An 88907-nucleotide genomic window follows, 5' to 3' on the forward strand; every position below is an offset into this window, starting at 1 on the left:
CGGGGGCGCCGAACCGCTCGCGGGCTGCGGTGGCGATGGCCTTGGCGATGGGGTGTTCCGAGGAATCCTCCAGCGCCCCGGCCAATTCCAGGACGCGGTCCGCGTCCTCGCCCGCGGCGGCGGCGATCTCGAGCAGCGTCATCTTGCCGGTGGTGACGGTGCCGGTCTTGTCCAGCACCACGGTGTCCACCCGGCGGGTCGACTCCAGCACCTCCGGACCTTTGATGAGGATGCCGAGCTGTGCGCCGCGCCCGGTGCCCACCATCAGCGCGGTGGGCGTGGCCAGTCCGAGGGCGCACGGGCAGGCGATGATGAGCACGGCCACCGCGGCGGTGAAGGCCGCCGCCACCGAACCGCCGGTGCCGAGCCAGAATCCGAGGGTGGCCACCGCCAGCGCGAGCACCACGGGCACGAAGACGCCGGAGATCTTGTCGGCCAGCCGTTGCGCCTGCGCCTTGCCGGTCTGCGCGTCCTCGACCATGCGGGCCATCCGGGCCAGTTGGGTGTCCGAGCCGATTCGGGTGGCGCGCACTACGAGTCGTCCGCCGACATTCACCGTCGCGCCGACCACGGCCGTGTCGGGACCCACTTCCACCGGCACCGATTCGCCGGTCAGCATCGAGGCGTCCACCGCGGAGGAGCCTTCGACCACCACACCGTCGGTGGCGATCTTCTCACCGGGCCGCACCAGGAACCGGTCGCCGACGACCAACTGCCGCACCGGAATTCGCTGTTCGGTCCCGCCGCGCAGCACCGAGACCTCCTTCGCGCCGAGTTCGAGCAGCGCCCGCAGCGCCGCGCCCGCCCGCCGCTTGGAGCGGGCCTCGAAGTAGCGCCCGGCCAGGATGAAGGTGGTGACGCCCGCCGCCGCCTCCAGGTAGATGCTGCCCGCGCCGTCCATCCGGGAGATGGTCAGCTCGAACGGGTGCCGCATGCCCGGCCTACCCGCGGTGCCCCAGAACAGCGCGTACAGCGACCAGCCGAAGGCGGCGATGGCGCCCATCGAGACCAGAGTGTCCATGGTGGCCGCGCCGTGGCGCAGGTTGGTCCAGGCGGCCTTGTGGAAGGGCAGCGCGCCCCACACCACGACGGGCGCGGCCAGGGTCAGCGAGAGCCACTGCCAGTTGGTGAATTGCAGGGACGGGATCATGGCCATGGCGATGACGGGGATGGTCAGCGCCGCCGAGATCAGCAGTCTGGTGCGCAGGGCGGCGCTCGGGTCCGCCTCGGCCGCCTGCTCGGGCTGCTCGGCCACCGGGGGCGCGGGCAGCGCGGCGGTGTAGCCGACCTGTTCGACGGCGGCGATGAGGTCTTCGGGGGAGATCGCGCCGGTGTAGTCGACGCGGGCCTTCTCGGTGGCGTAGTTGACGCTGGCGGTGACCCCGTCGAGGCGGTTCAGCTTCTTCTCGATGCGGTTGGCGCAGGACGCGCAGGTCATGCCGCCGATCACCAATTCGACCCGCCCGCTCGCGGATTCGGTGGTGGTCATAGCGGACTCCTTTCCTCGACTGTCCCGGCCGGGCCGGTGCTCATATTCGTACCATACCCCCCTAGGGTAATTGGATGTCAAGCAGGTGAGTCGAATCGCAGAGCTACTACACTGTGTAGTAGAAATGAGGCGGCGTGTCCCACGGGGAGATGTTGCCGCAGGCTCAGCTCGGATCGGACCCGCGAACGGCCGACAGCCAGATAGCGGCCGCGGCGGCCACGCAGACCGCCCCGACGAAGGTGAGCAGCCCGCCGCCGATCACATAGATCCACATCAGCCCGAAGAATGGCGCGGCGACGGCGGACTGCGCGTCGAGCAGCAGCCGCCGTGTCGGCCGCGCGGCTTTCGCGCCGAGTGCGGCGGCCTCGGGATCGGGCCGCGAGGGATTGTCGATGAGCTTGCCGGGGGGCTCGGTGGTCCGCACCCGGCCCGACGGATAAAGGCGAATATCGCCGACACGCAACGTCTTCCGGTCCACCGACGCCGGACTCTCCGCGAGCGCGAGCAGCGCCGGATCGAAATACACCGGCAGCCACCGACTCCGACCGGATTCGCGCAATTCCAACCAGGTTCGACTGAGCAGCCGATGCTGCTGACGTACCCGCCTTATGGTGAGGGTGCCCTCGACGGACCCGGCGGAAAGCCACCCGACGGCCACTGCCAGACGAAACAGGCTGTAGCCCAAAATGATCAGCGCGAGCGTCACCAACCCCGCCGCCTGGTCCGAATCGGCGAACGGCGCCGCCGCGGCGAGAACCGCGAGGGCGCCGATCGTCACGAGCACCGGATAGGCCAGGGGATGGCCCGATCCGGGAATCACTTCAGGAAGCCGATTTTCGCGTAGTCCAGCGAAGCCAGCCCGGCCGCGCCATAGTTGGCCAGGTTGGCCCGCACCGCGACATTGCCGGCCGACTGGACCAGCGGCAGCGAATGCCCCTCCTCCCAGATCTTGCGATCCACCTGGTTGGCCAGTTCGATCGCCTTCTTGGGATCGAGTTCGGAGACCGCCTGCTCGATCAGCGCGTTCAACTCCGGCGATCCGATCCGGCCGTAGTTGCCCTGCATATCGTTCGGGTCGTAGCCCCAGATCTGGAACAGGCTGCCGAGCGGGAACGGGTCGCCCACCCAACTCCACTGCGCCACATCGAAATTGCCGGGGTGAATGACATCGGTGAACAGGCCCTTGCCCGGCTGCGGTGAGATCTCGAGTTTGACGCCGATCTGGGCCAGATTCTGCTGAATGATCTGGGCGATCTGTATCCAGGCCAACTCGTTGTACATCACATCGCGCAGTACGAGTTTGCGCCCGTCCTTTTCCCGGACATCGCCATTGAGCTTCCAGCCGAGGTCGTCCAATTCCTTTGCCGCCGCGGTCGGATCGAAGGGCAGGCTGTTGTCCTGGTAGCCGTTCTGGCCCTGGAGGTAGACATGGTTGTTGAGCGGTTTGGGATCCTGCACGAGTCCGTTCTGGATGGCGGTGGCGATGCCCTGCCGATCGATCCCCTTGGAAATAGCCACGCGCAGTTTGGGATCGGCGAGGATGGAACCCGGCGCGCCATTGAAGGTGAAGTGGCTCCAGCCGTTGCTCGGCGCGCGGCGAATAGCGACACCGGGCGTATTCGTCGCGGTCTTCAGATCGTCGCGGGTGGCAATGCCGATGGCGTCGATCTCATTGTTCTGGAGTGCGGGCATCTGGGCGGCGCTGTCGAGCACGCTGAAGGTAATGGTGTCGAGTTTCGGCGTGTCACCCCACCACTTCGGATTGCGGCCGAGCACGACTCGGCCCTGCGCGCGATCGGTCGACTGCACCAGGAAAGGACCCGCCGTCAAACCGATGTTGTCTGCCAGCCCCTTGTTGAATGCTTCGGGAGTGGCGGTCACCGACTTCGGGTACAGGAAGGAATTGCCCGCGAATTGCCCCTGCCATTCGGCGAAGTGCTTGTTGAAGGTGAGGACGGCCTGGCGATCGTCCACACCGCGCTCCACCTTCTCCACCCGGTCGAACCCCTGGGTGTTGGCGATGAGGAAGCGCTTGTCGCGTCCGCTGAGCGCTGCGGCCTGGGCCTGGAAGTCCTCCCAGGTGATCGGGCTGCCGTCGGACCACACCGCTTTGGGATTGATGGTGTAGGTGACCTGCTGCGGATTGGTATTGGTGAGCTTTACGTCGGTGAAGAAGTCGGTATTCACCGACAGTTCGGCCGAGGCCGAGGTGCGGAAGGCGCGCGGCATCAGCGGCCGCTCCAGTGCCATGATCTCGGCGTCGTTGCCGTCGAGACTGGTCGTGTTCCAGTTGGCAGGGTAGGAGGATAAGCCCAGCCGCAGGTTGCCGCCGTCGCGCAGTTCGGCCACGTCGTGCGGATTGATGTCATTGGCCGTCCCCAGCGCCGCGACCGCGCCCTCGGGCGCGCCCGAATTATCGGACGAACATCCCGTCGCGATCAATCCGGCGGCGAGCAACGGCGCCGCGAGGCGGCACACCGATTTCCGAAGCGGCATGTGGAGGCTCCTTCCCGCAGGCGTTCGCTGCGTAGTCGACTAGTGGAGGCCAATTCTGCTGCTATCCGCCGACGATCGGCTCCGGAATCGCCTCGATCAGGGTCCGGGTGTATTCGTGGCGCGGATCGGCGAAAATTTCCTCGGCCGGTCCGGATTCGACGATTTTGCCCCGCAACATGACCGCGACGTCGTGGGCCAGATTTCGGACCACCGAAAGATCGTGCGAGACGAACAGATAGGTGAGTCCACGCTCGGCCTGCAACTCGCGCAACAGATTCAGCACACCCGCCTGAATGGACACATCCAGCGAGGACACCGGCTCGTCCAGCACCAGTAACTCCGGGTCCAGGGCGAGGGCGCGGGCGATGCTGATGCGTTGCTTCTGGCCGCCGGAGAAATCGGCCGGATATCGGTCGGCGTGCTCGGGCCGCAGTCCGACCTGACGCAGCAATTCCGGTACCCGACGCCCGATCTCGGCGCGCGGGCGCCCATCGATGCGCAGCGGTTCGGCCAGCGCGTCGAAGACGGGCAGCCGGGGATCGAGAGAGGCCGTGGGGTCCTGGAAGACGATCTGCATGCGCCTGCGCAGGTCGCGACGCCGCGCACCGGTCAGCTCGGCCACATCCGCGCCCATGATCTCGATGGTCCCGGCCTCGGGGCGGACCAGGTCCAGGATCTGGGTCAGCGTGGTGGATTTGCCGGAACCCGATTCACCGACCAGGGCCAGGGTTCGCCCGGCCCGCACCTCGAAGCTCACGCCGTCCACCGCGCGCACCTCGCCCTTGCGCCTGCGGAACACCACGCCCGCGGTGATCGGGAAGGTCTTGACCAGATCGGTGACCCGCAGCACCACCGGACTGTCGGAATCCGCAGCCGTCGAGGGGGTTTCGGCGACCTCCCGGCGATAGGCGGCGAACAGGTCGGCCGATCCCAATTCGGCGGTGCGGATGCAGGCCGCCGCGTGAGCGGGCTCGGTGAACTCCAAAGGCGGTTCGGCGCCGCGGCATTCGTCGACGGCGACCGGGCAGCGCGGCGCGAACGAGCAGCCGGGCGGCAGCGCGTGCATGGCGGGCGGTGTGCCGACGATCGGGACAAGCGGCGCGCGCGCCGGACCGTCCATGCGCGGAATGGATCCGAGCAGACCCACCGTGTACGGCATCCGGGGAGCGCGGAAAAGTTCCGCGGTGGCGGCCGTTTCGACGATCTTCCCCGCGTACATCACGGCGACCCGATCGGCCAGGGTGGCGGCGATCCCCATGTCGTGGGTGATCATGACGACCCCGGCCCCGGTGATATCGCGCGCCTTGCGCAGCAGATCCAGAATCTGCTTCTGCACGGTGACATCGAGCGCGGTCGTCGGCTCGTCGCAGATGATCAGCGCCGGATCATTGGCGATGGCCATGGCGATGACCACCCGCTGGCGCATCCCGCCGGAGAATTCGTGCGGAAAGGCTTTGGCGCGCACCGCCGGATCCGGAATCCCCACCAACTCCAGCAGTTCCACCGCCTTGGCGGCGGCATCCTGCTTGCTCCATTTACCGTGCGCGAGCAGGGCTTCGGCGATCTGGTCGCCGACCCGGTAGACGGGGGTGAGCGCCGAGAGCGGATCCTGGAACACCATGCTGACCGAGCGTCCGCGCAGCCGCGACATCTCCCGGTCGCCGAGCCCGAGCAACTCGCGCCCGCGCAGGCGCACCGACCCGCTGATGCGGGCCTGATCGGGCAGCAGCCCGATCACCGCCAGCGAGGACACCGATTTGCCCGATCCGGATTCGCCGACAATGGCCAGCACCTCGCCGTCGGCGACGGAGAAGTTCACCCCGCGCACCGCCTCGATGCGCCCCTCCTCACCGGGAAACGACACCCGCAGGTCGGCGACCTCGAGCAGGGGTGCGGTCGAAACCGCCTCGGCCGTAGTGGATTCGGTCATGCCCGCACCTTCTTCTTGCGTGCCCGTTTCGCGCCAGGATCGAAGGCGTCGCGCAGGCCGTCACCGATCAGGTTGGCGCACAGCACGATCGTGACCAGCAGCCCGCTGGCGGGCAGGAACAGCCACGGATAGGTGAGCGAGGAGTTGGTGCCGTCGGCGATGAGCGAGCCCAGCGACACATCCGGCTTCTGCACACCGAAACCCAGGAAGCTGAGTCCGGTCTCGGCCATGATGGCCGCGCCCACATTGAGGGTGGTGTCGATGATCAGGATGGAGGCGATGTTCGGCAGGATGTGGCTGAGGATGACGGTGCGCGTCGGCGAGCCCATATACCGTGCGGCCCGGACGAATTCGCGATCGCGCAGACTCATCGTCAGCCCGCGCACGATGCGGGCGCTGATCATCCAGCCGAAGACGCTCAACAGCGCCACCAACAGCGCGATCGACCCGCTGCCCTTGGTGCGCGGGGCGAAGATGGCGATGACGATGAAGCTGGGCACCACCAGCAGCAGGTCGACCAGCCACATGATGGCCCGGTCGGTCCAGCCGCCGCGCAGTCCGGCCACCGCGCCCGCCAGCGCCGCGATGGTGGTGCTGAACAGTGCCACGCACAGGCCGATCAGCAGCGACTTCTGCATACCGCGCAGCGTCTGCGCCAGCATGTCCTGCCCGATCAGCGTGGTGCCGAAGGGATGTCGCGGACTCGGCGGTTTGAGCAGCGCGGTGTAGTCGAGTTGCTTGTAGTCGTAGGTCAGCAGCGGCGGCAGCGCGAAACTGGCCACCGCCAACAGGATCAGGATGATCGCGCCCGCCACGGCGGGCTTGTTGCGCAGGAAGCGCCGCACCACCAGTTTGCGTCGCCCCGCCGCTTCGGGCGCGGGCGCGCCCTGAACGATGATCTCCGCGTCGGTCATGCCACACGCACCCGAGGATCGAGGATCGCGTAGACGATATCGGAGAGCAGTCCGGAAACCAGCACCACCAGCCCGGCGAATGCCGTAATCGTCACCACCACATACAGATCCTGGGCATTGATCGAATCGACCAGCCACTCGCCCATGCCGTGCCAGCCGAAGATCTTCTCGGTGAAGGTCGCGCCGGTGATCAGCCCCAACATGCTGTAGGCGAACAGCGTCGCCATCGGGATCAGCGCCGTGCGCAGGCCGTGCTTGTAGAGGGCGCGACTGCGGGTGAGTCCCTTGGCGCGGGCGGTGCGAATGAAATCGCTTTGCAGCACATCGAGCATGGCATTGCGCTGGTAGCGGCTGTAGCCCGCCATCGCGCCCAGCGCCAGCGACAGTGTCGGCAGCACCAGGTGCTGGATGCGGTCCAGCAGTTGCGGGCCGAAACCCGAGATCGGGTTCGCCGAGGTCTGACCGGTGTAGAGGAAGATCTGCGTGCCCGCGGCCTGATTGATGTGCAGCGCACCGAATTTCAGCAGGGTCGCGAGCACGAACACCGGCGTGCTCAGGATCAATAGCGACACCACGGTCGTGAAATAGTCGCTGAAGCGGTACTGCCGGATCGCGCCCGCCGCGCCGATCAGCACACCGAGCAGGGTGCCGATGATCGACCCGGTGACCAGCAGCCGCAGACTCACCCCGACCCGGCGGCCCAACTCCTCGCGCACCGGCTGCCCCGTGAGCGATTTGCCGAAATCGCCATGTGCCACACCCGAGATCCACTCGCCGTAGCGCTGCGGAATCGGATCGTTGAGGTGCAATTCGGCGGCCTTGGCATCGATAACCGACTGCGGCGGGCGCGGATTGCGCTTCTCGAACGCGTCCAACGGTTTGAAGGTGAGCGAGGCCAGACTGAACGTGAGGAACGAGGCCAGCAGGAGCAGCACGACATAGTTGAGCGCGCGGCGTAACAGGAAGCCGGTCATCTGTCCCCTGGTCCTCCGGGCGCGCCGGATGGGTTCGGTCCGAGTATTCGGCCTCTGATCATAGGGACGCGCGTAGGCGCGTGTGCGACACGCGGGCAATCGGCATGTCCGAACCGCTCGACGGGACAGTTGTGCCTGGTCGAGTGCCGGCGGCAAGGTATCCCATCCGCGAGCCCGGCCCGGACCGGGTGACCCATGCCCGATCCGCGACCAGGATCGCATCGGGCAGGATGGAATGGATGACACGCCTGCACCTGCCGAAACCCCAGTTGGTGGCCACCGATGTGGACGGGACCCTGATCGATCACGCCGATCGGGTCAGCGCGCGCACCAAGGCCGCCGTGGCGGCGCTGCTCGCCGACGGGGTGCCGTTCGTGCTGGCGACCGGCAGGCCGCCGCGCTGGGTGGATCCGGTAGTTGACGGGCTGGGCTACGCGCCGCTGTGCGTCTGCGGCAACGGCGCGGTCCTCTACGACAGCGCCACCGATCGCGTCCTGGCCAGCAGCGCCCTCGAGGTGCCCACCCTGGCCTGGATCGCCGACCTGGCCGAAAAGGCGCTGCCCGGTTGCGGTTTGGCGGCGGAACGGATCGGGTCCAGTGCGCACGACGCCGCCACGCCCCAGTTCGTCCGCTCACCCGAATACGAGCACGCCTGGCTCAACCCGGACGATACGGTCGTCTCCCGCGCCGAAGTGATCGATGCGCCCGCGATCAAGATGCTCATCCGCGTCCCCGGCGCCGACAGCGGCGCGATGCGCGCGACCCTGGCCCCCCTGATCGGCGCGCGCGCCGATATCACCTACTCCACCGAGCACGGTCTCATCGAACTGTCGGCCCCCGGCGTCACCAAGGCGTCCGGACTCACCGCCGTGGCCCGGCATTTCGACGTCCCCACCGATGCCGTCATCGCCTTCGGCGATATGCCCAACGACGTTCCCATGCTCACCCTCGCGGGTCGCGGCGTGGCCATGGCCAACGCGCACCCGGAGGCATTGGCCGCCGCGGACGAGATCACCGCAGCCAATACCGCCGACGGTGTCGCCCTGGTTCTCGAACGCTGGTGGAACTGAACCGATTACGCGTGTTCAGTTGGCGGGTATCGGGGCCTGCCCGGGTTGCGGCGCCTCGTTGGCGACCGGTCCGGGCTGAGCCGCGGGCGCCGGGATCGGTTGGGGCGCGGCGCCCGCCGGAATCGCCACCGGCGCCGGGTTCTGCATTTCCCGGCGATAGGTGTCGTTGTAGGTCTTCCAGACCGTGGAGACGGCGCCGGTGAGCTGGTTGAGGATCAGCGAACCGTATTGGAAGTCGGCGCGCAGACCGTCCGGAATCGGGTAGGAATTGCTCAGCGGCAGGCCGAGCACGCCCGCGTCCGCGCCGAGTTGCAGGAATCGGTCCAGGATGGAGCCGACCACCTCGAAGACCTGACCCGAGGGTGAGGTGTAGGCGTACCCGTTGACGAACTTCACGTACTGCTGGCCCTGGGCGGCAGGCAGGATCTCCGAGCGCGGCGCGCCGAGCGGACCACTGGCCGCGCCCGCGTCGGCCCAGTGCTTGGCGATGGCATTGTTCTGGGCCAGATCGAGCAGTTTCGCTGCCAGTGCGGCCAGGGTGGCCAGATCCTGCTGCGGGCGCGCGGGCGCGGGTTCGGGTCGGGCGGGCGCGGGATCGCCGGAATCGGCGCGCGGCGCGGCCGGTTTCGACCCGGCCGAACCCGCCACGCCCGCGGCGATATCGCGGATGCGGTCCATCAGCGAGTAGGCGGCGTCGCCGGGGCAGGCCGTACTGCCGACGTCGCGATGGGCGAACACGATCGGCAACTTCACCGCCTGGCCCTGCGGATACGGGGTGAACTCGGTGCCCTCGGACCACATGGTGGTCTCGCCCTTGGGATCGAGTCCGGCGACCTTGGCCCGCCAGCCGATGAAGCGGCCGATCGCGTTGAGGGCGACCTCGGTGGGCGGTTCGGATTCGTGGTTGCCCATCAGCGCCACACCGGAGGTGTTCTCGTTGAAACCGCCCGCGTGCGCGCCCTGCACCGGGCGGTCGAGCCCGCCGTAGCGGCCCTCGAAGATCTGGCCGTACTTGTCGACCAGGGCGTTGTAGCCGATATCGCACCAGCCCAAGGTTTTCGCGTGATAGGTGTAGATGGCGCGGACGATGCCCGCGGATTCGGCCTTGGAGTAGTCGTTGCGACCCGCGGTGTGGTGCACGGTGAGTCCGCCGAGTTGGTCGTCGTAGGTGGGGTTCTCACAGCGAATGTCCTCATCCGCGCCCCACTGCGCGCGGGTGATCACCTGCGGTCCGCCGCTGGGCAGCGCGCCTGCCACCTCGGTGAGTGTGTCGTCGATGGCGCCGCGACCCGGATCGATGAGCACCGCCTTGAGCGCGGCGGCGGTCTGCGCGGTGTCGTCGGTGCGGATGGGTGCTGCGGGAGGCGGGGCGACCGGATCGGTGAGCGGCCGCTGCGGGGTCCGGCCGACGGCCTGCTTGCGGGTCACCAGAACCTGCACGGCATTGGTTTTGCCGACATAGATGGGTTCGGTGCCCGCGGTGCGGTCGGCCGGCGTGTGGTCGTCGCGGCGGGTGTCCACCGGATCGGTGTTGTACCAGGGACCCCAGGCGCCGTCGGCCTGTTTGGCGCGGACCAGCGCGGTGGTGTCGGCCAGGGTGGGCGCGGTGAGCGCGACGACGCTGAACGGCTTGTCCCGGCTGATCTCCTTGACCTGCGCGCCGACTTTGGCGAGCAGGTCGGCGGGGACCGCGCCGGGCGCGAGGGCGGGGGTGTCCCCGGTGACGCCGGGCGGTAGCTGGGCCGGATCGGAAATAGATTGAGCCACAGGGATTTTCGCGGTTGCGGGCGGTTGGCTCGCAACGGTCGGCGCATTCGGCGAATTGGTGATTCCTGGAACCGGTTTCACACCTGTGGGCGCGACCATGGTCGGATTTTGTTGCGGTTGCGGCAGATTCAAACGCGGCAGCGGAATCTCCGAAGGCAATTGGATACCGGGCGGCAACGGCAGACCCGGCGGCACCGGGATGGCGGTGGGCAGCGGCAGCATGCGCAGATCGGACAGGCGCAGATCGGGCAGATTCAGGCCGGTCAGCTCGCGCAGTGGGAGCACGATATCGGGCAGTTGACCGAGGACGACCTCGGCGAGTTGTGCCGGGACGGCCGCGACGCCGCTGTCATTGGCGCCCCGCACCCGCGGGGAGTCGCTCATGACGAAGGCCGCGAGCGGAGCCGCTACCGCGAGCGCTGTCACAACCGGGACCACATAGGGACGTTTCGGTCTGCGGTACGGCACGAGCATCTCCATTCGGGTCGAACCAGTGATCCTTCGGCGGTCGGGACGCCGCGACCCTCGGGGTGGCAGTTCGGAAATCCGGGTAGCGCCCACATCGGCAAAGATCACATTAGCCACAATTTTCACATATGCTAAACCTCTGATTGAGGTTTATGCGATTGCTCGAATGTAGCTCTCGAGGGGCGACCGGGCCGGGAGACATGCCGACAGGTATCGAACCCCCCGCCGAGCCCTCGAAACCATCCGGGAAAACCGTGGGGAGTGAACGGATATGAGCGGCACACGCGATCGAACGGGCAGAGCGGGAATTCGGCTGCGCCGCAGGGGAACTGCGCCGCAGCCGGTTGTCGCCTGCGGGACCGCGCTGCTGACCGGCGGGGCGGTGCTCGTCACGGGCGCCGCCCTCGTCCTGCTGTGGCGACCGGATGCCCACGAGGTGCGGCCCGCCGCATCGGGGCACGGTAGGGGGATGAGCCAGGTCGGCGCGTTCGACAGCGCGGTGCGCGGCTGGAGCGCCGAACGCATCCTCGACCACTACTATCCGGGCGCCGCCCTCGGCACCGTGCCGAATGTCCCGGTGCGGGTGCGTCTCACCGCACAGGACGGTGCGCGGCTCGAGGTCTTCGCACCCGCCGGACTGCGGGTGGCGGGCCGGATCCTCGCCGCCGACCAGGTCGCCCACCTCACCCCGCTGCCCGACGGCCGGGCGAGCGTCGTCGTCACCGCAGGCTGCGCGGGCGCACAGCTGTGGGAGGCCGAGACCGAGGACCCGTGGGCCTACCCGATCGATCCGGGCGTGAGCCGACCCGCCGGCGAACAACTGCGGCTGTGCGACGGCGGTGTGTACCGCGGCGCGCTCGGCGTGGCCTTGGACGGGGACGCGCCGCGCACCGTCAACCAGGTCGAGGTGGAGGATTACCTGCTCGGTGTGGTTCCCGCTGAGGTGCAGGCCAATTGGTCCGACAAGGGCGGCGCCGAGGCGGTGCGCGCCCAGGCCATCGCCGCCCGCTCGTACGTCCTCGCCGAACACCGCTACCCGTACGCGCAGACCTGCGACACCACCGACTGCCAGAACTACCCCGGCAGCGAGAAGGAGGACGCCCGCTCGGCCGCCGCCGTCGCCGCCACCTCGGGCATCGTCCTGCTGCGCGAGGGTCGCATCCTGCGGTCGGAGTACTCCGCCGCCCCCGACGGCGGCACCCCCGCCGATATCGGCGCCTTCGAGGTCGGCCCGACACCCGCCGAACTGGCGGCGGGCGAATCACCCAGCGGGACAGTCGAACCCGCCCCCTCCGACCACCCGGCCAACGAATCGCCCGTCGAAGCCGAATATCGCCGCATCGGTGGGGAATCCAGTCCGATCGGCGCACCCCTCGGACCCGAGATGCTGCTACCCGGCCGGGTGGGCCGGTATCGCCTGTTCGCCAACGGTGTCATCATCGCCACGCCCACCCTCGGCGCGCAGGTGGTGGACTTCAATACCCTGCTGCAACTGGTTCCGGACGCGTCGAGCCCAACGCCGCAGCACCTGCCCGCTGGGACACCGAATCGAACCGCGCCGGTCCTGCCCGCCGATTCGCCGCGCACTTCCCCGGAGGGAGCAGTGCCGCAGGCAGATTCGTCCGCCGCGCCGCGACTCGTCGATCCGGCCGTGCCCGACGCGGGCGCGAATCCGCCGACCCCGAACGCCGCGGTTCCGCCTGCTGCCGGTGCGGTCGTGCCTGCGATCATTCCGCCGTCGGTGTCGGCTCCTTCGCGGAGTGCGCGTCCCGGAGACGCTGCCCCGCAAGGCGGTTCGCCCATCGGCGTCGATCGTGGCGATACGGCCGGTCAACCGGACCCGGTGGATGGTCAGGGGCAGTCGGGGCGAGGCGGCGGGCCGAGTGCCGGCGGCATGGGCCAAGGCGCCGGCGGGAAAGGTGGCGGGCGGCAGAACAAAGGCAAAGGTGGCGGCAGGCCGGGCCAAGTCGACGGTACGGCGGGGCAGCCGAGCGTCGCGCCGCGACCGGATCGCGACCCGGACGGTGGCCGGATCGGATCGACGCGGCCTGCTCTTGGCGCGCCGGAAAGCGGCGCGCCGCTGGGGAATTCGTCACCGGTGGCCGGTGCGGGGCAGGTCGATGCCGGTCCGCCGAACGGATCCGAGTCGGGAAGCGCTGTTCGGCAAGCGGATTCGATCGGGACCAATGTTCCGAGCACGGCATCGACCCCGACTCCGCCGCCGACATCGGGAGTCGCGTTCCTGTCGGGAGTCGTTCGCTAGTTCTGCTCCGGTACATCACCGCTGCGGGGCTTGGTCGATTTGTCACTGCCGGGGGATTCGGCCGACGTGCCACCGCCGAGAGATTCGGTCGGTATGCCATCGCCGAGGGATTCGGCCAAGGTGCGCAGCAGGATGACCAACTGATCGCGGGCGGGTTGGTCGAGGGCGCGCAGGATGCGCTGCTCGTTGTCCAGGTGCGCGGGCAGTAGGCGGTCGGTGAGTTCGCGGCCTTCGGGGGTGAGACGGATGCGGACGGCTCGGCGGTCCTGCGGGCATGGCGTGCGTTCGACCCAACCCCTGGCGACCAGGCGGTCTATGCGGTTGGTGATGGCTCCGGAGGTGACCATGGCGACCTTGATGAGCGCGCCCGCGGTGAGTCCCTCCTCGCCGCCGGAGCGGCGCAGGGTGGCCAGAACGTCGAACTCCCAATTCTCGATGTCGTATTGGGCGAAGAACTGCTTGAGTTCCTGTTCGAACAGCCTGGATACCCGCTGCATTCGGCCGATGATCGCCATCGGCGACACATCGGCGTCCGGTCGCACCTGGTTCCAGTGCCGCATGAACAGGTCCACGGCGTCGGCCATGCCGCTCCTCCCGCCTAGTTATCTCAACATTCAGATACTTGACGTTGAGATGTGAGTGGGTGTAGATATCTCAATATTGAGAATATCAATGAGGAGCAAGTGGCATGATCACACCCACCCGGCCGACCGGGTCCGCGCTCGCGGGCACCCTGGCCCTCACCGCCCTCACCCCCATCGTCTGGGGCTCCACCTACGCGGTTACCACCGAATTCCTCCCACCGGAGCGCCCACTGTTCACCGCGCTCATGCGCGCGCTCCCCGCCGGTCTTGTGCTGCTCGCCTTTACCCGAACGCTGCCGCGCGGCATCTGGATCGCCCGCGCCGCAGTGCTCGGACTGTTGAATATGGGCGTTTTCTTCCCGCTGCTGTTCCTCGCCGCCTACCGGCTGCCCGGCGGCGTGGCGGGCGTGCTCGGCGCGGTCGCGCCCATCGCCGCCGTGGTCTGGGCCATCCCGGTGCTGCACGAGAAGCCCGGTGGACGCCGGATTCTCGCGGGTCTGGTCGGCATTCTCGGAGTGGCGCTGGTGGTGCTGCGCGCCAATGCCCAACTCGACACGCTCGGCGTCATCGCCGGACTCGCCGGTGCGAGTGCCATGGCGCTGGGCACCGTGCTCACGCAGCGGTGGGGGCGGCCCGAAGGTGTCGGGCCGCTGACCCTGACGGGTTGGCAGCTCACTGCGGGCGGACTGTTCATCCTGCCGTTGACGCTGCTGGTGGAGGGCGCGCCGCCCGCACTGGACGGTCGCGCCGTCGGCGGCTACCTCTACCTCGGCGCGATCGGCACCGCCGCCGCGTATTGGCTGTGGTTCCGCGGCATCGCCAAAGCCTCGGCCACCTCGATCGCCTTTCTCGGCCTGCTCGGTCCGGTGTCGGCCGCCCTCATCGGCTGGGTGGCGCTCGGCCAGGTGCTGAGCCCGTTGCAGGTGGCGGGTATCGCCCTCGCGCTAGGCAGCACCGTGCTCGGTCAGGTGACGCGCAAGCCGAAGCCGTCGATCGAGCCGGAACGAGTCGAGGCGCTGGCGCGACCATGAAAAGCGCCTTGACCTTGACGTAGCGTCAACTTGCACACTGGTGCCACCGAGTCGATCGGGAGGAGGAATGATGCGGGATTCGCGCGAATGGTCCATTCAGGATCTGGCCAAGGCGGCCGGCACCACCAGCCGCACTCTGCGCCACTACGGGCAGATGGGGCTGTTGCCGCCAAGTCGGGTCGGGGCCAACGGATACCGCTACTACGACGAGGGTTCGCTCGTGCGGTTGCAGCGCGTTCTGCTGCTGCGCGAACTCGGCCTCGGCCTCCCGGTCATCGCCGAAATCCTCGCGGGAGAACAGGATTCCGCCGCCGCGCTGCGCACGCACCTGGAACTGCTCGAGCAGGAACTGGATCGGATCCGGCGGCAGATCGACTCGGTGCGCACCACGCTGCACAAGACCGAACGAGGTGAGAAACTCATGGCAGCAGAGGTTTTCGACGGATTCGACCACACCGTCTACAAGGACGAGGTGATCGAGCGCTGGGGACGCGACGCCTACGACAAGAGCGACCGCTGGTGGCGCTCGATGTCGGAGGCGGACCGGACGGCTCATATGCGGGCGGCTGTCGATATCGCGGCGGACTACGGTCGTGCCCGCGCGGCTGGATTGGCTGCCGACAGCCCGGAGGTTCAGGCCATCACCCGGCGCCACTACGAATGGGTCGGCGTCGGCTGGCAGACGAAAACTCCACCGCTGCAAGCGTTCACGGGCCTGGGTGAGATGTACGTCGCCGACCCGCGCTTCGCGGCCAACTACGACAAGCACGGTCCGGGCACCGCCGAATTCGTGCGCGACGCGATGCGCGCGTACGCCGACGCGCACCGCTGATCGGCTGGGAAAGCGGCGCTCGCGCTGGCGCCGCACGCTGTTTCCGTAGGCGTGGCAGCTGCCGACCCGATGCCACCTTGGTCGCAAGCCGCTTTTAGCGTCTAATCGCAATTCAAGGCAGCAACCTAGAAAAAGTCTCACTGGGTTGTTCAATGGGAGAATTTAGTTGTCACAACCTTGTGAGACGAAAGGATTCCTGTATGAAAGCCGACCAGGTGCGGACCTATATCGTGGAGCGGTTCCCCGATCTGATGGTCGCGGAGAATTTCGGCGACATTTTCTTCATCTACGACCCGCATGGCGATCTCCCGCCCAAGCGGCAGATGCCGTTCGCCACCATCGTGGTCGGTGACACCTACGACAGCACCTCCGCACTCGCGACCGATGGCGCGTTTCGGCTGAATATCGGCCTCACCAAGGACACCTACCTCTCGCTGTTCGGCCCGGTGCCCACCATCCGGGACGAGAACGGGGTCTACGCAACGGATTACGACTACACGGTCCGGGATCAACTCATGCCGCACCCGATCTACGCCGGACAGCACTGGGCTTGTGTCGTCGCCCCCGGTGTGGAGACCTTCGAGGCCCTGACTCCGCTCTTGGCGGAGGCGTACGGGTTCGCTGCCCGCAAGGACGCCAACTGGCGGGCGCGCGGTCGGTCCGGCGCGACGGGCGACAATTCGGGCGCCGTCGACGGCGATCCCGAATCCCGGTGATCGCGGGTGGACCGCGCCGGTAGGTCGACGGCCCGGTCCACACCCGACTCGACCGGGTGCCCCGCGCGACTTCCGATACGCTGGGCACCCGTGACCGTCGCATCGTCCCCTGGCACCTCCGCCGCCCAGTTCGACCTGATCGTCGTCGGCTCCGGATTCTTCGGGCTGACCATCGCCGAACGCGCCGCCACCCAGCTGAACAAGCGGGTGCTGGTGCTCGATCGCCGCTACCACCTCGGCGGCAACGCCTATTCGGAGCCGGAGCCGGAAACCGGGATCGAGGTGCACAAATACGGGGCGCACCTGTTCCACACCTCGAATCAGCGGGTGTGGGACTACGTCACCCAGTTCACCGAGTTCACCGGATATCAGCACCGGGTTTTCGCGCTGCACAAGGGGCAGGCCTTCCAGTTCCCGATGGGGCTCGGCCTGCTCTCGCAGTTCTTCGGCCGCTACTTCACCCCCGACGAGGCGCGCAAGCTGATCGCCGATCAGTCCGCCGAGATCGACACCAAGGATGCGCAGAATCTGGAGGAGAAGGCGATCTCGCTGATCGGCCGCCCGCTCTACGAGGCGTTCATCCGCGATTACACCGCCAAGCAGTGGCAGACCGATCCGACCGAATTGCCGACGGGCATCATCACCCGCCTGCCGGTGCGCTACACCTTCGACAACCGCTACTTCAACGACACCTATGAGGGTCTGCCCAAGCAGGGGTACACGAAGTGGTTGGAGAATATGGCCGCCTCCGATCTGATCGAGGTGCGGCTCAATACCGACTACTTCGATGTTCGCGATGAGTTGCGCGAGCTCAATCCGGACGCCCCCGTGGTCTACACCGGCCCGCTGGATCGCTACTTCGACTACGTCGAGGGCGAATTGGGTTGGCGCACCATCGAGTTCGAGACCGAGGTGCTGGAAACCGGTGATTTCCAAGGCACTTCGGTCATGAACTACAACGACGGCGATGTGCCCTTCACCCGCATCATCGAGCCGCGCCACTTCCATCCCGAGCGCGACTACCCGACCGACAAGACGGTCATCATGCGCGAGTTCTCCCGTTTCGCGCAGTCCGGCGACGAGCCGTACTACCCGATCAACACCCCGGAGGATCGCGCCAAACTGCTCGCCTACCGCGAGCGCGCCGCGAAGGAAACCGCGACGGAGAAGGTGCTTTTCGGTGGCCGCCTCGGCACCTACCAGTACCTGGACATGCACATGGCCATCGGCAGCGCGCTGAGCATGTTCGACAACGTGCTGCGCCCGCACCTGGAATCCGGTGCCCCCCTGACGGATTCGGAGCAAGCGTGACCCAATCGATCCTGGAAGAGACGACGGCGCCGACCCGCGCGGTAGCGCTGCTGGCGCGAATCATCCTGCCCCGACCGGGCGAGCCGCTGGATGTGCGCACCCTCTACCTGGAGGAGTCGCCCACCAACGCGCGCCGCGCGCACGCGCCCACCCGCACCTCGCTGTCGATCGGCGCGGAGTCGGAGGTGTCGTTCTGCACCTACTTCAACGCGCTGCCCGCGAGCTACTGGCGGCGCTGGTCGGTGCTGAATTCGGTGGTGCTGCGGCTGGAGTTGGCCGGACACGGTCGGGTCGACCTGTACCGGTCCAAGGCGGATGGTTCGCGAATCCATGTGCGGGGCAGTGAATTCTCGGTGGGCGAGTCGGGCGCGGCGGCGACGACGGTCGAGTTCGAAGCCGATCTCGGCCCGTTCGAGGACGGCGGCTGGCTCTGGTTCGATATCACCACCGACACCGCGGTCACGCTGCTCTCGGGCGGTTGGTACGCACCCGTCGCCGCGCCGGGGGAGGGCAGCATCGCCATCGGCATGCCGACCTTCAACCGTCCCACCGACGCGGTGAAAACCATTGCCGCCCTCGGCTCGGACCCGCTGGTGCTCGAGCACATCGAGGCCGTGATCATTCCGGACCAGGGCACCAGGAAGGTCGTCGACGAACCCGGATTCGCCGAGGCCGCGACGGCGCTCGGTCCGCGCCTGCGCTTCCACGATCAGCCCAATCTCGGCGGTTCCGGCGGATACAGCCGGGTCATGTACGAGGCGCTGAAGACCACCGACGCCGAATTCATCGTCTACATGGACGACGATATCGAGATCGAGCCGGATTCGATCCTGCGCGCCTTGGCTTTCTCGCGCTTCGCCAAGCATCCGATGCTGGTCGGCGGCCAGATGCTCAACCTGCAGGAGCGCTCGCACCTGCACGTCATGGGCGAGGTGGTCGACCGGTCCGTGTTCATGTGGACCGCGGCGCCGAATGTGGAGTACGACCACGACTTCGCCAAGAATCCGCTGCGCGACCGCGACAATTCCAAACTGCTGCACCGGCGCATCGATGTCGACTTCAACGGTTGGTGGACCTGCGTCATCCCCAAACAGGTGGCGGAGAAGATCGGTCAGCCGCTGCCGCTGTTCCTCAAGTGGGACGACGTGGAGTACGGTCTGCGCGCCCGCGCCGCGGGCCATCCCACCGTCACCCTGCCCGGTGCGGCGGTGTGGCATATGGCCTGGAGCGACAAGGACGACGCCATCGACTGGCAGGCGTACTTCCACCTGCGCAATCGCCTGGTGGTCGCGTCGCTGCACCTGCCGGGCAATGGCGGCGCCATGGTGCTCAACACCGTCAAGGCCACGCTGAAACATCTGCTGTGCCTGGAGTATTCGACGGTCGCGGTGCAGAACCTGGCCATCCGCGACTTCCTGGCCGGGCCGGAGCGGCTGTTCCAATTGCTGCCCAGCGCGCTGGGCGCGGTGCACGAACTGCGGCGGCAGTATCCGGACGCGGTCATCCTGCCCTCCTCCACCGACCTGCCGCTGGCCAGCCACCTGAATGTCGGCGCGGTCGGCGAACCGGCCAATCCGCTGGCCAAGATCGCCCGTTTGGGCAAGGGCATCCTGCACAATCTGCGTCCCGCCCGCACCGAACATCACGACACCCCGCAACTGAATGTGCCGACGCTGGACGCGCGCTGGTACCTGCTCTCGCAGGTCGACGGCGTCACGGTGACCACGGCCGACGGGCGCGGCGTCGTCTACCGCAAACGTGATCCGCGCCAGGCGCTCGGCCTGCTGCGGGAGGCGCTGCGGCTGCGCAAAGAGCTCGCCGACCGCTTCCCGGAGTTGCGGGAGCGCTATCGTGCCGCACATCCGCAATTGACGAGCGCCGCGGCCTGGGAGCATGCCTTCGGGATCGAACAGAACGGGAGTCAGCAGTAGTGAACGCCGTGAATCCGAGCCTGCGCGACGGGGATTCCCGCCCGCCGGAGGTGGCGATCATCAATGCCGTGCAGGCGACACTGGGCAGCAAACCCGCCGTGGTGTCCGCCGCGCGCGGTATGTCGCACTTCGGCGAGCACGCCCTCGGCTGGGTCGGGATCGCGGCCGCGGGCTGGCTGATGGACAAGCCCCGCCGCAGACAGTGGGCGGGTGTCGCGGTGGGCGCGGTCGGCGCGCACGCGGCCTCCATCGTGATCAAACGGATCGTGCGTCGCCCGCGCCCGCACGATCCCTCGGTGCAGGTGAACGTGTCGACGCCGAGCAAGCTCAGCTTCCCGTCCTCGCACGCGACTTCGACCGCGGCGGCGGCGGTGCTGCTCGGAAAACTGACCGGGCTACCCTTGCCTGCGGTGCTCGTCCCGCCCATGGTGCTCTCGCGCGTGGTGCTCGGCGTGCACTACCCCTCCGACGTGCTGGCCGGTTCCGTGCTCGGCGCCGCGTCGGCCGCCGTCGTACTCGCCGCCGAGAAGAGACTCGACAGCGACCGCACAGGAAGGAGCTCGAGTCGAGATGAGTGAGGAACCGACCGGTGCCGACCTAGCCGAGGCCGCTGTCAAAGGTCCGCCGAAGACGTTGGCGGGCGGGCTGATCAAGGCCATCCGACCCCGCCAGTGGGTCAAGAACGTGCTGGTGCTCGCCGCACCGCTGGCTGCCGGTGAGAAGGTGCTCACCGACACTGCGGTGCTGGCCCATATCGGCATCGCGTTCGTGGTGTTCTGTTTGGCCGCCTCGGGTGTGTACCTGGTCAACGACGCACTGGACGTGGAGGCCGACCGCGCCCACCCGACCAAGCGTTTCCGGCCCATCGCGGCGGGCATCATCCCGGTGAATCTGGCCTACACGCTGGCCGTGGTGCTGTTCGCGGCCGCACTGGCCGGGTCGTTCCTGGCGCGCTGGCAGTTGGCGGCGACGATGGCGGTCTACATCGTCGTCCAGCTCGCCTACTGCTTCGGACTCAAACATCAAGCCGTACTGGATATCTGCATCGTGTCCTCGGGCTTCCTGCTGCGCGCGGTCGCCGGTGGCGCGGCGGCGAATATCCCGCTGTCGCAGTGGTTCCTGCTGATCATGGCGTTCGGCTCGCTGTTCATGGCCGCGGGCAAGCGCTACGCCGAATTGCAGATCGCGCTGACCACCGGCGCCAAGATCCGCAAATCCCTGGAGTACTACACACCCACCTATCTGCGCTTCGTGTGGACCGTCTCGGCCACCGCCGTGGTGGTGTTCTACGGGCTGTGGGCCTTCCAGCAGGGGACCCTGAAAGACACCCAGTGGTTCGCGATCTCGATGGTGCCGTTTACCATCGCAATCCTGCGTTACGCGGTCGACGTCGACGGTGGTGAGGCCGGCGAACCCGAAGAGATCGCGCTGGGGGACCGAGTCCTCCAGTTCCTGGCAATCGCTTGGATGGGAGCGGTAGGTGTCGCTGTCTATCTCAACTGACGAGATGGTGGTAGCGGGAACGGAATCGGAAGACAGCGAATTCGGGCGGCCCACCGTCGAGCGTTCCCGCTCGACGGCCGCGCTGCTATCCCGCGCCACCTTCGTCGGTGGGATGACACTCACCGTGGCGCTTTTCGCGGTCGGGGCCTGGAATCGGCGCTGGATCGCCGACGACGGTCTGATCGTGCTGCGCACCGTGCGGAATCTGTTGGCGGGCAACGGCCCGGTCTTCAACGAGGGTGAGCGGGTCGAGACCAATACCAGCGCCGCGTGGACCTACGTGGTGTGGTTTTTCAGCTGGGTCACCCATCTTCGCCTCGAATACGTGGTGCTCGGCGTGACGCTGGCACTGTCGATGGCCGCGATCGTGTTCGCCATGATCGGCACCGCCCGGCTGTGGGGTGGGGCGGCCGCGTCGCTGCTGCTTCCGGCGGGGGCGCTGGTGTACATCGCGCTGCCGCCTGCCCGCGACTACGCCTCCTCCGGTCTGGAGAGCGGTCTGGTCATTTTCTGGGTCGCGGTGCTGTGGTGGCTGCTGGTGCGTTGGGCGCGGGCCGAGCAGGTGCGTCTGGCCGGTCTGTTGGTGCTGGCGTTCTGGGCGGGTCTGGCTCCGGTCGTTCGTCCCGAGATGACGATGTTCGCGGCTCCGGCGCTGCTGATGGTCTTCTGCGCACCCGTGACGGTGGCGCGTTGGCGGCCGATAGTGGTGCGCGCCTTGATGATCGCCGCTGCCGGGTTGATTCCGGTCGGCTATCAGATCTGGCGGATGGGCTACTACGGACTGCCCTATCCGAATACCGCCGTCGCCAAGGACGCGGGTGGGGCCAAATGGAAACAGGGCTTCACCTACCTGTGGGATCTGGTCGGCCCGTACTACCTGTGGGTGCCGCTGCTGGTGCTGCTGGTGGTGGGCGTGTTGGCCGTTCGACCGAGGTTGGCCGGGCGTAAAGCCGAAGCGCCGGAGGAGCGGCGGCTCACCGTGCGCGGGGTGCGGATCTGGCTGCGTTCACCGAGCGCCGTGGTCACGCTGGTCTTGGGCAGCGCCCTGATCCTCACCGTCTACGCGCTGCGCGTCGGCGGCGATTTCATGCACGGGCGCGTGCTGCTGACCCAGTTGTTCATGTTCCTGCTTCCGGTCGCCGTGGTGCCGGTGCGACTGCCCGTATTCGGCCAGGGCACGACGCGGGACTGGTCCTTCGCCGTCATCGGAATTGCGCTGCTCGGCACCGCGGGTTGGGCGCTGTTCGCGGCGAATACCACCGCGATCAAGGCGGGCACCAAACTCACCTCGACCGGCATCGTGGACGAGCGCATCTACTACGTGCTCAATTCCGGACACGACCATCCGATCCTGGCCGAGGACTATCTCGACTATCCGCGCATGCGCGCCATGGTCAACGACATCGCCAATACGCCCAATGGCGCGCTGTTGCTCAGCTCGCCGTCGTATATGAGCTGGTTCACCGCGCCGCCGCCGCTGCCCATTCCCGAGGGCGGCGCCGGACATACGGTCTACTTCCTGAACCTGGGGATGACCAGCATGAATGTGCCGCTGAACGTGCGGGTCATCGATCAGATGGGTTTGGCCTACCCGCTGGCCGCGCACACCGACCGACTCACCGACGGCCGGATCGGGCACGACAAGAACCTCTACCCGGACTGGGTCATCGTGGACACCGGCATGGTCGATCAGCATCCGTGGATGCCGTTCTACCTGGACGAGCGCTGGGTCTCGCAGGCTCGGGTCGCCATGTCCTGTCCGGATACCCGCGCGCTGCTCATCTCCTCGCGCGATCCGCTGACCTTCTCCCGATTCCGGCACAACTTCAAGAACGCGATGCGGTTCGCCAAGTACCGCATCGATCGGGTGCCCAAGTACGAGTTGCAGCGGTGCGGATTGCCCGATCCGTTCCCGACGCCGCAGCGCTGATGCCGTCGCTGTTCGTGTTGCCTCTGTCACGGTAGGGGCTCGCCAAGGTTGGTCACACCAGGCACACTCATCACGGTGTGCTCAGTGGTCGCACTGGTGGGTTCATACAAAGTGGTGTTCACCGCTTTATCTCGTTTTGATAACGTCGGCACATGGGGTAGCCGCTAGGCTCCCCCTGGTAGCCCGCCCGTGATGCCGACAAGAGAATTCTCGGCAACATCTCTCGGCAGCATCGCAGGCGGGCACGGACACACGCGGCCCGCGGCCGCACGAACGAAAGGCCAAACCTGATGCGAGGCGTGTTCGGGCGTCCACTGCGGCGCGCGCGACGAACCGGCGACCGAAGAACCGGATGGCTCAAAAGCTCGGCGCTCGGCGCGCTGGCGCTGATCCTGCCGCTGGGCGGATCGCTGGCCGTCCCGGCCGCGACGGCCTCGGCGGCCTTCAATCCCGCGGGTTTCGACTTCTGGGTCGACTCCAGCATGGGTCCGATCAAGTCGCGGGTGTTCCGCGCGGCCGACGGCAACACCGGCCGGGTCGTCTACGCGCTCGACGGTATGCGCGCGCGGGGCGATCTGAACGGCTGGGAGATCGAGACCAATATCGCCGCCGAACTGACCAAGTGGAATATCAATGTGGTGATGCCGGTCGGCGGCCCGTCCAGCTTCTACGCGGACTGGAACGCCCCCAGCAACTTCTTCGGTATCAACACCGGGTCGGGCGGCTCCTCGGGTTCGTCCTCCGGTTCGGCGATGACCGGATCCAGCGGCTGGCAGGAGACCCTGGGCAAGACCTCCACCTACAAGTGGGAGTCCTTCCTCACCGGCGACCTGCGCAATGCGCTGCGGGATCGGTTGGGCTTCAACCCGAGCCGCAATGGCGTGTTCGGTCTGTCCATGGGCGGTAGCGCCGCGCTCACGCTGGCGGCCTATCACCCGGATCAGTTCAGCTACGCGGGGTCCTACTCCGGCTACCTGAATATCTCCGCGCCGGGTATGCGCGAGGCGATGCGCGCGGCCATGCTCAGCGCGGGCGGCTACAACATCGACGCGATGGCTCCGCCGTGGGGTCCGCAGTGGCTGCGGATGGATCCGTTCGTCTTCGCGCCGCTGCTGAAGGCCAATGGCACCCGCCTGTGGGTGGCGGCCGGCAGTGGCATTCCTGGCGCGTCGGATGTCAGGTCCCCGATGGACATCATCCAGGGCTCGCCGCTGGAAGCGTTGGCGCTGGCGAACACTCGCGCCTTCCAGGTTCGCATGCTGACGCTGGGCGCGGATAACGTCACGTACGACTTCCCGGCCATCGGTGTGCACAACTGGCGCAACTGGGAGGACGAGGTCAACCGGATGATTCCGGACCTGTCGGCCAATATCGGCTGAGTTCTCGGATCGTAAGGCCGCCCGGCGCCTGCCGGGCGGCCTTTTTCGTTTTCGAACCCATCCCGCTCGGGCGTCGATTTCGTGACGTGGCGCATCGGAATGGTTGTGGGTTGGATCACCATCCAGCAACATATAGGCATTCCTGAGCGATGGATAGCTGGAGAACCTGCCCGCGGGTCGAATTGTCCGAAGTGCCAAGGATTTAGCGGCAACAGACGGCGACCGGCGGTGCTCGATGAGGTGCCGATTCGGCTAGCTGCATATTCGCCAATCGGTCACTTGGACGAAAGGTCGATTCGAATGCGAACACAGCGCTGGATCCGTAGGCCCGCACGCCGGGCGGCATCCGGATCGCGTCTGCGGCGGATATCTCTCGGACTGGTGGCGGCCCTGCTGCTGCCCTTCGGCATCGTTCTGCTGGGCAGCGGCACCGCCGCGGCGGGCTTCAATCCGGCGGCCTTCGACTTCTGGGTCGACTCGGCGATGGGGCCGATCAAATCCCGCATCGTGCGTGCGGCCGACGGCAATACCAACCGGGTCGTCTACGCCCTCGACGGTATGCGCGCCCGCGAGGATCTCAACGGGTGGGAGATCGAGACCAATGTGGCCGAGGTGCTGGCCAGTTGGAATATCAATGTGGTGCTGCCGGTCGGCGGCGAGTCCAGCTTCTACGCCGACTGGAACGCGCCCAGCGAATTCCTGGGCATCCCGGCGGGCACCGGCTCGAGCTCCGGCTCCGGCGCGATGAACGCCCTGGCCGCCGGTCCCGGCAAGAGCTACCGCTACCAGTGGGAGTCCTTCCTGGAGAACGATCTGCGCTGGGCGCTGCGGGATCGGTTGGGCTTCAACCCGAATCGCAATGGCGTATTCGGCCTGTCGATGGGTGGCAGCGCCGCGCTCACCCTGGCGGCCTACCACCCGGATCACTACAGCTACGCCGGGTCCTACTCCGGCTACCTGAATATCTCCGCGCCCGGTATGCGCGAGGCCATTCGCGCCGCCATGCTCGACGCGGGCGGTTACAACGTCGACGCGATGGCTCCGCCGTGGGGTCCGCAGTGGCTGCGGATGGATCCGTTCGTCTTCGCACCGCGACTGGTGGCCAACGGCACCAGGCTGTGGATCGCGGCGGGCAGCGGTCTGCCCAGGCAGGACGATCTGAGCATCCCGTTCGGCGACGCCGCGGACCGGGTGGTCAAGGGCGGTCCGCTGGAGGCGTTGGCGCTGGCCAACACTCGCGCCTTCCAGGTGCGCATGGCCACCCTGGGCGCGTCCAATGTGACCTACTCCTTCCCCAATGTCGGTCTGCACGCCTGGACCAACTGGCAGGACGAGGCGTACCGGATGATCCCGGATCTGTCCGCGAACATCGGGTAGGTCCGAACCGTGCTCCGCTGCCGCCCGGCACCGATTCGGTGCCGGGCGGCGCGGCGTTTTCCGGGGGTTAGCCGAAATGCCTGTGCTCGAATGACCTCGAAAATGCTCTCCGTATGTCACGATCATGTCTCGCTGGGTGTTTCTGATAGGCACATTCCGAATAACTGCCGATAGAAAGCGGTAGCGCGGCGGAAGGGTCGCGGCTGCGGTCAATGGCGATCGAACGGGCGAAAGGTCGAGTCGATGCGGTGTGGCGAGGTGCGCGGGGGGATTGCTGCAATCCGGAAATCGGGTCGTTGGCCGGGTCGGCTGCGCCGGCTGGCGCTCGGTCTGGTGTGCGCGCTGGCGGTGTCGTTCGGTTCGACGGCACTGGGTTCGGTCGCGCCCGCCGCTGCGAGTTTCGATCCGGCCGGATTCGATTTCTGGGTCGATTCCGCCATGGGGCCGATCAAGAGTCGCGTGTTCCGGGCGGCCGACGGCAATACCCGCCGCGTGGTGTACGCCCTCGACGGTCTGCGCGCGCGAAACGATCTGAGCGGCTGGGAGATCGATACCGACATCTCCAGGGTGCTGCCGCAGTGGAATATCAATGTGGTGATGCCGGTGGGCGGCGAGGCCAGCTTCTATTCGGACTGGATCGCACCGAGCAATACCAACGCACAGCCGGTTACCTACCGGTGGGAAACCTTCCTCACGCAGGATCTGCGCAATGCGCTGCGGGACCGGCTCGGCTTCAATCCGGCGGGCAACGGCGTGTTCGGATTGTCCATGGGCGGCAGTGCGGCGCTGACCCTGGCCGCCTATCACCCGGACCAATTCCGCTACGCGGGTTCCTATTCGGGGTATCTCAATATTTCCGCGCCGGGTATGCGCGAGGGTCTGCGGATGGCGCTGCTGGACGCGGGCGGGTTCAACATCGACGCCATGTGGGGTCCGCCATGGGATCCCAAGTGGTTGCGCAACGATCCGTTCATGTTCGCGCCGCTGTTGCGGGACAACGGAACTCGGCTCTGGATCTCGAGCGGTAGCGGGCGCAACGGACCGGCGGACGCGGTCAACTCGGCCATGGACGCCTATCACCTCGGCAATGCGATGGCCCTGGAGACCATCGCACTCGCCAATACCCGTGCCTTCCAGGCCAGGATGGACAGTCTCGGTCCGAGCAATGCCGTATTCGACTTCACGCCGATCGGCGTGCACTCCTGGTACTACTGGCAGGACGAGGTTTTCAAGATGCTGCCGGATCTGAGCGCGAACCTGGGCTAATTCCGTGGCGCGCCACGTGAATTCCCGCATAGGGGGCGACATCGCCGGGCGGACGCGATATCGTCACCGCACGATCACATCCGGCTGACGGGCGGATTTCGGCCACCTGATTGCCTCCGCCTTGCTAAGGCTTCGGGGGTCGAATATCGTCCAGCGAGCGCAAGTGTGACCAAGACGATTACCGCCGTCATTTAGTGCCGGAGGTCGAGATCCGGTAGGACTATGACAAGCGTCTCGTAGGCAGCACGGGTGTCGCCGCGCTCACGGCGTGCGCCGACACCACAACAGCAGAAAGAGAGCAGGATTCATGCGTTTCGGCAGGGCCGCCGCGCCGAGTGGGAACAGGTCGCAGCGGCGAGGCGCACCTCGCGGGTGGCGTCATCGAATTCTGGCAGTCGGCGCGGCCGCGCTGGCACTACCCATCGCCGCCGGTGCGGCGGCGCCCACCATGGCGACGGCGGCTCCGGCCGCGGTCTCCGGTCCGGCGCTGCGCACCCCATCGGGCGGCCTGGAGGACCTGATGGTCCCCTCCAGCATGGGGCCGATCAAGGTCCAGGTGCAGTGGGCGGCGCGCGGCGGTAACGCGGCGCTGTATCTGCTCGACGGTCTGCGCGCCCGCGACGACCGCAATGCCTGGTCCTTCGAGACCAATGCGCTGGCGCAATTCGCCAATGACAACATCAGCCTGATCATGCCGGTCGGCGGCCAGTCCAGCTTCTACACCGACTGGTACGCCCCGAGCAATACCAACGGCCAGAAGACCACCTACAAGTGGGAAACCTTCCTCACCAAGGAACTTCCCGCCTTCCTGGAGGGCTACGGCGTCTCCAGCAAGAACAACGCGGTGGCCGGTCTGTCCATGGGCGGCAGTGCCGCGCTGGCCTTGGCCGCCTACCACCGCGAGCAGTTCAAGGCCGCCGCGTCGTACTCCGGCTACCTGAACATCTCCGCGCCCGGTATGCGCGAGGCGATCCGCATCGCCATGCTCGACGCGGGCCGCTTCAATGTCGACTCGATGGCCTCGCCGTGGAGTCCGCAGTGGCTGCGCATGGACCCGTTCGTGTTCGCGCCGCAGTTGCGCGGTCTGCCGATGTACATCTCGGCGGCCAGTGGTCTGCCGGGTCAGTTCGATCAGCCGAATTCGGCGATCGGCGTATTCAATACCGGTAATGCCATGGCGCTCGAGGCGCTGTCGCTGGTGAATACCCGTGCGTTCCAGGCTCGCCTGGGTTCGCTGGGTATCGCCGCGGCGTTCGATTTCCCCGGTTCGGGCACGCACTCCTGGAAGTACTGGGAGGCGGAGTTGGCCAAGTCGCGTCAGATGTTCCTGGACGCGACCGGCGGCAACTGATCGGTCGAAACCTGTCGCGACGCCGTCGCTTCCTCAGGGAGGCGGCGGCGTCGCGGTCGTTTTCCGGCCGTCGCACGCCGGGTGCGGCCCGCAACCAACTGGCCCATTCCCCGTGTGTCCTACCGGAAACCGCGCGTATGCCGGAGTAGAAAACTCTTGTGGTAGGCATTGTGCGCGGCAGTTGGCGGAGTTCGGGACGGCGGCGCGTCCGCCGGGCACTGGTCGCGACGGCGCTGGTATTACCGCTGGCAGCCGGTCTGTCGGCCGCGCCCGCGACGGCTCAGCCCGCGGCCGCGGCGCCGGTAGCGAGTGTGTCGCGCATGGTGTGGTTCGGTGATCGTCGGGTCGCGCTGTGGGTGGATTCCCCGGCGATGGGCGCGCCCGTTCAGGTGCAGTTGCTGTTGGCCCGCGACTGGAATACCCGCCCGGAGTCGCGATTCCCGACGCTCTATCTGCTCGATGGTCTGCGCGCCACCGAGGACGAGAGCGGCTGGACCAAGGACGCGGGCTCTGTCGACTTCTTCGCCGACAAGAACGCCACCGTCGTGCTGCCGATCGGTGGCCAGTCCAGCTTCTATTCCGATTGGCTGCAACCCAATAACGGCCGCAACTACAAGTGGGAGACCTTCCTCACCAAGGAGTTGCCGCCGCTGCTGGAGAACCAGTGGCGGGCCACGGAGGTGCGCGGCCTGGCGGGCCTGTCGATGGGTGGGACGGCCGCGATGTTCCTCGCGGCCCGCAATCCCGGCTTCGTCAAATACGCGGCCTCCTATTCCGGATTCCTGACCACCACCACCCTCGGTATGCCGCAGGCGATCCAGTTCGCGATGCGCGACGCGGGCGGATTCGACTCGACCGCCATGTGGGGTCCGCCGAACGGTCCGGAGTGGGCCGGACACGATCCGTACGCGCTGGCCGAGAAGCTCAAGGGCATAAGCCTTTACGTCTCCAGCGGTAGCGGCGCCACCGGACCGTTCGATCAGCCCTCCGGGATTCCGGGTGTGAGCACCAACTACGCGGGGATGGGTCTGGAGATCCTGTCCCGGCTCACCTCGCAGAACTTCATCACCAAACTGGGCAGACTCTCGATTCCCGCGCAGGTGAATTACCGCCCGTCCGGCACCCATTCGTGGCCGTACTGGGATTTCGAGATGCGGCAGTCCTGGGCGCAGGCGGCGGCCGCGCTCGGTGTGGATCCGGGCCGGGGGCCGTGCGGCGCGGGCGGTGCGATCGGCGCTGTCGCGGCGGGCAATGCGTGGCTCGGCGACTGTCTGACCGGTGAGTATCCGGTGAATGGCGGTGTGGCACAGGACTTCAAGGGCGGTCGGGTGTTCTACTCGCCCGGTACGGGCGCGCACGCGGTCGGCGGGATGATCGGCGGCGGCTACCAGGCGGCCGCGGGTCCGGCGGGTGTCCTCGGGCTGCCGACCGGTCCCGAGCGGGCGCTGCCGGACGGCAAGGGCCGCTTGCAGACCTTCCAGAACGGGTCGCTGTATTGGACGCCGCAGACCGGTGCGCAGGTGGTGCGCGGCGCGATCCTCGAGGAGTGGGGCAGGCAGGGCTTCGAGCGCGGCCCGGTGGGCTATCCGACCGGTCCGGAAGCCAAGACGCCCAATCGCGACGGTTCGGTCCAGGGTTTCGAGAACGGTCCGTTCTACTACAGCCCGCAGACGGGCGCGCACCGCGTGCAGGGGCTGATCCTCGGCAAGTACGCGCAACTGGGTTTCGAGAACAGTTGGCTGGGGTTCCCGGCGGGCGAGGAGCAGCCGATCAAGGATCTGGGGCGCTGGTCCCGCTTCGAGGGCGGCAGTATCTACTGGAGTCCGCTGTCGGGCGCGTGGGCGGTGCGCTCCGGACCGATCACAGACGCCTGGCGCGAGGCCGGTTTCGAGAACGGTCGCCTCGGCTATCCGATCAGCGACGAATTCCCGATTCCGGGCGGTGTGCAGCAGAACTTCCAGGCCGGATACATCATCGTGCGCGACGGCAGGGCCGAAGTTCACTGAGCTGCCAAGGTCCTCTCAGGGCCTGCCGCTAGCCTTGACGGCGACCTTCCCCCCGTATGCACAGATCGAGGACAGAAAATTCATGGATCGGACCCGTGGAAAGTTCGTCGGCGTGGTACTGGCGATCGCCGCAACCGGGCTGCTCGCCGCGTGTGGCGGCAATGACGCGTCGGCTTCGAAGACGCCGACCCTGAGCAGCAGCACCAGCGCGGCGGCGCACTCCTCCCAGGCCACCGCGCCCAGCCCGGCGGCGGGTGACACCGCGGGCGGCGGCGATCAGGCGCCCGCGCCCCAGGCCGCGCCGCAGCCCTCGGCGGCTCAAGAGCGCCCGCAGCCGGTGCCCGCCAATGCGGCGCCCCCCGCCGACACCTCGAAGCTCACCGACAAGGACAAGAAGTTCCTGGACGCGCTCAAGTCCCAGGGGCTGACGGTCACCAGTCCCGACAGCGCGCTCAGCGTCGCCACCTATGTGTGCCAGGCGCAGAAGTCCAATGCGAGCAATGACGATATCGTCCCGTTCGTCAATGCGATGGCCGGTTCGGATCCGTCCTTCGATCCGGCGAAGATGCCGGTGGAGAAGGCCGGGCAGATCTACATCGACGCGGCCAAGGCGACCTACTGCCAGTGAGTGCCAGACGTAGTGGCAGACCCCGCCGGTCCGGTCCGGCGGGGTGTCTGTGGAATCTCGCGAAGGTGATCGCGGTGATCGCGATCCTCGTCGTGATCGCCATCGTCATCTGGTACATCGCGGCCGGGCGGTACCGGCCGCCGGTCGGACCCAAACCGCCGCCGGGGCGGCCGGATACGCAGTCGGCGAGTTGTCCCGACGTGCAAATGATTTCGATTCCGGGCACCTGGGAGTCCAACAGCGGCGACGATCCGCACCGTCCCACCGCGAATCCGGCCTCGCTGATGCTCAATGTGTCGGGGCCGGTGGCGCAGAGCTTCCCCGAACAGCGGGTCGACGTGTACACGGTGCCCTACGTCGCGCAGTTCTCCAATCCGGTGGCGTTGCCGCCGGACGGGCAGGCGTCCTACAACGTGAGCCGCTCGGAAGGTGCGCAGCGCACGGTCGACGCCATGGCCGCTCGATACAAGCAGTGTCCGCTCACCACCTATGTGATCGCCGGATTCTCCCAAGGCGCGGTGATCGCGGGTGATGTTGCCTCGAGCATCGGCGCGAACAAAGGGCCGGTGCCGCAGGATCTGGTGCTCGGCGTCACCCTGATCGCCGATGGTCGCCGCACCGGCGAGGACGGGCCGGGCCAGGCCAGGCAGGTCGGTCCGCCGCCGCCCGGTGTCGGCGCGGAGATCGCGCTCGGTGGACTGGACGTCATGGGTATCACCATGACGGGTCCGAGGCCGGGCGGATTCGGCGCATTGGCCGAGCGCACCTATACGATCTGCGCTCCCAGCGACCTGATCTGCGACGCACCCAGGCAGGCGCTGAATCCGCTCAATATGATCCCGAGCGTCTTGCGGCTGGTCCAAGCCGCGGGCAATCCGGTGCACGCCATGTACAACAGCTACCGGGTCGACGAGAACGGCACCACCGCCACCCAGTGGACCGCGAAGTGGGCCGAGGGTCTGATCGAGGGCGCTCCGCATCCGAAACATTCATGAGTCCCCTTCCTGTGGATTCCAGGGTTGGCGCGGCAGCCGTTCGTGAATAGCCACAGGCCGCGCCGCGCGTCGCGGGTGGCGGCGCCAAGCGCGCCGCCACAAGCTCACAGAATCGAGGCGGCACGCTGTAAAGTGCGCTGGTGATCGCGACCGGGACCCGAACCCGAACGCTCGCGTCGTGAGGGATCTCAACGTTGACAGCCAGGAGCATGAGTTCATGACAGAAGCCGCCGCACCGGCCATTACGGCGGATGCTGAGTTGAGCGCGCTGGGCACGCCGCTGCGGAAGTTCCGCTTCGCGGCCGCGGGTGAGGGGAACAAGCAGGAGGGCGGTGCGCGCAAGTTCGTGCAGACCGCGCAGCAGGCCGAGGAGTACGGCTACGACACCTTCGTGGTGCCCGATCATCTCGGCGATCAGATCGGTCCGCTGGCCGCGCTGGGCGCGTTGAGCCAGGCCACCGAGACGATCCGCCTCGGTACGTCGGTGCTGGCCAATCCCTTTCGGCATCCGGTGGTGCTGGCCAAGGAGTTGGCCACCATCGATGTGCTGTCCAAGGGCAGGCTCGAGGTCGGTATCGGCGCGGGTTGGAAGCAGGACGAATTCGAGCAGGCCGGTATCGAGTACGAATCGCCGGGCAAGCGCCTCGCGCGCCTGGACGAGACGCTGACCATTCTCGATGTGCTGCTGCGCGGTCAGGAGTGCACCTTCGAGGGCAAGTACTACCAGGTGCACGGCCTGAAGGGGACCCCGCGCCCCCGGCAGGGTCCGCGCCCGCCGATCTGCACCGGCGGCGGCGGTCCGAAGATGTTGGCGCTGGCCGCCAAGCACGCCGATATCATCTCGGTCGTCCCGGTCACCACCAAGCAGGGCAAGGGGCTGCTGTCGAGCATCACCTTGGACAAGGCCATCGAGAAGGTCAACCTGATCAAGGCGGCGGCTGGCGACCGTTTCGATCAGATCGAACTCAACTGGGCGATCACCGCCGTGGTGATCACCGACGATCGCGAGAAGACCGCGGAGATGGCGCTTTCCGCGCTGGATAGGGGGCTTTCGCCACTGTTGGAGGTCGATGTTCAGCTGACCGTCGAAGACATTCTGAACTCGCCCTACGTCGCCATCGGCTCGTTCGAGGAGATCGCCGAGCATCTGCGCCGTGTGCGCCAACTCACGTCGATGTCGTATGTGGGTGTGTTCCCAACGCAAATGGACGCCTTCGCGGGCGTGATTCCCCTGCTGCGGGATGAGTGATCCACCGTTCTCTGTAACATGACTCTGGTTTGAGAACATCTAGCCGATAGCGGTCACCGCGCAGACCGCACTAATCTGCAGGACTGCTCATGCACGTCGGAGCACCCGCGGGCGATAGCGAGTCGGGGCCTCACAGGTAACAAGCGGCGATATCGCCGTAATGCTGCGTGTGCCTCGGAGGAGAAGAAGGAATGGAAGAGACTTTCGACGACTACCTGGACGAACGCGGGAGCATCCGGATTCCCGAGGGTCGCACCCTGGTCGATCACGTCGAGAAGCACACTCGCAACGACGCGAATACCTTGGCGTACCGCTACATCGACTACTCTCGCGAGCGCGACGGCGAGGTCCACGAGCTCACCTGGCAGCAGTTCGGTATCCGGTTGCGTGCCGTGGCGGCCCGCCTGCAGCAGGTCACCAACCCCGGCGACAGAGTGGCCATTCTGGCGCCGCAGGGTCTGGACTACGTGGTCTCCTTCTTCGCCGCGATCTACGCGGGCACCATCTCGGTGCCGCTGTTCGACCCCGATGAGCCGGGGCATACCGATCGCCTGCGAGCGGTGCTCGGCGACTGCGAACCGGCGGCCATCCTCACCGCGAGCTCCTCCGCGGCGGGTGTGCGACAGTTCTTCCGTTCGCTGCCCGCGCAGCAGCGTCCGCGCATCATCGCGGTCGACGCCATTCCGGACAGTGTGGCCGAGAGCTGGATTCGCCCCGATATCGTGATCGACGATATCGCCTATCTGCAGTACACCTCAGGATCGACACGCGTGCCCGCCGGTGTGGAGATCACCCACCGCGCCGTCGGCACCAATCTGCTGCAGATGGTCAAGGCCATCAATCTGGATTGGAATTCGCGCGGTGTCACCTGGTTGCCGCTGTTCCACGATATGGGCCTGTTGACGGTGATCCTGCCCGCCGTCGGCGGCAAATACATCACCATCATGTCGCCCAGCGCGTTCGTCAGACGCCCGTCCAGATGGATCAAGGAACTGGCCGCCGCCTCCGATGGGGCCGGAACCTTCGCCGCCGCACCGAATTTCGCCTTCGAGCACGCCGCGGCGCGTGGTCTGCCCAAACCGGGCGAATCGCTCGACCTATCCAATGTGATCGGCCTGATCAACGGCTCCGAACCGGTGACCACGTCGTCGATGAAGAAGTTCAACGAGGCTTTCGCGCCGTACGGCCTCCCCAAGACGGCGATCAAACCCTGCTACGGCATGGCCGAGGCCACCCTGTTCGTCTCCGCCACGCAGGCCGAGGACGAAGCCAAAGTCACCTACGTGGACCGCGACGAACTCAATGCCGGTCGCATGGTGCGGGTCGAGCCCGGCACGGATAACGCCATCGCACAGGTGAGTTGCGGCTATGTGGCGCTCTCGCAGTGGGCCGTCATCGTGGATCCGGCCTCGGTGGAGTCCGGCGGCGGCCGCGAGATGGCCGACGGGCAGGTCGGTGAGATCTGGCTGCACGGCGAGAATATGGGCATCGGTTATTGGGGTCGCCCCGACGAGACCGCCAAGACCTTCCATAATCGGGTCGAGCACCGGCTCGCTTCCGGTTCGCATGCCGAAGGCACCGAGCCTGCGGCGAATTGGATGCGCACCGGCGATTACGGCGTCTACTTCGACGGCGAGCTGTACATCACCGGCCGGGTGAAGGACCTGGTGATCGTCGACGGCCGCAACCACTACCCCCAGGACCTGGAATATTCGGCGCAGGAAGCCAGTACGGCGCTGCGGCCCGGATTCGTTGCCGCGTTCTCGGTGCCCGCGAACCAGTTGCCCGCCGAGGTCTTCGAGCAGGACAGCCACTCGGGCTTGAAGTTCGACGCCGAGGACTCCTCCGAGCAGTTGGTTGTGGTGGGCGAGCGCGGACCCGGTGCGGGCAAGGCCGATCCCGGACCCATCGCCGACGCGGTGCGCGCGGCCATCTCCCAGCGCCACGGTGTCACGGTGCGCGATGTGCTGCTCGTTCCCGCCGGATCCATTCCGCGCACCTCCAGCGGCAAGATCGCCCGCCGCGCCTGCAAGACTGCTTACTTGGAAGGAACGCTGCGGGGTGGCTACGCCCAGCAATCGTTCCCGGATGCACCCGAGGAGTGACCACCGGGGCGGCCATCTCGGCCCCCGGTGGGGTTGCCAGACACCCACCCACCGAGCGTCAGTTCCGCGGCGCCGCCGGTACGCAGACAGGTAGCTTGAGGAATTGATGGCTGACAACGAGGGCACGCCCCAGACCGAGATCGATCCCGCCGCGGCCGAGGCCGCCGGTATCTCGCCCGACTTCCTGGTCGGCAACGAGGCGTTGAAAACCGGTGCCACCACGGATATATCGGTGCCCGAGTTGCGGGAGTGGATGCGCAAGTGGATCGCCGAGGCGACGGGTCAGTCCCTCGAGTTGATCACGGTGGATCGTCCGATGGAGGAATTCGGGCTGGCCTCGCGCGATATGCTCGCCCTCGGCGGGGATATCGAGGACGTCACCGGCGTGATCCTCACCGCGACGGTGGTGTATCAGCATCCCACCATCGCCTCGTTGGCGGAGCGAATCATCAATGGCGAACCGGACATTCCGGAACAATTCGTCGATGATGCCTTCTATCAGTCCATTTCGGCCGACGAGGCGCACGATATCGCCATTGTCGGCCTGTCCACCCGCCTGCCCTCGGCGGGCGATACGCCCGAATCCACCTGGGAATTCCTGATCAATCGTGGCGACGCCATTCGGGAATTGCCCGAAGGTCGCTGGGAGGAGTTCACCAGCGAACCGGAGGTGGCGCGGGCGGTGGCCGAGGCCAATACCCTCGGCGGCTATCTCGACGCCTCGGTCATCAAGGGATTCGACGCGGAATTCTTCGCCATGTCCCCGGTCGAGGTCGAGCGGGTCGATCCGCAGCAGCGCCTCGCCATGGAGTTGACCTGGGAGGCGTTGGAGCACGCCCGAATTCCGGCCAGCCAGTTGCGCGGCACGCCGGTCGGTGTCTTCGTCGGCTCCTCCAGCAATGAGTTCCAGTTGATCGCCGCGCTCGGCCTCGGCAAGACCGACGCCAAGACTCCGGCCTCCGCGGAGGCGTATGCCATTCTCGGCAGCGTCAGCGCGCTGATCGCCAACCGCGTCTCCTATTTCTTCGACTTCCGCGGCCCCTCCGTGGCCATGGACACCGCATGCTCCTCGACTTTGGTCGCGGTGCATCAGGCCGTGAGCGCGCTGCGCGCGGGCGAGGCGGATCTCGCGGTGGCGGGCGGTCTCAACCTGATGCTCTCGCCGATGGCCTCGCTCGGGTTCGACCGCAATGGCGGTGTCGCCAAGGACGGCCACATCAAAGCGTTCTCCAAGGACGCCGACGGTATGGTGCGCGCCGAGGGCGGCGGCATGGTGGTGCTCAAGCGCCTCGTCGACGCCGAACGCGACGGCGACCGAATCCTGGCCGTGGTCAAGGGATCCGCCATCAACAACGACGGCCGCTCCAATGGCATCGTCGCGCCGAATCCGGACGCACAGGCCGAGGTGCTGCGCCGCGCCTACCGCGACGCGGGCATCAAACCCACCGAGGTCGACTACATCGAGGCGCACGGCACCGGCACCGCCATCGGCGATCCGGTGGAGGCCGACGCGCTGGCGCGGGTGATCGGCCGCGGCCGCGATGCGGACCGGCCCGCACTGCTCGGCTCGGCCAAGACCAACTTCGGCCACCTGGAATCGGGTGCGGGTGCGGCGAGCCTGGCCAAGGTGCTCATGGCGTTCCAGCACAACGTCATTCCGCCGAATATCAACTACACCGGGCCGAGTCCGCACATTCCCTTCGATCAGGCGCGGTTGCGCGTGGTCACCGAGCCGACGGAGTTCCCGCGCTACAGCGGCGTCGCGACCGTCGGCATCTCCGGATTCGGATTCGGCGGGGCCAATGCGCACGTCGTCGTGCAGGAGTATGTCCCCGCATCGGAATCGGTTGTCGCCGAGAGCGATTCGACCGTCGACGATACCGAGGCGGTGGCCGTCGCCGTCGAGTCCGCCATCGAAGCCTTGGCGGCGCAGACCGATTCGCCGGAACCCGAGTGGTCGGCCGAACGCGTCGAGCCGCTGCCGGTCATCCTGGCCGTCTCCGGCTACCTGCCCTCGCGCCGCCGCCGCGCCGCCGCCGACCTGGCCGACTGGCTGGAAAGCGAAGCGGGACAGGCGACCCCGCTGATCGACGTGGCCCGTTCGCTGGCCAAGCGCAGCCATTGGCGTTCGCGCGGCGCGGTGCCGGCCACCACGCACGAGCAGGCCGTGGTCGGTTTGCGCGCCATCGCCGCGGGCAAACCGGGCACCGGTGTCTTCACCGCCGACGCCCCCGCCGCCATGGGACCGGTGTGGGTCATGGCGGGCTTCGGCGCGCAGCACCGCAAGATGGGCAAACAGCTCTACCAGGAGAATTCGATCTTCCGCCGTGCCGTCGACCAGGTCGACGAACTGGTATTGGACGAGGCGGGCTACTCGATCCGCGAGATGATCCTGGACGACGCCCAGGACTACGACGTCGGCACCTCGCAGGTCGGCATCTTCACCATTCAGATCGGCCTGGCGGCCGTGCTGCGCGCGCACGGCGCGGAACCCGAAGCCGTGGTGGGTCATTCGATGGGCGAGGTGGCGGGCGCCTATATCTCCGGCGGCCTGAACCTGGAGGACGCCGTCCGCGTCATCTGTGCCCGCTCGCGCCTGATGGGCGAGGGCGAGGCCATGATCTCCGACGCCGATGTGCGCAATATGGCCATCGTCGAGTTGGGCGCCGCCGAGATCGAGGCGATGCTGCCGCAGTTCCCGGATGTCGAGATGGCGGTGTTCGCGGCCCCGACCAACACCGTGATCGGCGGCCCGCGCGACCAGGTGGCGGCCATCGTCGCGCAGGTCGAGGCGGCCGGGAAGTTCGCGCGGGTGCTGCAGACGCGCGGTGCGGGTCACACCTCCCAAATGGATCCGCTGCTGGGCGAACTCGCCGCCGAACTCGCGGGTATCGAACCGAGCCGCTTGCAGACCGGCCTGTTCTCGACGGTCAACAAGGAGCAGTTCTACCGCCCCGGCAACGGCCCGATCCACATCGAGGACTACTGGGTCAAGAACATGCGCCACGCGGTGTACTTCACCAATGCGGTGAAGCTGGCCGTGGATATCGGGCACACCACCTTCCTCGAGCTGGCCCCGAATTCGGTGGCGCTCATGCAGGTGCTGGGCACCACCTTCGCCTCGGGTCTGCACGACGCGCAGCTCATCCCGACGCTCAAGCGCAAAGAGGACGAGTCGGCGGGTGTAATCGCCGCGCTGGCCCAGCTGTATGTGCACGGGCACCGGGTGGATCTGCCCTCGCTGCTGCCCGCGGGCGACTACGCCGATATTCCGCGCACCGTCTTCCTGCGCAAGGAGTTCTGGCCCAACGTCCGCATGTCCACCGGTGGCGGCGGCGCCGTCCCCGGCGCGCATGTGGCGCTGCCGGATGGGCGGCACGCGTGGGAGGTGCGGGCCGAGGCCGTCACCGATCTCGCCGCGCTGGTGCGTTCGGCCGCCGCGCAGGTGCTGAGCGAGATGTCGCTCGGCGCGAGCATTCCGCACGGCGCGGTGCCCACATCGGGCACGCTGACCACCACGCTCACCCGGCATCCGGGCGGCGCTTCGGTGCAGGTGCACGCCAAGGAGGGCGCGTCGTTCCGGCTGCTGTTCGACGCGGTGGTCGCTTCCGCCGCGCCGCTGCCGGAAATCGCTGTCGCCGAGGCCGTTCCGGCCACGGCGGGCACCGACGTCGCGGTCAGCGCCGAACTCGACGTGGTCGAAACCTTCGGCGACCGTTGGGATCCCCATGGCACCCAGACCCTGGAGCAGCGGCTGGCGCTGATCGTCGCCGAATCCATGGGCTACGCCGTCGAGGACATCCCCATGGAGATCCCGCTCATGGAACTGGGCCTCGACTCGCTCATGGCCATGCGCATCAAGAACCGCGTCGAATACGAATTCGACATTCCGCAGTTGCAGATCTCGGCCGTGCGCGACGCCAGCCTGTCCGAGGTCGCCAAGGTGCTGCGCTACGCGGTGGAGCATCGCGACGAAGTCCAGGCCATGGCGGATAAGCAGGCTGCGGGCGAGGCGGGCGAACTCGGCGCGGACGATTTCGCGGGCGCCGCGCGCGCCGCCCTCGCGGCGGGCGGCGATCCGGCCGCCGCCGTGCGTGCTGCCGCCGAGGGCGATTCGGCTGTCGACGCCGCGCCCGCTCCGACTTCACCTGTGGCAGCGCCTGTTGCGCCTGCGGCGGTGACTGTCGCGCCTGCGGCGGAGCCGGTTTCGGCTCCCGAACCGGTGCGCGAGTCCACACCGCTGCCGATCGAGGCCGCCGCGGTGCTCACACACGAGGAGGCGCCCGCACCTGCCCCGACGCCCGCACCCGCCGTGGCGCCCGCACCTGCGCAGGGAGCCGAGGACGATGTCCCGCCGCGCGACAACGCCGAGCGCCTGACCTTCGCTTCGTGGGCGATCGTGACCGGCAAGTCGGCGGGCGGCATCTTCAACAACCTGCCGATCCTCGAGGAGGAATTGGCCGAGAAGTTGGCGGCCCGGCTGACCGAGCGCATCGGCGCGGAGGTCACCGTGGACGATGTGCTCGACTGCGAGACCATCGAGCAGCTCGCCGATATCGTGCGCGAGCTGCAGGATTCGGGCAATGAGGTGGACGGGTTCGTGCGTCCGCTGCGTCCGCGCGCCGCGGGTTCGAATGCGGTGCCGGTCTTCGTCTTCCACGCCTCCGGCGGCAACACCCTGGTCTATGAGCCGCTGCTGAAGCGGTTGCCCGCCGAGACGCCGATGTACGGATTCGAGCGGGTGGACGGTTCGATCGAGGAGCGGGCGCGCCAGTATCTGCCCGAGCTGCGCAAGATCCAGGGCGACGGACCGTATGTGCTCTACGGCTGGTCGCTGGGCGCGGTGCTGGCGCTGCAGGTCGCGCAGCTGCTGCGGGCCGAGGGCGCGGAGGTGCGCATGGTCGGCCTGATCGATCTGGCCATCCCGGTCGAGCTCGAGGACAACAGTCCCGAGGAGCGGATCCGTCGGATCGAGCGCTACCAGGCCTTCGCGAAGAAGACCTACAACGTCGAGGGCGATCTGTCGCCCGAGCAGGTGCGGACGCTGGCCGAGGCGTCCGATGGCGAGCAGATCAAGATGATCGGCGATCTGGCCAGGTTGAGCGGCACCAAGATTCCCGGCGGTGTGCTCGAACATCAGCGCACCTCGTGGATCGATAGCCGCGAACTGCAGCGGATCTCGCCGTCGTACTACGGCGGCGCCGTGACGCTCTACCTCGCCGACATCTACCACGACGGCATGATCGAACTCGAGCCGCGTTTCGCCGAGCGCAGGCCCAATGGCGGCTGGGACGAATACATGGAGAACCTCGAGGTCATCCACATTCCGGGCGATCATCTGCAGATCGTGGACGAGCCGCGCATCGGGCGCATCGGCGCGGATCTGACCGCGAAGCTCGCGGAGATCGAGGCGAAAGGGGCCAAGTGAGCACCACCGCTGAGAAACTCGCCGACCTGCGCGAACGCCTGGAGCTCGCGCAGGAGCCCGCGGGTGAAGCGGGAGTGGCCAAGCGGGCGCGCAAAGGTATTCCGAGCGCCCGCGACCGGATCAATATGCTGCTCGATCCCGGCAGTTTCGTCGAGATCGGCGCGCTGGTGCGCAAACCGGGCGATCCGGCGGCGCTGTACGGCGATGGCGTCGTGGTCGGGCACGGATTGGTCGAGGGGCGCCCCATCGCGGTGTTCTCCCACGATCAGACCGTGTACGGCGGCTCGGTGGGGGAGATGTTCGGCCGCAAGGTGGCCGGGATCATGGAGTTCGCGGCGCGGGTCGGCTGCCCGGTGGTCGGTATCAATGATTCCGGTGGTGCGCGGGTGCAGGAGGCGGTGACCTCGCTGGCCTGGTATGCCGAGCTGGGGCGTCGCCAGGAGCCGCTTTCGGGCCTGGTGCCGCAGATTTCGATGATCCTCGGCAAATGCGCGGGTGGCGCCGTCTACGCCCCGATCAATACCGATGTGGTGGTGGCGACCGAGGAGGCGTACATGTTCGTCACCGGTCCCAAGGTGATTCGCGAGGTCACCGGCGAGGATGTCAGTCTGGAGGAATTGGGCGGCGCGCGCAGTCAGGCCGAGTACGGCAATATCCACCACGTCGCCGAGGACGAGGCGGCCGCATTCCGTTGGGTGCGCGAGTATTTGAGCTATCTGCCGACCAGCTGTCAGGAACTGGCCCCGGTGGTGAATCCCGGCCTGGAGCCGGATACGACGGATTCGGATCTGGAGCTGAATTCGCTTGTGCCGGACTCGGATAACGCCGGCTACGATATGCACGAGATTCTGCTGCGCATCTTCGACGACGGTGCGTTCCACGAGGTGGGCGCGACGGCGGGCCGCAATATCATCACCGGATTCGCCAGGGTGGACGGGCGCAGCGTCGGTGTGGTGGCCAATCAGCCGATGGTGTACGCGGGCGCGCTCGATGCCAGAGCCTCGGATAAGGCGGCCCATTTCGTGCGCCTCTGCGACGCGTTCGAGATTCCGCTGGTATTCGTCGTGGACACACCGGGATTCCTACCCGGTGTGGAACAGGAGAAGATCGGCGTCATCAAGCGCGGCGGCCGATTCCTGTTCTCCTTCGTGGAGGCCACGGTGCCCAAGGTGACGGTGGTGATCCGCAAATCCTATGGCGGCGGGTATGCCGTGATGGGTTCCAAACAGCTCGGCGCGGATGTGAATCTGGCCTGGCCGACGGCGCGTATCGCGGTGATGGGTGCGGAGAGCGCGGTATCGCTCATCGGCGGTAAGCAGTTGGCGGCGGCCCCGGAGGAGCAGCGGGCGGCCATGCGGCAGCAGATGATCGACTTCTACAACGCGACCATGGCCACGCCGTGGGTGGCGGCCGAGCGCGGCTATATCGACGCGGTGATCGAGCCCGCGACGACGCGGCTGGAATTGCGACGCGCCTTGCAATTGCTGCGGGACAAGAGTTTGGCCCGCAATCCGCGCAAGCATCACCTGCTGCCGCTATAGCCGATCGAACCGCAAAAGATTAGGGCCGCAACCCGATGGGGTGCGGCCCTATCTCTGTCGACTTCGCTGAGTGGCGAATCAGGCGGCCAGCGCGGCGGATTCGATCACGACGTCGTCGCGCGGCACATCCTGGTGCCCGCCCTTCGAGGAGGTGGAGACGGCGGCGATCTTGTCGACCACGTCATTGCCCTCGGCGACGCTGCCGAAAACCGCGTAACCCCACCCGGACGGGTTCGGTGCGGAGTGGTTCAGGAAATCGTTGTCGGCGACATTGATGAAGAACTGCGCGGTGGCCGAATGCGGATCATTGGTGCGCGCCATGGCCACGGTGTAGCGGTTGTTCTTCAGGCCGTTGTTGGCTTCGTTCTGGATCGGGGCCTGGGTGCCCTTCTGCTTCATCTCCGTGGTGAAGCCGCCGCCCTGAATCATGAAACCGGGGATGACGCGGTGGAAGATGGTGCCGTTGTAGTGGCCCGCGTTGACGTAGTCCACGAAGTTGCGCACCGTATTCGGCGCTTTGGCATCGTCCAGATCCAGGACGATCTTTCCGTAGTTGGTCTCGAGATTCACCTTGGTCATACCCCTACCTTCCCATGCCTGCCCGATTTCCCGAATATCTCGGCGCGCCACGGACTTGCGCGCGGTGCGGTATTCGCGGCGGAGCCGCAGTGTGGTATTCGCGGTGGAGCCGTGGTGTCGCATTCGCAGCGGAGCCGCAGGGTCGCATTCGCGGTGGAGCCGCAGGATCGTTTTCGCGGCGGGGCCGCAGGGTCGCATTCGCGGTGGGGCGGGAGGGCCGCATTCGCGGTGGAGTCGCCGGTGTCGTAATCGCGGCGGAGCCGCAGTGATCTATTGCACCCGCTAGCATTGCCAATCGTGCCCGACGCCGCTACAGCAGTCCTGACAAAGGTGGTCCCCGCTCCGGCGGCGACTTCGCGTGACTTCCGCACGGCGCGCCTGATAGCGCTGATCGCGGGGGTGCTGGGGGCGCTGTTCGCGTTGGCGACGCCGTTCCTGCCGGTGACGCAGACGACGGCGGAGTTGAACTGGCCGCAGGGCGGCACGCTGGGCAGCGTGCAGGCGCCGCTGATGTCGCAGGTGCCGATCGATCTGCGGGCCAGTATCCCGTGTGCGGCGGTGGCCGAACTGCCCGCGCAGGGCGGCATGCTGTTGGCGACCGCGCCGCCGCAGGGCGACAGGGCCGCGTTGGAGGCGATGTTCGTCCGCGTCTCGGACACCACGGTGGATGTGGTGGACCGCAACGCGGTGGTGGTGAGCGCGCCGCGCGAGAAGATGGGCGAATGTACGGCGCTGGTCATCGACTCGGATATCAACCGGACCATCGGTGAGTTCCAGGGCCTGACCAATGACAAGGGCGAACCGGTCCGCAATGAGATGGTGCTGGATCTGCGCCCGCAGGTGGTGGGCGTCTTCACCGATCTGCAGGGCGCCGCCCCTGCCGGGCTGTCGCTCAATATGACCGTCGATACCCGCTTCTCCTCCAGCCCCACCTGGATCAAGCTGACGGCGATGATCGCCGCAGTGCTCGGCACCCTCATCGCGCTGGGCGCGCTGGCCAGGTTGGACGCCAGCGACGGTCGCGGTCATCGCCGCTTCCTTCCCGCCAACTGGCTGCGCTTCACCTGGGTCGACGGCGCGGTGATCGGCACGCTGCTGCTGTGGCATTTCGTCGGCGCGAACACCTCCGACGACGGCTACATCCTCACCATGGTCCGGGTGGCCCCGCACGCGGGCTATATGGCCAACTACTTCCGCTGGTACGGCGTGCCCGAGGCGCCGTTCGGCTGGTACTACTACGTCATCCAGGCGTTCGCCCAGATCTCCACGGCCAGCCCGTGGGTGCGGCTGCCCGCGCTGTTCTGCGCCATCCTCTGCTGGATGGTGATCAGCCGCGAGGTGGTGCCCCGGCTCGGTCGCGGCGTGCGGCTCAGCAAGGTGGCGCTGTGGACGGGCGGACTGGTGTTCCTGGCCTTCTGGCTGCCCTATGACAACGGTCTGCGCTCGGAGCCGATCGTCGCGCTCGGCGCGCTGCTGACCTGGGTCTCCATCGAGCGGGCCATCGCCACCGGCAGGTTGCTGCCCGCCGGGGTCGCGGTGCTGGTGGCGGCGTTCACGCTGGCCGCCGCCCCCACCGGGTTGATGTGTGTGGCGGCGCTGCTCGCGGGCATCCGGCCGATGGTGAAGATCGTGGTGCGCCGCAGACGCGATTTCCTGGCCAAGGGCTACGGCGGTTGGAGTGCGACGCTGCCATTGCTCGCGCCGATCCTGGCGGCCGGTGTGCTGGTGCTGACGGTGGTCTACAGCGATCAGACCTTCGCGGGTATCCAGGAGGCCAACCGGGTCCGGCAGTTGGCCGGTCCGAATCTGGCCTGGTACGAGGACTATCTGCGCTACTACTACCTGTTCGTGCAGACGGTCGACGGTTCGCTGCCGCGCCGGTTCGCCTTCCTGATCATGCTGCTGTGCCTGTTCACCACCATGCTGGTGCTGCTGCGGCGCAGGCGGGTGCCGGGTATCTCCAGCGGTCCGACCTGGCGGTTGATGGGTGTCGTGCTCGGCACCATCTTCTTCATGATGTTCAACCCGACCAAGTGGACCCACCACTTCGGCGCCTACGCCGGGATCGCGGGTTCACTGGCGGCGGTCACGGCCGTCGCGGTGTCGGCGAGCGCGCTGCGGGCGAGCAAGAATCGCGCGATCTTCCTGTCCGGGTTGATGTTCGTGCTCGCGATCTCCTTCTCCGGCATCAACGGCTACTGGTATGTATCCAGCTTCGGGGTGCCGTGGTTCGACAAGCCCATCTCGCTGAGTGGCCACCAGTCCAACACGCTCATGCTGGCGCTGTTCGGATTGGCGCTGGCGCTGGTGGCCTGGTTGGCGCTGCGGGAGGAGTACGTGGGCGCCAAGGCGGGGCCGAAGTCGACGCGCGGCAGACAGATTCGGCGTTTCGCCGCGATCCCGCTCACGCTGGTGGCGGCGGGCATGGTGGCGCTGGAGGTGCTCTCGCTGGTCAAGGGCGCGTACTCGCAGTATCCGGCGTATTCGCTGGCCCGCTCGAATTACGATGCGCTGACCGGCAATTCGTGTGGTCTGGCCAATGACGTGCTGGTCGAGGCGGATGTGAACGCGGGCAACCTGGCGCCCATCGAGGATCCGGCCCACCCGAACAAGAACGGTGATCCGCTCGCCGGTCCGGATCCGGTGGCCTTCGATCCGAATGGCGTCCCCGACGACCTGTCCGCCGACAGCGTCGAGGTCAAACCGGGCACCGGCAACACCTCCACCCAGTCTGTCGGCGCGGCCTTCGAGAAGGGGCAGAGCGCGGGCACCGGCGGCGGCAAGGGGTCGCGCGGTGTCAATGGCAGCACCGTGGCATTGCCCTTCGGTCTCGATCCGGCGACCACCCCGATCATGGGCAGCTATCAGAGCGGTATGCAGCAGCCCGCGCATCTGGTGTCGAGCTGGTATCAGCTCGCCCCGCGCGCGGCGGACAAGCCGCTGGTGGTCATCTCGGCCGCCGGTCGCATCCTGTCCGTCGACGACACCGGTTCGGAGAAGTACGGGCAGTCGCTGCTGGTCGAGTACGGCAAGAAGCAGGACGACGGCAGCGTGCAGCGGCTGGGCACCTACCTGCCGCGCGATATCGGGCCGTTCCCGTCCTGGCGCAATCTGCGCATCCCGCTCGACGCGCTGGCCCCGGAGGCCGACGCGGTGCGCATCCTGGCCAATGATCCGATCCTGATCGGCGATCAGTGGTTGGCCTTCACCCCGCCCCGGATGCCGAAGTTGGAGCCGCTCAACACCTTCCTCGGTTCGCAGCAGCCGATCCTGGAGGACTGGGCGGTGGGCTTGCAGTTCCCGTGCCAGCGGCCCCTCGATCACAAGAACGGCGTCGCGGAGGTGCCCGGCTACCGCATCCTGCCGGATCGTCCGCTGGCCATCAGCTCGACCAATACCTGGCAGGCAGAGGAGTTCGGCGGGCTGCTGGGTTGGGCGCAGATGATGGCGCACTCGGTGTCGGTGCCCACCTATCTCGAGCACGACTGGGCACGCGACTGGGGTTCGCTCGAGCGCTACGACCAGTACTACCGGGCCACCCCGGCACAGCTCGAGACCGGAACGGCCGAGCGCTGGGGTTGGTGGACCCCTGGTCGGCTCAGGGTGTTCTAGCCTCCCGAAATAGGTTCGGCCCGATGCGTTCTCACCGCATCGGGCCGAATTGCTTTCCAGGGGCTGCTCGTTCGATACGGATCACACTTTGCTCATCCTGCAGTGCAATTCGCGCCGCAGCACCTCCTGATCGGGTAACCGGTTCAGCACCCGGAGCACCGCAGGGCGCAGTTCCCGCTGCTCTTCTTCGCTGAGCAGCCCGACGAGATCACGCAGATCCATATCATCGAAGGCGGTCATGCTGCTCAGATTACGTCGCTACCGGCGAGTCGTCAGCACATCAAATCCCCTGTGGCAGTAAAAGGGCCGACTATCGGGCCTTGATGGGCGCGTCTTTGGCCCACCCGCCGCGAGTCTCGACCTCGACACCGATCTCGGCCGGTGCGGCCGAGGTCCACGGGGTGAATTTCTCCAGTGCGCCCCAGTCCTTGGACCAGTCGTGGTCGAGGTAGGTGGGGATGGTCTGCGCGTTGAGCAGCAGGCCGGTCCAGCCCAGTGGGCCGCCGCCGATATCGTCCTGCCAGGCATTCGAGGCGTCCTGGCCGACACGGTCCGGCAGGATCCGCCAGCGCGGGATCTCGGCGACACCGTCGTGATGGTAGAAGGGCCGCTGGCAGGGAAAGGCGAGGCCGACATGCCAGTCGAGCAGGACGGGATCGCCCGCGCCCTTTGGATCATCCGGTTTCACAAGGGAATTCAGCGGTGCGAGGCGGGGCAGTCGGGGCGGGGTCACGGCCAGCCAGATGCGCGGGGTGATGTCGCGATCCTCGGCCACCAGGCGCACGGCGTCGACGTCGGCGGGCAGTTTGTCCAGCGGGACGCGCAGGTTGCGCCAGCTCGGCGCGGGGCCGATATCGAGGGGCAGCACCGAGCCGAGTGTCCGCACCTCGCCGTTCGCTTCGCGCACACCGTATTCCAGGCGCAGGTCCGCGCCGTAGGTGGTGACGCCGTCGGCGTCGACGGAGCGGATCCGGCCCGCCGCGGTAATGGCCAGCACCCGGTAGGCCGGATCGTCGGGTCGGTCGAAGCGGTACCACCGGGAGGTCATGGTGGCGACCTGCTGCTCACCCTCCGCATAGCTGCCCATGACCGGCGTCTTGGCCGGATCCAAGCCGAAAGGCAGTTTGACAGTGCTGCCATTGAGGCCGGTTCGCGTGTTCTTGCCGCCGCCGGTGCCCGCGCCGGTGGTGTGCGAGGTCTTGTTCTTGGAGTCGGTGCTGACCGAGTTCGCGCCGCCGGTCACCGTCTCGTCCGCGTCGGCGGTCAGGTCGGCGGCCACCCCGTTGGGGGTGAATCCCGTTGCCTGCGCGGCCAATCCGTCGGCGGGCGACCCGGTGTACGGGGTCAGCAGCGAATCGGCGGTATCGGTCTCCGCCAGCACCTCGTCGGCGAGGCCGCACGGCTTGCCCACCAAGGAGTTCAGGTTCTGCTTGGCGACCGAGTAGGCCGGGTACTGGGTGACGGCCGCCTTGGCCAGCGAGGCCACCTCGAACAGCACCAGCGCGGCGGCCGCGATGGTCAGCGGGGCAGCCGCGACAGCCCGAGGGGCGGCGGCTATGCGATCGAAACGCGTGGGCTCCGTACGCTTTCGATACGGGTCGCGGTAGTGCTCCCACAGCGCCCACAGCAGCGCGAGCACACTCAGCCCGAGGAACAGCGTCGAAAAGCCCTTGCCCGCGATGAGCGGGGCCTTGTCCCACCACGGCACGCCGTAGCTGGACACGTACCACCAGCCATTGGAGCCGGTGAAGGTCAGCGCCAGCAGGAACAGCACCGCCGCCGCGAACAGCGCCCTATTGCGGGAGGAGCGAATCCCATTGCTGCCCACCGCCACCGCGGCCAACGCGGCCAGCGATCCGGCCAGCCCGGCGTAGACGCCGAAGTGGTGGGTCCACTTGGTGGGGGTGAACATCATCAACAGCAGCGAGGCGAAGACGATGCCGAGGATGCGCACCGACGGACCGCGCGAGGTACCCGGTATGCGGCCCTTGCGCAGCACCTGGAGCACGCAGACCAGCAGGCACAGCAGCATGACCAGCACGCCGAAGCGGCGCGACAGCGAACCGTCGGGGGCCAGCATGAACAGCGAATCCCAGCGGGTGCGCTCGTCGAACCACGCCACATTGGGGCCGACGAGGGTGCGCACCCTGGTGGCCTCCATGACGGTGGCCAGCGTCTGATCGGCGAAAACCACGGTGAGCACCAGGGTCCCGGCGGCCAGTCCCGGCGCCAGCAGCGCGCCGTAGCGCAGTGCGGCCGGTCCGCGCCCGCGCGCCCGCTTGATGATGATCTGCAATACCGGCCGTGAGCCCGCGATGAGCGCGGCCACGCAGATCAAGCCGGTCGGTCCGGCGGCGAGGGAGAACGCGGCGATGAGCACCGCCGCCGCGGCGGGCAGCAGTCGCCCGGTGGCGATGGCGCGTTCGATGGAGCACCAGGTCAGCAGCGCGCCGGCGGCGATGAGCGGTTCGGGGCGCAGACCATTGTCATAGGGCAGCCAGAAGGCGAGGAAGACCAAACCCGCTGTCCAGAGCGCGATTCCGTTGCGTCGCACCCGAGCACCCAAGCGCGGCAGCACCTCCCGGCTGATCACCAGCCAGCAGGCGACACCCGCCGCCAGCGCGGGCAGCCGCATCCACGGGCTGGCGTCGGTGACGCGGGTCATCCAGGCCAGCACCTCGTAGGACCAGCCGAAGGGCGCCTCGGGCACCCCGAACCAGCGGTAGTAGTTGGCCATATAGCCCGAAGGTTCGGAAACCCTGGCCATATTCAGGATGTAGCCGTCGTCGGAGGTGTTCGCGCCGAGGAAGTGCCAGACCGCGAGCGTGCCGAGCACCGCGGCGTCGGCCAGGGTGAAACGCCACCAGTGCCGAGGCAGGAAACGTCGGGGCCTGCGCCCGTCGGAGGTGTCCAGCAGGTGCAGCGCGAACAGCGCTACGAGCGTGCACACCGCCGCCGCGATCATGGCGGCAAGTTTGAGCCAGGACGGGGTGGAGGAGAAGCGCGAGTCGATATCCAGATGCGCGCGCGCGCCGTCGAGTCGATCGGCGGGCAGATCGGTGAACATCCCCACCACCTGCGGCCGGATATCGCGGGTGACGGTATTGGTGAAGGCGGTCCCGTCGAGCCGGTGCGCGCCGGTGAATTCGACGGTGGTGGCCTCGGCGGTCGAGGTGACCGCCACGCCTTGGCAGCCGGTGATCTCGGCGACCGGCGCGGACAGCATGGGGATATCGCGCAGCAGCACCGCGAGCGTGCCATCGGTCACCGTGACGACCAGACCCTTGGTGGCGGCCTGACCCGAATCCACCGGAACCGTCGACAGCACGGTTCCGGAGGCGGGCAGCAGCGCGCACGGCAGCGTGGCCTCGAACTTCAGCGGCACATAGGAGACCAGCGGCGCCTCGACGCTCGCCGCGCCCGGCTGGGGCCAGTCCAGCGTCGCCCGGTCCTCCCGCACCGGCAGCAGCGGTGTCAGCAGCGCCAGCGCGAATCCGAGAAATCCGGAGACGAGCGCCAGCAGGCGGTAGCGGGTGAACGCGGGTGTCGAGGGGTCCGGTCGCACGGTCGTTGATGCTAACGGGCGTTGTCGGCGTAGCCGTCCGAAGACCCGCGCAGGGCCGCAGCGAATGCGGAGGTACGCCCAATGGGCGCTGCCGACGAAGTCGTCGGTAGACCTGCGCATGGCCGGAGCGGAGGCGGAGGTACGCCTAGCAGGCCCGCTCGGGCATAGCGGCTACCGCCGCACCGTAATCAAGGTGAACGGCCCGATATCGGTGGCGGTGAAATGCGGATCGGCGAACAGTTCGGCGGGGAAGGAGACGGTGTAGCGCTGCACATTCGGATCGTTCGGATACACATCCCTGGCCAGCCGCAGCGTGTATGTCTGTCCTTCGCGTCGGAACAGGAAGGCGTCGGGCGCGCGCCACGGGGATCTGTCGAGCGCGTCGAGCAGCGCGGCGGAGGTATCGAGCTTGCTCCACGAATCGATGACGGCGGCGCGACCGGAGAAGTCGGCGAGCATATTCGCGTAGTGCGAGGTGAGCGCTTGGAATCCGTAGTACGGATAGAAGGCCAGGAAACTGGTGTCGGCGGTGAGCACCACCGTCTCGGCGCGGGGGCGTCCGGTCTGTGCCAGCAGTTTCGCATCGATCTCGCGGTAGTGGCTGACAGCCGAGGGGTCGCGCTGATCGGCGCGGTTCCCCGCACCGTCGGTATCGGTGTACGCGGTGGTGATCTCGGGGGTGAGGACGGTCGGAATATTCTGCGCGAAGGCGAGCCCGCCGATGATCGCCAGTGCGACCGCGGCGACCCGAAAACGGTTGGGCTCGTTGCACGCCCGGTAGATCGCCCGCGCCCCTTCGACGAATCCGAAGGCGCCCGCCGCCGCCAACAGCACCTGTAGCACCGGCTCCAGACGGAACGACAGCAGCGTGGTCCCGGCGGCCGTCGCGGCCATCGACAGCAGTGCCCACAGGTAGATGGCCACGACCCCGATCCCGAGCGCTTGGGCGCGTCGGGAGGAGGCCGCCCGCACCACCAGCCATACCGTGCCGAGCAGGCACAGCGCGCCCAGCAGCGAGAAATCCGCCATGGGCAGCGGCAGTTCGGCGCCGGACTCCGGCAGATAGTGCAGTGCGCTACCGGATTTCGCGGCGGGCTTGGACACCAATTCGAGCAGGTAGGGCGCCCAGGTAACCAGCGCTATACACCCGGCGATGACGCCGATCGCGATGAGCCGCGACAGAATCGGCCACAGCAGGGCGAACCGCGATCGGTCCGCCCGCCGCCCATGCCGCCGCCACAGCGCCGCAGCGCAGGCGAGCAGCGCCATGAGCCCGACGGCGCAGGCGGCCACCACCGTGTACAGCGTGTAGAACGTGGCCGAGACCCCGAGGAACAGACCGGTTCCCAGCACCGCGCCCCAGCCGCCCGCCGTCGACTCGCCGCCACCGGCGTACTCGACGGGCCGATACAGCGCCCCCCACGCGAGCACAAGCACCGGCGGCAGCAGGATGACCAGCACCGCGCTATAAGCTTCCGGCGCGGCGTAGGTGAGGGCGACCACCGTCACAGCCGCGCTCACCGCGATGGCCCAGTCGGCACGAATCAGCTTGGACCACAGCACATATCCGAGGACCGCCGCCACCGCCAGCGAGGCGATGGCATACGGTTTGAAGATCTCCCAGCCCGGCCGCCCGAGCAGATGCGCCACCCGGCCGCCGATCCAGAACCAGCCCGCCGGATAGAAGGGCGGCAGGTCCGCGTAGGTCATATCGCGCAGCGCGGCGGTATCGGTGAATCTGGTCAGGTATTCGGTGCGGAACTCCTGATCCACCGAGACTCCGAGCAGATACAGTTTGGTCGCTGCCAGCGGCATGCCGAGGGTGACCGTGACGAATCCCGAGATTCCGGCCCAGGCAAGCAGTTTGGCGAGCCATCGGGGGCGTTGCCGTCGAGCGAGCCAGATCGCGGCGATGAGCGCCACCGCGCAGACCACCTGCCCCACGGTGGTGAGCGCGCGGGTCACATTGGAGGAATTGAACGCGGGCCAGTGCACCGTCGCGAAGGCCGTCAGACCGACGCCCGCCACCACCAGGGCGACCAGCGCCGCCAATGCCGCCTCGCCGAGCCCGGAGCCGACCAGTCGGCCGAATATCGCCGCGCGGCCGGGCCGCTCGCTGCTCACGCTGGTCATCTGGCGACTCCGCCGCTCACGCTGCCTCCGGATTCTCGGTTGCTCCCGCCCGTGCGCCGGTCAGCGTAACCAATGTGCGCACGGGAGGGAGAAGTGCCGCGGGGTGGGAGGAACACCGAGGGGACGCGCAGCGGCGGTGATCAGATCGGCAGCCGCCGGAAGATCGGGCGCGGGATGTGACGCAGGATCATCATGACGAACCGGAACGGACCCGGCGCCCAGACCAGTTCCTTGCCCCGGTTGGAGGCCGAGACCGCCAGTGCCGCCACATCTTCCTTGTTGACGGTGAGCGGGGCCTCTTTGACGTGCGCGGAGAACTTGGTGCGCACCTGACCCGGCCGCACCACCAGCACCCGAGGCCCGTACGGGCGCAGCGCCTCGCCGAGTCCGAGGTAGAACCCGTCGAGTCCGGCCTTGCTCGAGCCGTACACGAAATTGGCGCGCTTGACCCGCTCGCCCGCCACCGAGGACATGGCGATGATCCGACCGAACCCCTGTGCCTTGAACTTCTGGCCGAGCAGCACACCGACGGAAACCGAAGCGGTGTAGTTGATCTCGGCGATCTTCACCGCCTTGGCCTGGTTCTGCCACAGCTCCTCGGCGTCGCCGTCCGCGCCGAAGGCCACGATGGCCACATCCACATCGCCGCCGTCCCAGGCGGATTCGATGACCTTGGGGTGGCTGTCGGTATCGAGCGCGTCGAAATCGACGACGTGCACCTCGCTCGCGCCCGCCGCCTCCATCTGCGCCACCGACTCCGCGCGCAGCGGATCGCCCGGCAGTGCCGCGAGCACCACGCGCGCGGGCGATTTGCGCAGGTATTCCGCGACGATCGCCAAACCGATCTCGGAGGTGCCGCCCAGCAGCAGAATCGACTGGGGGTTGCCAACGGCATTGATCATTGCAGCTCCAGCCTTCGTGCCATATCGGACATGAAAACGCCTGTGGGATCGACACTGCGGCGGATTTTGATCCACTCGTCGATCCTCGGGTACATCTGGTGGAAGGTGGCCGCAGTGGTCCGCGAATCCTTCGCGGTGTAGAGCCGCCCGCCGAATTCCAGCACGCGCCGATCCAGTTCGGTGACCAGCTCATTGAGGCCCGGCTTGATCGGGAAGTCGACGCAGATGTTCCAGCCCGGCATCGGGAAGCTCAGCGGCGCTTGGTTTCCCGCCCCGAACAGCTTGAACACATTCAGCGCCGAGTAGTGCCCGGACGCCTGGATATCGATGATGATCTTCTTGAACTCCTCGACCGCCTCGGTCGGCACCACGAACTGGTACTGGAGGAAGCCATTGGAACCGTAGCCGCGGTTCCACTCCGCGATCATGTCGAGCGGGTGATAGAACTGGGTCAGGTTCTGCACCTTGCCGGTGTAGTCGCCGCCCATGGCGTAGTACGCCTCGCCGATCGCCTGCAGCGTCAGCTTGTTCATCGTCCAGTTCGGGAAGATATCCGGCACCGTCAGCAATTGCGGCGCGTCGAATTTCAGCGGCTTCTTCTGCAACCGCTTGGGCAGTTCGTCCACCTTGGCCAGCCGACCGCGGGTGATGGTGGCCCGGCCCAATTTCGGCAGCGGGCTGATCACGTCGAACCAGGCGCTGGAATAGGTGTAGTCTGCCTCGCTGCCGTCGCTGTGCGCGGCGATGGTCTCGTCGAGGGTGGTGGTCTTCACACCGTCGTTGCGGAAGTAGGCGGTTTCGGTCGGCGCCATCTCGATGGTGGCCCGCAGGATGATGCCGGTCAGGCCGTTACCGCCGACGGTGGCCCAGAACAGCTTGGCATTGCGCTTCGGGGAGATGGTCTGTACAGCGCCGTCGGCGGTGAGCAGCTCGATCGAGCGCACGTGATTGCCGAAGCTGCCCTCGCTGTGGTGGTTCTTGCCATGGATATCGGAGGCGATCGCGCCGCCGATGGTCACCTGGCGGGTGCCGGGCAGCACCGGAACCCACAGACCGAACGGCAGCGCGGCCTTCATCAGTTGATCCAGGCTCACCCCGCCGTCCACGTCGACGATCCGGGTGTCGCGATCGATGCGGTGGATGTTGTTCAGTGCCGACATATCGATGACCAGGCCGCCCGCGTTCTGGGCGTGGTCGCCGTAGGAGCGGCCGAGTCCGCGCGCGATGACGCCGCGGCGCAGGTGGGCGGGCTTGGCATCGTTGTCCTCGGCGACCATGGCGACGGCCTTGGCGATCAACTCCGGATCGCCGGTCGAGAGCACTTCTGCGGTGGTTGGCGCGGTGCGACCCCACCCGGTCAGCGACCGAACCCGCGTGGGCAAACCAAAGCTGCCCGCGGCGGCGGTGCCGGTATCGGTGGTGGCGGTCGAAGCTTTCGTGGACATCGGCATAGAGGCTACAGGTATCGGGGGAACCGGAGTCGCGACCGCTGGTGGGCGGTGGGCGGTGCGCGCACCGCGCCGGGGTGCGCGGGCGGATACGCTCGACGCCGTGCCCGCCGAACCTCACCTGCCGCTCCCGGCCGAACTGCCGCTTGTCGACGAGCCGGGCGGTACCGATGTCGACCTGAAAACGCAGATCATCCGATTCGGACTCACCGGCGGCCTGTCCGCCGTGGTGGATTTCGGTCTCTACAGCCTGCTGTTCAATCTGATCGGTCTACCGCGCGAGATCGCCAAATCGCTGAGTTTCATCGTGGGCACCACAACGGCGTATTTGATCAATCGGCGCTGGACTTTTCAGGCCGCGCCGAGCCGGGCCAGATTCATCGCGGTGGTCGTGCTGTACGCGGTGACCTTCGCGGTGCAGGTGGGTATCAATGCCTTGATGTACATCACACTGCCGGAGGTGTGGTGGCGGCAGGCACTGGCCTTCGTGGTGGCGCAGGGGACCGCGACGGTGATCAATTTCGTGGTGCAGCGGGCCGTGATCTTCAAGATCCACTGAGGCCGGGCAGTTCTCGGGATCCGCCGCTGCCGTCGGCGAGAGCGGCGGTGACCCGGCCCGCCTTCGCGCCGAAATAGTCGCCGCCTTTGGCGCGGGCGTTGTCGGTGCCCCATTCACGGGCCGCGCGGGCGGCGGGCAATAGATGTGGAATGTGCTTGCGGCAGTGGATGTAGGCCTCCTCGACCTCGACCACCACCCAGCGCTCGGTCATGCGACCGCGCAGGCTGTGTCGGTCGGGCAGGCCGGGCACGCTCGCGCGCAGGCGCTCGTCGGCCACGATATGGGCCGAACCGTTGATGTGCAGGCCGATCAGGTCGCGCACGAAATCGACGAGCAGGATCCCGACGTGCGGGTTCTCCAGGATATTGCCGAGGGAGGCCATGACGCCGTTGCCCCGGTACTCCGGATAGGCGAGGGTGCGCTCGTCGATCACGTGCAGGAAGCCGGGCAGTCCGGCTCGCAAGCTCGCATCGCACTCGCCCGTCTTGTCGGCGGTGGCGATGAACGCCATATCCATCCGGGCGACGAATTCGATCATGGTGGGGTTCAGGTGATCGAGCACCTGATCGTCGTAGAAGCGGTGCGCGCGCTCCTGTGACCCGTATTGGTCCTGGAGAGTGTGTTCTCCCTCACTGCCGCACCGCGTTTCGGGCATCCGCGCCCCCTGTCTCGCCGGAATTGCTGGGCAGAACCGGGATGCTCGCGGTTCGCCGGAGCCGGCCGTCCGCATCCGAAATCGCGTCAATTTTAGGCGCGAAGCCCTGGCGAGGCTGCGGAATCGCGGCGAAAGTGCGGTGCGGGCCGAGTCGGCGCAGGCGATTGCGTCCGATTGGCAGTGCCGACCGGGCGGAATGTCTTGGATCACAAAAGTATTCGTGGTGTTGAGACGCGGAAACGACCGATACCGTCGCGGTATCGGTCGTTGACGGCCTTTTGCGGAGTGGGCCGTGCGGTGCGGGTGGGGTTGCCGGTGGGCAGCCTCAGCAGGCGAGGGTGAGCCGCGCCCGGCGACGGGTGCTCGCCGAGCGAACCGCCGCACCCAGCGCGACCACCGGCGGGACCCAGCGGGCCTCAGCCGGCGCGATGCTCCAGCTGGCCGAACCCGCCGAGAGCTGAGTCGGCGGCAGCGGAATGCCCGCACCGTCGGTGTACACCACCGCGCCGGCGGCCTTCAGTCCCTCGATCGCCATCTCGGCCTTGGCGACCGCGGTGACGAGGTGGATCTCGCGGCGCTCCACGCCCGGAATCACGATGACCGGACCGGCCAGATCATTGGCCTCGAGGAAACGGCGCACATCGGCGGCCAGCTCGCCCCGGACCTCGATGCCCGAGATCTCCGCATCGGTGATCAGGCACAGCCCGTTGGCCGTTTCGGCAACCGTCCACCCGCGCTCGGTGTAATCCTGCGCCGCGGCGGTCACCTCGGCCGCCGAGATGGAAGTCGGAAACGTCGTACGCACTGTCTTTCTCCATTCCCCGCTATGTTCTGGGTCCTGCTTCATGGTGGCTATCGGTCACCACGGTGGGGGGTGTTACGCATAGGCACGGTTTTTCTTCGAGAGTGTTGTATTCGTCTCATTCGCAGGGATTTTGGTAGACATCGGCTATGGACAAGGCTAGTGCATCGGTGATATCGGAATTCCCGGTCGGCGGGGTGCGATGGGCCGCGGGGGCGAGCGCGGCGCCGCGACCTGTTTCCGAGGCTCAGGGATCGGCGGAATAGAGTCCGATCGACTGCCGGGGGATGGGCGCGCGGGGAGCGCGGGAATGGGGCCGCGCAAGTGAGCCGGTAACCGGAAAGTCCGGGCGGGAAACAACTTCGGCGCGGGCGCGTCAGTGGCCTGCCCGTGTCGCGGATCGTGACCGGGTGCGGAAGAACTGTGAAACAATGCGTTTCGGAATCTCGGATATCCACTTCGGGGGTCATCCGCCGGGTACGGGAGACCCGCGGCGGCACGGCAGTGTTGGTATGAAAAACAAGGGGGCAGCATGGCTTTACCTCAAGGCATCACGGGTTCGACGATGCCACGTCGGCAGCTCGGTCGCCACCTGCGCGACCTGCGCAATCGCGCGCGCATGACGACCAGGATGGCCGCCCAGCAACTCGAGTGGTCCGAGGCCAAGATCTGGCGCATCGAAACCGGACAAACCTCGCTGCGCAGCCTCGATGTCGAGGCGATGTGCAAGATCTACGGCGCGCCAACGGATCTGGTGGAGCCGCTGGCCGCGCTGGCCCGCGAGACCAAGGCGCGCGGCTGGTGGACGGCCTACAGCGATGTCATCCCGGAGGGTTTCGAGGTCTACATCGGGCTGGAGGAGGCCGCCCAGCAGTTGTCCACCTACGAGAACGAACTGGTGCCCGGCCTATTGCAAACCGAGGCGTATACCCGTGCGCTGCTTGCGGTCTCGCGCCCGGAACTGTCCGCGCACGAGGTCTCGCGGCGCATCGAATTGCGCGCGGCCAGGCAGGCACAGCTCACCCGCACCGACCAGCCGCTGCGGTTCGCGGTGGTGATCAGCGAGCCGGTGTTGTGGCGGCGGGTCGGCCCGGCCGAGGTGCTCTCGGGTCAGTTGACGCGGCTGCGCGAGCTGACCGAATTGCCGAATGTGCGAATCCTGTTGATACCGGCCGATTCCGGCTATCACGACGGGATGGATTCCGGTCCGTTCGTGCTGGTGGAGTTCCCGGAGCGCAGCGCGGGGGAGTTGCGCGAGCCGCCGGTGGTGTATCTCGAGGCGTTCACCGGGCCGGTGTACCTGGACAAGGAACAGGAAATCGACCGGTACCGAACGGCTTTCGCGAATATCCGGGCCGCGGCGGTGGATGCGGGACCCGCCATCGAGGCGGCCGCGCGCCGGGTGCGTTAGGTCCTGCCGCGGAGCACGGGGCGAACCCCTACCAGTAGCGCGTCACCCCCTACCAGCAGCGGTCGAGTGTTTCCCGATGGGTGGGCAGCGCCTGCTCGTACACTTGGCGACCGCGTTCGGTGACGCAGACGAATACGGCACGTCTGTCCTCACTGCACATGTTGCGCTCGACCAGGCCGTCGCGCTCCAGGCGGGCCACAGCGCGGGAAAGCGCGCTCTGGCTCAGGTAGATATCCCCGGCCAGATCGCTCATGCGGTAGTTGTGGCAGTCGGCGTCGACGAGGCGGTCCAGTGTCTCGAATTCGCTCAGGCCCAGGTGGTGCTTGCCCTGCAGTTCCTTCTCGAGGGTGCAACTGAGGACCGCGTGTCGTTCGAGTAGGGCCCGCCATTGCGTGACGAGTTCGGACTGCTCGCCATGCGCCGGGGCGGGATCCTCGGACGTGGCCGGTTTGTACTCGATCTCGTCTGGCTCGATCCGGTGCTGTGCGGGCTGCTCGGGCGTGAACTGTTCGGAACTCAACTGCTCGGAGTTGAACTGTTCGGGCGCGATCCGGTTCGGGTCGGCGTCAATCGTTGACGGCTTCGACATGCGGCCCATCCTAGTCGCGCCCACAGGCCCATGCAAACGCATTTTATGTGTTGGCATCTAATGCACGTGCATGTAATGTCTCCCGCATGACTTCACCGGCAACGCTCTCGGCCGCCACGGCCGCCGATCACACCAGGTGGTCCGCACGGCTCTGGGGCATGCTGATCACCCTCTGCATCGTGCTGTTCCTCGACGGCCTCGACGTCTCGATGATCGGCGTCGCGCTGCCGTCCATCGGCACCGAACTCGGCCTCACCACCTCCACCCTCCAGTGGCTCGTCAGCGGCTACGTCCTCGGCTACGGCGGGCTGCTGCTGCTCGGCGGCCGCACCGCCGACCTGCTCGGCAGGCGCAAGGTCTTCCTCATCGCACTCGCCGTCTTCGCCGTCGCCTCGCTGGCCGGCGGCCTGGTCAGCTCGGGTCCGCTGCTCATCCTCACCCGCTTCGTCAAGGGTCTGGCCGCCGCCTTCACCGCGCCGACCGGCCTGTCCATCATCACCACCAATTTCGCCGAGGGTCCGGCCCGCAACCGGGCGCTGTCCATCTACACCGTGTTCGGTGCGGGCGGCTACTCCATGGGCCTGCTCTTCGGCGGTCTCATGACGGGCGTCGGCTGGCGCTGGACCTTCCTGCTGCCGGTGCCGATCGCCCTCGCGGCCCTGGTCGCGGCCCTGTTCCTGGTCCCGCGCGACGAAGCCGCCGAGGAGGGCGGTCACGATATCCTCGGCGCGATCCTGTCCACCGCGGGCATGCTGCTGCTGGTCTACACGGTCGTCACCGCACCGCAGGTGGGCTGGGTCTCGGCCCGGACCCTCGGTTCCTTCGCGCTGGTCATCGCACTGTTCGTCGGATTCCTCGCGGTCGAGCGGCGGGTGCGCTACCCGCTGGTCCGGCTGGGCATCCTGCGCAAATCCTCACTGGTGCGGGCCAGCCTGGCCATCATCGCGGTGGGCGGTTCCTACTTCAGTTGGCAGTTCATCAGCACGCTCTACTTCCAAGACGCCCTCGGCTGGTCGCCGCTGCACCTGGCGCTGGCGCTGCTGCCGGTCGGTCTGCTGGTGGTGGGTTCGGCCTTCTTCTCCGACCGCCTGGTCGACCGCTTCGGCACCGGCCCGATCATCGCCATCACCATGGTCGTCATGGCCGTCGGCTACCTGATGTTCCTCCGGCTCGACACCGCCCCGTCCTACCTGACGATGCTGCTGCCCGCCGTCCTGCTGATCGGTATCGGCTGGATCGGCTTCCCCGCCATCAATATTCAGGCCACCAGCGGTATCGAGGACGACGAGCAGGGCCTGGCCGCAGGCGTGCTGCAAACCTCCATGCAGGTCGGCGCGGCCATCGTCCTGGCCGTCACCACGGCCATCGTCACCTCGGGCGCCCACACCGACACCTCGCCGGGGGCCATGCTCGACACCTACCGTCCCGGTCTGGAATTCGCGGCGGGCGTCTCCATCGTCGGCGCGCTGGTCGCCCTGCTGGCCTTCGTCCCGAAGTTCCGCAGGCAGGAGAAGTCGCAGCAGGCCGCGACCGATCCGGCCCTCGAACTCGTCGGCTGATAAATCCCCTCTATCGGCCGACCAGTCCGACGCCCTCGACCTCTACCGAGGTCGGGGGCGTTCGGCGTGAAAAGGGCGGGGCGACAGCATCTTTCGGCGAGCGCGTATAGGTCAGCCGACGGCCGTCCCGGCCGACGGTCGGCCAGTCGATGGCCAGACCCGGATCGAAAGCGTCGAGATCCCGGTCGAATTCGGGCGAGTACTCCAGCGAGCACAGGTAGTGCACGGTGGAGCCGTCCTCCAGGGAGAGAAGGGCATGGCCGAGGCCGTCGGCCAGATAGATCGAGCGGCGATCGACATCGTCGAGCAGCACACCCTCCCAGCGGCCGTAGGTCGGGGAGTCGGGACGCAGATCCACCACCACGTCGAAGAACGCGCCGCGCACGCAGCAGACGTATTTCGCCTGACCGGGCGGGGTGAGCGTGTAATGGATGCCGCGCAGCACTCCCGCCGCCGACACCGACACATTCACCTGCCGCAGATCGAAGCGGTGTCCGGTCGCCCGCTCGAATTCGCTCGCCTTGAACGATTCGGCGAACAGACCGCGCTCGTCGCGGAACTGGCGCGGGGTGATCACCCACGCGCCGGAGATCGACATCTCCCGAAACTCCATGCGTTACCGTCCCGTCCTAGCCGTCGCGTCCGCGGTCGAGCAAACCGAGCAGGTAGGCGCCGTAGCCGGAGCGCACCTGCGGTTCGGCGAGCGCGCTCAGCGCGTCGTCGTCGATATATCCCATGCGCCAGGCCACTTCCTCGGGCACCCCGATCTTCAGACCCTGCCGCTGCTCGATGGTGCGCACGTAATTCGAGGCGTCCAGCAGCGAGTCGAAGGTCCCGGTGTCCAGCCAAGCCGTGCCGCGAGCCAAAACCTCCACCCGCAGCCTGCCCTGTTCCAGATACGCGCGATTGATATCGGTGATCTCGTACTCACCGCGCGCCGAGGGTCGCAGCTCCCGCGCGATCTCCACCACGTCGTTGTCATAGAAATAGAGACCGGGGATAGCGTAATTGGACCGCGGCTGCCGGGGCTTCTCCTCGATGGAGACGGCGCGACGGTCGTCGTCGAATTCGACCACACCGTAGGCCGTCGGATTCGCCACCCAGTAGGCGAAGACCGCGCCGCCGTCGATATCGGCGTACCGATTCAGGCCGGTGCCCAGGCGCGGACCGTGAAAGATATTGTCGCCCAGGACCAGTGCCGCGCTGTCCGCGCCGATGTGCTCCGCGCCGAGCACGAACGCGCGGGCCAGACCATCCGGTTCCGGCTGCACCACATAGCCGAGATTCAGGCCGAACCGGGATCCGTCGCCGAGCAACCGTCGAAAGGCAGGCGCGTCCTCGGGGGTGGTGATGAGGAGAATATCGGTGATACCGGCCAGCATCAGGGTGCACAGCGGGTAATAGACCATGGGCTTGTCGTAGACCGGCACCAGTTGTTTGCTGACGCCGCGCGTGATGGGGTGCAACCGGGAGCCGGTGCCGCCCGCCAAGATGATTCCGCGCATATCCGTGAAGTCTGCCAGTGCGGGCTCGACCCGGCTCGAGGAGGTTCCGACTCGCCGTCGGATCGATCACGAAATGTTTGCCGTCGGCCGCGCGCGGAGATTTCTGTTGCGTAGGTCACAGTCGGCATGCTGTCCTGGGATGACGGTGTTGTTCTCGATGAACAGCCCGCTGTGGGAGGTCAGCGCCGACCTCGTCCGGGGCTACCCCTGGTCGGGTCCGCGCCAGCTGTGAGGTAGGTGCCCGATGGTAGTGATCAGGGTTGACGAGTCCGGCGACGCGCGGCGAATGCCACCGCACGGCAACCACTTCCGACATTCGCAGGGCCACCCGCCTGCAGGGCCGCACAGCCTGCGCCCGCCGGTGGATCCGCACGCGGTCAACTCCACCGTGCCCGATACCGTGGCGAACGCTCGAAATATCCTCGAATTCAATGGGGTCGACACCGTATCGGCCGCACCGAACGCGGTTGGCACCCTGATGAATCCCGATGGTCCGACCGCTGCGGCTCGGGTGCTGTTGGCCGCGTGTCAGAACTTGGTGCGTCCGGCATTGCGCGCAGTGCCGATCACCGAAGGCGCCATCCGGATCGGCGCGGCCGTCATCGACGGCTTGGCCGAACTGCGCCCCCAACCCCGCGGCGTGGATCGGGAACAGGTAACGCTGAAGGATATTCGCCTGGAGATCCTGCGCCCCTCGGGCGCGAGCCGAGCACTGCGGCACGGCGCGGTGCTGTATATGCACGGCGGCGGCTTCGCCGTCTGCGGACTCGCCACCCATCGCCCGATCGCGGCCGCCCTCGCGCGCCGCACCGGACTGCCCGTGGTGAATGTGGACTACCGCCAACTGCCCGATCGTCGCATCCCCGAATCGGTGGACGATTGCCTCACCGCGTACCGCTGGCTGCTCAGCCACGGCACCGATCCGAAAAGGATTGTCTTCGCGGGAGATTCGGCGGGCGGTTACCTCAGCTTCGCCACTGCCCTGCGTGCCGTCGAAGCCGGGCTCCCCGCCCCGGCGGGCATCGTCGGCCTCAGCCCGCTGCTCGATCTGGACTACACCGCCAAGCGCGACTACATGAACGCGACTCGCGACCCGTACATCCCGCTGTCGGCCCTGGCCGCCGTGGTGCGTATGGGCGCGGAGGAGAACGGTCACCTCGATCCGGATCTGTCCCCGGTGAATATGCCGCTCGCGGCCATGCCGCCGGTGCTCATGATCGCCGCTGAGGATGAAATCCTCAGGTACGACTGCGAACTCATGTCCGAACGCTTGAACGCGGCAGGTGTGCCGAACGCTCTCGAGATCTGGCGCGGTCAGGTACACGCCTTCATGGCGATCATGCCCAACCTCCCCGAAGGACGCGCGGCCCTGGCCCGAGTCACCCGCTTCGTGCGCGAATGTCTCGCGGACAGTGAGCGCAGTAAATCGGCATGACTCAGTCGATGCCGTAGAGCCGTTCCCAGTTGGCGCGACTGGTCAGCTCGGGGACGGCGGCGCGATACTGCCGCTGGAGCGCGGGCAGTTCATCGCGCAGGCGGCGCAGCACCCGCAGCGTGCGCAGCAGCAGCAGTCGAGCGCGCGCCTTGTCGCGTCGACGCACCCGCACACCGGACTGCGAGGCATCGGTGACCACCACGTGGTCGAACAGCGACACATGCCACCAGTGCGCGTCCTCACGGGTGATGCCGACGAGTCCGTGCCTGGTGCGTCCGGTCCACTGGGCGATGGCGCGTTTGACGAGCACCAGCGTGGTGCGGCTCGGTTCGCCACCCGCCCGGCACAGGTGGATATCGGCGGAGACGACCGGCGGGGTCGCGGCCGGATGTTTGACCGTCTCGGGATAGTCGGCGCGTGCACCGCGCGCCGCCGCCAGCGCCGCGATGCCGCCGTCGCGCAGGATCTTCGGCCCCTGCAGGAAATCCTCGATACCTTGCAGCGTCGTGTGCACCAGCCCGTACTGCATGGCGACGAGATGTTCGGCGATCTCCCGGAACAGCTTGCGGGTGACGGCCTTTCCGTCGAGATCGGTGTGCAGCGCGCCGACGATGAGCGAATTGCGGGTGCTGAAGTAGCGCGCCCAGTCGTCGTAGTCCTTCCAGTAGAAATCGGCGTGCCAGACCGCCGCATTGGGCAGGGTGACCGTGACGAATCCGGCCTTGCGCGCGCGCAGCCCGTATTCCACGTCGTCCCACTGGAAGAAGATGGGCACCGGCAGCCCGATCTTGGCGACCACCTCGGCCGGGATCAGACAGGTCCACCAGGCGTTGTAGCCCGCGTCGACGCGCCGCTCCTGATTGCGCTTGAGCATGCTGGTGTTGCGCAGCGCCTTGGGCACCCGCTGCCCGTGCTTGAGCTTGTCGAGGTGCACCTCCTCCGCGCCGACATTGAGGTAGTCGGGATTGAGCAGGAACAGCATCTGCGCGCCGACCAGCGTCGGTTCCACGGTGAGGTTGGCGAAGGCGTTGAGCCGCAGCACGGTCTCCGGTTCGCAGAGGATGTCGTCGTCCATCAGGATGACGTCGGCGTGCTCGTTGGCGGCGGATACCTCGTAGAGTCCGCGGGTGAAACCGCCCGCGCCACCGAGATTGGGCTGGCGCAGGTAGCGCAGCTTATCGCCGAAGGACGGCGCGGTCCGCTGGTAGACGGGCTGATCCTGCACGAGGTCGGTGCCCTGATCGACGACGTAGACCGCGTCGATCAGGCCGAGCACGGTGGGGTCGGAGGCCAGCGCGGCCACCGTGTTCGCGCAGTCCTCGGCCCGGTTGAAGGTGCAGATGGCGATCGCCACCGGGCGCACCAGTTCGGGCGCCGCGGTGGTCCAGGTCAGCTCGGAGATGCCGAGTTCGCCGCCGACCGCGTCGAATTCGAGCCACAGCGCGCCGCCGTCGACGTATTGGTCCAGGGGTGCGGTGAGGGTGATCGGACCGCTCGCGGTGACCCGCACGGTATCGATGATGCGGCGGTGTCCGGCGATATCGGAGGCCACCAACCGGACGCGGGCCTCGCGCCCCACCGCGAGCTCCATACCGGCCCGGACCTCGGTGACGGTGGTCCAGCGCTGCCAGTAGCTGGCCGCGAACCGACCGAAATAGGTATTGGTGTGCGCCGCGCCGTTCTTCTCCAGTCGCAGCGCGTGCCGCTCCCGCTCGGCGCGCCCCTTGACGACCACCGCGTACAGATCCTCGCTCACCTTCGGTGCGGGGCTTGCGAAGATGCCGCGCTGCAACACCATCCGGTCGGGTGCGCGATGTTCGGCGCGCAGCGCGGCGGGGGCGGTGTTCACGGCATGGGTAGCCGACTGGTCCATGAAGTCCCTCGTTGAATCCTGATTGTGCCCCGTCGGGCAGACGCGCCCGTTGGAGGCTGTTCGCGGTGGGGTGAGGATATCAATGCGGCCCGGTGGTCGCCCGCTCGGCGATCCCCGACCGGGTCCGTCACGCGTTTTCCCGCATCGGCGCCCCGGCGGGTGCGGATTTGCCGACGAAGACGAATTTGTCGTAGGCCCAGTAGCGGAAGATCACGGCGACGATCTGGCCGATGAGGGTGCCGGAGATATTGTCCGACAAGGGCGTCGACAGTTCGAGCACGTAGCGCGAGAAGCCCAGACAGCCCAGCTGCAGTCCGATCGCGATCACATTGAATACCGTGTAGAGCAGGTATTCGCGGCCGGGATTATCGGATTTCTTGTGCGCGAAGGTCCACCATTTGTTGCCGAAATAGGTGACGACGGTGGCCACGGCGATGGCGATGATCTTGGCGGGCAGCGGCGCGCGGTACAGCACGCCCGCACCACCCCAGAACACCAGCAGGTTGTAGGCGCCCGCGTCGACCAGGAAGCCGATTGCGCCGACCACCAGGAACGCGCCGCCCCGGCGCAGGGCCGTGCGCGCCTTCGTCAGTAGCGAGCCCGATTCCGCTTCCGAAGACGGCTGTTCCGAAAGTGCCACCGGCCGACGGTACCCCACGCGAACCCGACGAACCGGGTGCGCGTCGGCCCCCGGCTACCTGTACCCTCCCGGTGATCCCACATTCACCGACCTCGAGGATTGAGCAGGGTGGACCCCTCGCACAGCAGTCGCATCGCCGCCATCGTGCCGTGCCACAACGAGGCGGCCTCGGTCGCCAAGGTCGTCGCCGACCTGCAGGCCGCCGTGCCGGGCATCGTCGTCTACGTCTACGACAACCGCAGCACCGACGACACGGCCGAGCGTGCGCGCGAGGCGGGCGCGATAGTGCGCCAGGAGCATACGAAGGGCAAAGGCAATGTGGTGCGCCGCGCCTTCGCCGATATCGAGGCCGATATCTATCTGATGATCGACGGCGACGACACCTACGAGGCGTCGGCCGCGCCGCTGATGATCAAGACGCTGCTGGAAGGTCCCTACGATCATGTGCTCGGCGTGCGCGAGCAGGACGAGGGTGCCTCGGCCTACCGCGCGGGCCACGAGGCGGGCAACCGGGTGCTCAATGGCGTCGTCGGCCAGGTTTTCGGCGAGAATGTCGAGGATATGCTCAGCGGCTTCCGGGTGTTCTCGCGCCGGTTCGTCAAGAGTTTCCCGGCGGTCTCGCGCGAATTCGAGATCGAGACCGAGCTGACGGTGCATTCGCTGCATCTGCGGGTGCCGCAGACGGCGGTGCCGGTGGGTTTCCGGGACCGTCCGGCGGGCAGCGAGTCCAAACTGCGCACGTACCACGACGGTTTCAAGATTCTGGCGCTGATCATCGGGCTGGCCCGCCACGAGCGGCCGGTGGCGTTCTACGGCCTGTTCGGGACCCTGAGCTGGCTGGTGTCGATCATCCTCACCGTGCCGATCGTCATCGAGTTCACCAGAAGCCATGCGGTGCCGAGGTTTCCGACGCTGTTCCTGGCCTTCACCCTGCTGCTGCTCGGCAGCCTGGCCTGGACGGCGGGCCTGATCCTCGACGGTATCCGCCGCTCGCGGCACGAGGCGGCGCGCCTGGTGTATCTGCGGTATACCGCTGCGGGCGCCGAGGAGTCGCGCCCGATGCGGGTCGGCGGAAACGGTGGTGACGCCGGATTCGGTGAGGCGCTCCGGTGAGCACCGAACTCGCCGAGACCGCGGGCACGCCCGTGCCCGAAACCGCTGCCACCAGGGAGAAGTCGAGCGGATTCACCCGATTCTGTTCGGCCGCCGCGGTATTCGCGATAGTGGCAGCCGTCTTCGGTGCGCTGTTCGCCTGGCTGACCCCGGCCTTCTGGGGTCACGACGAGATCACCCAGTTCGGTCGGGCCTATCAGGTGGCGCACGGCGGCTTCCTGCCGCAGCGCATCCCCGATGATCGCGGCGTCTCCTACGGCGGCGAGTTGCCGCGCAGCGTGGACGCCCTGACGAGCTATGCCTTCCAGGACTACAACCGCCATCTCGGCGAGCCGGATCCGATGGTCTCCGATCCCGGCGCCTACGACCGGCTGGGCGCGGCCCCGGTCTCCGAGGAAATGAAGCAGGGGGTCTGGTTCACCAATACCGCCGCCTATTCACCCATCCCGTATATCCCCGCCGCCCTCGGCATCCGGTTGGGCGAGTTGGTCGGCGTCGATACCGGCGGGCTGCTGCTGCTCACCCGATTCGCCGGTCTGGCCGCGTATTTGGCGGTGGTCGGCTTCGGACTGTGGGCGCTGCGCGCGCACCGGGTGCAGTGGTTGGTGTTCGCCGTCGCGGTATTGCCGATCGCCGTCTTCCAGGCGGGCACCGTCACCGCCGACACCCTGACCAACGCGCTCGCGATCATGTTCTCCGCCTTGCTGATCAAGGCGCTGTTCCTCGGTGTGCGCCTGCGCCCGGTCGAGACGGCGGCGCTGTTGACGGCGACCGTGCTGCTGCCGGTCAGCAAGCCCACCTACGTGCTGTTGGCCATGCTGGTGGTGCTCGTCCCCGCCGACCGCCTGGGTCTGTCCGGCATGTTGCGTTGGCTCACTTGGGTTTTCGCGGGCATCGGTGCGATCCTCTTCGCCGTCTGGATGAAGATCGCCGCGCCGACCGGAGACGGTATGGGCCGGATGCGGGCTCCGGAGCAGTGGTATTCGGTCAATCCCGGCGAACAGTTGAGCGGAATCCTGCGCAACCCGCCGCGTTTCCTGCACACCTTCCTCAACAGCGTCTGGCTGCGCGACAATCGTTGGTTCACCCAGTTCTTCGGAGAACTCGGCTTCGCCTACATCGATGTGCCCGCACTGTCCATCATCGCCTGCCTGCTGGCCTTCGCGATCGGCATCGGCATCACCGGTCGGTGGAATCCCGCCTCGGCCACGTTCCGCAGGACGCTGCTCGTGGCACTGGTGCTGGCGGCGAGCGTCGCCATGATCTACGTGACGCTCTACATGTCGTTCACCCCGGTCAACTACTACCTCATCGATGGCGTGCAGGGGCGCTACTTCGTACCGCTGGCGGTCCTGGCGTTCGCGGTGCTGCTGCGCTGGATGCCGCTGCGGCTCACCGATGCCGGTGGCCGCGCGCCGGGGCGGGGTGCGGTGCTCACCCTGGTGGCGGCCTCGGTGCTGGCGCTGGCGGCCGCGCTGGCGAAATACACCTACCTGGTCTGGGGTTGAGTTAGCGAATCACTCGGCGACACACTGAGTATTGCCGAATATTTGCTGGATTCGCCTATTTCTCGGTGGAATTCAGCGTCTGCTCGCCCGACGCGACATAGGCCCGCTCGGTCTCCGCTTTGCGCGGCCGCCACCAGGATTCATTGTCGCGATACCACTGGATGGTGGCGAGCAGCCCGGTGCGGAAATCCGAATACCGTGGCGTCCAACCCAATTCCTCGCGCAGCAGCGAGGCATCGATGGCGTAGCGCTGATCGTGTCCGCGCCGATCGGTGACGTGGTCGAAGTCGTCCGGGTCGCGGTCGAACGCCGCCAGCAGCAGCCGCACCACCGACTTGTTGTCCAGCTCGCCATTCGCGCCGATCAGGTAGGTCCGGCCGAGGCGACCGCGCTCCAGGATGTCCCAGACCGCGCGATTGTGGTCCGCCACGTGGATCCAGTCGCGGACCTGGTGACCCGCGCCGTAGAGGCGGGGGCGCACACCGTCGATCAGATTGGTGATCTGGCGCGGAATGAACTTCTCCACATGTTGATAGGGGCCGTAGTTGTTACTGCAATTCGACAGGGTGGCCCGCACTCCGAACGACCGCGCCCACGCCCGCACCAGCATGTCGCTGCCCGCCTTGGTGGCCGAGTAGGGGCTCGACGGGTTGTAGGCGGTGGACTCGGTGAACGCGGGTTCCTCCGGCGTCAGATCGCCGTAGACCTCATCGGTGGACACATGGTGATAGCGCACCTCGTGGCGGCGCACGGCCTGCAGCAGCGAGTAGGTGCCGATGATATTGGTCTGCAGGAACGGCCACGGATCGGCCAGCGAATTGTCATTGTGCGACTCGGCGGCGAAGTGCACCACCGCGTCCACGCCGCTGACGAGCTCATCCACCAGATCCAGATCGGCGATATCGCCGTGGACGAAGTCGATGCCCTCGGCCACCGAATCGAGCGAGGCCCGATTGCCCGCGTAGGTCAGCGCGTCCAGGACGGTGACAGTGGTGTCCGGGCGCTCGGCCACGGTCTGCCGCACGAAATTCGCGCCGATGAATCCGGCCCCGCCGGTGACAAGCAGTCGCACCCCCAAGACCTTACGTCGATCCGGCCCCCGCGCGGGTCGCGGCATCGGGGTAAACGCGGGCGACAGCAACCGTGATCATCCTGTGATGTTGATCTCATAAACCTCCCCAATGCTGGGGAGGTCACATTCTCGACAAAGGCATCCGATATCGGAAAAGCGCTGCCGCGTGCGGGTTTCGAAAAATTCGCGCACCGCTGCGTCGCGCGGATGAACAGAATGCGAACCGGAGGTCACAATCGGTTCACCATGCGTTAGCTGCCCTGGCTTTCGATCCAGTGGTCCCCTTCGAACGCTGCATATCGAGGAATCACAACACAATGCTGATGAGGAAATTCGCCGCGACGTCGGCGCTGCTGATCGCCGCCATGGGCATCGGCGCGGGCGCCGTCAACGCGGCACCGGCCCGCGAGGCCGATCAGGTCGGAGTCTCGGTCTCCAATCCGGACGCCAATGGTTCGACCGTCATCACCACCGACTCCGGCTCCCTGGTCGTCGAGGACGGCACGTTCAAGGTCAAGGCCGCCAATGGGCAGGTCATGGCGGGCATGCCGCTGACGTTCCGGGTCAACGACTTCGAATTCCCGATGGCCGCCCAAATCATCGGCAAGACGGCCACACTCACCCCCGAATACGACATCGCGCACGCCACCTACAAGCCGGTCGCGCTGCCGTTCGAGGATCAGGCGCCCTGGAAGACCCCGTACGACCGGGAACAGGCCGCCTGGAACCGCATGAAGGACGAGATCTCCCTCGGCGCGACCATCGCCACCCTCGTCGGCACCATCGGTGGCGGCGCGGTGGGTTGCGTGCTCGGCGGTATCGTCGGTGCGACCGCAGCTTCGGCCACCATCATCGGCCTGTTCGGTCCGTTCATCCCCGTGGCCGTCGTGGGCTGCATCGCGGGTGCGGCCACCGCGGCCCCGATCGGCGGTCTGGCCATGAACTTCGTGATCACCGCGCCGGTGGCCATCGCCGCCGCGATCCAGTACTTCACCACCATCAACCAGCCCTTCGTCGCGCCTGCCAAGTAGGTCAGAAGCGCTTGTCGCACAACTGAATTCACAAAAGAACTCACACAATCGGACCTCGCACAACTGAACAGCGAGCCAGGAAGACCCCGCCCGGCAGCCAATACCGGGCGGGGTCTTCTTCGGCCAGGCCGAGTTGCTGAAGATTCGCGAATTCAGTCATCGGTCACCTACATCTGCTGAACGCACCTGATAGAGGACCATCAAAATGCTCATCAAGAAGTTTGCCGCCACCTCCGCGCTGCTCATCGCGGCCCTCGGCGTCACCGCCGGAACCGTGCACGCCGAACCCGCCGCCGACAACGGCGCGGTCAACGTCACCGCCAGCACCACCGACACCCAGTCCATCATCAAGACCGACGTCGGCTCGATGGTCGTCGAGGATGGCGTATTCAAGGTCAAGAACGCCGCGGGTCAGGTGATGGCCGGTATGCCACTCACCTTCCGCGTCAACGACTTCGAATTCCCCATCGCCGCGAATATCGCCGACCACACCGCGACCCTGACCCCGCAGTACGACATCGCGCACGCCGTCTACAAGCCCGCCGCGCTGCCGTTCGAGGATCAGGCCCCGTGGAAGACCCCGTACGACCGGGAACAGTCCACCTGGAACCGCATGAAGGACGAGATCTCCCTCGGCGCGACCGTGGCGACCCTGGTCGGCACCATCGGCGGCGCGGCCGTCGGCTGCGTCCTGGGCGGCATCGTCGGCACCGCGGCCGCAGCCGCCACCCTGGTCGGCCTGTTCGGTCCGTTCATCCCGGCCGCCGTCATCGGCTGCATCGGCGGCGCGATCACCGTCGCCGCCATCGGCGGCATCGGCATGCAGTTCGTCATCACCGCACCGGTGGCCATCGCCGCGGCAATCCAGTACTTCACCACCATCAACCAGCCGTTCGTGCCGCCGGCCAAGTAAAAGCCGGTTACGCAACGCTTTTCGCGACGAAACCCCGCCCGGTCCAAATCCGGGCGGGGTTTCGCGTAATCGCGGCCTGGTACTGCTCCCTTCCGGTAAAATTTCCGGCGGGAGAGTATTCATCAGGGGAATGCCTATGACGCAACCGATTCCGGGTATGCCGACACCGCCGACATACAACGACGGACAGGCTCCACACGGCTCGCAACCCTGGTACAGCCGCGCCGACGATATCGCGTTCGCCGAGGTGGCCACCGCTGCCATGGTCGCGGCGGATGCCGGCGGATGGACGCATGCGGCACGACACCTGCGCCATTATCTCGACAACACCGGCACGGATCTGATTCTCGACCCGGATCAGATGATGAACGATGATGCTCGACTGAAGATGTTCGCCGAAGATACGGTCACGCAGTGGGTGCAGAAGATCTCGAGGTCGGCGATAGCCGCGAACAATTATGAGAATTCGATACCGTTTCAGTCGGGCTGGGTGGGTTGGACATTCGATTCATCGAGTCAGCGCGACTGGTATCTGGCGGTAGGTTCGATGAACATTGCCGTAAGCGGCGCGGTAGCCGTTCATCATCGGGATAATGGTGCGCAGTCGACCGTCACGGTCGATTATCGGATCCATTTTCACGATCGCTACAACTGGGATGGCACCAAGTCGACCGAGATCGCCGGCATCACGGTCACCGACCGTCGGATGGGTGGGCTGCACACAGCCGGATTGGCTCGAGAATTCGATCAGTACGGATCATCGATCGCCAAACACTACGAAGGAGCGCTGCCGACCGATGTCCCGATCAATGCGGAAGGCCCCGAAAACCGCAAGGACACCCGTGCCGATCCGACCCGATGAGTCGACGCGGTGAGCAGGCTGTGGAGGCCGCTGATCGTCGTGATCCTCGGCGTGCTCGCGCTGTCGGTGTTGGCAATCATCGTATTTTCGAAGCTGATTGATCGGGTGGCCGAGCCCAATATCGAGACGTCGACCACGCCAGGGCTGGTGCAGGAAGCATTCGAATACGGTGGATGGACGCTTCCGGATACCGGGAAGGTGCTCCTGGTACGGCGGCAGATTGTTCGGCGTTCGGCGTATCAGATCGCGATCGAGATCCCTACTGCCGATCTCGGCGTGATGCTGGAGAAATCCGGGTTCAGGGCTGTATTCGAAAAGCTGTATGCTACGGGACTCGTGAATCCGATCGCGGGACCCGATCTGTCGTCGTCGCCCAATGTGCAAACGGCCCAGGATGAATTCATTTCGCCGAAAGGTTGGCCGATGTTTCGTAGGGTCACCATCGATGAGCGCAGTCCGGACATGCGAATTGTTCATCTCGTATTCTCAGGTAATTGATCCGATTATGCTTTCGAACCACACATTATTGCCGAACCCATAGCGCAAGGTGCCCATATCGACCACAACCTTGGCCGGGATCTCGAAGTCGGCCGCACCGTTGGTCGGGGCCGCCTGTCCGGGGGAATAGTCGAGTGCCTTGGAAATCTGGTCGATGGTGGTGGTGATCGCCGTCTTCGTGGACTCCGCCGTCTGTCTCAGGGAGTCGACGGCCGACTGGATCTGTGCTTTGGCCGATCCGTCCATGGGATCTTTGAGTCGCAGCGCCCAAACCCCCAACGGCATGGTGAAGCCGAGCGCTTCAATGGGTTTCGTGATGGCACCGCTGATGCCGATCGCCTGATTGTAGACGAGCCGTTCCAGTAGCGCCCCACCCTTTTCGACAATCTTGGCGACCGCCTCCAAACCATTGCTGCGCGCACCGACGGATTGCGCGAGCCCGCCCGCGGTGGATCCGAAACTCTCTGCGGCACTGCCGGTCCAGACGGCGCGCAGCCAACCGGTCCCGCCGGAGAGGTTCTGTGCGGTGACGAAGTCGTTGATGCCGAGAAACCCGATCCGCTTGCCGATGGCTCGCAGCGCCTCCCAATCCGAGACCAGTTGGGTCAGATAGTCGGCTGCCGGTTTGATGCCGATGACTCGGCTCCACGGGTCGTCGTAGGCGGAGATCAGGTCGATCGCCGAGGTGACGACCTGGCGGATTACGAATCGTTCGTCTTCGACCGTCGGCAGTGTGGGCAGTTGCAAGCCGCTGTAGCGGGTGATGCCCGCCGGGGCGGATCCGCCGGAGATCTCGGCGTTGCCCTGGAGTGCGGCGGTCTGCGCCGCGAGCGAATTCGCGTTCGCGTCATCCGTTGCCCGATAGGTGTCCGCCACGGTGGAAAGGCCGGTGAGGAGATTGTTCACGATGTCGATATCGCGCTGCTGCGCCGAGGACAGGGTGCCGTGGAGTCTTTCCAGTGCCGGATTCAGCGTGGCCGCCAGTCCCGAAGCCCCGTGGGGAAGTAGCAGTCCGGACAGTTGGTTCGAGCCGTTGCTCGAGAAGTTCGCGGCCAGATCCCGCAGATCCAGGCTGAATCCGTTGACACTGGCGAGGTCCACCGAGAGTTTTTCAGCCATGTATCCCCCTCGATCATGGTGCGCAAGGTCGAAACTCCCCCGGCGCAGAAGCTCACCCTACCATCGCGGTGGGTTCGCGCCCGTGGATTCGCGGCACTGAGGCGAGCCGAAATACCAAGGGGCCGGGCGGTATTCGCGGCGTCCGGCCCCCGGGTCGCGGCCTAGAGGAACAGATCGGTGGTGAGCGGACCGGTGCCGGGAACGACGCGGTACTTGTCGAGATCGGTGATGCCGTGCGCGGCCAGCACCTCGTCATCGAGGAAGAAGTTGCCGGTGGTCTCCTTGGCCGGGGAGGTCAGGACCAGGTAGGCGGCGTCGGCGTAGATATCGGGGGTGCGGGAGGTGGCGACCATCTCCTCCCCGCCGAGCAGGTTGCGCACCGCGGCGGTGGCGATGGTGGTGCGCGGCCACAGCGAATTCACGCCGATGCCGTCGCCTTTCAGCTCCTCCGCCAAACCCAGTGTGGTGAGCGACATTCCGTACTTGGCGATGGTGTATCCGAGCGACTGGCCTGCCCACTTGGGATCGAGATTGAGCGGAGGGGACAGGGTGAGGATATGTGGATCGCGGCCCGCCGCCGCCGATTCGCGCAGCGCGGGCAGGCTCAGTTTGGCCAGCAGGAAACTGCCCCGGCAGTTGATGTCCTGCATCAGGTCGTACCGCTTCATCGACAGTGCGTCGGTGCCGGACAGGTCGATGGCCGACGCGTTGTTGACGACCATATCGATGCCGCCGAAGCGTTCGACGGTCCGACGCACCGCCTCCGCCACCGAATCATCCACCCGTACGTCGCCGACGAAGGCCAGCACCCGCCCGCCCGCCGCCTCGAGTTCGGCGGCGGCGGTGTGAATGGTGCCGGGCAGTTTGGGATGCGGCTGATCGGTTTTGGCGATGAGGGTGATGTTGGCCCCGTCGGCCGCCGCGCGCCTGGCGATCTCCAATCCGATACCCCGGCTGCCGCCCGACATGATCATCGTCCGTCCGGCCAGCGGTTTGGCTTCCGAATGCGTCATCGACCGCTCCTGTCGTCTGTGCCGCGTGCCCGCGACCTTCCCCGCCTTGCAGGGTAAGCGTAAATCCGAGTCATATGCAACCAGTTGCATAGGGCGACCGACCGAGGGAAGGGGCGTCGGCATCCGACGCCCCTTCTCGAACCTAGATAAAGACTGTCAGCAGCATCGGCAGCACGACGAGCAGCAGGATCACGGCCCACATGATGTACATGAAGACCGCGCCCGGCGTCTTCTGCGGCTCCGGCCCGATCGCGCCGTTGAGGAAGATCAGCGCGGGCGAGCGATAGTAGATCCGCGCGGCCTGTCCCGGCTGCAACATCACCCGCGTCCCCGCGGCGCCCATATCGAAAATCCACGGCGTGGCGACCCAAATGTCGTACACACCCGGCCCGACCGGTATGTGGGTGGATCCCCACCGCGTCACCGGCACCGGATGACCGTTGATCCGAATCTTCGGCTTCACCAGCGCGAGCATGAACGTCAGCGGAAAGAAGGAGGCGTCCACGGTGATTCCCGGTGGATCGGGCTGCTGGCCACCCGGCCCGAATTGCGCACCGGGAGGTGCGAACTGCGGCGGCTGGCCGAATTGTTGACCGAATTGGCCTGCCTGTCCGAACTGCTGCGGCTGACCATAGCCCGCCTGACCGAACCCGCCGGACTGATCCGCAGGTCCGTATTGCGGGGCAGGCTGACCGAATTGCCCAGCAGCCTGGCCATACTGCGGCGCGGCCTGCTCGAACCCGGCGGCTTGCGGTGCGGGTGCCCACTGCCCCGGCTGCGAGGTCAACTGCCCCGGCTGTGACGCCCACTGCCCTGGTTGCGATTCGGGTTGTCCGCTCTGGGCGGCGTGCGAGGGCGGCTGACCGAATGGACTCGCCCCTTGACCGTCCTGCTTCGCCCATGGTTCGAACTGTCCGGCAGGCTGGATGGTGTGCGCACCCGACTGGCCGGGTTGTGCCGCCGCCCAGCCGTTCTGCGCTCCCGACGGATCGATTTGCATGCCCGGCCCAAATTGGCCTGCGGTTTGGCCAAACGGCGTGGCAGCCGGTTCGATTTGCGTGCCCGGCCCGGATTGGCTTGCGGTTTGGCCATACTGCGTGGCAGCGGGTTCGATCTGCGCGTGCGCTCCGGATTGGCTTGCGGCTTGGCCATACTGCGTGGCAGCCGGCTCGACCTGCGCGCCCGGCTCGAATTGGCCTGCCGGTTGACCGTACTGCGTGGCAGCGGGTTCGATCTGCGCGTGCGCCCCGGATTGGCCTGCGGCCTGACCATACGGCGCGGCTGCGGGTTCGACCTGAGCATGCGCTCCGGACTGGCTGAATTGCGGTGTGCCCGAACCGTATTGCGGATACTGAGGTCCGGTGCCGTACGGATTGCCGTGTTGCGGTTGACCGTACGGCTGCGGTTGCTGGGTAGGCCCGGCGGCGGGGTGCGCCGGGTCCTGCGGCGGGAATCCGCCCGGTTGACTCATCTATCCCTCCCGGATGGCGATTGTGCGTGCCGAATGTACCCCGCGTCGGCCGCGTGTGTGCTACGTGCGATAGGTGCCGCGTTCGCGGTACTGCTTGCGGCTCGCCTTGGTGACGACTTTCCATTCGCGCCTGCGCTCGGCTTGAAGCCGATGATCCACGCGCGCTGTCATCCAGGCGTTCTCCTTGGCAAGTTTGCGGTAGCTGTCGAGCCGTCGCCGCGGCAGCGACCCGGTGGCGATGGCGGCCAGGACCGCGCATCCCGGCTCGCCATCGTGCGCGCAGTCGCCGAATCGGCAGTCCTGCGCGAGGGATTCGATATCGCTGAAGGTGCGTTCGATCCCCTCGGTGGCGTCCTGCAAGCCGATGCCGCGCAGTCCGGGGGTGTCGATGAGGGCGCCGCCGGTGGGCAGCGGCCGCAGTTCGCGGTGCACGGTGGTGTGCTTGCCCTTCTTGTCCGAGGCGCGGACAGCTCCGGTGGCGAAGACCTCCTGTCCCAGTAGGGCATTGGCCAGCGTCGATTTCCCCGCACCGGAGCCGCCGAGCAGTGCGACGGTGCCGTCGAGTATGGCCGCGAGCGCTTCGAGGCCCATTCCGGTGGCGGCGCTCACCGCCAGGACCGTGGCGCCGGGTGCGACGGCCCGCGCCTCGTCCAGCGAATCATATTGCGCGGCATCGACTTTGGTGAGCACGACGATCGGTTGCGCGCCGCTCTCCCAAGTCAGCGCCAACAGTCGCTCGATCCGTCCGAGATCCACATCGCCGTCGGCGGGCGCGCAGATCAGCACGATATCCACATTGGCGGCCAGCACCTGGCCGTCCGAACGCCCCGAGGACGCGCCGCGCACGATCGCGGTGCGTCGGGGCAGCAGCTCCCGCACCGAGAGATCCGCGGCGAGGGCGACCCAGTCGCCGGTGCAGAGTCCGCCGAGATCGGAATCCGAACGCGGGCAGCGGGCGCGCAGCACCCCATTCGGGGTGGCGACATCGCATTCGCTGCGATCCATCCGAATCACCCGCGCGGGCAGTCGATTCGCCTGAAGCAGCGGTTCGTAGTCTGCCGCGACGGATTCGGTCCAGCCGTAGGGAATGAGCAGGTCGTAGTCGACCATGAAGAGTCCTTCGTCGAGCGCCGAGCCCGACCCGGACTCAGCGAGAGGTGTGTGAAGTGGAGATGTGCGCGACCCGTCCAGGCACGCCGAAGCAGACAATCCTCGTCACGGTCCACACCTCCTCACCCTTGCTCGAAGCGACTCCCACACTTTGTCAGACCGGGAATTCCGGCCGCAACCTATTTATCGGCGTCGGGTTTTCCGAACTGCTCATGGCGCCCCAGCGAGCGCAGATGGAACCACTCCCGCAGCCCCGCCGGATCCCGTCGGGTCACCAGGAAGAACCAGGAGAAGCGAATCCACTCCTGCGGCAACAGCTTCCGCATCCCCGGCTGCGACATCAGATAGCCGCGATTGCGATAGGTGAAGTAGCGCTTCACCGGATCGTCCGGGTATTGGGTGTGCATGCGGCCGCCGAGGATCGGCTTGAATTCGGCGGAACCATTGGGATGCAGGTACGCGGTCTGCAAACAGGTGCCGAACGGCAGACCCGAACGGACCAGGCGGCGATGCACCTCGACCTCGTCACCCCGCACGAACAGGCGCAGATCCGGCACCCCGATCAGATCGACCGCCCTGGCCGAGACGAGCGCGCCATTGAACAGCGAGGCGATACCGGGTAGGAAATCCTCCTCGCCCAGTTCCGAGCGCAGCCGCCGCCACACCACTCCGCGCCGCAGCGGGAAGGCCAGACGGTCCGGATTGTCGATATCGCAGACGACGGGGGAGACCTCGAGCAGTCCGTGCCGCGCGGCGCAATCCAGCAGTATGGACAGCACCTCCGTCCCTTCGGGACGGCCGTCGTCATCGGCGAGCCAGATCCAATCGGCCCCGAGGGTGAGTGCGTGCAGGATGCCGAGCGCGAATCCGCCCGCACCGCCGAGATTGTGCGCCGACCCCAGGTAGGTGGCCTCGATCGGCTGCTCACGCACCAGATCCGCCACCTCGGACTCATTGGCGTTGTCGACCACGATCAGGTGATCCACCGGGCGGGTCTGGGAGGTGACGGTTTTCAGCGATTCGGCGAGCAGTTCGCGGCGCTTGTGGGTGACCACCACCGCGATGATCCGCGCGCCCGGCCCGGCGTCGACCGGGGCGAAGGGCGAGACGCCGGGAAGATCCTCGGGTGCGCCGCCTTCGGACACCGCATCAACTGCTGAGTCGACCGGGACATCGGTCCCTGCCTCGATCGGGACCTGCCCGGCCGGCTCGCTCATACCTGGTTCCGCTCCAGTTCTCGTTGGCTGCCCTCCGCGGCAGCGCGCTCGGCTTCCATTTCGCGCAGTACGGTCGCGACGTGATTCCCCGCATCGGGACCCTCGTAGGCTCGCACCACTTCTTCGATGCCGCCGCGCGAACGGATCTGCCCGTGATCGATCCACAGCGCGGAATCGCAGAGTTGGGCGAGGAATTCGTTGGAATGGCTGGCGAAGACAAGTATGCCGGATCGAGCGACCAACTCCTGCAGGCGAAGTCGCGCCTTCTTCATGAATTCCGCGTCGACCGCGCCGATACCCTCGTCGAGCAGCAGGATCTCGGGATCGATCGAGGTGACCACGCCCATGGCCAACCGCACCCGCATACCGTTGGAATAGGTGCGCAGCGGCATGGACAGATATTCGCCCAGCTCGGTGAATTCGGCGATCTCGTCGATCTTCGCCGCCATCTGCTTGCGCGTCTGTCCGAGGAACAGCCCGCGGATGATGATGTTCTCGTAGCCGGAGATCTCCGGATCCATACCGACGCCGAGATCGAATACCGGCGCGACCCGGCCGCGAATGCGGGCGCTGCCGCGCGAGGGTTCGTAGATCCCCGACAGCAGCCGCAGCAGGGTGGATTTACCCGCGCCATTGTGGCCGACCAGACCGATCCGGTCGCCCTCCTTCAGCGAGAGGTTGATATCGCGCAGCGCCTCGACCACCACCACATCGGATTGGTTGCGCCCGATCGCGCCGCCCGCCTTGCCGAGGAACGCCTTCTTCAACGACCGCGATTTCGCGTCGAAGATCGGGAATTCCACCCACGCGCCGCGGGTTTCGATGCTGACCCGGTCTGTCATCGGACTCCTATACCCAGTACGGCACGCGCGAACGGTATTTCCGCATCGCGAACACAGCCACGATCCAGCCGACGGCGGTAATGGCCAGCACGATCACCCAGTGGCGCAGCGCCGACGGCTCGCCGAGCAGCGGGGCGCGCACAATCTCCAGGTAGTGGAAGGTGGGCACGATCTCGACCAGGTGCGCCCGGCTGCCCGCGTTGATCTGCGTTTGCAGCGCCTGGGTTTTCCACATGACCGGCGTGAGCACGAACAGCATCAGCGCGGTGCTGCTCAGAATGGGGGCGATATCGCGGTAGCGGGTGCTGAATATGCCGAACACGATCGAGACCCACATGGAATTCAGGAACACCAGCACGATGGCGGGGATGGCCAGCAGGCTCGACCAGCGCAGATGCTCCCACACGCCGAAGCCCGCCAGCAGCACCAGGTAAATAAGAATATTGTGCGCGAAGAACAGGAATTGTCGCCACACCAGCCGGTAGACGTGCACGCTCAGCGCCGAGGGCAACTGTTTGATCAGGCCCTCGTTCGCGATGAAGACCTCGGACCCCTCGATAATGCTGGCATTGATGACATTCCAGATGATCAGGCCGATCGTCACATACGGCAGATATTCCTTGATCGAGGAATTGAACAGCGTCGCGTAGAGCAGGCCCATGGCGGTCGCCTGCAACGCGGTGGCGATGGTGATCCAGAACGGGCCGAGCACCGAGCGCCGGTACCGCTGCTTGATGTCCTGCCAGCCCAGGGAAAGCCAGAGTTCGCGCTGACCGAAGCCGTCGCGGAAGTCCTTGAAGGCGCGGGTGAAGGTCTGCGAATCCGAGGCGAGCGGGGTCACATCCGTCGGCGTATGGATCTGGGACGACGCCGCCTTCTCCGGGACCTGTTCGGTGGTCTTGTCCGCTGCCGAATTCTCTTCTGTACGCACTGGGCTCTCATCCGAAGGCACTTGGCTGTGTTCAGGACGCACCGCACTCGCGTCGGAGACCGAGTCGGGGCGAGCGGCAGCGGCGGGCACGGTGCACGACACTACCCTTGCGCGTCATCGCGGGTCCGCGTGGCACACGCCGACCCGCGACGCGTCGGAAACCCGCTCAGAGGTACTGGCCGGACCCGCTCGAGCCCTGGTTTCCCGGTATTCGCGGATCGTGGGCGTGGATGCCGGGCGGGAGCGCGCCCTGCCGCATCTGCTCGAGCTGTGCCCGCGCCGCCATCTGCTGGGCGAACAGCGCGGTCTGGATGCCGTGGAACAGGCCCTCCAACCAGCCGACCAGCTGGGCCTGCGCGATCCGCAGCTCCGCGTCCGAGGGGACGGTGTCCTCGCTGAACGGCAGCGCCAGCCGCTCGAGTTCATCGCGCAGTTCCGGGGCGAGACCCTGTTCCAGTTCGCGAATGGAGGATTTGTGGATCTCGCGCAGCCTGGTGCGGCTCGCGTCGTCGAGCGGGGCCGCCCGCACCTCCTCGAGCAACTGTTTGATCATGGTGCCGATGCGCATCACCTTGGCGGGCTGTTCGACCATATCCGCCAGCGATTCGCCGGAGTCGTCGCGGTTGTCGGCACCGTCGTTGTTCTCCGCACCGCCGCCTTCACCCAGCACCTGTGCGTTCAGGGGGGAGTCCGACACCGCCTGCGCGGGGATGATCAACGGCCTGCCCTCGGGTCCGATCACGACGATGGAGTCCGGCGTCTCATCCGATTGCGTCATGGTCCCTATCATGTCGCGTCCTCGCGCGATGCGCTAAGCCCGGTGGTATCGCGGGCGGGGTCGCGGGCGGGCGAACTGGGTTACGCAGCCTCGCCCGCTGCCCTTAGAGTGGCCAGCATGACTTACGACGTCGCGCGGGTTCGGGGCCTGATACCGTCCCTGGGCGACGGGTGGATCCACCTGGATCCACAATCGGGAATGTTGGTCCCGGACGCGGTATCCCGCGCCGTGTCAACAGGATTCCGGACTTCCTCTTTCTCTCATACGGGCAGGCATGGCGCCGCGGTGCGCAGCGCGGCCATCCTGGACGCGGCCCGCGCGGCCGTCGCCGACCTGGTGGGTGGGGACCCGGCGGGTGTGGTGCTCGGCCCGGATCGCGCGGTCCTGCTGGCCTGGCTGGCGGAGTCGCTCAGCTCACGTCTCGGACTCGGCACCGGCATCGTGCTCTCGCGCCTGGACGACGAGGCGAATGTCGCTCCTTGGTTGCGCATCGCCAACCGCTACGGTGCGCACGTGCGCTGGGCCGAGGTCGAGATCGAGACCTGCGAGATGCCGTCGTGGCAGTTCGAGGAGCTGATCGGGCCGACGGCCCGCCTGGTGGCGCTCACCGCGGCCTCCCCGATCGTCGGGTCGGCGCCCGCCGTCCGGGTCGCCGCCGACAGGGTGCATCAGGTGGGTGGCTTGCTCGTCGCCGACTGCTTCGGCGCCGCGCCCTACGCGCTCCTCGATATCGACGACCTGAACGCCGACGTGATCGCGCTCAGCGCCCCCGCGTGGGGCGGCCCGCAGATGGGCGCGCTGGTCTTCCGCGATCCCGCCTTCCTCGACCGCATTCCCTCCATGTCGCTGAACCCCTACGCCAAGGGCGCCGAGCGGCTAGAGGTGGGCGGCCACCAGTACGCGCTGCTCGCGGGCCTCACCACCTCCATCGACTATCTGGCCGCGCTCGACGAGCGGGCGCGCGGCACCCGCCGCGAGCGGCTGGAAATCTCGATCACCTCGCTGCAGGACTATCACGATCAGCTGTTCGAACACCTGATGGAGGTGCTCGACAAGGTCCCCGAACTGACCGTCATCGGTCGGGCCTCCACCCGGATACCCACGGTCAGCTTCACCATGGGCGGTATGCAGGCGGAGAAGATCGCCGCCAAACTCGCCGACAATCGCATCGGCACGGTCAGCGGCGTGCACGGCGGTAGCCGACTGCTCGACGCGCTCGGCGTCAATGACGAGGGCGGGGCGGTCACCATCGGACTCGCCCCGTACACCACGAGATTCGAGATCGATCAGCTCGGTCGGGCGCTGGCCGGACTGGAATAGCCCTACTCGACGCGCAACAGCACCTTGCCGAAGACCTTGGAGTCTTCGAGCATGCGGTGCGCGGCCGCCGCCTCGGTGATCGGCAATTCGGCGCCGACCACCGGCGCCACGATGCCCTCGGCCAGCATCGGCCACATCCGCCGCCGCAATTCGCCCACGATCTCCGCTTTGCTGCCCGCGCCGGTATTCGGCCGATTGCGCACATTGGTGGCGTGCACACTGCCCCATTTGCGCAGCAGCGCACCGATATTCAACTCGCCGGTGACCCCGCCCTGCATGCCGATCACTACTAGGCGCCCGTGCGGGGCCAGTGCCTCCACATTGCGGGCCAGATAGGAACCGCCCATGACGTCGAGAATGACATCCGCGCCGAATCCGCCGGAGCCGGAACGCTCCTCGGCGATCCTGGCGACGAAATCCTCCTCGCGGTAGTTGATCAGAATCTGTGCGCCCAATTCGGCGCAGCGCGCCAACTTCTCGGCCGACCCCGCCGTCACCGCGACCCGCGCGCCGAGCGCCCGCGCGACCTGAATGGCGTGCGAGCCGATCCCGCTGCCGCCGCCGTGGATCAGCAGCAACTGTCCGGCATGCAGTCCGGCGGTATCCACCAGGTTCGACCACACCGTCGCCGCGACCTCGGGCAATGCGGCCGCCGCGACCAGATCCAGCTCATCCGGCACCGCGAGCACCTGTCCGGCAGGCACGACGACACGTTCGGCGTAGCCGCCGCCCGCCAGCAGCGCGCAGACCCGATCACCGATCCGCCAATCGCGCACACCCGCACCGAGCGCCGCGATCACCCCCGAACACTCCAGTCCGAGCGTCTCGCTCGCGCCGGGCGGCGCGGGATAGAAACCCTGGCGCTGCAACATATCCGCGCGATTCACGCCCGCCGCGGCCACATCGATCAGCACCTCGCCCGGACCGGGCGCCGGATCGGGGGCCGCACCCCACTGCATGACTTCAGGTCCACCGAAACCGTTCAGATTGATTGCGCGCACCCGACCAGAGTGCACCATCGCGGAAGCGGCGCGGCGACGACACATCGGTGCCACCATGGTCGGGTGCGCATCGAGCGAACCGACCTGGCCGACGTGCTTGTCCTCGAACCCGAACCCTTCCGCGACGAACGCGGCCTATTCACCAGAACTTTCGACGCGAACGCCTTCGACGCCTTTCTCGACGCGCCCGGATTCTCCGGGGGATTCGTCCAGGACTCCCAATCCCGTTCGGCGCCCGGCGTGGTGCGCGGCATGCACGGACGCGCGGGGCGCGGCGAGGCCAAACTCGTGCGATGCGCGCGCGGCGCGGTGCACGATGTGCTCGTCGATATCCGGCCGTCCTCACCGAGTTTCGGGCGGCAACAGTCATTCCTGTTGGACGACAAAGACTTTCGTCACCTCTACGTGCCACCCGGTTTCCTGCACGGCTTCCAGGCGCTGACCGAGGCCGATGTCTGCTACCGGATCGACCGCCCACACGATCCGGCCGAGGATCTCGGCGTCGCCCACGACGATCCGGAATTGGCCATCGACTGGCCGCTGCCGGTGAGCGTCATCTCGGCCCGCGACGCGTCCGCCGGGAGTTGGCGCGCACTGGTCGATCGGCTGGGCGACTGAGCACCGTCCGCTGAGCCGTTTCACGCCTGGTAGGCCCCTAGAATGAGCGGCGTGCATCCCGAACCGAGCGGTCGGACGATGGCCGAGCCGCGGTGGCTCACCGCGAACCAGCAGCATGCCTGGCGCGCCTACATGGACGGTCATCTGCGCCTGATGACGGCGCTGAACCGTCAGCTCCAGCGCGACAGCGAACTCAGCCTCCCCGAATATCGGATCCTGGTGCTGCTCTCGGAGGCCCCCGACCGATCGCTGCGGATGAGCGAACTCGCCGACGGCGTGCTGTCCTCCCGCAGCAGGCTCACCCACCAGATCCGCCGCCTCGAAGCCCAGCGCATGGTGCGCCGCAATACCTGCCTGGAAGACGGCCGCGGCGTGGTCGCCGAACTCACCGACGAGGGCATGGCCCGCCTGAAAGCCGCCGCCCCCGGCCACGTCGCCGAGGTCCACCGCGATTTCATCGACCTGCTCACCCCCGCCCAACTAGCCGTCATCACCGAGGTTTTCGCCCGCGTCGATGCCGAACTCGCCCGCCGCGCCTGCTGACCCGTCGGCTACCATCGGTGACCTGGAGACGTGGCAGAGCGGCCGAATGCACTCGCCTTGAAAGCGAGCGTCGCGAAAGCGACCGGGGGTTCAAATCCCTCCGTCTCCGCCATCTGACCCCCGGGGCACCGGGCATTGCCATCCGGCTCCTTGTGTCGGTCCCATCTGGTATTGCTGGTTGCGAGCGGCGAACCAATACGCCGTTGACCATCGGTTCGCACGGGGGACGGGTTCGCGTGACCAGTGAGGTGCCAGGGCATTGGCCGTACGGCGAGCGGACACCCGAAGTGCATCCGGAGTTCAAGGCCGACCTGAACCGCATCACGGTCGGGGATCCGGAACCCGCCCGACCCGACGGCTCGCCGACGCCTGGCCACGCAGACCGAATCATGCTGCGGCGAGAGCTGATAGCCCTGATGAAAGCCGCGCACTCGGGCACAGTGCGTGACATCGAATACGAGCAGGTTCGCGACGGAGATATTGTCGTCGAGCTGAAGTTCCCTCGGCCGGGCAACCGCGGTGGCTGGCACTTCCGGCTGTACGCAGGCGTCCCCAACATGCCGGCCGTGCTGGTCTGGGTGGTCGCCTCGCGTAAGCCCGACCAGCGGTGGGACCACAGATGGAACCAGATCCAGAACGGGCACATCAGGCTTGCGGTACACCGCTTCAAGGAGTGGATCACAGACCGATTCGCGGCACAGCTCCGCCGTTGAGGTTAACCTCAACATATGACCGCAAACGACGATCTCAACGACCTGATGGGGATCGACATGAGCGATCCACGCGAAGCTCTCGCACACGATCTCGTCGAAGCCGATCATCAGATGCTGGAGAAGCTGGTCGACCTGCGGAAGAACGTCGTCAAGATTACTGCCAGTCAGGTCGCGCACGACATCGGCCGCAACCGATCGGTGATCACGCAGTTCGAGAAATTGACCTCCGATCCGCGGCTGTCCACGATCCGGCGGTACGCGCTCGCGATCGGTGCACGCATCACCCATCATGTAGAACTTGTCAACGCAACATCGCGAGTAGCCGAGTTCGACGAGACCGATGCGGCCGACGAGAGCGCGAACCACCTCGAAGAAGTTCGCACGGCACTGTCCAGGTTGCTCGAGGAGTGTGGCGCGGCGAATTCGACGCGGCTGGACGTGTTCCTTGAAGGCGTGACGGGCCGCCCAGTTCTGCGGCCTGGTGGAGTTCAATGGTTTCAGGTCTCGAGTTGGAGAACGTACTCCGCCCAGTTGACGTCCGGCGCACCTGTGTACTCGCCCAACCGTGAGTTCAACTCCGGAGTAGCTCCGCACGCTGCCAACAGCATGGAAGTCTCGATGGAGGCAACCGAGTGAAGCTCACCATCTTGACCGCAGATGCCACCCAGAGCGATCCGTCAGGGAAAGTGCACGCTCTTGGCCTCGGCTGGAGCTGGACCGTTACGCCAACCCCACCGATGTCGGTAGTTGTCTTTGTCGACCCGGAACCCGATATCGACCAGATCGGCGTTTTCCTGGTGCGCGTACAGCTGTGGAGCGCCGACGGAAACCCTGTTCAGTTCCAAGACGCGCCGATGGACTTCGTACTCACCGCGAACATCGTCGATCTACGTGCGCGGGCGGCCGCCGGGATTACTCTCGGTCCCGGCCTCACGTTGCCTCCGGGACGCTACCTCTGGCATGCGGAGCTGTTGGGCAAAGGCGTGATTGCAGATACTGCGTTCAACGTTCAGCAGAGTGTCGAGCCCGAAGTGGCCGAGGAGTCCACGGATGGCGTAGTGGTGGGCTAGTCGAGGTACTCACCGGTGGGAGTAGCGGCCCAAATCCGTCGGGTGCGGCCAGGCATGATCGGTGCGTCACATAGACCCGGTCCAAGGGGGTCGACCGGTGGTCACCTTTGCCCAGTTGCGCAGTGCGAAACCTGCCTCGTGGATCGCCGCTGCCGACGATCTGCTGGCCGCCGCGCAACATTGTGAGCGCGTCAAAGACGATGTTCACGGCAATGGTGTTCGCTCGCTGAACGAGGATTGGCAGAGTCAGTACGGCCAATCGGCCGCGGTCCACGCCCTGCTCACGGTCGCCGATCAGGCCGAGATCGCCGCCATCCTCGCCAGGTCGACCGTGGATCCGCTCGACTCGCTCGGCCGAGCCATCGAAATCGCCCAGCAGGAACTGGAATCGGGTCTGGAGATCGCGCGCAAAGCCTGCCTCGAGGTCGACCCCGCGACCGGTGCGGTGACGATACCGGCGGCGCTGCGCCATGAGGAGGGGGCGATCCATGACAGGCAGCGTGCGCAGCAGGTGATCGACAACGCGATCAAGGCCGCGACGCAGGCGGATGGACACTGCACCGAGGCGCTCGCTGCGGCGGCGCAGTTGGATCCGGCGAAGACGAGCTCGAGCGTGGCCGACGCGCAGAACATCCAGGCGCGAAACGCCGAGCTCGCGCTTGAGGAGATTCGCAATACGCTGCCCGAGGGTCTGCCGCCGGATCTGGTCGAGCAGTGGTGGAACGCGTTGACCCCGGCGGAGCGGAGCCGCCTCGAACTCGCCGCCCCGATCGAACTGTTCGACCTGCCGGGAATTCCCGATGGTGTGAAGCGCGAGCTCGACCGGCCCGAGAACGGATTCAGTGCGATCGGTGCACTCAGGTACGCGCGCGCCCATGTCGATGACACCGGCATCGACTGGACCGGTCGGGACAACTGCACGAATTTCGTCTCGCACGTGCTGGCATATGGCGGCGGGATGTCGGGCAAGGAGAGCTGGTGGAAGCCGCGCCGCTTCGATGACGACGGATGGAGCGATGGCACCGGGGGCGGATCCGATATCGGGCCGCCGGGGTGGGCGCACACACCGTCCTGGGGCGCCGCGCAGGAGAATCGGGACTTCTTTGTCGAGAACGGCGGTCGGATCGTGGCCTCCGTCGAGGGATCCGCTGGAACTCTCGCGGGCGTGCGTCCCGGCGATCTGCTGTATTTCACCGAGACCCAGGAGCGTCCGGCGGGCGAGGACCATGGGGCGCTGCATCCGGGGCAGGTCCATCACGCCGCGGTGGTGACGGCGGTGCTTCCCGACGGAAACGTCCTGTACACACAGCATTCCGGCGCGGCGGAGAACTATCCGCTCAATGGTCGGCTGCCGGAGTTCGAACAGCAGGTCGGCAGGCAGAAGATCGAGGTCGTGCGGCCGAAGGTCACCTGGTGAAGGAGTCTGGCCGTGAGCGGAATCTATATCGAACCGGCCAGGGTGAAGGCCACGGGCAACGCGCTCGACGCGCTGGCAGTCGCCGCGCGCGAGCAGACCGATAGGTACTTCGAGTCGTCCGCGCAGGTGGGCGCCGACAATCCGGGTTTCGCCGCCGGACCGCAGTTGGCGGCGTACGCAACCGAATTGCACTCGCAGATCAAGGGTTTCATCGATGACCTGTCCGCGAGCGCGAAGGGGATCGTCGAGGCCGCCGCCGACCACGAAACCGTCGATGGGGCCAGCGCACATGCTCTGACCAGCGAGTTCCTTGCGTTGAACGGTCTTGCGGCGGCCCCGCTGTCGGGCCGGTAGGCACGAATCTTCGTGTCCTGGGTCACATTTACGCCGCCCAATCCGTCGAGCGGGTGGATTGCCCGGCTTTGAACTGCGGAAACGCCGCGTTTCCAGGGGATTTGACGCGGTGTTCTTCTCCGCGTAACTTATTCCAGGTCAGAGCGACACGGACACCGACCCGGAGCCTCTAGCAGCGGAAACGCCGCCGGAGAGCATGGGAAACGAGGTAGGACGAGGAGCGCCTGACAGTCAGTTGGCCCGATTTGGATCCAGTCGAACACTGGGTGTACGGTTGGTGTCAGCTGAGGAACATTGCTTCACCGATCAATCGAGTTAATTCTTGTGATGATGGTGTGTGCGTGTGTTCTTTGAGAACTCAATAGTGTGTCGATGAATGTCAGTGCCAATTTTTTGGTTCCTTTCCTTCATACCCCCGTGTGGAGGATGGACATTTTTGAAGTCAGCTAATTTCCGGCTGGCGATTTGTTTTGCTGGGTTTTCGGACTCTAGTGAATTATTCTGATCGTGCCTTTCGGGGTGTGATTGTGAGTCTTCAACGGAGAGTTTGATCCTGGCTCAGGACGAACGCTGGCGGCGTGCTTAACACATG

Annotated in this window: 71 protein-coding genes and 1 tRNA gene (1 of these 72 cut by a window edge); 41 read left to right on the forward strand and 31 right to left on the reverse strand. The window is 66.8% G+C overall.

What is annotated here, in order from left to right; all coding sequences use genetic code 11:
• From D5S18_RS12975 to D5S18_RS13000, 6 genes are all read right to left on the reverse strand, one after another.
• Positions 1–1489, reverse strand: partial view of a heavy metal translocating P-type ATPase gene (locus D5S18_RS12975; protein WP_120040249.1) — the 5' portion only. It extends 758 nt beyond the left edge of the window; only the first 1489 of its 2247 coding nucleotides appear in the window; the start codon lies at positions 1487–1489; its stop codon lies beyond the left edge, outside the window.
• A 163-nt stretch (positions 1490–1652) separates the two neighbouring features.
• Entirely contained in the window at positions 1653–2309 is a 657-nt protein-coding gene (locus tag D5S18_RS12980; RefSeq protein ID WP_239003705.1) for a hypothetical protein, read from the reverse strand.
• The gene (locus tag D5S18_RS12985; RefSeq protein ID WP_120040251.1) at positions 2306–3985 is read right to left on the reverse strand and encodes an ABC transporter family substrate-binding protein; all 1680 of its coding nucleotides are present in this window, start codon (positions 3983–3985) and stop codon (positions 2306–2308) included. Before D5S18_RS12985 ends, D5S18_RS12980 begins: the two co-directional genes overlap by 4 nt.
• A 61-nt stretch (positions 3986–4046) precedes the next feature.
• Positions 4047–5915: an ABC transporter ATP-binding protein gene (locus D5S18_RS12990; RefSeq protein WP_120040253.1), complete on the reverse strand. Its 1869-nt coding sequence runs from the start codon at positions 5913–5915 to the stop codon at positions 4047–4049.
• On the reverse strand, positions 5912–6829 hold the full coding sequence (locus D5S18_RS12995) for an ABC transporter permease (protein ID WP_120040255.1): 918 nt from the start codon (positions 6827–6829) through the stop codon (positions 5912–5914). Before D5S18_RS12995 ends, D5S18_RS12990 begins: the two co-directional genes overlap by 4 nt.
• Entirely contained in the window at positions 6826–7803 is a 978-nt protein-coding gene (locus D5S18_RS13000) for an ABC transporter permease (RefSeq protein WP_120040257.1), read from the reverse strand. The genes D5S18_RS12995 and D5S18_RS13000 overlap by 4 nt, the downstream gene beginning before the upstream one ends.
• A 239-nt stretch (positions 7804–8042) precedes the next feature.
• Here D5S18_RS13000 and D5S18_RS13005 point away from each other — a divergent pair, with 239 nt between their 5' ends.
• Positions 8043–8873 carry an HAD family hydrolase gene (locus D5S18_RS13005; protein WP_120040719.1) on the forward strand — a complete coding sequence of 277 codons (831 nt, stop codon included), beginning with the start codon at positions 8043–8045 and terminating at the stop codon, positions 8871–8873.
• A gap of 15 nt (positions 8874–8888) precedes the next feature.
• Here the strand turns inward: D5S18_RS13005 and D5S18_RS13010 are convergent, their stop codons facing one another.
• Positions 8889–11114: an N-acetylmuramoyl-L-alanine amidase gene (locus tag D5S18_RS13010; RefSeq protein ID WP_120040721.1), complete on the reverse strand. Its 2226-nt coding sequence runs from the start codon at positions 11112–11114 to the stop codon at positions 8889–8891.
• A 265-nt stretch (positions 11115–11379) separates the two neighbouring features.
• Between D5S18_RS13010 and D5S18_RS35665 the strand changes: the two genes are divergently transcribed.
• Complete coding sequence (locus D5S18_RS35665) at positions 11380–13371, forward strand: SpoIID/LytB domain-containing protein (RefSeq protein ID WP_120040259.1); 1992 nt, start codon at positions 11380–11382, stop codon at positions 13369–13371.
• Here the strand turns inward: D5S18_RS35665 and D5S18_RS13020 are convergent.
• Entirely contained in the window at positions 13368–13955 is a 588-nt protein-coding gene (locus D5S18_RS13020; protein WP_120040262.1) for a MarR family winged helix-turn-helix transcriptional regulator, read from the reverse strand. The genes D5S18_RS35665 and D5S18_RS13020 overlap by 4 nt on opposite strands.
• 104 nt (positions 13956–14059) lie before the next feature.
• On the opposite strand from D5S18_RS13020, the gene D5S18_RS13025 reads away from it, so the two are divergent.
• The 19 genes from D5S18_RS13025 (at position 14060) to D5S18_RS13115 (ending at position 42534) form a co-directional block, all read left to right on the forward strand.
• Positions 14060–14986: an EamA family transporter gene (locus tag D5S18_RS13025; protein ID WP_120040264.1), complete on the forward strand. Its 927-nt coding sequence runs from the start codon at positions 14060–14062 to the stop codon at positions 14984–14986.
• A gap of 70 nt (positions 14987–15056) precedes the next feature.
• Positions 15057–15818, forward strand: a complete 762-nt coding sequence (locus tag D5S18_RS13030; protein ID WP_120040723.1) for a MerR family transcriptional regulator — start codon at positions 15057–15059, stop codon at positions 15816–15818.
• A gap of 200 nt (positions 15819–16018) precedes the next feature.
• Positions 16019–16534: a DUF6194 family protein gene (locus D5S18_RS13035; protein ID WP_120040266.1), complete on the forward strand. Its 516-nt coding sequence runs from the start codon at positions 16019–16021 to the stop codon at positions 16532–16534.
• Between the two features lie 90 nt (positions 16535–16624).
• Positions 16625–17845 (forward strand): UDP-galactopyranose mutase, encoded by a 1221-nt coding sequence (gene glf, locus D5S18_RS13040; protein WP_120040268.1) that lies wholly within the window; start codon positions 16625–16627, stop codon positions 17843–17845.
• Entirely contained in the window at positions 17842–19776 is a 1935-nt protein-coding gene (locus D5S18_RS13045) for a glycosyltransferase (protein WP_120040270.1), read from the forward strand. The genes glf and D5S18_RS13045 overlap by 4 nt, the downstream gene beginning before the upstream one ends.
• 8 nt (positions 19777–19784) lie before the next feature.
• Positions 19785–20354, forward strand: coding sequence for a phosphatase PAP2 family protein (locus D5S18_RS13050; protein ID WP_439651116.1), 570 nt, complete (start codon positions 19785–19787; stop codon positions 20352–20354).
• Complete coding sequence (locus D5S18_RS13055; RefSeq protein WP_120040272.1) at positions 20347–21279, forward strand: decaprenyl-phosphate phosphoribosyltransferase; 933 nt, start codon at positions 20347–20349, stop codon at positions 21277–21279. The genes D5S18_RS13050 and D5S18_RS13055 overlap by 8 nt, the downstream gene beginning before the upstream one ends.
• Before the next feature lie 4 nt (positions 21280–21283).
• Positions 21284–23209: an arabinofuranosyltransferase AftB family protein gene (locus tag D5S18_RS13060; protein WP_282434845.1), complete on the forward strand. Its 1926-nt coding sequence runs from the start codon at positions 21284–21286 to the stop codon at positions 23207–23209.
• A 290-nt stretch (positions 23210–23499) separates the two neighbouring features.
• Positions 23500–24588 carry an alpha/beta hydrolase gene (locus D5S18_RS13065; protein ID WP_120040274.1) on the forward strand — a complete coding sequence of 363 codons (1089 nt, stop codon included), beginning with the start codon at positions 23500–23502 and terminating at the stop codon, positions 24586–24588.
• A 300-nt stretch (positions 24589–24888) separates the two neighbouring features.
• On the forward strand, positions 24889–25965 hold the full coding sequence (locus tag D5S18_RS13070) for an alpha/beta hydrolase (RefSeq protein WP_120040276.1): 1077 nt from the start codon (positions 24889–24891) through the stop codon (positions 25963–25965).
• Between the two features lie 243 nt (positions 25966–26208).
• On the forward strand, positions 26209–27231 hold the full coding sequence (locus tag D5S18_RS13075; RefSeq protein ID WP_120040278.1) for an alpha/beta hydrolase: 1023 nt from the start codon (positions 26209–26211) through the stop codon (positions 27229–27231).
• 307 nt (positions 27232–27538) lie between these two features.
• Positions 27539–28582 (forward strand): alpha/beta hydrolase, encoded by a 1044-nt coding sequence (locus D5S18_RS13080; protein WP_120040280.1) that lies wholly within the window; start codon positions 27539–27541, stop codon positions 28580–28582.
• 158 nt (positions 28583–28740) lie between these two features.
• Positions 28741–30588: an alpha/beta hydrolase-fold protein gene (locus tag D5S18_RS13085; protein WP_120040282.1), complete on the forward strand. Its 1848-nt coding sequence runs from the start codon at positions 28741–28743 to the stop codon at positions 30586–30588.
• Between the two features lie 82 nt (positions 30589–30670).
• The gene (locus D5S18_RS13090; protein WP_120040284.1) at positions 30671–31216 is read left to right on the forward strand and encodes a DUF732 domain-containing protein; all 546 of its coding nucleotides are present in this window, start codon (positions 30671–30673) and stop codon (positions 31214–31216) included.
• Complete coding sequence (locus D5S18_RS13095; RefSeq protein WP_120040286.1) at positions 31213–32211, forward strand: cutinase family protein; 999 nt, start codon at positions 31213–31215, stop codon at positions 32209–32211. The genes D5S18_RS13090 and D5S18_RS13095 overlap by 4 nt, the downstream gene beginning before the upstream one ends.
• A 217-nt stretch (positions 32212–32428) precedes the next feature.
• Positions 32429–33460: an LLM class F420-dependent oxidoreductase gene (locus D5S18_RS13100; RefSeq protein WP_120040288.1), complete on the forward strand. Its 1032-nt coding sequence runs from the start codon at positions 32429–32431 to the stop codon at positions 33458–33460.
• A gap of 191 nt (positions 33461–33651) precedes the next feature.
• Entirely contained in the window at positions 33652–35565 is a 1914-nt protein-coding gene (gene fadD32, locus D5S18_RS13105; protein ID WP_120040290.1) for a long-chain-fatty-acid--AMP ligase FadD32, read from the forward strand.
• A 106-nt stretch (positions 35566–35671) separates the two neighbouring features.
• Complete coding sequence (gene pks13, locus D5S18_RS13110) at positions 35672–40993, forward strand: polyketide synthase Pks13 (protein WP_120040292.1); 5322 nt, start codon at positions 35672–35674, stop codon at positions 40991–40993.
• A complete protein-coding gene (locus D5S18_RS13115; protein WP_120040294.1) occupies positions 40990–42534 on the forward strand; it encodes an acyl-CoA carboxylase subunit beta in 1545 nt (514 codons plus the stop codon). Before pks13 ends, D5S18_RS13115 begins: the two co-directional genes overlap by 4 nt.
• Before the next feature lie 78 nt (positions 42535–42612).
• On the opposite strand, the gene D5S18_RS13120 is transcribed toward D5S18_RS13115, so the two are convergent.
• On the reverse strand, positions 42613–43113 hold the full coding sequence (locus tag D5S18_RS13120; RefSeq protein WP_120040729.1) for a peptidylprolyl isomerase: 501 nt from the start codon (positions 43111–43113) through the stop codon (positions 42613–42615).
• Between the two features lie 297 nt (positions 43114–43410).
• Here D5S18_RS13120 and D5S18_RS13125 point away from each other — a divergent pair, with 297 nt between their 5' ends.
• Positions 43411–46725, forward strand: coding sequence for an arabinosyltransferase domain-containing protein (locus D5S18_RS13125; protein WP_120040296.1), 3315 nt, complete (start codon positions 43411–43413; stop codon positions 46723–46725).
• A gap of 81 nt (positions 46726–46806) precedes the next feature.
• On the opposite strand, the gene D5S18_RS35315 is transcribed toward D5S18_RS13125, so the two are convergent.
• From D5S18_RS35315 to dprE1, 5 genes are all read right to left on the reverse strand, one after another.
• Positions 46807–46965 carry a hypothetical protein gene (locus D5S18_RS35315; protein ID WP_203236696.1) on the reverse strand — a complete coding sequence of 53 codons (159 nt, stop codon included), beginning with the start codon at positions 46963–46965 and terminating at the stop codon, positions 46807–46809.
• A 70-nt stretch (positions 46966–47035) separates the two neighbouring features.
• A complete protein-coding gene (locus D5S18_RS13130) occupies positions 47036–50290 on the reverse strand; it encodes an arabinosyltransferase domain-containing protein (protein WP_239003706.1) in 3255 nt (1084 codons plus the stop codon).
• Positions 50291–50461: 171 nt separating this feature from the next.
• Positions 50462–52423, reverse strand: a complete 1962-nt coding sequence (locus D5S18_RS13135) for a galactan 5-O-arabinofuranosyltransferase (RefSeq protein WP_120040300.1) — start codon at positions 52421–52423, stop codon at positions 50462–50464.
• A gap of 140 nt (positions 52424–52563) precedes the next feature.
• Positions 52564–53325: a decaprenylphospho-beta-D-erythro-pentofuranosid-2-ulose 2-reductase gene (dprE2, locus tag D5S18_RS13140; protein ID WP_120040302.1), complete on the reverse strand. Its 762-nt coding sequence runs from the start codon at positions 53323–53325 to the stop codon at positions 52564–52566.
• Positions 53322–54770: a decaprenylphosphoryl-beta-D-ribose oxidase gene (gene dprE1, locus D5S18_RS13145; RefSeq protein ID WP_439651111.1), complete on the reverse strand. Its 1449-nt coding sequence runs from the start codon at positions 54768–54770 to the stop codon at positions 53322–53324. The genes dprE2 and dprE1 overlap by 4 nt, the downstream gene beginning before the upstream one ends.
• Positions 54771–54876: 106 nt before the next feature.
• Here dprE1 and D5S18_RS13150 point away from each other — a divergent pair, with 106 nt between their 5' ends.
• The gene (locus D5S18_RS13150) at positions 54877–55332 is read left to right on the forward strand and encodes a GtrA family protein (RefSeq protein ID WP_120040733.1); all 456 of its coding nucleotides are present in this window, start codon (positions 54877–54879) and stop codon (positions 55330–55332) included.
• Here D5S18_RS13150 and D5S18_RS13155 read toward each other — a convergent pair.
• Positions 55319–55987: a pyridoxamine 5'-phosphate oxidase family protein gene (locus D5S18_RS13155; RefSeq protein WP_120040304.1), complete on the reverse strand. Its 669-nt coding sequence runs from the start codon at positions 55985–55987 to the stop codon at positions 55319–55321. The two genes, D5S18_RS13150 and D5S18_RS13155, sit on opposite strands and share 14 nt — an antisense overlap.
• A 325-nt stretch (positions 55988–56312) precedes the next feature.
• On the reverse strand, positions 56313–56792 hold the full coding sequence (locus tag D5S18_RS13160; protein ID WP_120040306.1) for a hypothetical protein: 480 nt from the start codon (positions 56790–56792) through the stop codon (positions 56313–56315).
• A gap of 562 nt (positions 56793–57354) precedes the next feature.
• Here D5S18_RS13160 and D5S18_RS13165 point away from each other — a divergent pair.
• Positions 57355–58200 (forward strand): helix-turn-helix domain-containing protein, encoded by an 846-nt coding sequence (locus tag D5S18_RS13165; RefSeq protein ID WP_239003708.1) that lies wholly within the window; start codon positions 57355–57357, stop codon positions 58198–58200.
• Between the two features lie 49 nt (positions 58201–58249).
• Here the strand turns inward: D5S18_RS13165 and D5S18_RS13170 are convergent, their stop codons facing one another.
• Positions 58250–58660: a MarR family winged helix-turn-helix transcriptional regulator gene (locus D5S18_RS13170; RefSeq protein ID WP_239003743.1), complete on the reverse strand. Its 411-nt coding sequence runs from the start codon at positions 58658–58660 to the stop codon at positions 58250–58252.
• Positions 58661–58875: 215 nt separating this feature from the next.
• On the opposite strand from D5S18_RS13170, the gene D5S18_RS13175 reads away from it, so the two are divergent.
• Positions 58876–60348 carry an MFS transporter gene (locus tag D5S18_RS13175; protein WP_120040310.1) on the forward strand — a complete coding sequence of 491 codons (1473 nt, stop codon included), beginning with the start codon at positions 58876–58878 and terminating at the stop codon, positions 60346–60348.
• 10 nt (positions 60349–60358) lie between these two features.
• On the opposite strand, the gene D5S18_RS13180 is transcribed toward D5S18_RS13175, so the two are convergent.
• A complete protein-coding gene (locus D5S18_RS13180) occupies positions 60359–60961 on the reverse strand; it encodes a dTDP-4-dehydrorhamnose 3,5-epimerase family protein (protein ID WP_120040312.1) in 603 nt (200 codons plus the stop codon).
• Positions 60962–60977: 16 nt separating this feature from the next.
• Complete coding sequence (gene rfbA / locus D5S18_RS13185; protein WP_120040314.1) at positions 60978–61853, reverse strand: glucose-1-phosphate thymidylyltransferase RfbA; 876 nt, start codon at positions 61851–61853, stop codon at positions 60978–60980.
• 250 nt (positions 61854–62103) lie between these two features.
• Here rfbA and D5S18_RS13190 point away from each other — a divergent pair, with 250 nt between their 5' ends.
• Positions 62104–63288 (forward strand): alpha/beta hydrolase, encoded by a 1185-nt coding sequence (locus D5S18_RS13190; RefSeq protein WP_239003709.1) that lies wholly within the window; start codon positions 62104–62106, stop codon positions 63286–63288.
• Position 63289: 1 nt separating this feature from the next.
• Here the strand turns inward: D5S18_RS13190 and D5S18_RS13195 are convergent, their stop codons facing one another.
• Positions 63290–65161: a glycosyltransferase gene (locus tag D5S18_RS13195; protein WP_120040316.1), complete on the reverse strand. Its 1872-nt coding sequence runs from the start codon at positions 65159–65161 to the stop codon at positions 63290–63292.
• Positions 65162–65288: 127 nt separating this feature from the next.
• Positions 65289–65801, reverse strand: a complete 513-nt coding sequence (locus tag D5S18_RS13200) for a GtrA family protein (RefSeq protein WP_239003710.1) — start codon at positions 65799–65801, stop codon at positions 65289–65291.
• A 108-nt stretch (positions 65802–65909) separates the two neighbouring features.
• Between D5S18_RS13200 and D5S18_RS13205 the strand changes: the two genes are divergently transcribed.
• The gene (locus D5S18_RS13205; protein ID WP_120040318.1) at positions 65910–66914 is read left to right on the forward strand and encodes a glycosyltransferase; all 1005 of its coding nucleotides are present in this window, start codon (positions 65910–65912) and stop codon (positions 66912–66914) included.
• Positions 66911–68422: a DUF2142 domain-containing protein gene (locus tag D5S18_RS13210; RefSeq protein WP_120040320.1), complete on the forward strand. Its 1512-nt coding sequence runs from the start codon at positions 66911–66913 to the stop codon at positions 68420–68422. Before D5S18_RS13205 ends, D5S18_RS13210 begins: the two co-directional genes overlap by 4 nt.
• A 55-nt stretch (positions 68423–68477) precedes the next feature.
• On the opposite strand, the gene rfbB is transcribed toward D5S18_RS13210, so the two are convergent.
• Positions 68478–69494 carry a dTDP-glucose 4,6-dehydratase gene (gene rfbB, locus D5S18_RS13215; protein WP_120040321.1) on the reverse strand — a complete coding sequence of 339 codons (1017 nt, stop codon included), beginning with the start codon at positions 69492–69494 and terminating at the stop codon, positions 68478–68480.
• A gap of 317 nt (positions 69495–69811) precedes the next feature.
• On the opposite strand from rfbB, the gene D5S18_RS13220 reads away from it, so the two are divergent.
• The 4 genes from D5S18_RS13220 to D5S18_RS13235 all read left to right on the forward strand — a co-directional run bounded on the left by D5S18_RS13220 (position 69812) and on the right by D5S18_RS13235 (position 72798).
• Complete coding sequence (locus D5S18_RS13220) at positions 69812–70525, forward strand: DUF8020 domain-containing protein (RefSeq protein WP_120040323.1); 714 nt, start codon at positions 69812–69814, stop codon at positions 70523–70525.
• Between the two features lie 205 nt (positions 70526–70730).
• The gene (locus D5S18_RS13225; RefSeq protein ID WP_120040325.1) at positions 70731–71438 is read left to right on the forward strand and encodes a DUF8020 domain-containing protein; all 708 of its coding nucleotides are present in this window, start codon (positions 70731–70733) and stop codon (positions 71436–71438) included.
• A 247-nt stretch (positions 71439–71685) separates the two neighbouring features.
• Positions 71686–72300, forward strand: coding sequence for a hypothetical protein (locus tag D5S18_RS13230; RefSeq protein ID WP_147403943.1), 615 nt, complete (start codon positions 71686–71688; stop codon positions 72298–72300).
• 9 nt (positions 72301–72309) lie between these two features.
• On the forward strand, positions 72310–72798 hold the full coding sequence (locus D5S18_RS13235) for a hypothetical protein (RefSeq protein WP_120040329.1): 489 nt from the start codon (positions 72310–72312) through the stop codon (positions 72796–72798).
• On the opposite strand, the gene D5S18_RS13240 is transcribed toward D5S18_RS13235, so the two are convergent.
• The 8 genes from D5S18_RS13240 to D5S18_RS13280 all read right to left on the reverse strand — a co-directional run bounded on the left by D5S18_RS13240 (position 72787) and on the right by D5S18_RS13280 (position 81279).
• The gene (locus D5S18_RS13240; RefSeq protein ID WP_120040332.1) at positions 72787–73917 is read right to left on the reverse strand and encodes a hypothetical protein; all 1131 of its coding nucleotides are present in this window, start codon (positions 73915–73917) and stop codon (positions 72787–72789) included. The two genes, D5S18_RS13235 and D5S18_RS13240, sit on opposite strands and share 12 nt — an antisense overlap.
• A gap of 161 nt (positions 73918–74078) precedes the next feature.
• Positions 74079–74930, reverse strand: coding sequence for an SDR family oxidoreductase (locus tag D5S18_RS13245; RefSeq protein ID WP_120040334.1), 852 nt, complete (start codon positions 74928–74930; stop codon positions 74079–74081).
• Between the two features lie 142 nt (positions 74931–75072).
• Entirely contained in the window at positions 75073–76401 is a 1329-nt protein-coding gene (locus D5S18_RS35670; RefSeq protein ID WP_239003711.1) for a hypothetical protein, read from the reverse strand.
• Between the two features lie 60 nt (positions 76402–76461).
• Positions 76462–77511: a ribosome small subunit-dependent GTPase A gene (rsgA, locus tag D5S18_RS13260; protein ID WP_120040338.1), complete on the reverse strand. Its 1050-nt coding sequence runs from the start codon at positions 77509–77511 to the stop codon at positions 76462–76464.
• A 179-nt stretch (positions 77512–77690) separates the two neighbouring features.
• Positions 77691–78728: a galactofuranosyltransferase GlfT1 gene (glfT1, locus tag D5S18_RS13265; protein ID WP_239003712.1), complete on the reverse strand. Its 1038-nt coding sequence runs from the start codon at positions 78726–78728 to the stop codon at positions 77691–77693.
• Positions 78725–79570, reverse strand: coding sequence for a galactan export ABC transporter ATP-binding subunit Wzt/RfbE (gene wzt / locus D5S18_RS13270; RefSeq protein ID WP_120040341.1), 846 nt, complete (start codon positions 79568–79570; stop codon positions 78725–78727). The genes glfT1 and wzt overlap by 4 nt, the downstream gene beginning before the upstream one ends.
• A gap of 7 nt (positions 79571–79577) precedes the next feature.
• Positions 79578–80501 carry a galactan export ABC transporter permease subunit Wzm/RfbD gene (gene wzm, locus D5S18_RS13275; protein WP_439651112.1) on the reverse strand — a complete coding sequence of 308 codons (924 nt, stop codon included), beginning with the start codon at positions 80499–80501 and terminating at the stop codon, positions 79578–79580.
• A gap of 166 nt (positions 80502–80667) precedes the next feature.
• Complete coding sequence (locus D5S18_RS13280; protein ID WP_120040343.1) at positions 80668–81279, reverse strand: bacterial proteasome activator family protein; 612 nt, start codon at positions 81277–81279, stop codon at positions 80668–80670.
• Between the two features lie 117 nt (positions 81280–81396).
• Between D5S18_RS13280 and D5S18_RS13285 the strand changes: the two genes are divergently transcribed.
• Positions 81397–82599, forward strand: a complete 1203-nt coding sequence (locus D5S18_RS13285) for a cysteine desulfurase-like protein (RefSeq protein WP_120040750.1) — start codon at positions 81397–81399, stop codon at positions 82597–82599.
• A gap of 2 nt (positions 82600–82601) precedes the next feature.
• Here the strand turns inward: D5S18_RS13285 and D5S18_RS13290 are convergent, their stop codons facing one another.
• Positions 82602–83600, reverse strand: coding sequence for an NAD(P)H-quinone oxidoreductase (locus tag D5S18_RS13290; RefSeq protein ID WP_120040748.1), 999 nt, complete (start codon positions 83598–83600; stop codon positions 82602–82604).
• Between the two features lie 63 nt (positions 83601–83663).
• Here D5S18_RS13290 and rfbC point away from each other — a divergent pair, with 63 nt between their 5' ends.
• The 8 genes from rfbC to D5S18_RS13330 all read left to right on the forward strand — a co-directional run bounded on the left by rfbC (position 83664) and on the right by D5S18_RS13330 (position 88315).
• A complete protein-coding gene (rfbC, locus tag D5S18_RS13295) occupies positions 83664–84218 on the forward strand; it encodes a dTDP-4-dehydrorhamnose 3,5-epimerase (protein WP_120040345.1) in 555 nt (184 codons plus the stop codon).
• A 42-nt stretch (positions 84219–84260) separates the two neighbouring features.
• Positions 84261–84761, forward strand: a complete 501-nt coding sequence (locus D5S18_RS13300) for a MarR family winged helix-turn-helix transcriptional regulator (RefSeq protein ID WP_239003713.1) — start codon at positions 84261–84263, stop codon at positions 84759–84761.
• Between the two features lie 24 nt (positions 84762–84785).
• Positions 84786–84873 (forward strand) — tRNA-Ser (locus D5S18_RS13305).
• Positions 84874–84997: 124 nt separating this feature from the next.
• Positions 84998–85474 carry a hypothetical protein gene (locus D5S18_RS13310; RefSeq protein ID WP_120040348.1) on the forward strand — a complete coding sequence of 159 codons (477 nt, stop codon included), beginning with the start codon at positions 84998–85000 and terminating at the stop codon, positions 85472–85474.
• A gap of 15 nt (positions 85475–85489) precedes the next feature.
• Positions 85490–86110, forward strand: a complete 621-nt coding sequence (locus tag D5S18_RS13315) for a helix-turn-helix domain-containing protein (RefSeq protein WP_120040351.1) — start codon at positions 85490–85492, stop codon at positions 86108–86110.
• Complete coding sequence (locus D5S18_RS13320; RefSeq protein ID WP_120040353.1) at positions 86107–86544, forward strand: hypothetical protein; 438 nt, start codon at positions 86107–86109, stop codon at positions 86542–86544. Before D5S18_RS13315 ends, D5S18_RS13320 begins: the two co-directional genes overlap by 4 nt.
• 97 nt (positions 86545–86641) lie before the next feature.
• Positions 86642–87961: an amidase domain-containing protein gene (locus D5S18_RS13325; protein ID WP_120040355.1), complete on the forward strand. Its 1320-nt coding sequence runs from the start codon at positions 86642–86644 to the stop codon at positions 87959–87961.
• 12 nt (positions 87962–87973) lie between these two features.
• Positions 87974–88315 (forward strand): hypothetical protein, encoded by a 342-nt coding sequence (locus D5S18_RS13330; protein WP_120040357.1) that lies wholly within the window; start codon positions 87974–87976, stop codon positions 88313–88315.
• Positions 88316–88907 lie beyond the last annotated feature (592 nt).

This window comes from Nocardia panacis, assembly GCF_003598715.1.
GTDB lineage: Bacteria > Actinomycetota > Actinomycetes > Mycobacteriales > Mycobacteriaceae > Nocardia > Nocardia panacis.

Coding starts and splice junctions, on each gene's coding strand:
- D5S18_RS12985 (WP_120040251.1), bottom strand. CDS start 3,985: ATGCCGCTTCGGAAATCGGTGTGCCGCCTCGCGGCGCCGTTGCTCGCC.
- D5S18_RS12990 (WP_120040253.1), bottom strand. CDS start 5,915: ATGACCGAATCCACTACGGCCGAGGCGGTTTCGACCGCACCCCTGCTC.
- D5S18_RS12995 (WP_120040255.1), bottom strand. CDS start 6,829: ATGACCGACGCGGAGATCATCGTTCAGGGCGCGCCCGCGCCCGAAGCG.
- D5S18_RS13000 (WP_120040257.1), bottom strand. CDS start 7,803: ATGACCGGCTTCCTGTTACGCCGCGCGCTCAACTATGTCGTGCTGCTC.
- D5S18_RS13005 (WP_120040719.1), top strand. CDS start 8,043: ATGACACGCCTGCACCTGCCGAAACCCCAGTTGGTGGCCACCGATGTG.
- D5S18_RS13010 (WP_120040721.1), bottom strand. CDS start 11,114: ATGCTCGTGCCGTACCGCAGACCGAAACGTCCCTATGTGGTCCCGGTT.
- D5S18_RS35665 (WP_120040259.1), top strand. CDS start 11,380: ATGAGCGGCACACGCGATCGAACGGGCAGAGCGGGAATTCGGCTGCGC.
- D5S18_RS13020 (WP_120040262.1), bottom strand. CDS start 13,955: ATGGCCGACGCCGTGGACCTGTTCATGCGGCACTGGAACCAGGTGCGA.
- D5S18_RS13025 (WP_120040264.1), top strand. CDS start 14,060: ATGATCACACCCACCCGGCCGACCGGGTCCGCGCTCGCGGGCACCCTG.
- D5S18_RS13030 (WP_120040723.1), top strand. CDS start 15,057: ATGCGGGATTCGCGCGAATGGTCCATTCAGGATCTGGCCAAGGCGGCC.
- D5S18_RS13035 (WP_120040266.1), top strand. CDS start 16,019: ATGAAAGCCGACCAGGTGCGGACCTATATCGTGGAGCGGTTCCCCGAT.
- D5S18_RS13055 (WP_120040272.1), top strand. CDS start 20,347: ATGAGTGAGGAACCGACCGGTGCCGACCTAGCCGAGGCCGCTGTCAAA.
- D5S18_RS13060 (WP_282434845.1), top strand. CDS start 21,284: ATGGTGGTAGCGGGAACGGAATCGGAAGACAGCGAATTCGGGCGGCCC.
- D5S18_RS13065 (WP_120040274.1), top strand. CDS start 23,500: ATGCGAGGCGTGTTCGGGCGTCCACTGCGGCGCGCGCGACGAACCGGC.
- D5S18_RS13070 (WP_120040276.1), top strand. CDS start 24,889: ATGCGAACACAGCGCTGGATCCGTAGGCCCGCACGCCGGGCGGCATCC.
- D5S18_RS13075 (WP_120040278.1), top strand. CDS start 26,209: ATGCGGTGTGGCGAGGTGCGCGGGGGGATTGCTGCAATCCGGAAATCG.
- D5S18_RS13080 (WP_120040280.1), top strand. CDS start 27,539: ATGCGTTTCGGCAGGGCCGCCGCGCCGAGTGGGAACAGGTCGCAGCGG.
- D5S18_RS13090 (WP_120040284.1), top strand. CDS start 30,671: ATGGATCGGACCCGTGGAAAGTTCGTCGGCGTGGTACTGGCGATCGCC.
- D5S18_RS13100 (WP_120040288.1), top strand. CDS start 32,429: ATGACAGAAGCCGCCGCACCGGCCATTACGGCGGATGCTGAGTTGAGC.
- fadD32 (WP_120040290.1), top strand. CDS start 33,652: ATGGAAGAGACTTTCGACGACTACCTGGACGAACGCGGGAGCATCCGG.
- pks13 (WP_120040292.1), top strand. CDS start 35,672: ATGGCTGACAACGAGGGCACGCCCCAGACCGAGATCGATCCCGCCGCG.
- D5S18_RS13120 (WP_120040729.1), bottom strand. CDS start 43,113: ATGACCAAGGTGAATCTCGAGACCAACTACGGAAAGATCGTCCTGGAT.
- D5S18_RS35315 (WP_203236696.1), bottom strand. CDS start 46,965: ATGACCGCCTTCGATGATATGGATCTGCGTGATCTCGTCGGGCTGCTC.
- D5S18_RS13135 (WP_120040300.1), bottom strand. CDS start 52,423: ATGACCAGCGTGAGCAGCGAGCGGCCCGGCCGCGCGGCGATATTCGGC.
- dprE2 (WP_120040302.1), bottom strand. CDS start 53,325: ATGATCAATGCCGTTGGCAACCCCCAGTCGATTCTGCTGCTGGGCGGC.
- dprE1 (WP_439651111.1), bottom strand. CDS start 54,770: ATGTCCACGAAAGCTTCGACCGCCACCACCGATACCGGCACCGCCGCC.
- D5S18_RS13155 (WP_120040304.1), bottom strand. CDS start 55,987: ATGCCCGAAACGCGGTGCGGCAGTGAGGGAGAACACACTCTCCAGGAC.
- D5S18_RS13165 (WP_239003708.1), top strand. CDS start 57,355: ATGCCACGTCGGCAGCTCGGTCGCCACCTGCGCGACCTGCGCAATCGC.
- D5S18_RS13175 (WP_120040310.1), top strand. CDS start 58,876: ATGACTTCACCGGCAACGCTCTCGGCCGCCACGGCCGCCGATCACACC.
- D5S18_RS13180 (WP_120040312.1), bottom strand. CDS start 60,961: ATGGAGTTTCGGGAGATGTCGATCTCCGGCGCGTGGGTGATCACCCCG.
- rfbA (WP_120040314.1), bottom strand. CDS start 61,853: ATGCGCGGAATCATCTTGGCGGGCGGCACCGGCTCCCGGTTGCACCCC.
- D5S18_RS13195 (WP_120040316.1), bottom strand. CDS start 65,161: ATGGACCAGTCGGCTACCCATGCCGTGAACACCGCCCCCGCCGCGCTG.
- D5S18_RS13220 (WP_120040323.1), top strand. CDS start 69,812: ATGCTGATGAGGAAATTCGCCGCGACGTCGGCGCTGCTGATCGCCGCC.
- D5S18_RS13225 (WP_120040325.1), top strand. CDS start 70,731: ATGCTCATCAAGAAGTTTGCCGCCACCTCCGCGCTGCTCATCGCGGCC.
- D5S18_RS13240 (WP_120040332.1), bottom strand. CDS start 73,917: ATGGCTGAAAAACTCTCGGTGGACCTCGCCAGTGTCAACGGATTCAGC.
- D5S18_RS13245 (WP_120040334.1), bottom strand. CDS start 74,930: ATGACGCATTCGGAAGCCAAACCGCTGGCCGGACGGACGATGATCATG.
- D5S18_RS35670 (WP_239003711.1), bottom strand. CDS start 76,401: ATGAGTCAACCGGGCGGATTCCCGCCGCAGGACCCGGCGCACCCCGCC.
- rsgA (WP_120040338.1), bottom strand. CDS start 77,511: ATGGTCGACTACGACCTGCTCATTCCCTACGGCTGGACCGAATCCGTC.
- glfT1 (WP_239003712.1), bottom strand. CDS start 78,728: ATGAGCGAGCCGGCCGGGCAGGTCCCGATCGAGGCAGGGACCGATGTC.
- wzt (WP_120040341.1), bottom strand. CDS start 79,570: ATGACAGACCGGGTCAGCATCGAAACCCGCGGCGCGTGGGTGGAATTC.
- D5S18_RS13280 (WP_120040343.1), bottom strand. CDS start 81,279: ATGACGCAATCGGATGAGACGCCGGACTCCATCGTCGTGATCGGACCC.
- D5S18_RS13285 (WP_120040750.1), top strand. CDS start 81,397: ATGACTTACGACGTCGCGCGGGTTCGGGGCCTGATACCGTCCCTGGGC.
- D5S18_RS13300 (WP_239003713.1), top strand. CDS start 84,261: ATGAGCGGCGTGCATCCCGAACCGAGCGGTCGGACGATGGCCGAGCCG.
- D5S18_RS13315 (WP_120040351.1), top strand. CDS start 85,490: ATGACCGCAAACGACGATCTCAACGACCTGATGGGGATCGACATGAGC.